At 37.9% G+C, this 115343-nt stretch carries 99 protein-coding genes, 1 tRNA gene, 1 pseudogene and 1 riboswitch (2 of these 102 cut by a window edge); of the genes and pseudogenes, 35 read left to right on the plus strand and 66 right to left on the minus strand.

Annotated elements, in window-relative coordinates:
* From OLM56_RS01525 to OLM56_RS01575, 11 genes are all read right to left on the minus strand, one after another.
* Positions 1-1050, minus strand: partial view of an RNA polymerase sigma factor gene (locus OLM56_RS01525; protein WP_264528084.1) — the 5' portion only. 180 nt of this gene lie to the left of the window's left edge; 1050 of the gene's 1230 nt are visible here — the first part of the coding sequence; its start codon is at positions 1048-1050; its stop codon lies beyond the left edge, outside the window.
* Positions 1051-1061: 11 nt separating this feature from the next.
* A complete protein-coding gene (locus OLM56_RS01530) occupies positions 1062-1409 on the minus strand; it encodes a YciI family protein (RefSeq protein ID WP_121375304.1) in 348 nt (115 codons plus the stop codon).
* A gap of 50 nt (positions 1410-1459) precedes the next feature.
* Complete coding sequence (locus tag OLM56_RS01535; RefSeq protein ID WP_264528085.1) at positions 1460-1912, minus strand: carboxymuconolactone decarboxylase family protein; 453 nt, start codon at positions 1910-1912, stop codon at positions 1460-1462.
* Between the two features lie 174 nt (positions 1913-2086).
* Positions 2087-3892, minus strand: a complete 1806-nt coding sequence (locus OLM56_RS01540; RefSeq protein WP_121375306.1) for a cbb3-type cytochrome c oxidase subunit I — start codon at positions 3890-3892, stop codon at positions 2087-2089.
* A 40-nt stretch (positions 3893-3932) separates the two neighbouring features.
* Positions 3933-5093 carry a cytochrome c oxidase subunit II gene (locus OLM56_RS01545; protein WP_264528086.1) on the minus strand — a complete coding sequence of 387 codons (1161 nt, stop codon included), beginning with the start codon at positions 5091-5093 and terminating at the stop codon, positions 3933-3935.
* Positions 5094-5111: 18 nt separating this feature from the next.
* The gene (locus OLM56_RS01550) at positions 5112-6647 is read right to left on the minus strand and encodes a quinol:cytochrome C oxidoreductase (protein WP_264528087.1); all 1536 of its coding nucleotides are present in this window, start codon (positions 6645-6647) and stop codon (positions 5112-5114) included.
* Between the two features lie 27 nt (positions 6648-6674).
* Positions 6675-7220: a c-type cytochrome gene (locus tag OLM56_RS01555; RefSeq protein ID WP_264528088.1), complete on the minus strand. Its 546-nt coding sequence runs from the start codon at positions 7218-7220 to the stop codon at positions 6675-6677.
* A gap of 8 nt (positions 7221-7228) precedes the next feature.
* Positions 7229-7753 (minus strand): DUF3341 domain-containing protein, encoded by a 525-nt coding sequence (locus tag OLM56_RS01560; RefSeq protein WP_121375310.1) that lies wholly within the window; start codon positions 7751-7753, stop codon positions 7229-7231.
* Entirely contained in the window at positions 7746-9149 is a 1404-nt protein-coding gene (nrfD, locus tag OLM56_RS01565) for an NrfD/PsrC family molybdoenzyme membrane anchor subunit (RefSeq protein ID WP_121375311.1), read from the minus strand. Before nrfD ends, OLM56_RS01560 begins: the two co-directional genes overlap by 8 nt.
* A gap of 37 nt (positions 9150-9186) precedes the next feature.
* Positions 9187-12246, minus strand: a complete 3060-nt coding sequence (locus OLM56_RS01570) for a TAT-variant-translocated molybdopterin oxidoreductase (protein ID WP_264528089.1) — start codon at positions 12244-12246, stop codon at positions 9187-9189.
* Positions 12247-12277: 31 nt separating this feature from the next.
* Positions 12278-13603 carry a c-type cytochrome gene (locus tag OLM56_RS01575; RefSeq protein WP_264528090.1) on the minus strand — a complete coding sequence of 442 codons (1326 nt, stop codon included), beginning with the start codon at positions 13601-13603 and terminating at the stop codon, positions 12278-12280.
* Between the two features lie 218 nt (positions 13604-13821).
* Here OLM56_RS01575 and OLM56_RS01580 point away from each other — a divergent pair, with 218 nt between their 5' ends.
* Positions 13822-14211, plus strand: coding sequence for an SPOR domain-containing protein (locus tag OLM56_RS01580; protein ID WP_182492844.1), 390 nt, complete (start codon positions 13822-13824; stop codon positions 14209-14211).
* 83 nt (positions 14212-14294) lie between these two features.
* On the opposite strand, the gene infB is transcribed toward OLM56_RS01580, so the two are convergent.
* The 3 genes from infB to rimP are packed head-to-tail and all read right to left on the minus strand — an operon-like array spanning position 14295 to position 18944.
* Entirely contained in the window at positions 14295-17177 is a 2883-nt protein-coding gene (gene infB / locus OLM56_RS01585; RefSeq protein WP_182492845.1) for a translation initiation factor IF-2, read from the minus strand.
* A gap of 43 nt (positions 17178-17220) precedes the next feature.
* Positions 17221-18465 carry a transcription termination factor NusA gene (gene nusA, locus OLM56_RS01590; RefSeq protein ID WP_121375316.1) on the minus strand — a complete coding sequence of 415 codons (1245 nt, stop codon included), beginning with the start codon at positions 18463-18465 and terminating at the stop codon, positions 17221-17223.
* Between the two features lie 14 nt (positions 18466-18479).
* Positions 18480-18944, minus strand: a complete 465-nt coding sequence (rimP, locus tag OLM56_RS01595; protein ID WP_264528091.1) for a ribosome assembly cofactor RimP — start codon at positions 18942-18944, stop codon at positions 18480-18482.
* A gap of 184 nt (positions 18945-19128) precedes the next feature.
* Between rimP and OLM56_RS01600 the strand changes: the two genes are divergently transcribed.
* Positions 19129-19953, plus strand: a complete 825-nt coding sequence (locus OLM56_RS01600) for a universal stress protein (protein WP_121375318.1) — start codon at positions 19129-19131, stop codon at positions 19951-19953.
* A gap of 52 nt (positions 19954-20005) precedes the next feature.
* On the opposite strand, the gene OLM56_RS01605 is transcribed toward OLM56_RS01600, so the two are convergent.
* Positions 20006-20076, minus strand: a tRNA-Gln gene (locus tag OLM56_RS01605).
* Positions 20077-20219: 143 nt separating this feature from the next.
* On the opposite strand from OLM56_RS01605, the gene OLM56_RS01610 reads away from it, so the two are divergent.
* Positions 20220-23501, plus strand: a complete 3282-nt coding sequence (locus OLM56_RS01610) for a DUF2723 domain-containing protein (RefSeq protein WP_264528092.1) — start codon at positions 20220-20222, stop codon at positions 23499-23501.
* A 69-nt stretch (positions 23502-23570) separates the two neighbouring features.
* The gene (locus OLM56_RS01615) at positions 23571-24218 is read left to right on the plus strand and encodes a polysaccharide deacetylase family protein (protein WP_264528093.1); all 648 of its coding nucleotides are present in this window, start codon (positions 23571-23573) and stop codon (positions 24216-24218) included.
* Here the strand turns inward: OLM56_RS01615 and OLM56_RS01620 are convergent.
* Both OLM56_RS01620 and OLM56_RS01625 read right to left on the minus strand, forming a co-directional pair.
* Entirely contained in the window at positions 24215-24511 is a 297-nt protein-coding gene (locus OLM56_RS01620) for a thioredoxin family protein (RefSeq protein WP_121375320.1), read from the minus strand. The two genes, OLM56_RS01615 and OLM56_RS01620, sit on opposite strands and share 4 nt — an antisense overlap.
* A gap of 72 nt (positions 24512-24583) precedes the next feature.
* On the minus strand, positions 24584-25816 hold the full coding sequence (locus OLM56_RS01625) for a metallophosphoesterase (protein WP_121375321.1): 1233 nt from the start codon (positions 25814-25816) through the stop codon (positions 24584-24586).
* Positions 25817-26084: 268 nt separating this feature from the next.
* Between OLM56_RS01625 and OLM56_RS01630 the strand changes: the two genes are divergently transcribed.
* The 4 genes from OLM56_RS01630 to OLM56_RS01645 all read left to right on the plus strand — a co-directional run bounded on the left by OLM56_RS01630 (position 26085) and on the right by OLM56_RS01645 (position 33930).
* Complete coding sequence (locus tag OLM56_RS01630; RefSeq protein WP_264528094.1) at positions 26085-28652, plus strand: FG-GAP-like repeat-containing protein; 2568 nt, start codon at positions 26085-26087, stop codon at positions 28650-28652.
* 141 nt (positions 28653-28793) lie between these two features.
* A complete protein-coding gene (gene polA, locus OLM56_RS01635) occupies positions 28794-31634 on the plus strand; it encodes a DNA polymerase I (protein WP_264528095.1) in 2841 nt (946 codons plus the stop codon).
* A gap of 80 nt (positions 31635-31714) precedes the next feature.
* Entirely contained in the window at positions 31715-32593 is an 879-nt protein-coding gene (locus OLM56_RS01640) for a retropepsin-like aspartic protease (protein WP_264528096.1), read from the plus strand.
* Between the two features lie 29 nt (positions 32594-32622).
* Positions 32623-33930 (plus strand): serine hydrolase domain-containing protein, encoded by a 1308-nt coding sequence (locus tag OLM56_RS01645; protein ID WP_264528097.1) that lies wholly within the window; start codon positions 32623-32625, stop codon positions 33928-33930.
* Between the two features lie 32 nt (positions 33931-33962).
* Here OLM56_RS01645 and OLM56_RS01650 read toward each other — a convergent pair.
* Positions 33963-34984, minus strand: a pseudogene (locus tag OLM56_RS01650) (LacI family DNA-binding transcriptional regulator).
* A gap of 366 nt (positions 34985-35350) precedes the next feature.
* Between OLM56_RS01650 and OLM56_RS01655 the strand changes: the two are divergent.
* The 7 genes from OLM56_RS01655 (at position 35351) to OLM56_RS01685 (ending at position 40612) form a co-directional block, all read left to right on the plus strand.
* Positions 35351-36094, plus strand: a complete 744-nt coding sequence (locus tag OLM56_RS01655; protein WP_264528098.1) for a ferritin-like domain-containing protein — start codon at positions 35351-35353, stop codon at positions 36092-36094.
* Positions 36095-36121: 27 nt separating this feature from the next.
* Positions 36122-36961 (plus strand): ferritin-like domain-containing protein, encoded by an 840-nt coding sequence (locus OLM56_RS01660; protein ID WP_264528099.1) that lies wholly within the window; start codon positions 36122-36124, stop codon positions 36959-36961.
* 253 nt (positions 36962-37214) lie between these two features.
* Positions 37215-37670, plus strand: coding sequence for a 50S ribosomal protein L13 (gene rplM / locus OLM56_RS01665; protein WP_121375329.1), 456 nt, complete (start codon positions 37215-37217; stop codon positions 37668-37670).
* Entirely contained in the window at positions 37670-38056 is a 387-nt protein-coding gene (gene rpsI, locus OLM56_RS01670) for a 30S ribosomal protein S9 (RefSeq protein ID WP_121375330.1), read from the plus strand. Before rplM ends, rpsI begins: the two co-directional genes overlap by 1 nt.
* 181 nt (positions 38057-38237) lie before the next feature.
* Positions 38238-39014, plus strand: a complete 777-nt coding sequence (gene rpsB / locus OLM56_RS01675) for a 30S ribosomal protein S2 (protein WP_121375331.1) — start codon at positions 38238-38240, stop codon at positions 39012-39014.
* 131 nt (positions 39015-39145) lie between these two features.
* On the plus strand, positions 39146-39970 hold the full coding sequence (tsf, locus tag OLM56_RS01680; protein WP_182492854.1) for a translation elongation factor Ts: 825 nt from the start codon (positions 39146-39148) through the stop codon (positions 39968-39970).
* An 81-nt stretch (positions 39971-40051) separates the two neighbouring features.
* Positions 40052-40612, plus strand: coding sequence for a DNA-3-methyladenine glycosylase I (locus tag OLM56_RS01685; protein ID WP_264528100.1), 561 nt, complete (start codon positions 40052-40054; stop codon positions 40610-40612).
* A 4-nt stretch (positions 40613-40616) separates the two neighbouring features.
* On the opposite strand, the gene aat is transcribed toward OLM56_RS01685, so the two are convergent.
* From aat to OLM56_RS01700, 3 genes are all read right to left on the minus strand, one after another.
* Positions 40617-41255, minus strand: coding sequence for a leucyl/phenylalanyl-tRNA--protein transferase (gene aat, locus OLM56_RS01690; protein WP_264528101.1), 639 nt, complete (start codon positions 41253-41255; stop codon positions 40617-40619).
* A 70-nt stretch (positions 41256-41325) separates the two neighbouring features.
* The gene (locus OLM56_RS01695) at positions 41326-41700 is read right to left on the minus strand and encodes a DUF3127 domain-containing protein (RefSeq protein ID WP_264528102.1); all 375 of its coding nucleotides are present in this window, start codon (positions 41698-41700) and stop codon (positions 41326-41328) included.
* A 50-nt stretch (positions 41701-41750) separates the two neighbouring features.
* Complete coding sequence (locus tag OLM56_RS01700; protein ID WP_264528103.1) at positions 41751-42629, minus strand: flavin reductase family protein; 879 nt, start codon at positions 42627-42629, stop codon at positions 41751-41753.
* Positions 42630-42758: 129 nt separating this feature from the next.
* On the opposite strand from OLM56_RS01700, the gene OLM56_RS01705 reads away from it, so the two are divergent.
* On the plus strand, positions 42759-43910 hold the full coding sequence (locus OLM56_RS01705) for a sensor histidine kinase (protein WP_264528104.1): 1152 nt from the start codon (positions 42759-42761) through the stop codon (positions 43908-43910).
* Positions 43911-43974: 64 nt separating this feature from the next.
* Here the strand turns inward: OLM56_RS01705 and OLM56_RS01710 are convergent, their stop codons facing one another.
* Positions 43975-44364: an HIT family protein gene (locus OLM56_RS01710; RefSeq protein ID WP_121375338.1), complete on the minus strand. Its 390-nt coding sequence runs from the start codon at positions 44362-44364 to the stop codon at positions 43975-43977.
* 23 nt (positions 44365-44387) lie between these two features.
* Entirely contained in the window at positions 44388-44864 is a 477-nt protein-coding gene (gene greA, locus OLM56_RS01715) for a transcription elongation factor GreA (protein ID WP_264528105.1), read from the minus strand.
* Positions 44865-45030: 166 nt separating this feature from the next.
* Here greA and OLM56_RS01720 point away from each other — a divergent pair, with 166 nt between their 5' ends.
* Positions 45031-45459, plus strand: a complete 429-nt coding sequence (locus OLM56_RS01720; protein ID WP_264528106.1) for a Rieske (2Fe-2S) protein — start codon at positions 45031-45033, stop codon at positions 45457-45459.
* On the plus strand, positions 45460-45915 hold the full coding sequence (locus tag OLM56_RS01725; protein ID WP_264528107.1) for an SRPBCC family protein: 456 nt from the start codon (positions 45460-45462) through the stop codon (positions 45913-45915). It begins immediately after the preceding gene.
* An 81-nt stretch (positions 45916-45996) separates the two neighbouring features.
* Here the strand turns inward: OLM56_RS01725 and OLM56_RS01730 are convergent, their stop codons facing one another.
* From OLM56_RS01730 to OLM56_RS01755, 6 genes are all read right to left on the minus strand, one after another.
* Positions 45997-48252 (minus strand): TonB-dependent receptor, encoded by a 2256-nt coding sequence (locus tag OLM56_RS01730; RefSeq protein ID WP_264528108.1) that lies wholly within the window; start codon positions 48250-48252, stop codon positions 45997-45999.
* A 90-nt stretch (positions 48253-48342) separates the two neighbouring features.
* A riboswitch (TPP riboswitch) is annotated at positions 48343-48437 on the minus strand.
* A 51-nt stretch (positions 48438-48488) separates the two neighbouring features.
* The gene (gene arfB / locus OLM56_RS01735) at positions 48489-48890 is read right to left on the minus strand and encodes an alternative ribosome rescue aminoacyl-tRNA hydrolase ArfB (protein ID WP_264528109.1); all 402 of its coding nucleotides are present in this window, start codon (positions 48888-48890) and stop codon (positions 48489-48491) included.
* Positions 48890-51007 (minus strand): DUF4301 family protein, encoded by a 2118-nt coding sequence (locus tag OLM56_RS01740; protein WP_264528110.1) that lies wholly within the window; start codon positions 51005-51007, stop codon positions 48890-48892. Before OLM56_RS01740 ends, arfB begins: the two co-directional genes overlap by 1 nt.
* A complete protein-coding gene (pnuC, locus tag OLM56_RS01745; protein ID WP_121375345.1) occupies positions 50962-51591 on the minus strand; it encodes a nicotinamide riboside transporter PnuC in 630 nt (209 codons plus the stop codon). The genes OLM56_RS01740 and pnuC overlap by 46 nt, the downstream gene beginning before the upstream one ends.
* A 12-nt stretch (positions 51592-51603) precedes the next feature.
* Positions 51604-52323 (minus strand): geranylgeranylglyceryl/heptaprenylglyceryl phosphate synthase, encoded by a 720-nt coding sequence (locus tag OLM56_RS01750; RefSeq protein WP_264528111.1) that lies wholly within the window; start codon positions 52321-52323, stop codon positions 51604-51606.
* 78 nt (positions 52324-52401) lie between these two features.
* Positions 52402-53043, minus strand: coding sequence for a 4'-phosphopantetheinyl transferase family protein (locus OLM56_RS01755; RefSeq protein ID WP_182492866.1), 642 nt, complete (start codon positions 53041-53043; stop codon positions 52402-52404).
* A gap of 174 nt (positions 53044-53217) precedes the next feature.
* Here OLM56_RS01755 and ahcY point away from each other — a divergent pair, with 174 nt between their 5' ends.
* Positions 53218-54534, plus strand: a complete 1317-nt coding sequence (ahcY, locus tag OLM56_RS01760) for an adenosylhomocysteinase (protein WP_121375348.1) — start codon at positions 53218-53220, stop codon at positions 54532-54534.
* Positions 54535-54604: 70 nt separating this feature from the next.
* On the opposite strand, the gene OLM56_RS01765 is transcribed toward ahcY, so the two are convergent.
* The 22 genes from OLM56_RS01765 to OLM56_RS01870 form a co-directional block, all read right to left on the minus strand.
* Complete coding sequence (locus OLM56_RS01765) at positions 54605-55261, minus strand: hypothetical protein (RefSeq protein ID WP_264528112.1); 657 nt, start codon at positions 55259-55261, stop codon at positions 54605-54607.
* A gap of 1 nt (position 55262) precedes the next feature.
* The gene (locus OLM56_RS01770) at positions 55263-56789 is read right to left on the minus strand and encodes a hypothetical protein (RefSeq protein WP_264528113.1); all 1527 of its coding nucleotides are present in this window, start codon (positions 56787-56789) and stop codon (positions 55263-55265) included.
* Entirely contained in the window at positions 56773-57666 is an 894-nt protein-coding gene (locus OLM56_RS01775) for a hypothetical protein (RefSeq protein ID WP_264528114.1), read from the minus strand. Before OLM56_RS01775 ends, OLM56_RS01770 begins: the two co-directional genes overlap by 17 nt.
* Before the next feature lie 44 nt (positions 57667-57710).
* Complete coding sequence (locus tag OLM56_RS01780) at positions 57711-58328, minus strand: hypothetical protein (protein WP_264528115.1); 618 nt, start codon at positions 58326-58328, stop codon at positions 57711-57713.
* A complete protein-coding gene (locus OLM56_RS01785) occupies positions 58313-59824 on the minus strand; it encodes a hypothetical protein (protein WP_264528116.1) in 1512 nt (503 codons plus the stop codon). Before OLM56_RS01785 ends, OLM56_RS01780 begins: the two co-directional genes overlap by 16 nt.
* A 14-nt stretch (positions 59825-59838) precedes the next feature.
* Positions 59839-60279, minus strand: coding sequence for a hypothetical protein (locus OLM56_RS01790; protein ID WP_264528117.1), 441 nt, complete (start codon positions 60277-60279; stop codon positions 59839-59841).
* A gap of 100 nt (positions 60280-60379) precedes the next feature.
* On the minus strand, positions 60380-61966 hold the full coding sequence (locus OLM56_RS01795; RefSeq protein WP_264528118.1) for a PAAR-like protein: 1587 nt from the start codon (positions 61964-61966) through the stop codon (positions 60380-60382).
* Between the two features lie 21 nt (positions 61967-61987).
* Complete coding sequence (locus tag OLM56_RS01800; protein WP_264528119.1) at positions 61988-63823, minus strand: type VI secretion system Vgr family protein; 1836 nt, start codon at positions 63821-63823, stop codon at positions 61988-61990.
* A gap of 177 nt (positions 63824-64000) precedes the next feature.
* Positions 64001-64702 carry a hypothetical protein gene (locus tag OLM56_RS01805; RefSeq protein ID WP_264528120.1) on the minus strand — a complete coding sequence of 234 codons (702 nt, stop codon included), beginning with the start codon at positions 64700-64702 and terminating at the stop codon, positions 64001-64003.
* 3 nt (positions 64703-64705) lie between these two features.
* On the minus strand, positions 64706-66331 hold the full coding sequence (locus tag OLM56_RS01810; protein ID WP_264528121.1) for a PAAR-like protein: 1626 nt from the start codon (positions 66329-66331) through the stop codon (positions 64706-64708).
* Between the two features lie 22 nt (positions 66332-66353).
* Complete coding sequence (locus tag OLM56_RS01815; RefSeq protein WP_264528122.1) at positions 66354-67103, minus strand: hypothetical protein; 750 nt, start codon at positions 67101-67103, stop codon at positions 66354-66356.
* Between the two features lie 13 nt (positions 67104-67116).
* Positions 67117-69027, minus strand: coding sequence for a DUF2235 domain-containing protein (locus OLM56_RS01820; RefSeq protein ID WP_264528123.1), 1911 nt, complete (start codon positions 69025-69027; stop codon positions 67117-67119).
* 38 nt (positions 69028-69065) lie between these two features.
* Positions 69066-70178: a DUF2931 family protein gene (locus tag OLM56_RS01825; protein ID WP_264528124.1), complete on the minus strand. Its 1113-nt coding sequence runs from the start codon at positions 70176-70178 to the stop codon at positions 69066-69068.
* An 11-nt stretch (positions 70179-70189) separates the two neighbouring features.
* Entirely contained in the window at positions 70190-71998 is a 1809-nt protein-coding gene (locus tag OLM56_RS01830; protein ID WP_121375362.1) for a type VI secretion system Vgr family protein, read from the minus strand.
* Positions 71999-72021: 23 nt separating this feature from the next.
* On the minus strand, positions 72022-72753 hold the full coding sequence (locus tag OLM56_RS01835) for a tetratricopeptide repeat protein (protein ID WP_264528125.1): 732 nt from the start codon (positions 72751-72753) through the stop codon (positions 72022-72024).
* A gap of 13 nt (positions 72754-72766) precedes the next feature.
* Positions 72767-73342, minus strand: coding sequence for a hypothetical protein (locus OLM56_RS01840; RefSeq protein WP_264528126.1), 576 nt, complete (start codon positions 73340-73342; stop codon positions 72767-72769).
* Positions 73342-74283: a polymorphic toxin type 23 domain-containing protein gene (locus tag OLM56_RS01845; protein ID WP_264528127.1), complete on the minus strand. Its 942-nt coding sequence runs from the start codon at positions 74281-74283 to the stop codon at positions 73342-73344. Before OLM56_RS01845 ends, OLM56_RS01840 begins: the two co-directional genes overlap by 1 nt.
* Positions 74284-74294: 11 nt before the next feature.
* Positions 74295-74690: a type VI secretion system tube protein TssD gene (gene tssD / locus OLM56_RS01850; RefSeq protein WP_121375366.1), complete on the minus strand. Its 396-nt coding sequence runs from the start codon at positions 74688-74690 to the stop codon at positions 74295-74297.
* A 114-nt stretch (positions 74691-74804) separates the two neighbouring features.
* The gene (tssD, locus tag OLM56_RS01855) at positions 74805-75191 is read right to left on the minus strand and encodes a type VI secretion system tube protein TssD (RefSeq protein ID WP_056067940.1); all 387 of its coding nucleotides are present in this window, start codon (positions 75189-75191) and stop codon (positions 74805-74807) included.
* 203 nt (positions 75192-75394) lie between these two features.
* On the minus strand, positions 75395-76762 hold the full coding sequence (locus OLM56_RS01860; RefSeq protein ID WP_121375367.1) for a DUF5458 family protein: 1368 nt from the start codon (positions 76760-76762) through the stop codon (positions 75395-75397).
* A gap of 7 nt (positions 76763-76769) precedes the next feature.
* The gene (locus OLM56_RS01865; protein WP_121375368.1) at positions 76770-77234 is read right to left on the minus strand and encodes a hypothetical protein; all 465 of its coding nucleotides are present in this window, start codon (positions 77232-77234) and stop codon (positions 76770-76772) included.
* A 43-nt stretch (positions 77235-77277) separates the two neighbouring features.
* The gene (locus OLM56_RS01870; RefSeq protein ID WP_121375369.1) at positions 77278-78270 is read right to left on the minus strand and encodes a PKD domain-containing protein; all 993 of its coding nucleotides are present in this window, start codon (positions 78268-78270) and stop codon (positions 77278-77280) included.
* 406 nt (positions 78271-78676) lie between these two features.
* On the opposite strand from OLM56_RS01870, the gene OLM56_RS01875 reads away from it, so the two are divergent.
* From OLM56_RS01875 to OLM56_RS01915, 9 genes are all read left to right on the plus strand, one after another.
* Positions 78677-79270 (plus strand): C40 family peptidase, encoded by a 594-nt coding sequence (locus OLM56_RS01875; protein ID WP_121375370.1) that lies wholly within the window; start codon positions 78677-78679, stop codon positions 79268-79270.
* A gap of 7 nt (positions 79271-79277) precedes the next feature.
* Positions 79278-80204: a hypothetical protein gene (locus OLM56_RS01880; RefSeq protein ID WP_121375371.1), complete on the plus strand. Its 927-nt coding sequence runs from the start codon at positions 79278-79280 to the stop codon at positions 80202-80204.
* Entirely contained in the window at positions 80201-81064 is an 864-nt protein-coding gene (locus OLM56_RS01885) for a TssN family type VI secretion system protein (protein ID WP_121375372.1), read from the plus strand. The genes OLM56_RS01880 and OLM56_RS01885 overlap by 4 nt, the downstream gene beginning before the upstream one ends.
* A 10-nt stretch (positions 81065-81074) precedes the next feature.
* On the plus strand, positions 81075-82259 hold the full coding sequence (locus OLM56_RS01890; protein WP_121375373.1) for a hypothetical protein: 1185 nt from the start codon (positions 81075-81077) through the stop codon (positions 82257-82259).
* Positions 82260-82284: 25 nt separating this feature from the next.
* Positions 82285-82797: a type VI secretion system transmembrane protein TssO gene (locus tag OLM56_RS01895; protein WP_182492886.1), complete on the plus strand. Its 513-nt coding sequence runs from the start codon at positions 82285-82287 to the stop codon at positions 82795-82797.
* Between the two features lie 11 nt (positions 82798-82808).
* On the plus strand, positions 82809-85268 hold the full coding sequence (locus OLM56_RS01900) for an AAA family ATPase (protein ID WP_264528128.1): 2460 nt from the start codon (positions 82809-82811) through the stop codon (positions 85266-85268).
* Positions 85237-85668 carry a GPW/gp25 family protein gene (locus OLM56_RS01905; RefSeq protein ID WP_121375376.1) on the plus strand — a complete coding sequence of 144 codons (432 nt, stop codon included), beginning with the start codon at positions 85237-85239 and terminating at the stop codon, positions 85666-85668. Before OLM56_RS01900 ends, OLM56_RS01905 begins: the two co-directional genes overlap by 32 nt.
* Before the next feature lie 9 nt (positions 85669-85677).
* A complete protein-coding gene (locus OLM56_RS01910; RefSeq protein WP_121375377.1) occupies positions 85678-87528 on the plus strand; it encodes a type VI secretion system baseplate subunit TssF in 1851 nt (616 codons plus the stop codon).
* A gap of 76 nt (positions 87529-87604) precedes the next feature.
* The gene (locus tag OLM56_RS01915) at positions 87605-87994 is read left to right on the plus strand and encodes a hypothetical protein (RefSeq protein ID WP_264528129.1); all 390 of its coding nucleotides are present in this window, start codon (positions 87605-87607) and stop codon (positions 87992-87994) included.
* 65 nt (positions 87995-88059) lie between these two features.
* Here OLM56_RS01915 and rpmA read toward each other — a convergent pair whose 3' ends face one another.
* Positions 88060-88320, minus strand: coding sequence for a 50S ribosomal protein L27 (gene rpmA, locus OLM56_RS01920; protein ID WP_056067915.1), 261 nt, complete (start codon positions 88318-88320; stop codon positions 88060-88062).
* A gap of 23 nt (positions 88321-88343) precedes the next feature.
* Entirely contained in the window at positions 88344-88766 is a 423-nt protein-coding gene (gene rplU, locus OLM56_RS01925) for a 50S ribosomal protein L21 (protein ID WP_264528130.1), read from the minus strand.
* A gap of 272 nt (positions 88767-89038) precedes the next feature.
* On the opposite strand from rplU, the gene OLM56_RS01930 reads away from it, so the two are divergent.
* Positions 89039-90367: a M16 family metallopeptidase gene (locus OLM56_RS01930; RefSeq protein WP_121375380.1), complete on the plus strand. Its 1329-nt coding sequence runs from the start codon at positions 89039-89041 to the stop codon at positions 90365-90367.
* 10 nt (positions 90368-90377) lie between these two features.
* Complete coding sequence (locus OLM56_RS01935) at positions 90378-92420, plus strand: M16 family metallopeptidase (protein ID WP_264528131.1); 2043 nt, start codon at positions 90378-90380, stop codon at positions 92418-92420.
* A 57-nt stretch (positions 92421-92477) separates the two neighbouring features.
* On the opposite strand, the gene OLM56_RS01940 is transcribed toward OLM56_RS01935, so the two are convergent.
* Positions 92478-93344 (minus strand): DMT family transporter, encoded by an 867-nt coding sequence (locus OLM56_RS01940; protein ID WP_264528132.1) that lies wholly within the window; start codon positions 93342-93344, stop codon positions 92478-92480.
* Between the two features lie 121 nt (positions 93345-93465).
* On the opposite strand from OLM56_RS01940, the gene OLM56_RS01945 reads away from it, so the two are divergent.
* Entirely contained in the window at positions 93466-94014 is a 549-nt protein-coding gene (locus OLM56_RS01945) for a heavy-metal-associated domain-containing protein (protein WP_264528133.1), read from the plus strand.
* A gap of 49 nt (positions 94015-94063) precedes the next feature.
* On the opposite strand, the gene gldD is transcribed toward OLM56_RS01945, so the two are convergent.
* Genes gldD through mutY form a run of 3 tightly spaced genes read right to left on the minus strand, consistent with a single transcriptional unit; the run spans position 94064 to position 96161 of the window.
* Positions 94064-94630 (minus strand): gliding motility lipoprotein GldD, encoded by a 567-nt coding sequence (gene gldD / locus OLM56_RS01950; RefSeq protein ID WP_121375384.1) that lies wholly within the window; start codon positions 94628-94630, stop codon positions 94064-94066.
* A 2-nt stretch (positions 94631-94632) separates the two neighbouring features.
* Entirely contained in the window at positions 94633-95061 is a 429-nt protein-coding gene (locus OLM56_RS01955) for a single-stranded DNA-binding protein (protein WP_121375385.1), read from the minus strand.
* Positions 95062-95120: 59 nt separating this feature from the next.
* Positions 95121-96161 (minus strand): A/G-specific adenine glycosylase, encoded by a 1041-nt coding sequence (gene mutY / locus OLM56_RS01960; protein WP_264528134.1) that lies wholly within the window; start codon positions 96159-96161, stop codon positions 95121-95123.
* Between the two features lie 32 nt (positions 96162-96193).
* On the opposite strand from mutY, the gene OLM56_RS01965 reads away from it, so the two are divergent.
* Entirely contained in the window at positions 96194-96592 is a 399-nt protein-coding gene (locus OLM56_RS01965; RefSeq protein WP_262671438.1) for an HU family DNA-binding protein, read from the plus strand.
* Between the two features lie 396 nt (positions 96593-96988).
* Positions 96989-98533 carry an Rne/Rng family ribonuclease gene (locus OLM56_RS01970; RefSeq protein WP_121375387.1) on the plus strand — a complete coding sequence of 515 codons (1545 nt, stop codon included), beginning with the start codon at positions 96989-96991 and terminating at the stop codon, positions 98531-98533.
* A gap of 71 nt (positions 98534-98604) precedes the next feature.
* On the opposite strand, the gene OLM56_RS01975 is transcribed toward OLM56_RS01970, so the two are convergent.
* The 4 genes from OLM56_RS01975 to OLM56_RS01990 all read right to left on the minus strand — a co-directional run bounded on the left by OLM56_RS01975 (position 98605) and on the right by OLM56_RS01990 (position 107805).
* Positions 98605-99177 (minus strand): metallophosphoesterase family protein, encoded by a 573-nt coding sequence (locus tag OLM56_RS01975; protein WP_264528135.1) that lies wholly within the window; start codon positions 99175-99177, stop codon positions 98605-98607.
* A gap of 104 nt (positions 99178-99281) precedes the next feature.
* Positions 99282-101657 carry a penicillin-binding protein 1C gene (pbpC, locus tag OLM56_RS01980; RefSeq protein ID WP_264528136.1) on the minus strand — a complete coding sequence of 792 codons (2376 nt, stop codon included), beginning with the start codon at positions 101655-101657 and terminating at the stop codon, positions 99282-99284.
* A gap of 53 nt (positions 101658-101710) precedes the next feature.
* The gene (locus OLM56_RS01985) at positions 101711-107206 is read right to left on the minus strand and encodes an alpha-2-macroglobulin family protein (RefSeq protein ID WP_264528137.1); all 5496 of its coding nucleotides are present in this window, start codon (positions 107204-107206) and stop codon (positions 101711-101713) included.
* 155 nt (positions 107207-107361) lie between these two features.
* The gene (locus OLM56_RS01990) at positions 107362-107805 is read right to left on the minus strand and encodes a nucleoside deaminase (RefSeq protein ID WP_121375390.1); all 444 of its coding nucleotides are present in this window, start codon (positions 107803-107805) and stop codon (positions 107362-107364) included.
* Positions 107806-107853: 48 nt separating this feature from the next.
* Between OLM56_RS01990 and OLM56_RS01995 the strand changes: the two genes are divergently transcribed.
* Both OLM56_RS01995 and OLM56_RS02000 read left to right on the plus strand, forming a co-directional pair.
* Positions 107854-109632: a 1-deoxy-D-xylulose-5-phosphate synthase gene (locus OLM56_RS01995; RefSeq protein ID WP_264528138.1), complete on the plus strand. Its 1779-nt coding sequence runs from the start codon at positions 107854-107856 to the stop codon at positions 109630-109632.
* A 34-nt stretch (positions 109633-109666) separates the two neighbouring features.
* Positions 109667-110638: a DUF3078 domain-containing protein gene (locus OLM56_RS02000; RefSeq protein WP_121375392.1), complete on the plus strand. Its 972-nt coding sequence runs from the start codon at positions 109667-109669 to the stop codon at positions 110636-110638.
* Between the two features lie 5 nt (positions 110639-110643).
* On the opposite strand, the gene OLM56_RS02005 is transcribed toward OLM56_RS02000, so the two are convergent.
* From OLM56_RS02005 to OLM56_RS02025, 5 genes are all read right to left on the minus strand, one after another.
* Complete coding sequence (locus tag OLM56_RS02005; RefSeq protein ID WP_121376234.1) at positions 110644-111990, minus strand: deoxyguanosinetriphosphate triphosphohydrolase; 1347 nt, start codon at positions 111988-111990, stop codon at positions 110644-110646.
* Positions 111990-112508 (minus strand): RDD family protein, encoded by a 519-nt coding sequence (locus OLM56_RS02010; protein WP_264528139.1) that lies wholly within the window; start codon positions 112506-112508, stop codon positions 111990-111992. Before OLM56_RS02010 ends, OLM56_RS02005 begins: the two co-directional genes overlap by 1 nt.
* 9 nt (positions 112509-112517) lie before the next feature.
* Positions 112518-112742: a hypothetical protein gene (locus OLM56_RS02015; RefSeq protein WP_121375394.1), complete on the minus strand. Its 225-nt coding sequence runs from the start codon at positions 112740-112742 to the stop codon at positions 112518-112520.
* A 36-nt stretch (positions 112743-112778) separates the two neighbouring features.
* Positions 112779-113483 carry an AAA family ATPase gene (locus OLM56_RS02020; RefSeq protein ID WP_264528140.1) on the minus strand — a complete coding sequence of 235 codons (705 nt, stop codon included), beginning with the start codon at positions 113481-113483 and terminating at the stop codon, positions 112779-112781.
* A gap of 104 nt (positions 113484-113587) precedes the next feature.
* On the minus strand, positions 113588-115343 hold the 3' portion of the coding sequence (locus tag OLM56_RS02025; protein ID WP_121375396.1) for a ribonucleoside-diphosphate reductase subunit alpha. Its footprint extends 638 nt past the window's final position; 1756 of the gene's 2394 nt are visible here — the last part of the coding sequence; its start codon lies off the right edge, out of view — the gene reads right to left on this strand; its stop codon occupies positions 113588-113590.

Raw genomic sequence — 115343 nt, forward strand, 5'->3', positions numbered from 1 at the left:
TATCGCTTGCTGCTTGCCGTGCACCTTTGCCAGCGCAAAGGTTCGGTTGAGTGCGGCTATGGGCGAATATTCTAAAATAAGCAGGCTGTTGTATAGTTGCAAGATGTTGTCCCACTTTTCAAGTGTATCTTCTTTCTGCGTATGCCAATAGGCGATGCCTGCTTCGAGATGGTATTTTGTTACGCTGTTTCCGGTGGAAGCTTGGTTTAGGAAATGGGCTCCTTGAAAGATTAGGTCTTGGTTCCAGCGGGTTTCATCTTGGTCTTCGTATAAAATAGTTTCGCCATTTTCGTTAGTCCGTGCATCAAATCGAGACGAATGGAAACTCATCAGCGAAAGCAGCGCATTCACGGACGGCTTGTTGGTGGTTTTGTTTTCGATAAGAAGGAAAGTCAGCCGCATTGCTTCGGCACATAAGTCTTTACGCAAGATGGTATTTTGGGAAGTCGAATAATAACCTTCAGAAAACAACAGATATAAGGTCGTCAGCACCGGCTCTAGTCTTTCGTTAATTTCTGCTACTGTAGGCTGTTCGATCTTGATGTTCTCTGCTTTCAGCTTTTCTTTGGCCCTGTTGATTCTTTTGTAGATTACTTCTTTATTGGTCAGGAACGCATCGGCAATTTCTTGAATTCCGAAACCGCAGAGCAGGTTCAAGGCCAAGGCTACTTGTGATTCTGCAGAGATATTAGGATTGCATACGGCAAAAATCATGGCCAGCTGGCTGTCGCTGATATTCTTGGCAGAAAGGTCGACAACGAGTTCTTCAGACTTTTCAGAAGCATACTTTACTTCGGGCGAAAGCTTTTGGTCGAAAAAAGCATCCCTCTTGAGGTAGTTTTTGGTCTTATTTTTTGCAACGGTATAGAGCCAAGCGGTCGGGTTTTCTGGAATACCTTTTAAGCTCCAGGTTTCGGTTGCTGCCAAAAACGTATCGCTGACAATGTCTTCAGCAATTTCGATATGCTTGATTCCAAACAAATAACAGAGTACCGAAACTATCTTTCGGTACTCTGTCCTGAATAAATTGTACAAGAGCTGATCTTCCATCTATTTTACTATTACTCTGTCGGAATTGCCATTCGTACTTCTACGGTGGCTCCCCATTTTAAGATCGGACATCCTTTCGCGATTTCGACTGCTTCATCATAATCTTTGGCTCTAATAAGAAACAAGCCTCCTACGGATTCTTTTATTTCGGCATAAGGTCCGTTGGTTACTAGATTGTCTTGTTTTACGACTCTTCCGTCAGCATCCCATCGCTTTGGAGGGCTTACCAATTTGTTTTGGGCAGCGATACCTCCGATCCAGTCTTGAAAAGGCTTGATAGCGGCTTGCATTTGCTCTGGGGACGGTACAGCGTCTTTGCTGACCATATCTCTTCTGATAATTAATACAAATTCGTTCATCTTGTTATTTTTTGTGGTTCTTAAAAGTAATAAATGTTTCTAACTTGGAATCACCCAAATTGACCGACTTTGTAAGTTCCTACGCCGTGTGGGAATGCAATATTGATTCGGTTCCAAGTGTTGATTGTTGTAATCGCCAGCGTCAGGTCGATGAATTCTTGCTCTGAAAATTGCGCAGCAGCCTCAGCATACACGGCATCTGTCACCTCACATTTTGTTACCGCTTCTGCCCAAGCAAATGCAGCTCTTTCACGTTCTGTGTAGTAGGGTGTTTCTCTCCAAGCACTCAAACCATATAAGCGTTGTTCTGTTTCGCCTTTGGCACGGGCATCTTTTGAATGCATGTCTAGGCAATAGGCACAGCCGTTGATTTGTGATACTCTGAAGTACACCAGTTCTAAAAGTTGTAGTTCTACAGGAGATTTTTTCAGATAAGCTCCGATACCGAAAAGCGTTTTCATTGCGTCTTGTCCTTTTACATGGACGTTGATTCTTTGTTCCATTTTATGTAAAGTTTTAATTGTTATATACTGTAATGACAATCGAGATTTTAAAATTGGACAAAACTTCAGAAAAAAATACTCTTTTTTTAGAATTGTCCTGAATACGGGTGTTGGCGTCAAAAAAAAATCCGCTTCAATTGCTTGAAACGGATTTTTATAGTCTTTTTATATTGCTTATGAATGGTGAAGTTCTTCTTCGCCATCTTTCATCGGCACGGTTTGAGGAACAAAGTCATCATCAAAACCTGGCTTGCTGTAATCATAAGGCCATCTGTGAACTTCTGGAAGTTCTCCTGGCCAGTTTCCGTGGATGTGTTCTACTGGTGCAGTCCATTCCAACGTATTTGATCTCCAAGGGTTTTGAGGCGCTCTTTTTCCGTAGAAAATGCTTGAGAAGAAATTCCAAAGGAAAACCAATTGGAAAGCTCCACCTACTAAAGCGAAAACAGTAATCAAAACGTTTACGTTTTGCAAGTCATCAAACAACGGGAATGCAGTATTAGTATAGTAACGTCTTGGAAGACCTGCCATACCGATAAAGTGCATTGGGAAGAATACTCCGTAAGCACAGATTGCAGTTACCCAGAAGTGAATATATCCTAAGTTTTTGTTTAGCATTCTACCGAACATTCTTGGGAACCAGTGGTAGATTCCGGCAAACATTCCGTAAAGTGCAGAGATACCCATTACTAAGTGGAAATGCGCTACAACGAAATACGTATCGTGAACGTTGATGTCCAAAGTACTATCCCCAAGGATGATACCTGTCAAACCACCTGTGATGAACGTAGAAACCAATCCGATAGAGAAAAGCATCGCAGGATTCATCTGCAGGTTACCTTTCCAAAGTGTCGTGATGTAGTTAAATGCTTTTACAGCAGAAGGAATCGCAATCAACAACGTCGTGAATGTAAACACAGATCCTAAGAATGGGTTCATTCCTGAGATAAACATGTGGTGACCCCAAACGATAGTCGAAAGGAAAGCAATTGCTAATATAGAGGCAATCATCGCTCTGTAACCAAAGATTGGCTTACGAGAGTTGGTTGCAATAATTTCAGATGTGATACCAAGAGCTGGCAATAATACGATATATACCTCAGGGTGACCTAAGAACCAGAACAAGTGCTCAAACAATACTGGCGAACCACCTTGGTAGTGCAATACTTCTCCAGCGATATAGATATCAGAAAGGAAGAAAGAAGTACCGAAGCTTCTATCGAAAATCAATAATAATGCAGCAGATAATAATACTGGGAACGATACGATACCAATTACAGCAGTAATGAAGAAAGCCCAGATTGTAAGCGGCAATCTTGTCATAGACATACCTTTTGTTCTCAAGTTGATTACGGTTACTACGTAGTTCAATGATCCCATCAAAGAAGATGCGATGAAGATAGCCATAGAAACCAACCAAAGTGTCATACCTGTTCCTGATCCAGGGATTGCTTGCGGCAATGCTGAAAGCGGAGGATAGATTGTCCATCCTGCAGAAGCTGGTCCAGATTCAACGAAAAGAGAAATAACCATGATTACACTCGAAAGGAAGAATAACCAGTACGATATCATATTCATAAATCCAGAAGCCATATCACGTGCTCCAATTTGCAACGGAATCAAGAGGTTACTAAACGTACCACTCAAACCGGCTGTCAAAACAAAGAAGACCATGATCGTTCCGTGAATCGTAACCAAGGCAAGATATGCGTCGTTTCTCATAACTCCTCCTGGAGCGAATTTTTCACCAAGGAAAAATTTGAACACGCCAAAAGATTCTTCTGGCCAAGCCAATTGCATTCTGAAAAGCATTGACATTCCCACACCGATAACTCCCATGATAATACCAGTAATCAAATACTGTTTTGCAATCATCTTGTGATCGATACTAAAGATATACTTCGTGATAAAGGTATCTTTATGGTGGTGTTCGTGTTCCTGATCGTGTCCGTGATCGTTATCGTGACCTACTGCTGACATATATTATAATTTAAATTTTATTTAAAAGATATACTTATTATTAATTGGCTGCTACAACTTTAGTCGTGTCTGCTGCTGCTTTTGTTGTATCAAGTGGCGCTGTTGGCCCAACTGTTTCTGGTTTAGGCTCTTTTTCAGCTTTTACAGCAGAAACCAATGTTGGCTTGTCGCTTAACCATTTTTTGAAATCAGCTTCGCTTTCAACAACGATTTTCATCTGCATGTTGTAGTGAGAAGGTCCGCAAATTTTATTACAAAGCAAAAGGAAATCAAAGTTGTAAGGATCCAATCCTGGCTCGCCTTTTTTCACTAAATCAATGCTTTTCTTTGCTCTAAGTTCATTGATGTGCGCTACTTTTTCAACGATATCTGGATGCTGACGCATTTCAACTGTAGTCTTGTTTGGCGTGAAGGCAAACTGAGTCACCATACCTGGAACACAGTTCATCTGCGCTCTAAAGTGAGGCATATAAGCAGAGTGCAATACGTCTTGAGAACGCATCTTGAACAAGATCTTCTTACCTTTTGGCAAATGCAGCTCGTTCACTACTTTATCATCTTGCGCATTTGGATCTGAAACGTCAACACCTAAAGTATTTACACCTTCAATATATCTTACGTTTGCTTTTCCAAGCACATTATCTTCACCAGAATATCTAGCTTCCCAAGAGAATTGTTTTGCATAAAGCTCCACAACAATTACATCTTCGTCTTCGTCAACAAACATGATGTTTGTCCAAGCGTATAGTCCGTATAAAATCAAACCTGCCAAAACGATTACTGGGATGATAGTCCAGATAAACTCTAATTTATCGTTATCAGCAAAGTATAATGCTTTTTTTCCTTGTTTTCCTCTGTATTTGAATGCAAAGTAGTGCAAAAGAGCCTGAGTAATGAATTGAACTATGAAAATCAAAATCATCGAAATCCACATCAAGTTATCTACATCTTGTCCGTGCTCTGAAGCCGAATTGCTCATTAACGGGAAGTGTCCAAACTCAATTATGCAATAAATTGTTGTAACATATATGAAACCTAAGAAGGCAAACATCATATATCCATTAATATTATTGTCTCTATCATTGGCAACTTGTGAGTTATCACTTAGACCGCCAATTTGAGTCAAATCGAAAATTTTAGTTAATTGCCAAATTGCAACAGCTAATAAAACTAAAACTATAATTACCAACAAACTTGTCATCTGTTTTTTCTTTAAATATTAATAATGAAAATGTTTACTTTCTTCGATAAATGGATTTCTTTTCGCCAATAGAGGTGATTTTGTAAGTGCTGTAAAGACTACAAAGATAAATAACCCAAGGAAGAAAAATACCGCTCCGATTTCGCCTGCTCCGATGAACCAACGGTCACCAACAGTTGCCGGCATGATCATGTTATAGAAATCAATATAGTGACCTGCCAAGATTACGATACCTGCCATAACAACAATCCAAGTCAGACGTTTGAAATCTGTGTTGATCAAGATCAATACTGGGAATAGGAAGTTCATAGCAACCATTCCGAAGAAAGGCAAGTTATATTGCTCGATTCTTGTGATGAAGTATGTTACCTCTTCAGGGATATTTGCATACCAGATCAACATGAATTGTGAGAACCATAAGTACGTCCAGAATACACTGATACCGAACATGAATTTCGCTAAGTCGTGGATGTGGCTTGTGTTTACATATTCTAAGTATCCTCTTGATTTTAAGTACAAAGTAACCATTGCGATTACTGTGATACCGCTTACGAAGAAACTTGCGAAAACGTACCATCCGAACAATGTACTGAACCAGTGAGGGTCAACAGACATAATCCAGTCCCAAGACATGATTGATTCTGTAACGATAAAGAATACTAAGAATGCCGCAGACATCTTGAAGTTCTTTTTGTAGAAAGCATTGTCGCTTGCTTCGTCTTGAGCCAAACAGTTTTTTCTAGAGAAATATCTGTAAAGGTTCCATCCGATGATGAAAACTGCTGCTCTGATTAACCAGAAGTATTCGTTAAGATAACCTGATTTGTTAGCGATTAGTTTATCGTATTTTGGATTTGCAGGATCTAATAAGTCAGCATCCATCCAAACATATAAGTGGTGAACGTGGAAAGCCCCTAATGCTAAAAGAATAAATACGATAATAGAACCCCATGGCAAATAAGCCGTGATTCCTTGCATTACTCTAAACAAAACTGGAGACCAGCCTGCTTGAGCTACTTGCTGGATTGCATAGAATGCTAAAGCACCCAATGAAATCAGCATGAAAAACAATGCCGCAACGAAAACTGCTGCCCATGGCTTGTTTTTTAATTGGTGAAAAACGTGCTCTACGTGTTTTGCATGCTCTGCATGTGCCACATCGTGTCCGCCTTCAGCTTTGTCATGACCGTGAGCCGCAACAGCAGCGTGGTCTTTATCTGAATGATGTTCTTCAGTTGCAGCAACTGCATGTGCTGTATCTTTTGAAATTGAAATTGTATCAACGTGCACTGAATCTGCCATACTAGCTTCAGGCTTTACTTCAGCTGTTGCAACTGGAGTTTCATGAACCTCAGTAGCAGCTGCATGCGCGTCATGCGTTTCATGGCCTGCCGCTTGATGATGCCCACCGTGCTCTTCTGCTTCTTTCTTAAGGATTTCCTCTACTTCAGCTGTATTTTTTGGTGCAGTTAAAAAACTATATCCTACCCCAAGGATACCTAACACCATAAGGATAATAGAAAGAGTTTTTAATTTGCTTGAAAATGTGTACATATCTATTAAGATCAGTTTGTTCTACAATTATAATTCGCTTTTTAGTTTCATCACATAAGCTGCAACCATCCAACGCTCTTCTTTAGTAAGTTGGTTAGCATGAGAACCCATTGCATTTAATCCGTAAGTTTCTACGTGAAAAATACTACCTTCAGTGATAACTCTATCGGCATAGCTAGGAACTCCTAAGAATTTCTCTCTCTTCACCAAATTTCCTTTTCCATCGCCTTTTTCACCGTGACAGATTGCACAATAAATTGCGAAAAGCTTTGCTCCTTTATCAGAATTTCTAGCAATAGAATCTAAAGGAGATTTCAAATTGGCCTTAGCCAATTCATAACCAGCAGTCGTATTTTCATATTCATAAGGTTCGAAGCCTCTTGGAATAGATCCTTTTGCAGGCAACTGTCCTTCTTTGCCGTTTTTGAAAGCATTAGATTCAGAATAGGTTTCATAACCTACTGCTTCATACATATTAGGAAAGTATTGATAATTTGGCTTTTTCTTGTTGTGACAAGAAACGGCCGTTATCGCAATTCCTACCAAAAGTGTTATTTTATATAAACTTTTCATATCTCCTATTAATGCTTTTCTATTACTTTAACTTCTACTGCTCCAGTATTTTGAAAGAATGTAACTAATTCATTCTCGTCTCCGTGAACTGCAACTTCCATCAAGAAATGGTCATCAGTAGTTCTAACATCTGGATTTTCTGCTTTTTTGAATGGCCATAATTTACTTCTCATGTAGAAAGTAATAACCATTAAGTGGGCAGCAAAGAATACTGTCATCTCGAACATAACCGGAACGAAAGCTGGCATGTTTTCGATGTAGCTGAAACTTGGTTTTCCACCGATATCTTGCGGCCAGTCAGAAATCATGATGTAGTTCATCATTGTTGTTGCCACAGACAGACCTACTAATCCGTATAAGAAGGCGCAGATTGCCAATCGAGTTGGAGCTATTCCCATTGCTTTGTCCAATCCGTGAACTGGAAAAGGCGTGAAAACTTCTTCAATATGGTGATGAGCAGCACGTGTTTTCTTAACGGCATCCATAAGCACATCATCATCATTATAAATAGCGTATATAACTTTATTACTCATGGTGTGAATGTTTATTTTCTTCTCTTTGTTTTTTATAGTTTTCTCCAGAAGATTTCAAGATTGTTTTAACCTCTGCTTGAGCAATCACAGGGAAAGATCTAGCATATAGAAGGAATAATACAAAGAAGAAACCGATTGTTCCGACAAATATTCCAATATCAACGAAGGTTGGCGAGAACATTGTCCAAGAAGATGGAAGGTAATCTCTGTGCAATGATGTTACGATAATTACGAAACGCTCAAACCACATACCGATGTTTACCACAATCGAGATAACGAAAGAGAACATGATACTTGTTCTTAATTTTTTGAACCACATGAACTGAGGAGAGAACACGTTGCAAGTCATCATCGCCCAGTAAGCCCAAGCGTAAGGACCTGTTGCTCTGTTCAAGAAGGCATATTGTTCGTATTCAACACCTGAATACCATGCAACGAACAACTCAGTGATATAAGCCACACCAACGATAGAACCTGTAATCATGATTACGATGTTCATCAATTCGATATGTTGTAGTGTAATGTAAGCTTCTAGGTTAGAAACTTTTCTCATGATGATCAGCAAGGTGTTTACCATCGCGAATCCTGAGAATACCGCTCCAGCAACGAAGTATGGAGGGAAGATTGTTGTATGCCATCCTGGAATTACGGATGTTGCGAAGTCAAAAGATACGATCGTGTGTACAGAAAGTACAAGTGGCGTTGCCAAACCTGCAAGAACCAAAGATACTTCTTCGAAACGTTGCCAGTCTTTTGCTCTTCCGCTCCAACCGAAGCTCAAGATAGAATAAATTCTTTTTGTAAAAGGAGTGATTGCTCTATCTCTTAGCATTGCGAAATCCGGAAGCAAACCTGTCCACCAGAAAACTAGCGATACGGAAAGATACGTAGAAATCGCAAATACGTCCCAAAGCAACGGCGAGTTAAAGTTAACCCAAAGGGATCCGAATTGGTTTGGAATCGGCAATACCCAGTATCCTAACCATGGACGACCCATGTGGATAATCGGGAACAAACCTGCTTGAACAACCGAGAAAATGGTCATTGCTTCTGCAGAACGGTTAATCGCCATTCTCCATTTTTGACGGAATAATAAAAGTACTGCGGAAATCAGAGTTCCTGCGTGACCGATACCAACCCACCAAACGAAGTTCGTGATATCCCAAGCCCAGCCAACTGTTTTATTTAATCCCCATGAACCGATACCAGTAGATATGGTGTATATGATACAGCCGAGTCCCCAAAGGAAAGCGACTAGTGCGATTGAAAATACAATCCACCATTGTTTGTTCGCTCTACCTTCAACAGGTGCAGCTACATCTACTGTTACGTCGTGATAAGATTTATCACCTATAACTAAAGGTTTTCTAATGGGTGCTTCGTAGTGAGACGACATAATCCTTTATCTTGTTTCTTAATTAATTATTTATTGACTAGGTATTTCTAACTTTTACATGATAGAATACGTTCGGTTTTGTTCCAACGTGCTCTAACAAATGATACATTCTGTTATCTTGCTCTAAATCTGCAATTTTACTTTCTTTATCATTTACATCACCAAACATCATAGATCCTGATGTACATGCAGCAGAACAAGCAGTTTGGAATTCACCATCTTTAATTGCTCTACCATCACGTTTTGCTTTCAAGATTGTTGCCTGAGTCATTTGAATACACATAGAACATTTTTCCATAACTCCTCTTGAACGAACTACAACATCTGGATTCAATACCATACGACCTAAATCGTCATTCATGTGGTAATCGAACTCTGAATTTTTGTTGTACAAGAACCAGTTGAAACGACGTACTTTATAAGGACAGTTGTTTGCACAGTAACGAGTTCCAACACATCTGTTATAAGCCATGTGGTTTTGACCTTGACGTCCGTGTGAAGTTGCCGCAACCGGACAAACAGTTTCACATGGCGCGTGGTTACAGTGCTGACACATTACAGGCTGGAATGCAACTTGCGGGTTATCTGATGGATGTTCCATTTCGCCAAAACCTCCTAAAGAGCCTTTGTCACCAAACAATCCTTCGAATCCTTCTTTTTTCTCGTTGTCTTGTTCGAAAGTATCCTCAGAAGAATAGTATCTGTCGATACGCAACCAGTGCATATCACGGCTTCTTCTAACTTCGGCTTTTCCGACAACAGGAACGTTATTTTCTGCATGACAAGCAATAACGCAAGCGCCACAACCTGTACATGAATTTAAGTCAATTGATAATTTAAAATGGTGTCCAACTGAACGATCAAATGAATCCCATAAGTCGACAGTATTTGCTTTAACCGGGTTGTGATCTAGAGAAACCATCGGTGCTGGATTCCAAACAGAAGCATCTTCTTTTTCGAAAACATCAAGTGTTGTTTCTTTAATGATATCACCTCTACCCATCAAGGTTCTTTGCAACTGAACACAAGCAAATTCGTGATCGCCGCTTACTTTCGTAACTTTTGCAGCTTGATTTGCATTTGAATTTGCATATAATGTATAGGCGTTAACACCTATTTGCATTTCTTCTTTTAAAGATTCTTTACGGCCGTAACCAAGAGCTACACCGATTGTTCCGACAGCTTGACCTGGCTGGATAATTACCGGAACTTTTTCCAATTTCACACCGCCAACTTCGATGTCAACATAGCTACCATTCAAACCACCGTTAGCAACATTATAGTTTTCTAAACTTAATCTTGTAGCATCAGCTTTTGAAATTGTAACGTAGTTATCCCAAGAAACACGCGTGATTGGATCAGGGAACTCTTGCAACCAAGGATTGTTGGCTTGCTGACCGTCTCCCATTCCTGTTTTAGTATACAATACCAATTCGAAATCGCCTGCCTTTTTAGCTTGCGCTAAAGTTGAAGCAGCGCCTCCGAAATCAGCTGAACCAGCAGTCGCACCAGTTATAGGTGTAGAATAAATTCCGTCATGGACTAATTTATTCCAAGTTGTTCCTGTAGCGATTGAAGTCGCAACCGCTTTAAGGTAATCGTAATATGCGGTACTGTTATCAGACCAAAGTAATAAAGCTTCCTGAAACTGTCTTGTATCGAATAAAGGACGAATCGTAGGCTGCGTGATGCTATAATTTCCTTTAGAAATTGTTACGTCACCCCAAGATTCTAAGTAGTGAGGCGCTGGAGCAGCAATAGAAGAAAGTACCGCTGTTTCATCTTCTTTTAAAGAAAATGCTACAGACAAGCTTACTTTTTTCAAGCCTTCAGCGAAATCTTTTGAAGCAGCTAATGTATACACTGGATTTACACCGCTCATGATCAACGTGTGAACGCTTCCAGCTTTCATGTCAGCCACTAATTGCGCAACAGCTTTAGCATTTCCTTTTCTAGTCAATCTAGCACCAGAAGGATTGAATGCTTCTGATTTTAATGCATTGTTAATTGCAAACACAAGCAATTGTGCATTCAAATCATCTAAACCAGAAACCAAAACTCCTTTTGATCCTGCTGATTTAAGTTGCTGTGCCGCTTTCATTACTTCTTCTTCTCTTGCTACTTTTTGAGTTCCAACAGAAGATCCTGTAATGATATTATAAATTTTAACCAAAGCATGCTTTTGGTCAGTAATTGTCAATGGAATACGTTTATCAGCATTTGCTCCTGATAAAGACATATTTGATTCCAATTGGATGTGCTTCGACATTTTTCCGTTTTTCGGAACACGTCCTTTTGCATATCCAGAATCAAATCCGCCACCTTGCCAGTCTCCTAAGAAATCAGCTCCTACAGAAACGATAACCTCTGATTTAGAGAAATCGTAATCTGCCAAAGCTCTTTCCCCGTATACCATTTGGAAAGCATCCAAGGCATTTGATTCAGAAACAGCATCGTATACGATATGTTTTGCAGATGGGTTTTTTGCGATAAATTCAGCAATCAATTTATCTGTAGATGGGCTTGCCATAGTATTCGTAAGCAATACTACTTGACCGCCTTTTGCTTTAGCATCGTTTAAGCTCGCTTTTACTTTTGCATCAACATCAGACCAAGAAGCTGATTTTTTTGCAATTTTTGGCTGTTTTAAACGAGTATTATCATATAAAGAAAGAACAGAAGCATGAACTCTGGCGTTTGCACTAAGTTTTACCCCGTCGATTGTATTATTTTCAACTTTGATCGGACGACCTTCGCGTGTCTTGATTAAGATATTAGCAAAATCAAATCCGTCAGCCATAGTTGTTGCGTAGAAATCTGCAACTCCAGGAATAATTTCTTCTGGCTGTACCACGTAAGGAATCGACTTAATTACCGGACCTTCGCAAGCTGCTAAAGAGGCTGCTGCTGTACTAAATCCTACATATTTTAAGAAATCACGACGTGATGTTGATGATGCTGATAATGATTCTTTGTCTCCTAAAAACTCTTCGACAGGAATTGGTTCTGCGAATTCGTTATTTCTGAGCGTCTCAACAATAGAACTATTATCGTTTAGTTCTTCAACACTTTTCCAGTATTTTTTGTTTGATGACATCGTATATATATATTAGCTACTTAATAATTGATTAATAGTGACACTTACCGCATTCCAATCCGCCCATTTCAGCGGCAGTAAGTTTGTCTTTGCCATATTTCTTAGCAAGTTCTGCGTGGATTTTGTCATAGTAAGCATTACCTTCCATTTTCACATCAGTCTTACGGTGGCAATCAACACACCATCCCATTGTCAATGGAGAATGTTGTTCCATGATTTCTAATGTTTCAACTGGACCGTGGCAAGTTTGGCACTCAACACCAGCAACAGAAACGTGCTGAGAGTGATTGAAGTACACAAAGTCAGGAAGATTATGAATTCTAACCCATTTCACAGGTTGTGTTTTTCCAGTGTATTTTTGAGTCGCTTTATCCCAGCCTACTGCATCGTATAATTTTTGGATTTCTCCATCATAGAATGCTTTGCTGTGTTCTGGAGTCCCAGTAGTTTCAGCAACTTCAGAAATATTTTTGTGGCAGTTCATACAAACATTCAAAGAAGGAATACCTGCATTTTTACTAACACGAGCAGAAGAGTGACAGTATTTACAATCGATACCGTTATCTCCAGCGTGGATTTTGTGAGAATAGTGAATTGGCTGGATTGGCTGATATCCTTGATCAACACCAACCTGCATCAAATAACCATACACAAAGTATCCGCTAGCCAGCAACAAGAAGATTGCAGTAACCAAAACCAAGAATTGGTTTCTAGCAAAAGCTACCCAAATTGGAGTTGTAGGCTCTTTTTTAACTGGCTCTACTCCGTTTGCTTTAGCAATCTTGCCAAGAATATTGTTCACCAAGAACAACATTACAACCAACATCACCATAACAAGAGCTAAAGCACCAAGTATAACGTTATTAGAAACACCTACACCGCCTTGCTCCATTCCTCCGGTTTCAGACCCACCTGCTACAGCAGGCTTTTCAGCTTTTGGCTCAGATGTATAAGCTAAAATATTATCAATATCCGCATCAGACAATTGAGGAAATGCAGTCATTACAGACTTGTTATTCTCATTAAAGACTTTTACCGCAGCAGCATCTCCTGATTTGATCATAGCCTGGCTATCTTTAATCCAAGCATGAAGCCATTTTTTATCATGTCTTTCAGTCACGCCTCTCAAAGCAGGACCTGTCATTTTCGCGTCTAATTTATGACACGCAGCACAGTTGGCATTGAAAAGAGCTTTACCCGCAGCAGCATCGCCAGCACCCGCAGCAGGAGCTGCAGCTTCGGCAGCTGGAGCAGCAGCTGGTTCTTGAGCAAAAGATGAAACGGAAAATGTTAGCATTAGCGCTAAACTGAACAGTAATATTCTTGAAATCGAATTATGGTTACCCACCTTTTTCATATTTAAAATGATTATCGACTAAATTTGGTATGGTTTTTTCTCTACAGAAAAATGAGAAAATTCAATACGTTCTTTAAAACTTTGCACAAAAATACGACTTATGAACTATTCTCAAAACCTTAAATAAGTCTTAAATATCAATTTATATTAATTCTAAATAATTTTTTTAGATTTGGTTAAAAGCAGAAATATTACATTTGTATAAAATTAACTTCATTATGAGAATTTTAAGTCAAAAATCCCTATTCATAAATGCTTCTTTCATAGCGTTTTTAACAATTTCTGCTCATTCACAAGAAAGAAATATTAAGGTCACACAAGACCCAAAATTCGAGCAATTGTTGAATGAAAAGCGCAAAATCAACTCTTCTTTAACAGTTAACGAGCGTTATAAAATCCAAATTTTTAATGGCGACAGCGAGAATGCAAAAAAAATGCTTCAGGAATTCAAAAAGGAGTTTAAAAATCTTGACGGAACGATTGTTTTCAACACGCCAACTTATAAAGTTTGGATCGGAAATTTTAAGACAAAAATCGAAGCGGAACGCAATCTTATGGACCTGAAAAGGAAATATCCAAACGCATTGGTTATAAAGCCAAGCAAGTAATATAGTAGGTTTCTAAAGCCTATAAAACAAAAAAATCCCGATGTTTGCATCGGGATTTTTTATTGGTTGCTTAACAACCTAAATTATTTCAGTTTTTTCTTAACGGCTACTTCTTGGAAGGCTTCGATAATATCATACTGTTCAATGTCATTGTAACCTTTAATTTGGATACCACAGTCATAACCCTTAGCTACTTCTTTCACATCGTCTTTGAAACGTTTCAGCGTTGCTAATTCACCTGTGTAAATTACGACACCTTCACGGATCAAGCGGATTCTAGAGCTTCTGAAGATTTTACCATCTGTAACCATACATCCAGCAATTGTTCCGACTTTAGAAATCTTGAATGTTTCACGGATTTCGGCAGTTCCTGTAATCTCTTCTTTCATCTCTGGAGACAACATTCCTTCCATCGCATCTTTCAAGTCATCAATTGCATCATAGATGATCGAGTAGTTACGGATATCGATTTCTTCTTTGTCAGCTAATTGTTTCGCATTACCAGCCGGTCTTACGTTAAATCCGATAATGATCGCATCTGAAGCAGACGCCAACATAACATCGGTTTCTGTAATCGCACCAACTCCTTTATGGATGATATTGATTTGGATTTCTTCTGTCGATAATTTAGAGAACGAGTCAGACAATGCTTCTACAGAACCATCCACGTCACCTTTCAAGATAATGTTCAATTCTTTGAATTGGCCAAGCGCAATACGACGCCCGATTTCAGCCAACGTAATGTGTCTTTGCGTACGTACAGACTGCTCACGCATCAACTGCGTACGTTTTGCGGCGATTTGTTTCGCTTCTTTTTCGTCTTCAAAAACGTTGAACTTATCACCTGCTGTTGCCGCTCCATCCAAACCTAAAACAGATATTGGAGTCGAAGGTCCAGCTTCTTTGATTACGTTTCCACGTTCATCATGCATTGCTTTTACTTTACCGTGATGTTTACCGGCAAGCATATAATCACCTACTTTTAAAGTTCCGTCTTGAACTAAAACTGTAGAAATATAACCTCTACCTTTATCAAGGAAGGCTTCAACAACAGTTCCAGTTGCAGGTTTGTTCGGATTTGCTTTTAAATCTAAAAGTTCTGCTTCAAGCAATACTTTTTCTAGCAATTCTTTTACACCCAACCCTGTTTTTGCAGAGATGTCATGAGATTGGATTTTTCCACCCCAATCTTCTACCAACAAGTTCATACCTGCTAATCTTTCTTTTATCTTTTCAGGATTTGCCGTAGGCTTATCCACTTTATTGATTGCAAAAATAATTGGCACGTTAGCTGCTTGCGCATGGCTAATCGCTTCTTTTGTTTGTGGCATGATATCGTCATCCGCTGCAATTACAATGATCGCAACGTCGGTTACCTGAGCACCACGGGCACGCATCGCGGTAAACGCCTCGTGACCTGGAGTATCAAGGAAAGCGATTTTTTGTCCGTTTTCTAAAGTAACACCGTAAGCACCAATATGCTGCGTGATTCCACCAGACTCGCCAGCGATTACGTTTTCTTCACGGATATAATCCAGCAAAGATGTCTTACCGTGATCGACGTGACCCATTACGGTTACGATAGGCGCTCTATAAACTAAGTCTTCTGGCTTGTCTTCAACAGTTTGGATTGCTTCTTCAAGTTCTGTCGTGATGAATTCAACATCATAACCAAACTCATCGGCAACAATTGTCAGAGTTTCCGCATCTAGACGCTGGTTCATGGTTACCATGATTCCAAGTGCCATACACGTTCCAATTACTTTTGTAATCGGCACATCCATCATGATAGCAACTTCTCCTACAGTAACGAATTCTGTTACCTTGATTGTTTTGCTTCCTTCTTCGAATGCTCTTTGTTCGTCATCCGATTTTTGACGGTGCGTATCTCTTTTGTCTCTTCTATATTTAGCCGCTTTAGATTTGCTTCCTTTTCCTTGAAGTTTCTCTAAAGTCTCTCTAATTTGGTTTTTAACTTCTTCTTCCGTAGGCTCCACTTTTGCTACAATAGCTGGTCTGTTACCTTTTACGAAACCTGGCCTAGCGCTTCTGTTTGCATTGTTTCCGCCAGCATTATTATTGCTGTTCGGACGAATAGCATTTCCGCCCCCTTGGCCTGGCTGTCCGCCTGTTTGTGGCGCGCCTGGCTTTCCTGGAATTCTTTTTCTCTTGTTTTTATTATTATTGTTCGCATTTGCACCTGCTGCTCCTGGAGCACCTGGCTTGTTTGGAACAATTTTCGGCTCTTCTTTTTTCTTTTTAGGCTTATTGAATTGAGATAAGTCAATAGTCTGTCCAGTAAAAGTAGTACCCGATAATTTTTGGTATTGTGTAGCGATTGCTTCTTCAGCAGGCTGATCACCTTCTGGCGTGGCTTTTGCTTCAGGAGCTTCTTTTTTGTCCTCTTTTTTGGCAACAGGAGCAACTTCAGGTTTCGCTTCTTCTTTTACGGTTTCGGCTTTTGGAGCAACAACTGGTTTTGGCTCAACCGGTTTTGAAACTTCTTGTTTTTCAACAGGAGCTTCTTTGACAGGTTCAGCAGGTTTTTCTGGAGCTGGAGTCGGTTCAGTGGCTTTTGGCGCTGGCTCTACCGCAGGAGATTTTGGCTCCAAATCGATTTTTCCAACTTGCTTCGGACCAGACAAAACAGCCTTAGCTTTGATAACTTCTTGACGTTGGCGCTCTTCCTCTTGCTTGCGTTTCTCCTCTATTTCGCGCTCTCTTTCTACACGCAATGCTTCTTTCTCTTTCCTTTTTTCTTCTCCAACTTCTTTAGAAGCCTCTTTTTTCCCTTTATCGCCAGCAAATTGACTTTGCAGAATATCGTATTCCTTGTCAGATATTTTCGCGTTTGGGTTTGCATCAATAGCAATTCCCTTATCTTTTAGATAATCAACGGCCCTATCTAACGAAATATTCAATTCCCTTAAAACCTTGTTAATTCTTATTACTCTCTCTTCAGACATAAAACCTTTTTATTATTACCTTTTTTGTTGTGTTGTTGTGAATTTAGTCTTCGAACTCTTCTTTCAAAATCCTTATCACATCAAGGATCGTCTCTTCTTCTAAATCGGTTCTTCTGACTAAATCATTCACATCTTGTTTTAAGATGCTTCTTGCGGTATCCAATCCGATTTTGGCGAATTCTTCGATTACCCAAGCTTCGATTTCGTCAGAGAATTCAGTCAATTCAACATCGTCCTCTTCTTCAGCGATATTACCTTCACGGATAACATCCAATTCATATCCTGTCAAAAGTCCAGCCAATTTGATATTATGACCTCCTCTACCGATGGCTTTCGACACTTCTTCTAACTTCAAGAAAACATCAGCTCTTTTGGTTTCTTCGTTGATTTTGATTGAAGAAACTTTTGCAGGGCTTAATGCTCTTGTTATAAACAGCTGCGTGTTTGTCGTATAATTGATAACGTCGATATTTTCATTTCCAAGTTCACGAACAATGCCGTGGATTCTTGAACCTTTCATACCTACGCAGGCTCCAACTGGATCGATTCTGTCATCATACGAATCAACAGCTACTTTTGCTTTTTCACCTGGAATTCTAACCACGCCTTTGATAGTAATCAAACCGTCGAAAACCTCAGGAATTTCTTGCTCAAACAATTTTTCTAAAAACTTCTCAGAAGTTCTAGACATGATAATTTGAGGCTTGTTCCCTTTTAATTCCACATTTTCAATGATTCCTCTAACATTATCCCCTTTTCTGAAAAAGTCAGATGGAATTTGTTTTTCTTTTGGAAGCACGATTTCGTTTCCTTCATCATCCACCAAAATTACGGCTCTTGGACGAACGTGGTGCACTTCGGCAGTATAAATATCGCCAATTAAATCTTTAAATTGCTTATAAAGATTCGTATTATCGTGTTCATGTATTTTTGAAATCAGATTTTGGCGTAACGCTAAGATAGCTCTTCTTCCTAAATCGATTAATTTTACTTCTTCAGAAACTTCTTCTCCAATCTCGAAATCCGGCTCAATCTTTCTTGCTTCGGTTAATGTAATCTCTTCATTTTCGAAATCTAGATCTTCGTCTGCAACAATAACTCTTCTTCTCCAAATTTCCATATCGCCTTTATCAGGATTGATAATGATATCGAAATTATCATCAGAACCATACTTCTTTTTCAATGCATTTCTAAACACATCTTCCAAAATCGCCATAAGCGTTACACGATCAATTAGCTTGTCGTCTTTGAACTCTGAAAATGACTCGATTAATGCAATATTCTCCATGCCTATTCTTTAAATTAAAATGTTATTGTAACAATTGCTTCTTTTATGTCGGTATACGGAAGTTCTTGTCTTTTTTCAACAGTTTCTTTTCCTTTACCTATTTTTTTTGGTTCTCTGGCAGTCCATGTCAATGTGATAAATTCATCATTCACATCAACAAGTTCTGCAGTTATGATTTCAGTTGCAGTCTTCACTTGTAAAGTTCTGCCGATATTTTTCTTATACTGCCTTACTAATTTCAATGGAGCTGAAACACCTCCTGAGGCTACCTCCAAAGAAAAATCTTGTTCTTCTCTATCGAGATTATGTTCAATAGCACGGCTGATATCAATACAGTCTTGCAAAGTTACGCCATTATCTCCATCTAAAGTAACAATAATTTTGAAAGCATCTGTAATTGTAAGATCAATAAGAAAGATCGACGGCTTTTCTTCAAGACCTGCATTTAATAACTCGCTAACTTTTTCTTTAAATGTCATATTTTTATAAAAAGAGGGGACAATTAGTCCCCTCATTATTTAAGTTTTAATAAATAACGGTGCAAATATAGTGTTTTTTTTCTATATTGAAAATCATTGTAGTATATTGTGCCATGTTAAATTAAATTCTTACCTTTATGTAAGAAAAACAAACTATCTTTCATACAACCTTACACTCAAAATTATGAAAAAAATTTTAGTTCCAACCGATTTTTCTGATCATGCAGAATATGCTTTAAAAGTTGCGGCACAGATAGCAAAAAACAACAATGGCGAAATCGTTCTCCTTCACATGCTGGAGCTTCCAGGACAAGGAAGCGATGCAATTGGATCTGGCAGCGACATCCCTGAAATCATGTTTTTCAAAAACAAGGCTATTGAAAAATTAGAAAGCCTGATGGACATCAGCTATCTTGAAGGAATCTCTGTTTCTGAAATCATACAGTTTGAAAAAACATTCGAAGGAATCATCAATATCAGCAAAAAAAATAACGTAGATTTAATCGTGATGGGTTCTCATGGAGCGAGTGGCTTCCAAGAAATGTTCATCGGGTCTAACACTGAAAAAGTAGTGCGTTCTTCTGACATTCCTGTTTTGGTCATCAAAAAAGAAGAAGGCGAATTCAGCGTAGAAAAATTCGTGTTTGCTTCCGATTTTTCTGAAGAAATAAAAGGCTCTTTTTCAAAAGTTGTAGAGTTTGCCAATAAATTCAATGCACACCTTAATTTGGTAATGATCAACACTCCGAACAGCTTTAAGCCAACCGATGTGGCTAAGAAAATAATGCACGATTTTGTATCCAGCTTTAATGTCAGCAATTTTACCACACATATCTATAACGACACGAATATTGAAAAAGGAATCCTCAATTTCGCAAAAAGCATCGATGCCGATTTGATTGGAATGAGTACTCACGGAAGAAAAGGTCTTTCTCACTTTTTCAACGGCAGTATCAGCGAAGATCTAGTGAATCATGCACAAAGACCGGTTGTCACTTTTAAGATCTAAAAAATACCGATTATAAACAAAAAAACCTCTCAATTTCTTGAGAGGTTTTTTGTTGGCTTACTAGGACTCGAACCTAGAACGACTGGACCAAAACCAGCTGTGTTACCATTACACCATAAGCCAATACTGCTTGATTGCGGGTGCAAATTTAGTACAAAAAATATATTGCGCAAATTTTTCTTCAATTTTTATTGAATATTTTTTTTTTGGCTTTTCGTTAAATAAAAAAGCATTTTCTTTGCAAGTATAAATTTTATTAGTTCTCTATGGTATCTTTCAACTTTAAAAAATGGAATACAATTTTGGGATGGTCGGTTTTTGCGATTGCATTGGTGACTTACTCCCTGACTGTTGAACCCACATTAAGTTTCTGGGATTGCGGCGAATACATCTCTACAGCAGCAAAACTTGAGGTAGGACACCCTCCTGGAGCTCCTCTTTATCAAATGATGGGCGCCTTCTTTGCCATGTTTGCTACAGATGCTTCAAAAGTCGCATTAATGGTCAATATGATGTCCGTTTTTTCAAGTGCATTTACCATTCTTTTTATGTTTTGGTCATTGACCATGTTATTAAAAAAGCTTGTTTCTAGGTTTTCAGAAATCGATACCAACAGCGCTATTGCCATTTTAGGAAGTGCTTTCGTTGGTTCTTTAGCCTATACTTTTTCTGATAGTTTCTGGTTTAATGCTGTAGAAGCTGAAGTTTATGCCATGGCAAGTTTGCTGATAGCCGTATTATTCTGGCTTGGATTGCGTTGGGAACAAGATATGGATACGCCACGCGGAAACCGATGGCTATTGCTGATTTCATTAATCGTAGGACTTTCTTTCGGTGTCCATTTCATGGCCTTGCTTACGATTCCTTCTATTGGATTTTTATACTACTTTAAACACTATAAGACGGTTACGGTCAAAAATTTCATCATTGCAAATATCGTAGTAGTTTCTATCTTGCTTTTCATATTCAAGTTGCTTTTGCCATTGACGATGGGATTCTTCGGAAAAACCGAAGTTTTTATGGTCAACAGCCTAGGAATGCCATTTGATTCAGGGACAATTTTTGTAGCGCTTTTATTCGTTGCCGCTTTCTATTTCGGATTAAAATACACAAAGCAAAAAGGCTATGTACAATACAACACGATGATTTTGTGCATCCTGTTTATTTTGATCGGATTTTCAACATGGATGATGCTTCCGATTCGCGCCAACGCAAACACCGTTATCAACGAAAACAAGCCTTCGGATGCCAGAGAGGTTTTGGCTTACTATAACAGGGAACAATACGGAGTAAATCCATTATTCTATGGTCCACAATTTTCTGATACGTATGCCGGATTAGACAAGAAAAATCCCTATTTGGACAAAGCGCCTAACTACGAAAGAGATTACAAAACTGGGAAATATGTGATTGTAAACAATTACAAAAATGCCGAGCAGAATACAGACGACAATCATAAGACATTCCTTCCAAGAATGTGGAGCCCGGAACATGCCGAAAACTATATGACATTCACGCATGTCTTGAATTTCAGAATGGATCCTAACTATGCTTACGAAGAAGAATTGCCAAGATATGGCATCAATCCTAATGATTTGTCTGAAGAAGAATTGGCACACTATACGTCACAATTGCGTGCCGAAATGGAGAAAAATGTAGCAGAATTCAGAAGAGCCTATGCTTCTGGACAAATTGATACGGAAGGATACCACAAATTCCTGAAATCTTATGGCGATTATCTGATTATTGACAAGCCGACAACTGCGGACAATATCAAATTCATGTTTGAATACCAATTCGGCTATATGTATTGGAGATATTTGATGTGGAATTTCACAGGAAGGCAAAACGACAACCAAGGAAAATATGACAATCTAGACGGAAACTGGATGAGTGGTGTCAAATTTATTGACGAAGCTCGTTTGGGTTCTCAGGAGAATCTTCCTGCAGATGTCTTAAACAACAAAGGGCGAAATTTATACTTTTTCTTACCTTTTATACTTGGAATCATTGGATTAATCTATCACGCCAACAAAGACCTTAAAGGCTTTTATGTATTGCTTGCCCTGTTCTTATTTACTGGACTGGCATTGAAAATTTATCTTAACGAAAGGCCGTTTGAACCACGCGAAAGAGATTATGCATTGGTAGGATCGTTCTATGTTTTTGCAATCTGGATCGGATTTGGCGTCTATGCAATATTCGATTTTATCAAAAAATGGCTCAATCCAAAGATTGCAGGACCAGTTGTTATCGCTGCTACCCTATTGACAGCTCCAGTCCTAATGGCTTCTCAAAACTGGGACGACCATGACCGTTCTGGAAAATATACCGCAATTGCCATGGCAAAAGCCTATCTGAATTCTTGCGAACCTAACGCGATTTTGTTTACCATTGGAGATAATGACACCTTCCCGTTATGGTATGCTCAAGAAATTGAAAAAGTACGTACAGATATCCGTATCGTAAACACTAGCCTTTTCATGACAGATTGGTATATTGACCAAATGAAAGCTAAAGCATATGAATCGGAACCATTGCCGATAACTTTCAAGCATGAACAATATGTCGGTGACAAGCTGGATTATTCCATCCACAGGCCACAAACCGAGAAGAGATGGAACATCAACGACTTTATGAACTTCCTTTCTCTTAACGATCCTAGAGCGCTGTATGAGATTCCTAATGGGCAAAAAATCCATTATTTCCCAACAAATAAGATCAGGATTCCTATTAACAAAGAAGAAATTATAGCCAACAAAGTAGTTTCTCCTAAATATTACGATTCGATCGTGCCGTATATCGACATTGACATTAAAGACAATGCTTTGTACAAAAACCGATTGATGATGTTGAATGTCGTAGCCAACAATAACTGGAAACGCCCAATCTATTTCACAGGCGGAAGCTTTGGAGACGACGATTACCTTTGGATGAAAAACTACCTCCAATTAGACGGAATGGTTTACAAGCTGGTACCGGTAAAAACATCTATGGAAAAAGCACCAAGTCCGATGGACATGGGACAGATTGATTCAGACAAGATGTATGACATTGTAATGAAATGGGACTGGGGCAATGGCGGAAGCACAAAAATCTACCACGACCCAGAAACACGCAAGAACAGCATCAGCTATAGAACCAACCTAGCGCGATTGATGGAACAGCTTATCAACGAAGGCAAGCCTAAAAAAGCAAAAGACATTATTGATCTGGCTATGAAAGAAATGCCAATCGACCAATATGGTTATTATGCTTTTGTGGAACCATTCGCTGGCGGCTATTATGAAATAGGCGAAAAAGAAAAAGCTAGGGACATCTTGAAAAAACTGATGAAAAAATACCAAGAAAATCTGACGTATTACAAAACGTTCTCAGCAACCGAACAGAATGATTATTACGTAGACATCGTTACCGATATCGAACGCTATAGAGGGCTATTAGAAGTCATGAAAGAACGTGGCGACAAAGAGTTTTATGAAGCAAACCGAAAAGACTTCAACTCTTATAACACCATGTTCAAGCGTTTTGAACGAGACAACGAATAAAAATTAAATCCTAAAATGTGCCAATTTGAAATTACAAATTGGCACATTTTTTCTTTAAAAAGATGTGATATGGATTTACTCTGGGTAAAAACAAATCGATTGATCAAGTGGCTTTTTCCAAAATATACGTGGGACATTCCAAACAACGCGAATAAGATCTATCTTACTTTTGATGACGGACCTACTCCCGAAATCACAGAATGGGTTTTAAAACTATTGAAAGAGCAAGATATAAAAGCGACATTCTTCTGCATAGGGAATAATATCGAAAAGTATCCTGATATCTTTCAGAAAGTGCTTCAAGATGGACATGCTATTGGAAACCATACCTACAATCATCTTAAAGGCTGGAAAACAGCTAAGGAAGATTATATTGAAAACACCAAGTCGTGCGAGCGAATTATAAAAGAGCAAACCAAAGATAGTGATCGACGATCAAAGCTTTTCCGTCCGCCTTATGGGAAGATAAAATTCTCGCAGGCCAAAATATTGCGACAATTAGGATACAAGATTGTAATGTGGGATGTAATAAGCGTAGATTATGATAAAAACATCTCGCCGAAAAAATGTCTGAAGAATGTTACAAAAAACACAACTTCTGGAAGCGTGATTGTTTTCCATGACAGCATAAAAGCATTCGACAACCTTAAATTTGCATTACCCGAAGCAATACGCTATCTAAAAAATAAAGGATTTGTTTTTGACAGGATTGATTAAAGCTGTTCTTGAACCAAGCCGATAATGGTGTTGGCGTCAAGTTCTCCAGATTGCCTCCAGATCATCTGTCCTTCTTTGTATATCATAAGCGTAGGGAGCCCTTTAATACGCAAAGCGTCTGCCAACTCTTGATTTTTGTCCACATCAATCTTAATCACTTTTGCCTTGTCACCCAAAGCAGCAGCTACGTCTCTGATAACAGGATGCATCGATACAGACTGTTCATTCCAATCTGTATAAAAATCAATTAAGACTGGTACTGAGGCGTTGATAAGTTCTCCAAATTTTGACATAATTGAAAATTTACTTTGACTTTATTCCTAAATTACAACAATTTTTAATACAAATGTAGCATATTTACTGAATTATGCTACATTTTCGCCTTTTTTTAGCGTGATGACCGTAATTTCGGGTAAAATACCAACCCTGCCAGGATAAGCGTGAAACCCAAAGCCCCTATTTACATAAATATAGCGCCCTGCATTTTCGTATAAACCAGCCCATTGCTTATAGACATATTGAACTGGACTCCATTTGAAAAATCCTGGAATTTCAATCCCAAACTGAAGGCCGTGCGTATGCCCGCTCAACGTCAGATGGTATTTTGTCTGGTGGTTTTTTATCTCATATTCCCAATGTGAAGGATCATGGCTCATCAAAATCTTGAAATCAGAATCTTTCAAGCCTTCCGATGCTTTGGTCAAATCGCCCGCTTTTTTGAAATTATGCCCCCAGTTTTCTACTCCAACCAAAGCAATTTCATCTGTCCCGTTGTTGATTTTTACATTTTCATTAAGCAACAATTTAAAATCAATTTGACGGTGCAAGTCCTTAATCGCTTCAAAATTGTCGTTTTTATCTTTTTCAGAAGGCCAGGTAACGTATTCTCCATAATCGTGGTTTCCTAAAACGGAATACTTGCCCAGCTTAGGAGTATGAATCTTCTTGAAAGTCTTAATCCACGGATCCATTTCCACAGCATGCGTATTTACGATATCGCCTGTAAAAAGAACAATGTCCGATTGCTGTTCATTAATCAAATCAATCGCATATTGGATTTTTTCAGGATTATCAAAACTGCCGCTATGCACATCTGAAATTTGAGTGACCGTAGTTCCGTCAAAACTATCCGGAAGATCTGGAAAAAATAACGTCTGTTTGATAACCTTAAAATTATATTTCCCGACCGTCATTCCATACAAAAGTGAAATAAAGGGAACAGCCGCAGCGCCCAGCGCCACTTGGCTCAAGAACTTTCTTCTGTCTGGAAGGAAATGCCCTTTGTCGTTATTGCCTAAAAAATGAGTAATAATTCCCGAAAAAACACGGTAGATATCTTCCCCAAACAGGAAGAATGTCACGACAAGTTTCGGTAAAAACGTCAACAAGACTAAACCTAACGTAATTAACGACTGTTTATTTTGGCCTACGCTCCTGTCAAATTGCGTAAAAGAATAGATCACAAAGATGATTACGGCCAGCGAAATAAGTTGATACGGAATCAGAATCCACTTTGCTTTTGTAATGGTCTTAAAAGCCTGAAAAGCATAAAGCTCAACCAATACCACAAAAGCAATAAAAAATATCCAACGAAGCATAGTATGATTTAGAATTTAAGCAAAGTAAATAAATAATGAAGCTGTTGGTAATTTAATTGGATAAATTTTAACTATAACACCATATGACCAACAGAATCCACAGCAAATTTTATAATTGAATTATCACATAATAAAATTTGTATGTTAAAATATTTAGAAATCGCAAATACGAAAAGCAGTAAAAAGAAAATTCAGCAAAACTAAACTACCACTTATTTTTATTTAATCTAAATAAATAACTTTGCGAGCGTATTACAAATATCTCATTATGAAAAAAACATACTTTATACTAATCGCTATCCTAACCAGTGGCTTGATGCACGGCCAAATTTTCCAAGAAGTCAGCAATCACACATTCCAAGGCGTGTTTTATGGCGACTGCGCTGTAGCGGATTTTGACAATAACGCAAGAACAGATTTTATTATTTCAGGAGCCAAACCAGGATATACAGGATATTCAGGGCTTTTCAAAAATAACAATGGTGCTTTTACAGAAAATATAGGCGCTTCCTTAAGCCAGATCATGTATTCTTCGATTGCTGTTGGCGACCTTAACGGCGATAATAAAAAAGACATCATCATTACTGGGACAAAAACTGGAGAAAATTCGTCTGTCGTTTTTGAAATTTATTATAACAATGGAGATGGTACGTTTACAAAGAATGAAAATTCTGGAATTCCTGGCGTGAACTTCGGTTCTGTCCAAATTGCCGACATGACAAATGACGGAGTTGCCGACATCATCGTTAATGGAAATCTAGGATCAGAATATATTACAAAAGTCTATCAACAAAACGAGGGCGGTACATTTACGGACCTAAACGCTGGGTTGATGGGAACTTATTTTAGCGCCATCAAAGCTTTTGATGCCAATAGCGACGGAATTAACGATCTTCTTGTGACTGGATTCAGTACAAATTTCACTCCTGAAACCAAGCTTTATATCAATTCAGGAACTGGAATTTTTACCGAAAAACCGATTACAATTCCTGGCATTTATTTTTCGTCTATTGATGCTCTGGACATCAATAACGACAGCCACTTAGATTTGCTTATTTCTGGGACAGACTACACTCCCACTACCAGCCTTACGATTTATACAAATGATGGTTTCGGAAATTTTACAGCGCAAGCAAACAACTTCGCAGGAATCTATAACGGCAACACAAAATTCGTCGACTACAACAAAGACGGCCTGATTGATATATTTGCTATCGGAAGCAATGCCGCTGGAGATAACACTGTCCTATTATACAAAAACAATCTTGACGGAACCTATACGGAAGATACCGTAAACAGCGCCTCTATTGTTGGCGTAAATATGTCTAAAGGCGAATGGCTTGATTTTGATAATGACGGCGATTTAGACCTACTTACTATAGGTTTTGAAGGAGCTGATGTAGCTCAAACAAGGCTTTACAGAAATAGCACCATCAACCAAGAAACTTGTGGAGAACCTGGAAACAATACTGGCGATTTAGGCTGTGTGACTTTTAATTATGAAGGAACAAGCGTGACCTATATTACTGTCCGCGGTAGCGACGGAAATGTATGGCTACAACAAAACTTGGGCAGCGCCAGTGTAGCAACTTCTCAAAACGATGAAGCTTCTTACGGAGATTTATTCCAATGGGGACGATGGGACGATGGTCACCAAAAAAGAAACTCTGCTCTAGGCACAGCACCAACGCCAAACAATCCGGCCGGACTTGCTACAGGAAATGATACTTTCTATACCGGCTGGTGGTCGCCAAATGCTTTATCTGACAAATGGGAAGCAGCTACTCCAGCAGCAGCTACAGAAATAAACGGTTGTGATCCATGCAAGGCATTAGGAAATGGCTGGAAACTTCCGACGGAAGCAGAATGGACCGCTATAAGAGATTCACAAAACATCTCAAATCCGGCTACTGCTTTTCAAAGCGTCCTAAAATTGCCCGCTTCGGGATACAGAGCAGCATCGGGATCATTTAGCTTTGTTGGAACTAGAGGTTATTTCTGGAGCTCGATAACAAGCTCATCTGGCGCAAAATATTTTTATGTAGGCACGACCATCGCAAATCCATCAGCAGGAGCACCAAGGAGCCAATCAGCTGCAATCCGATGCTTAAAATACCCACAGGCATCAAGCTATTGCAATGTATCTGTAGATTTTGACGTTGAGCCGATTACGATGGTAAATTTTTCAGACATCAACAACCTGACTTCAGAAACGGTAAATGGCACTCCTGCGTATGAAGACTTTACGGCAATAGTCGGAAATGTCGTAAGAGGAAACACCTACCAATTAACCGTAAAAGGAAATACTGTTGGACAGTTTGAGCACGATATAAGAGCTTTCTTTGACTGGAACAAAGACGGAGTTTTTGACATGCAGACAGAATACTATCCAGCTGTACTGACTTCATCTACAGGAATTGATGCTGTAGAAGCAACTGTGAATATTACTATCCCAGCGACAGCGACAATCGGTGATACAAGAATGAGAATCATCAAAGACCAATGGAATGTATATGAAGAAGGAGAATTCGGCGCCTGCTTAAATGCTTATTACGGACAAATAGAAGATTATACCATAAACATTCAAGAAAGCTTGGGCACGATTGATTTCAACAAAAATGACTTCAAGTTGTATCCAAACCCGACAGAAGGCATCATCAACATCCAAGCAAACCGAGAAATTAAAAACGTCACTATTTATAACCATTTAGGACAGCTTATCGCTACACAAAAAGCTCCTCAAATAAACATAGCAAACCTTTCAAGCGGTATCTATATGATTCGCGTAGATTTTGAAAACGGACAGACAGCCAAACAAAAAGTAGTCAAAAAATAAACCAACCGTTTGCTTATATCCATATCCTTTTTTAGTTAGTTTTTTGTTTTTTTGAGAAACCGATGCCGATTTATTTAGCATCGGTTTTTCTGTTTTACATCTTAAGTTTTGTATTTTTGGAAGCTATACAAACAAATTCTTATGTCACAACAAAAACGCCTATTTCTTCTTGATGCCTATGCTTTAATCTTTAGAGGCTACTATGCATTTATAAAAAACCCAAGAATCAACTCCAAAGGAATGGATACTTCCGCAATCATGGGATTTATGAACTCGCTCTTGGATGTAATCAAAAGAGAAAAACCGGACCATCTTGCTGTGGCATTTGACAAAGAAGGCAGCCATGTAAGAACCGAAATGTTTGCCGAATATAAAGCAAATCGCGATGCGACTCCCGAAGCCATAAAAATAGCCATTCCTTATATCCATGACTTATTAAGAGCCATGCACATTCCGATTATAGAAGTAGCAGGCTGCGAAGCCGACGACTTGATTGGAACCATTGCCAAACAGGCAGAAAAGCAAAACTACCAAGTATTTATGGTCACTCCTGATAAAGATTTTGCCCAATTAGTTTCGGAAAACATCTTCATGTATAAACCGGCTCGAATGGGCAACGGAATTGAAATTTGGGGAATTCCTGAAGTATTGGCAAAATTCGAAATCGAAAGGCCAGAGCAGGTAATTGATTTCTTAGGAATGATGGGCGACGCTGTCGATAATATTCCAGGTCTTCCTGGTGTTGGAGAAGTAACTGCCAAAAAACTGCTGAAGGAATTCGGCACTATGGAGAACCTGCTCGAAAACACGCACCAGCTGAAGGGCAAGATGAAAGAAAATATCGAAGCCAACAGAGAAAAAGGAATCTTATCTAAAAAACTGGCGACAATTATTACCGATTGTAACGTGACTTTCAATGAAACGGATTATGAACTTACACGCCCTGATATTGAAAAAACCGAAGCGATTTTCCAAGAATTAGAATTCAGGAGAATGGCAGAGCAGTTCGACAATCTATTCAGAATCGACCATAATGCTCCAATCGTCAACAACCCGGCAGAAGCAAGGCTGTATAAAAAACCACAAGCAAAAAACGAAGACCAATTCGACCTTTTTGCTTCAGCAACTTCTGATGAAAACACAGGAGAGACCAAAACCAGTTTTTACAAAACACTAAAAGACACCGAGCATTTCTACCAATTGGTCGAAGGCGACATGGCAATCAAGTTCCTATTGCAGAATTTATTAAAGCAGCCAAGCGTAAGCTTTGATACCGAAACTACAGGAATCGACCCTTTGACCGCAGAATTAGTCGGAATATCTTTTTCATGGGAAAAAGGAAAAGGATTTTATGTCCCAGTTCCAGAAAATCAAACCGAAGCACAGGCAATCGTCGACAAATTCATTCCGTTTTTCGAAGCAGAAGGAATTGAGAAAGTCGGTCAAAATCTAAAATACGACCTAAAAGTATTAGCCAATTACAACATCGAAGTCAAAGGAAAAATTTTCGACACGATGATCGCGCATTATCTCATCAATCCAGATATGCGACACAACATGGATATTTTATCCGAAACCTACCTCCAATATTCGCCACAGTCTATCGAAGAATTAATTGGAAAGAAAGGAAAGAATCAAAAAACGATGAGAGAAGTTCCTGTCGAAGACGTCAAGGAATATGCTGTAGAAGATGCCGACGTGACGTTGCAACTTAAAGATTTTTTCAGCAAAGAATTAGACACCACCAATACGAAAAAGCTATTCGAAGAAATTGAAGTCCCTTTGGTTCCTGTTCTTGCCGACATGGAAAAAGAAGGCGTAAACCTCGATGTACCTTTTCTTCATAATTTATCTCAAGAACTAAAAGGCGATATCCAGAAGCTGGAAGACCAAATTTATGAGAATGCCGGAGAAAAATTCAACTTGGCTTCACCAAAACAGCTAGGAGAAATCTTATTTGACAAGCTGAAAATTGGAGGCGCAAAACAAAAGAAAACCAAGACAGGACAATATGCAACTGGCGAAGAAGTGCTTTCCTATTTAGCATTATCGAGCCCATTCGTCCAAGACATTTTAGACTGGCGCCAATTGGTAAAACTGCAAAACACTTATGTGGAAGCCTTGCCGTTGCAGGTTTCTGCAAAAACAGGAAGAGTCCATACAGATTACATGCAGACCGTTGCCGCAACCGGACGTTTGAGTTCCAACAATCCTAACTTGCAGAATATCCCAATTCGTACAGAAAGAGGCCGTCTGATCCGAAAAGCATTTATTGCTCGAGACGAAAATTACACTCTAGTTTCTGCCGATTACTCTCAAATAGAATTGCGCATCATAGCCGCGTTGAGCGGAGACCCAGAAATGGTCAAATCCTTCCAGAAAGGAGAAGACATTCATGCTTCAACAGCTTCAAAAGTTTTCAACGTAGCATTAGAAGAAGTAACGCGCGAGCAAAGAAGCCACGCCAAAACCGTAAACTTCGGGATTATCTATGGCGTATCGGCCTTCGGATTGAGCAACCAGACATCACTATCGCGTTCTGAATCTAAAGATTTGATCGATGCCTACTATCTGACTTATCCAAGACTGAAAGCTTACATCCAAGAACAGATCGAATTTGCCAGAGAAAATGGTTACGTACAGACGATTTTAGGAAGAAGACGTTACCTTAAAGACATTAACTCGCAAAATGCAGTCGTGCGTGGCGGTGCCGAACGAAATGCCGTGAATGCGCCAATCCAAGGAAGTGCTGCCGACATCATCAAAATCGCGATGATAAATATCCACAAACGCTTGAATGCTGAAAACTGGAAAAGCAAAATGTTGCTTCAAGTACACGATGAGCTTGTTTTTGACGTTCATAATAGTGAGCTAGAAAAAATCCAGCCTATGATCAAACACGAAATGGAAAATGCGTTCAAGCTGGATGTGCCTTTGATTGTTGACTTAGGAAAAGGACACGATTGGCTTGAAGCCCATTAAAAGAGTCGTAACACAAACAGAAAATTACGTCAAATAAGCAACAATCAAAAGTCCATTATCCAGATAGGACACCATTCACTATGAAAAAGTTAATTCTATTCTTATGCATCAGTTTTTGCCTAAATTCTTTCGGGCAAAATAAAATTTCAAAAACAATAACGATTCCGTTTACTTTACTGGAAAGCGGACATATTTTAGTCAAGGCCAAAATAAACAATCTAGAAGGGAATTTCATTTTTGATACTGGCGCCGGACTCAATTTAATGACCAAGAAATTTGCTGACAAAATAGAAAATCTGAAGAAAACGGATGGTTTTTATACAGGCCATAGAGCAACTGGCGAACAAATAATAGCAGATCTTTGGGATACTGAAAATTTTGAAATTGGTACTCTAAAATTAAACCACGAAAAATTTACCATAATTGATTTAGATTTTCCTGTGGATGGTCTGATTTCATTACTCCCGTTTAGACACATTCCTATTACGATCGATTACAAGAATAAAATATTGACCTTAGAAACGGATAAATCTTTACAACAATTAATCAAGACTGGCGCTTCAATTCCGATTCAAATTTCTGACGATTTAGAAAAGACATTGGGAATTGCTACTTATGTCAGGCTCAATGATCAGCTTACGGTACAAATGAATCTCGACAGCGGTGCTGGCTTCAACATCTTCCGATTCAATTCGAGATATATGGAACCACTTGCCATTGATTCTTCGCAAGTAAAAACAAAATACCAAAAAAGTGATTTTAAGCCTACAGAAGGAAATACATATTATTTCACTACCCTTTCCAAAATAAACACACAAACAAACGACAAAATCAAAGCTACAGATTTCAACGCTACTTTTATTGACGGATTGATTTACGAAGCTATTGGAAGCATCAATTGGCTAGGAAACAAAATTACGATCGATATCCAGAAAAAAAATATGATTATCAATAATTAGGATTCTATTTTTAAACCAAAAATAATCTCATGAAAAAAATATTCTTATTTCTATTCTTCTCCTTATCCCTACATTCATTCGGACAAAGCGAGACAAGGTTCGACAAGATCGACAGCCTTTTAAATTATCTGGCTTCGAACAATAAATTTATGGGAAGCCTGGCCATCCAAGAAAACAACCAAGTCGTTTTTGAAAAAAATTATGGCTTTGCCGACGTAAAAAACAAAATAAAAGCTGGTGCAGATACCCGATATAAGATTGGCTCTATTACCAAAACATTTACCTCGGTTGTCATTTTGCAATTGGTTGAAGAAAAAAAACTGACGCTTGACACTAAGCTTTCACGATTTTTCCCGACCATAAAAAATTCAGAGAACATCACGATCGAAAACCTGCTGAACCATTCAAGCGGTATTTACAGTTTTACGAACGATGCTGATTATGTTGTATATGCAAAGTTGCCGAAAACCCGAAGCGAGCTGATGAAAAAGATAAAAGCAGGGAAGCCTGTTTTTGAACCTGGAGAAAAAGCAGAATACAGCAATTCTAATTTTGTGATTCTGGGTTGGATTATTGAAGATCTTACGAAAAAAAGTTATGCCGAAAACATCGACAGCCGTATCGTAAAGAAACTGGGACTTAAAAATACCGGATTTGCTTCTGGCGCTAAAAACGAAGCCATTTCGTATGCTTGGGATGGAAAAACTTGGCAGGAAGCTCAAAAAGAAGACATGTCAATTCCGGGTGGCGCCGGAGCTATCCTTTCCTCTGCTTCTGACTTGACCAATTTTATCAATAGCTTGTTTTCAGGAAAATTGTTAAAACAAGCTTCCTTAGACATCATGACAACTATGGACAAAGGTTACGGCAAAGGAATTTTTGCCATGCCTTTCGCGGAAAGAAAATTTTACGGGCATGAAGGAGGAATCGAAAACTTCACGTCTTCCTTGACGCACTATCCAAAAGAAAAACTGAGCATCGCTTTGCTTGATAACGGACAAGGCTACGAAATGGACGGAATAATGATTGGAGTCTTAAGCATCTATTACAAGATGCCGTACCGTTTTCCGAACCTAAAAACTGCGGTCGTAGAACTCTCGATCTTAAAAAAATACGAAGGCATTTATTCTGACCCTAATTTCCCGATGAAAATCTCAATCAAGGAAGAAAAAGGCGTGCTTATCTGCCAGGCAACTGGGCAAAGCTCTTTTCCGCTGAATCCGCTAAGTGATACGAATTTTAATTTCGAACCAGCTGGATTAGAATTGGTTTTCTCACCAAATGCCATGACAATACTGCAAGGCGGCAACGAGTTTAAACTCACGAAAGAAAAATAAAAAAAAGCCCATTCGATTGAATGGGCTTTTTTTTATAATTTTCGAGTAGAATCTCTCTGGCGGAGTTCCGTCTTGATGACCGTAGTCCTATAAGCATATTCTTCGTCTTTGCTTTCCAGTTTTTCGATAAGCATTTTAGCTGCTTCTTCGCCAATCTCAATACCATGTTGGCTGATTGTAGAAAGACTTGGCGTCAGTCTTCGCGACCAGACTCCATCCGCAAATCCAATTACAGAAAGTTCTTCAGGAATCTTGATTCCTTTTTGATAGCCATCTTCATAGCCATGGTCGAAGCGTGTTCGTCTAAGCCAAAAATTCCGTCAATCTCCTGATTATCGATCAGGTCTTTCAGCCTGAAATCAAACTCATCTGGATTATCAGTTCGTATAATCAAATCTTTATTTATAGCAATATGATTATCATTTAATGCTTTCACATAGCCTTGCGCTCTCAATTTGGCCACGCTTAGATTATCGATAGAAGTAAGCAATGCGATTTTTCTACATCCTAAGGTTATCAAGTGGTTCACGGCATTTACCGAAGAATCGAAATCATCAACAATCACCTTGTCGCAATTTACTTCGTCAGAGATCCTGTCGAACATTACGATCGGGATGCCTTCGGAAATAATCTCTTTAAAGTGCTTAAACTCTTGCTGTTTCTGAGTTTCTTCCGAAATAGACAAAATAAAACCGTCAATCGTTCCATTGCTGAGCATGTCCATCGTATGAATTTCTTTCTTTAGCGATTCGTTAGAAATGCAAGTAATCACATTATAGCCTTTTTCATTTGCCATCTTTTCGATACCACTGAAAACCTTCGCAAAAAACGGATTCAGAATATTAGGAATAATAACTCCGATAGTTTTGGTGCTGCGATTTTTCAGATTGATGGCGATGTTATTTGGCTTGTAATTTTTAAGCTTCGCAAATTCCTGAATTTTAATTTTTGTAGGCTCGCTAATTTCCGGGCTGTTGCTCAACGCTTTAGAAACTGTCGAAACAGATACATTTAATTCTTTGGCTATTTGCTTTAAAGTTGCTTTTGGTTTCATCATTTTCAGTATAAAAGAAATGTAAAGTAAGTGAAAAAATAGAAAATATTCTTAAAATTTACAGTAAACTTAAAAATAGAAAAACAAAAACTACGGCACATTATTCGGGATTTTTAAATACTTAACACTAGTTTTATTTCATGCCAAGTACTGCTGGCATTCTTCGCACGCCTGTGCAAATTAAAAAATTAGCAATAAAAAACATCTTCATACAAACAAATACATAGCAAAAACAATCTTCACATTATAATTATATAAAATTTTATCAAAACCGCTAACATAATTTCAACGTAAGTAGTCTACATAGATTCCCAATGGGAACCTAAAATCAACCCGATTAATTATTAACCTTTTAAATGTCTACTTATGAAAAATGCAGTAACTGTAAAAGAACAGCTTACTTCGGGAACCAACCGAAGAAGCTTCTTAAAAATCAGCGGACTCACGATGGCGGCTACAGGACTACTCCTCACGGGCTGTAGCAACGATGATGATTCTGAAAACAACGGCCCGTATGCTCCAGGAATACGCAATGGCGTATTCGATCTAGGAAGCGGCGATCTGGGAGTCTTGACGTATGCGTATGCGCTGGAACAACTCGAAGCCGATTTTTATACGCGAGTTGTCAACCTCAATAATTTTGGAGCACTGTTCAATTCCGAAGAACAACAAGTACTTTCTGATTTATATGCTCACGAGGTAATCCACAGAGAATTTTTCAAGACGGCTTTGACAGGAGCCTTGAGCAATCCTTCCACACAATTACTACCAGCACTGGAATTTGATTTCAGCACCGTAAACTTTGGCAGCAGAGATTCTATCCTAGGAACCGCTAAAGCTTTAGAAGACACAGGTGTTGCCGCTTATAATGGAGCAGGAAAACTAATTACAAGCGCTGACTATTTATTATTAGCGGGGAAAATTGTTTCTGTCGAAGCACGACATGCATCCGCCATAAGAAGCTTGATCAACCCAAATTCGGATGATTTTGCTGGTGATGATATCGTAAGTGCATCTAACGGACTGGATGCCGCGAAAAATCCATCACAAATACTTCCTGTGGCGGGTAGCTTTATTACGACAGAATTTTCAGCCGTCTACCTACCTTAAATACTAACCAACAAAAATTTAGAAATTATGAATCTATTAAAATTTATAGAGTCCTTCACTGATGAAAACTTCATGAAAAGCACGGGCTCCAGAAGAGATAGTTTTGGACAGTTCGGACAATTGGGCAAAAATTTAGCCCTTGCCTCTATTCCATTAGGATTGGCAGCATTCACTAACAAAGCCTTTGCTTCAGATATAGGTCCGACACCAAGCACGCCAATCGGAGCGCTCCAGCTTGCCCTCACGCTAGAATATCTTGAAGATGAATTTTATCGCTTAGGATTAGAATCTGGCGTTATCCCGACAGGAGGAAGAGATGAAAAAGTATTCATGCAGATTGCACAACACGAAGCCGACCATGTGGAATTTCTGATTGCCGGACTCGGAGCCAATGCTGTTGCCAAACCAACATTTGACTTTACGGTCGGAGGCGCGTTTGATCCTTTCAATTCGACAGGAATAGGAAATGCCGCCGCGTACCAACAATTTTTGATATTGGCACAAGCATTTGAAGACACCGGAGTAAGAGCCTACAAAGGCCAGGCTGCCAACCTTATATCGACACCCGACTTACTGACAGCCGCTTTGCAGATTCATTCCGTTGAAGCGCGCCATGCATCAGAAGTAAGAAGATTGCGAGGGCTCAAAGGATGGATTACCGGAAACCAAAGAGGAACTGGAATGCCGTCTGCAACTCAAGCCGTTTATGATGGAGAAGAAAATGTAATGCAGGCTGGATTTAATACGAGCACTGTAAGCAACGGTTCATTAGGACCTGCTATTCCAGGAACGGCAGGATCAGAATCTTATGATGAACCTTTGACTACACAACAGTCTGTCAATATTGCCAATTTGTTTATTGTATAAACCATTTACCCCTAAAATCTAGCAAACCATCTAAGCGTATTTTAGATGGTTTTTTTGTTTTTAAATAAGCCGACACTCCTACCGAGCCATTAAACCAAAAATAAACCGTAGATTTGCCTTCTTCATTTATAGATTTTCAATCTGATAATCAGCCTCTAAAATAATCTTTTATAGGTGTTTGCATTTAAAATAAATTATTGTACTTTTGCAACCCCTTTATTGGGGATGGAATGTTTAATTAAAATAAATTATTGTGAACACATTAAGCTACAAGACAATTTCAGCTAACAAAGCCACTGTAACGAAAGAGTGGATTGTTGTTGACGCTGAAGGTCATAACTTGGGCCGTCTTGCTTCAAAGGTCGCTATGATCCTTAGAGGTAAATACAAACCAAGTTATACACCGCACGTGGACTGTGGAGATAACGTAATTGTTATCAATGCAGAAAAAATCAACCTTACAGGGAACAAAATGGATGACAAAATCTATATGCGTCATACAGGATACCCAGGAGGACAAAGAACTTTAACTGCTAAAGTATTACAGACAAAAAATCCAGCTACTTTAGTGGAAAAAGCAGTAAAAGGAATGTTGCCTAAAAACAAATTGGGAGCACAACTTTTCAGAAATTTAAATGTTGTTGTAGGTCCAGAGCACAAACAAGAAGCTCAAAAACCTAAAACTGTTAACCTTAACGATCTTAAGTAATGGCTACAATTCACAAAATCGGTAGAAGAAAAACCGCTGTTGCTCGTGTTTATGTTACAGAAGGAACTGGAAACATCACGGTAAACAAAAAAGAATTTACAACTTACTTCCCGACTGCAACTTTACAGTACAAAGTATTGCAACCTCTTTCTATGACAGAGAACGCATCTAACTTTGACGTAAAAGTAAACGTTTATGGTGGTGGTTCAACTGGTCAAGCAGAAGCTGTAAGAATGGCATTAGCACGCGTAATGTGTGAAGTAAATGCTGAAAACAGAGCAATCTTGAAACCAGAAGGTTTATTAACTAGAGACCCAAGAATGGTTGAACGTAAAAAATTCGGTCAGAAGAAAGCTCGTAAGAGATTCCAATTCTCTAAACGTTAATATTACCGTCTTTTCTGTATTGGAAAAGACCTCGTTCATTTATTATTTAAAAACAATGTTGTTATTCCCTGCCGAGGCAGGAAATTAGTTTAGCATCTAAATGAAGCCTAAAGCCTAAAGCTCAGCTTAAAGCCAAAAAGGAACATTGCTAATTCAACAGAACGTAAACTATTACATTAAAATGGCAAACAAAGTAGAAGTTAAAGAATTACTAGAAGCAGGTGTTCACTTCGGACACATGACTAGAAAATGGGATCCAAACATGGCTCCTTACATCTATATGGAGCGTAATGGAATTCACATTATCAATCTATATAAAACTGCAGCTAAAATCGAAGAAGCTAATGAAGCTTTGAAAAAAATCGCTGCATCTGGTAGAAAAATATTATTCGTTGCTACCAAAAAACAAGCAAAAGATATCGTAGCTGAAAAAGCAGCTGCTGCAAACATGCCTTACATCACTGAAAGATGGCCAGGTGGTATGCTGACTAACTTCGTAACTATCAGAAAAGCGGTTAAAAAAATGGCTTCTATCGATAGAATGAAGAAAGACGGTACTTTCATGACATTATCTAAAAAAGAACGTTTACAGGTTGATCGTCTTCGTGCAAAATTAGAGAAGAACTTAGGTTCTATCGCTGATATGTCAAGACTTCCTGCTGCATTGTTCGTTGTAGACATTAAAGCTGAACACATCGCAATTAAAGAAGCTCAAAAATTAAACATTCCAGTTTTCGCAATGGTAGATACAAACTCTGACCCAAGAGAGGTTGATTATGTAATCCCTGCAAATGATGATGCTTCTAAATCAATCGATAAAATTTTATCTTTAGTAACTACTGCTGTTATCGAAGGTCTTTCTGACAGAAACACAACTTCTGAAAAAGAGACTGAGCAGCCAGTTGGCGAAGTTGCAGACGCTCCAAGCGAAACTGTAGAAACTTCAACAGAAGAATAAATTAAATTAGAGTTCCAATTTTTAAATTCCAATTCCAAATAAATTACAATACGTTGATAATTTAATAAACTTGGGATTTGGAATTTAAATCTTGGGATTTTTTATTTTTAACCCTTAAAAAAAATACTAAAATGGCAACTATAACTGCTGCAGATGTAAATAAATTAAGAACCTTGACTGGTGCAGGAATGATGGACTGCAAGAAAGCTCTTGTTGAAGCTGACGGAGATTTCGATCTAGCTATCGAAAACCTACGTAAAAAAGGTCAAAAAGTAGCTGCTAACAGATCAGATAGAGAATCTACTGAAGGTGCTGCTATCGCTGTTGTAAATGCAGACAAAACTGCTGGCGTTGTGATCTCATTGAACTGTGAGACTGACTTCGTTGGAAAAAATGAAGGTTTCGTAAAGTTGGCTACAGATTTGGCTAACCTTGCTTTGAACTTCCAAACTAAAGAAGAATTTTTAGCTGCTGATTTCAACGGAATCACTGTTGCTGATAAATTGATCGAGCAAACTGGAGTTATCGGAGAAAAAATCGAAATCGGTTCTTTCGAAAGATTAGAAGGTGCTTTCGTTGGATCTTACATCCACGCTGGCAACAAAATCGCTACTTTAGTTTCTCTTTCTGCTAATGTTCCTGGTGCTGAAGAAGCAGCTAGAAACGTTGCAATGCAAGCTGCTGCCATGAACCCAATCGCGTTAGACGAGGCTGGTGTTGATGCATCTATCATCGAAAAAGAAGTAGAAATCGCTAAAGACCAATTGCGTCAAGAAGGAAAACCAGAAGCTATGCTAGATAACATCGCTAAAGGTAAAATCCAACGTTTCTACAAAGACAATACTTTAGTAAACCAAGACTACATTAAAGACGGCGCTGTTAGCGTTTCTGGATATGTAAAATCTGTTGACGCAAACTTGACAGTTACTGGTTTCAAAAGAGCTGCTTTAGGATAATCTCCTAAAATAGTTCCACATATAAAATCCCGCTTCTAACCGAAGCGGGATTTTATTTATATTTGGATTAAAATCTGAGCAATGGAAGAAAAGATAAGATGTAGATGGTGTATTGGCGATGCGTTATACGAAAAATACCATGATGAAGAATGGGGCGTTCCTGTATATGACGACCAAAAACTATTCGAATTCTTAATCCTAGAAACATTCCAAGCCGGATTAAGCTGGATTACCATACTCAGAAAAAGAGAAAACTTCAAGAAAGGCTTTGACAATTTCGATTATAAAAAAGTCGCTAACTATGATGAAGAAAAAATCCAAGAGCTTCTTCAAGACACCGGAATCATTCGTAACCAGCTAAAAATTCGTTCTGCCGTTACCAATGCAAAAGCCTTTATGGAAACCCAAAAAGAATTTGGAAGCTTCTCTAATTACATTTGGAAATTCACAGACGGCAAGCCCATCATAAACCGTCCAAAATCACTATCTGAAGTTCCAGCCACAACACCGCTTTCTGACAAAATCAGCAAAGATTTAAAAAAGAGAGGATTTAAATTTGTAGGTTCGACGGTAATTTATGCACACATGCAAGCCACAGGAATGGTCAATGATCACATTGAGGCATGCTGGACAATGAAGTAAGTCATTATTTGGATTTTAAAATCGCAATAAAATCTTCCCTAGGAATCTCTCTTGCTCCCAAGCTTTCTAGATGATCATTATGAACTTGGCAATCTAAAAGCTTATAATTTTCCTCCTTTAGCTTTTTTACTAAAGAAACGAAGGCTACTTTCGAAGCATTAGAAACTTTGGAAAACATACTTTCTCCGCAAAAAATATGGCCTAAATCGATTCCATAAAGTCCTCCAACAAGAATATCTTCTTGCCACACTTCGACAGATTTTGCAATTCCCATTTCATTTAGCTTTGAATAGGCTTCAATCATTCCGTCAGTAATCCAAGTTCCACGCTGTCCATCTCTTTTGATGGAACTGCAATTTGAAATTACTTCTTTAAAATTTTGGTTGAATGTTACTTTAAAAACACCTCTGTTCAGTATATTTCTCATGCTTTTTGAAACTAAAAACTCATTCGGAAACAAAACCATTCGTTCTTTAGGCGACCACCAAAGAATGGGCTCGTCTTCATCAAACCATGGAAAAATACCGCTCTTGTAAGCCAAAAGCAGGCGTTCTGGTGACAAATCTCCGCCAATAGCTAAGATACCATCCTCATCCGTTTCATTTACTGGTGGAAAAAATAATTCTTTGGTAAGGAAATACATTTATAACTTATTTTACTTCATAAAAAAACCGCAAGAATTTCTGCGGTTTTTGATACTTCTGCTTTATTTATTAGAAAGGCAAATCGTCGTGCTCTTCTTCTTTAAAATTATTTGCTGGTTCAAAAGCTTCTCTTGCCGGCATTGGAGGAACTTGAGCAGAAGGAGCATCGGCTTGCAGTTTTTCGATTCTCCAGCCTTGAATGCTGTTGAAATATTTAGTTTCTCCTTGAGGATTTACCCACTCTCTGCCTCTTAGGTTGATTGAAACCTTCACAGGCTCACCTACTGAATAATTATTCAATAGATCGCATTTGTCCTGCGTGAATTCAATCATGATATGTTGCGGGTATTGCTCCTCAGTAGTAACAACCAATTCTCTTTTTTTAAATGACGCACTAACTTGCTGTTCGGCATTTATTACTTTAACTTTTCCAGTAACTTCCATAATCTCTATTATTTTTGTTTATTTATATGGCTTGTAATTCAGCCTTTTCATTATATTTTTTCAGAAAGCAGCACTTTCCATGCCGCAATCACTTCATTATTATCCAAGTATTCTTTTGCTTTCAAATGCACTTTTTCCTGATCATCGGAACTCAAAACGCCTTTGACGGCAAAATTCTGATTTACAAATATAGCAACTTCTTCGCTTGTAGGCAATGCTTCAACGTTGCCTAATTTACCTAAATCATTGCCGTCGAAAATCGGACTATTTTTTATAAAATCTGGTATTTGGTCAACACCGATTCCTAATGTGGTCAATGGCTTTTCCACTTCAAACAATCCCATATTTGAACGCGAATACCAATTGCCGCCTAGCCTAGAGACCAAGTCAATTTTATATTGATCAACAGCACCATTTTCATCCAAAATCTTCTCATCAATATGCATTTTTACAATCTCACAGATAATTAGATTCCCTGCACCGCCTTCGCTTCCAAGACTGATGATTTCTTGTATCTTGCATTCAAATTGAACGGGAGATTCTTTTACTCGGAAAGGCTTTACCAAATCAGATGGAATTGGCGTAAATCCGGCTTTTAAAAATTCATTCACACCATTGCCATATTCTGTACTCGATAGGGAAGCCTGCTGCACCATATCAAAATTGACTACATTAATCACAACTTCTCGAGTAGCTTCGGCATTGATCAAGGTGTGTTTTATCGTATTGTCGCGGACACGTCTGGATGGCGAAAAAATCAAAATTGGCGGGTTAGCGCTAAAAAGGTTAAAAAAACTAAAGGGCGATAAGTTCGGATTTCCGTTACTGTCAACAGTACTTGCAAAAGCAATCGGCCTAGGGCCTACTGATCCTTGAAGATAACCCTGTAATTTTGCTGTCGAAATTTCTTTCGGCTCTATACTAATCATAAAATTCTCCGTTTAAACAAAAGTAATAAATTGAATCATAAGGAAAGAATGAAGTATTTAAGACTTATAAACAGTTTGAGATTTTGACTTTGTTTCTTTTGCTTATATTTATACCTCAAAATAAGATTTATGCAGTTTTCTGAAAAAAGAAATGTTTCCCGATGGATCATCATCATGATCTCTTTCATCATAATTTCTCTCATCCTTTGGAATACCTATACTTTTTTCCAAATCTTTAAAAATGAAGAGCATCTAAAAATGCAGATTTGGGCGACTTCATTAAAGACAATCAATAAGGCCGATTTAGAAAACGACGACATTGAATTACCAAGGCAGATTGTAGACAAAAACACTACCATTCCTATTGTGCTTACTGATCAAGCCGGAAATATTATGGGAATGCGAAATATCGACGAAAAAATCGCGAATGATTCTATTAAAGCCAAAGCCTTTTTCAAAAATTTTAAAAATGAAAATGAGCCGATTCCGATAGAATACCTGCCAGGAGAAATTCAGTATATTTATTATGGGAATTCTTCGCTTTTGAATAACTTGAAATATTATCCGATTGCACTATTTCTTATTTTAGTCTTGTTTGGATTACTTATCTTCAACTTTTACCGTGCCAGCAGAATGGCTACCCAAAACAAGCTTTGGGCGGGTATGGCCAAAGAAACCGCGCATCAGATAGGTACGCCGCTTTCTTCATTGCTTGGCTGGATTGAAATCATGAAAGCTGATAATGTCGACGAAACAACGGTAACTGAAGTCGAAAAAGACATTTTCAGATTGCAGACCATCGCCGATCGTTTTTCAAAAATTGGTTCGGAACCTGTTTTAGAAGAAAAGGATATTATTGCGGAAACAGAACAGTCCTATGATTATCTAAAATCAAGATTTTCGAATCAGATTAATTTTTCTTTCAAAGCTCCAGACCACGCGATCATGACTTCCATCAACCCAATATTACACAGCTGGACGATTGAAAATCTTGTCAAAAATGCGATTGATGCCATGAAAGGAAGAGGAAATCTATCTATTGTCATTGAAGAAGATTCTCGCTTCGTAAAAATAAAAGTAACCGACACTGGAAAAGGAATTCCAAAAAAACAATTCAAGAGGATTTTCGAGCCAGGATTTACGACTAAAAAGCGTGGTTGGGGATTAGGACTTTCGTTAACCAAAAGAATCGTAGAGGAGTATCATGACGGAAAAATAAAGGTCTTTTCGTCAGAAACAGGAAAAGGCACCTGCATGTTGGTAAGTCTGAGGAAACTCTAAAAAGAAACAGCCGCAAATTCAATATTTACTGAATCTGCGGCTGCAAATATTTTAAAAAAAAGGATTATAAGTTGGCTGCTATCTCTTTCGCCAACACTTCAAATTCTTCTTGGGTTAATTTTACTTTATTCTGGAAACGCATTTCGTCCATTTCATTTAACGGAATTAAATGTACGTGCGTATGTGGAACTTCCAAACCAATTACGGCAACACCTACTCTTTTGCAAGGAACTGTCTTCTCTATGGCCTTGGCTACTTTTCTAGAAAATTTCATCAATCCCAAATAATGCTCTTCGTCCATATCAAAAATCTTATCGATTTCTTTTTTTGGAATGCATAACGTGTGTCCTTTCGCATTTGGATTTACATCCAAAAAAGCAAGATAATTTTCGTCCTCGGTAATTTTATAAGCTGGAATTTCTCCGTTAATTATTTTTGTAAAAATTGAGCTCATTGGTTCAGAATTCTGGGTTAAACTTAGTCTCTTGATATTTCTAAAATTTCAAATTTCAAGATACCATTCGGCACTGTAATTTCGGCTATTTCGCCTACTGATTTCCCTAGCAATCCTTTTCCGATTGGAGAAGTAACAGATATCTTTCCTGTCTTAAGGTCGGCTTCACTTTCAGCTACCAATGTATATTTCATTTCCATCCCATTCGATTGGTTTTTGATTTTCACATTTGACAGCACCAATACTTTGGAAATATCAAGCTGTGATTCGTCAATCAGACGGGCATTTGAATAAACTTCTTCTAATTTTGAAATTCTCATTTCGAGCAAACCTTGGGCCTCTTTAGCCGCATCGTATTCTGCATTTTCAGACAAATCCCCTTTATCTCTAGCCTCAGCAATTGCTTGAGACGCTTTTGGGCGCTCAATACTTTTTAGCTGTTCTAGTTCCTCTTTCAATTTTTTTAAGCCTTCTGCTGTATAATAAGATACGTTACTCATAATTTCATCGTTATATATAAAATAGAAAAAATCCCATCACGACGGGATTTCTTTCCACAAAGATAGTATTTTTAATTCAAATCGATATTTATATACTATTCGTATACAAAACCAAAGTTAATTAAATTAAATTTGTTTCTACAAATTATACAATGGAATTTTTAAGATGAAAAAGATTATTGCCCTTTTATTTATCAGTATCACAATTGCAGCATGTTCTGACAGCAATTTCAACAATAGAAACCCTTATATCCCAAATTATTCTTTTAGCGTTGAGATCAATACCAATCTTCCTTTGTATAGTGATCTTCAATACACGGGAAATGGCAAGTTGATTACGCTAAATGGCGCAGGTGCTAACGGCATTATCGTTTTTAATGCCGGATCAGGAAATTTCAGGGCTTATGATGCTAGCTGTCCTAACCAGTACCCTAGCAGCTGTTCCCGTTTAGAAGTAGAAGGCATCAATGCTGTCTGCCCATGTGATGACGTGGCATACAGCTTGTTTACAGGTCTTGCGGATGCCGATGTGGAATACCCGATGAAGCCTTACCGCGTTGAAGTAAACGGAAACATCATTCGAGTTTATAACTAAATGCCTCGAATTTATCTTGAAACAAAAATTTCTGCACCTGTAGGGATTGTATTTGATTTGTCAAGAAGCATCGATTTGCATAAAATTTCAACTAAGCATACCAAAGAAGAAGCGATTGCCGGCAAAACTTCCGGATTGATTGCATTGGGCGAAACGGTCACGTGGCGTGCAAAACATCTAGGGTTTACTCAAAATCTTACCTCTAAAATAACAGACTTTAACTATCCGTTTTTCTTTGCAGATGAGATGACTCAAGGAGCTTTCAAAGAATTCCGCCATGAACATCATTTCGGGCCTCATGAAAATACGACTTTGATGATTGATATTTTTACGTATCAATCTCCTTTTGGATACTTCGGAAAAGTAGCCGATTTCATTTTCTTAAAAAAATACCTCAGCAATCTTTTAGAAAGAAGGAATCTTATCATAAAAGATTTTGCAGAGTCGGAAAAATAGCAACAAGTATTGAAAGAAAAAGCCTGACAAGTCATGATAGACTTGTCAGGCTTTGGGAAAAATAATTAAAAAACTTCTCTTTTAAAACTTCAAGGTCATTCCAGCCAAGAAATTGATTCCGGCTTGCGGGTAATATCCAGCGCCTTCCATTGTGGTTATAGTGCCTGGATTTGAAAAATCATCATCATACGTATAGAAATAACCATTAGACTCGTATTTGTAGTCAAAAACGTTGTTTACTAAACCTGAAAAGATGATTGATTTGAAAACAGAATTGGTTTTGATTTCATAAGAAATATTAAAATCGCTCACAGAATAGCTTTCTAATTTTGACCCTTTAGAATCAATATTTCCCATATACTGATCTCCAACAAATTTCGTCAGAAGAGAAACCTGCATGTTCTTGATTGGTAAAAATGTAATTGCGTTCCCAACGATCACGTCAGGCGAAAAGGCAATGTTCGTATTTCCTAGTTTCTCTAATGCGCCATCTCTTTGGAAGACAAAATCTTCATTTTTGTTTGTGCTTACAGTTACATTCGGGCGGAAAATCCATTTATCTGCCACAAAAAGAGTGGCATCAATTTCCAATCCAAGCCTATAACTTTCTCCGCTATTTTGACGGATAGGCGCCCCAACATCATTCAAAGCTCCAGTCAATACCAGTTGGTCTTGGTATCGCATATAATAACCGTTCACATTCAGTTTTGTCTTTGGCGCATTGTACCTCCATCCTAGCTCAAAATCGTTAAGCTTTTCAGGTTTTGGATTTCCAGACTCGTAATCGCTTCTGTTGGGCTCTCTGTTTGCTCTTGCATAAGAGAAATAGATATTATTTTCATCGTTAACGATGTAGGTAATTCCTGCTTTCGGATTGAAGAAATTAAAATTATCATCTACAGAACCTGTATCTGCTCCTTTGGTCTTATAGCCTACATTTCTGTATTGCAAGTCTCCGAAAAGGCTCCAATTTTCATTGAACTTGTAATTTACTTTTGCAAAAACGTTGAAATCGGTTTTTGTAGAAAAGTCATCATAATATTTGAAATTGTATTCTGGCAAAATGAAGCTTCTTGTCCAAAGAATATTCCCGAAATGCTTGCCTTCATATTTGTTCCAGCCGCCACCAAGTATAAAATCCAGTTTCTCATTTTTATAATTGGCAGAAAATGTCGTTCCATAAAAATCATTATCAAGCCATTTTCTACGAATCAAGTCGCTTGACTCGATCAATTCCCCTTCAACAACCTGCGGTTGAATTCCATATTCGGATAAATCTTCGTCTACTTTATAGTTTTCATAATAGCCTTTCCCTTTAGTGTAGTGAAAAGCCAGATTCGTGCTCCAGTTGTCTGAAAAACGTTCATTCCAGTGCAATTGGTAGTGATCTTGGTTGTAATTATCTGTTTCATTATCATAGAAACGGGTCACGCCATTGTCATCGACATATTCTCCGGAAGTATTATAAGTTCTGTCATTTTCAAGCTTATCTGGATCTTCCAGCCCGTTCCAAGCTTGATATGTTTTTTCTTTTCCTCCAAAAACCAATGCTTTTATCAAGGTTGTTTTTCCTATGTACGTTCCTTGAAAAAAGTAAGACTTCAGGTCTGACGACGCTCTATCGATATAACCATCTGATTTGATATTAGAAACGCGCCCAGCCAGTTCAAAATGATCTTTTATCAATCCGGTGCTGAACTTCAAGGTATGTTTTCTAGAATTAAAGCTTCCGAAAGAATTGGAAATTTCGCCATTTGCTTCTGTTGCATAGGAATCTGTCAGCAAGTTTAAACTGGCACCAAAGGCTCCGGCTCCATTTGTAGAAGTTCCGACACCACGCTGCAGCTGTATGTTCTGGACTGACGAGGCAAAATCAGGCATATTTACCCAAAAAGTACCTTGCGACTCAGAATCATTATATGGAATTCCGTTAAGCGTCACGTTAACCCTTCGGGAATCGGAACCTCTGACGCTGATGGCAGAATATCCGATGCCGTTACCTGCATCCGACGTAATTACTACGGATGGCAGATAGTTTAGCAAGGCTGGAATATCCTGACCTAAATTCCTAGATTCTAATTCTTTTTTGCTAATGTTGCTGAAAGTAACTGGCGTTTGTGCCGTAACTCGGACAGCGGAAACTAAAACTTCATCGAGATTGTTAGTTTTTGTGGTATCAATAACCACTTTTTCTTGAGCAAAAAGAGATCCGGATGTAAAAAACGCAAGTCCTAAAAGGGTTCTTGCATGAAGAAGGGATCCAGACGTATGATTTTGACTACGGTTTTTGTGCCTGTCTTTCTGTCTGGACTCATTTTTTTTGAATAAAGTTTTCATTCGTAAATTTTCTTACGAATAAAAGGGGCAATTATTCTATTGTTTAAATTAATTGATTGTACTTAACGACAAATTTTAAGCGTGCACTCGAAAAAAATGTCGTTTCATCCCTTGGCAGCATTACCCGCCCAGGTTCCTTGGGTATAATCTCAGCTCGTTATTTGGAGCACCCCTTTGAGACGGGGCAAAGATAGAAAAGTATTGAGACAATAGTCTCTATAATTCATCTTTTTTAATCAAAAGTCAGGTTTTCTTCTGGATTGCTTCTTCTCGGAAAGATTTCTTTTGTTTTGGATACGTTTTTTGATTACAGATTTTGGTACTTTCGTGGCTTTGCGTTCTTTTGGAATGATTAAATTCTCTCGAAGCAGTTGGAGGAATCTCTTAACGACAATCTCCTTGTTTTTTAATTGACTTCTGTCTTCATCGCAATTCAAAAGTAGTATCTTATCGTTAGTCAGTCTTGGCGCTAGTTTATCTTCCAGAAGAGCTATTTCTTCTTCAGAAAGCGCTTTTGAGTTCGACAAATCGAAAGACAGCACCACTTTAGAGGAAACCTTGTTGACATTCTGTCCTCCTGCTCCGCTGCTTCTGACTGCTTTAAATTTTAATTCTGATATGATTTTTTCGGTATCCACTAGTATTGCGGCTGATGCGCCGGTTTCAATAAGTCATTAACTGTTTTTACTGGATTGAAAGTAATCAAAGGCACTTCTACAAAAATAGTAGTCCATTTTGCCATAGCGCCATTCCATAGTCCCGGCAGTTCATACGCTTTAATCGGCTTGCCATTTTTATTTTTTTCTACGATAAAACCGCTATCAATATCAACAAATTCCTTGAGGTCAAACTTTTCGCCTCTGTAATTTTTTGTACCGCAAACTAAGTCAACAGGGTTAAAATGTGTCGAACTGGCTAGCAATTTGGCTTGTGTCGGGTTTTGAGTATCAATCTGCGATGATTCGACAATCTGCAAAGAAACATTTCCTTTTTTATCTCTTACCCAAAACGGCCCGCCTCCAGGTTCGCCTTCATTTTTTACCATACCGCAAACACGAATCGGCTTGTTGAGAATTTCTTGAAGATACACAACCTTATTCTCCCTAGTATATTTCTGAAAATCTGCAGTTATAGAAATCTGGAGTTTTGTCTTTACAAATTCTACGATCTCATCAATCATTTCCTTTTGGATATTTTCAGCAGACAAGATTTTAAGAGAGGCGAAAATTTTCTCCTGAAATTCCAGCAAGATGCCCGCCAAAGCTTTCTTGTACAAACCAATAGTCTGTATATGATTCTGGATTACGTTATCAATGTTTTTTATGAAAATAATATCGGCATAAAGCTGATTTAAGTTTTCAATCAAAGCGCCATGTCCTCCCGGTCTAAAAAACAATCTTCCATCGTCTTGACGAAAAGGATTATTCTCTAAGTCCACCGCTAGTGTGTCTGTCGTTTTATGCTGGTAAGAATAATCGACGTGGATCTTTATATTTGAATTTGCTTCAACTTTCGGCTTGACCTCGTTTATAATCCGATCGAAAGAGTCTTGATGTTCTTCTGAAATGGTAAAATGCAGGTTGGAAACATCATTAGAAGAAGCGTAAAAACCACTTTCATTTAAATGTTCTTCGATAGGCGTTGCAATATAATCTCCATATTGATGAAAAGGCAATACGGCTTTTGGTTTTGAAGCAAAATCAAAATGACCTAATGACAAGAGGGATTTTATAAAATAAAAAACTCTGGTGTCTTTGTCCCATTGTTTGTATTCTGGATATTTGGACTGGGTGTATTCTAAGACTGCTTTATGAAAGGGAAATTTTTCTATTCCGATTAAAAAAATAGAAATGGAACTGCAATGTTTTCTGTTGATATACGCATTGATTGTTTCGCTTCCGAGCTTAAACTCATTAATAAATTCGCTTAAAAACTTGAACATTCTACTAGCAGCGCCGGATGCCGGGACAAATTTCTGAAGCTTGAGATTGTTCTTTTTAGAATCGAATAGATTAGAATAATATATCGCTTCACTTTCAGACAAAGGCATTATTCCGTTAGCAATGGAAGCCGGCTTTTCCAATATCGCTTTTGGAATTCCGACGTTAAATATCTGTAGTTGAGCCGCTACATCATCAACACTTATTCCTTGGTTGTAAATCTGAATGAAATCATAGGGAGTAAAGCCTAAAGCTTTTATTTTTGCTAAATCTTTAAGAATCGTAATCGCTTTTTCAAATCTTTCTTCCTTGCTTCCTGTAAGCAAAATGTAAGGCTTTTTATTTTCAATTAGCGCTTCTTCAAATTTCTGCAATAGCATTTCACGTTCGTCTGGCTTATCGCGCAAATCGTCTTTTTCGAAAGGAACATCGATATCTGTGAGAAAAAACAGTTCGTATTTATGTTTTCGTGCAGCCTTATCCAAAGCAGGATTGCAAAAACCGTAATAGATTTCCGAAAACACTTTAGTGCACATCAGATTGGTGTCTGCAAAAAGATAGTTACCTGTATTGGCCAAGGCTTGATTCTCGAGCTTCATTTGGCCTATTGCAATCGGAAGCAAGTCTTCTGGTTCACAAATTTGTTGCGAGCGGTCCCATTTTTCTTGTAGGTACTCGCGAGCGAACTCTGGAATCCAAGTGGATTGAAAGTGCTCTGCTAATTGTTTTGCTAATGTAGTTTTCCCGGTAGATTCTGGTCCGTACAATGCTATTCTGATTTTATCTGTTGCCTGCTGTTTAAGATTTTCCTCCATTCTATGTAAGCTAAAATAGCCAAAATTGTAAAAATTACATACTGCAATGCCAACATTCCCAAATCCCTATAGGCATACAATGGGACAGCGATGATATCTGCTATGATCCACAGCGTCCAATTTTCAATCTTTTTCATTGCCATATACCACATGCCCGTAAAAAACAATCCTGAAGTAAAAATATCGATATAGTTTTCAGGCTTGATTTCTTTGCCAAACAAATGGTACACAAAATATGTTACAACAATAGTAAGAAAAAATAATAATACTCCAATAGCTTTTTGCTTCCTATTCGTTCTCGAAATTTTTATGACATAATCGTTTTCCTTCATTCTTGACCAGTTAATCCAGCCATATACACTCATTATCGAAAAATAGATATTAAGCGTCATATCGGCAAAATAACCTGCTTTATAAAGAAGATAAACAGTGATGACCGTGGCTATAATTCCTGTTGGATATACCAAAATGTTTTCTTTCTTGGCATAATAGACGCTCAATATGCCAAAGACAAAAACAATGGCTTCGAGAATAATATCGAGGGTCGGTTTGTCTTTATAGGCTTCGAGAAAAAAATCAATCATTATATTTTGAGATTAGGAATTTGTAAAAAAATCAGGATCATTTTCAAAAGCTGTTCCTATTACCACCAAATCAGCACCAGCTGTGTAAGCATCCTTAATGCCCTGTATGTTTTTAATGCCGCCGCCGACAATCAAAGGAATTTTTATATTTTTTGAGACTAAAGAAATCGTATCTAAAGGAACAGGCAGTTCTGCACCACTTCCCGCTTCCAAATAGATCAGCTTGTTTCCTAGAAATTCTCCTGCCAGCGATGTTGCTACGGCAATTTCTGTATTATGTCTTGGCAAGGGTATTGTTTCGCTGACCGAAGCCACGGCAGTCTGGCTACCACTTTCAATCAAAATATAGCCCGTAGAAATAATTTCGAGATTGGATTTTTTTAAGATTGGCGCTGCTTTGACCTGATGTTCGATCAAGAAATCTGGATTCCGTCCTGATAATAAAGTCAAAAACAAGATACCGTGGGCTTCTATTGAAATCTGAGACGGATTTCCTGGAAACAGCACTATCGGAAGTTTTGTCTTTTCTTTTAGTTCGCGAATAATTACATCAATCGTATTTGTAAGCACAAGGCTTCCGCCAATGAAAATATGTGTAGCTGGAGATTGGTTTATTTTCGGGATGATATTTTCTAGTGAATCTAAAGCAACTTTATCGGGATCGAGAAGAATTGCCAGAAGCTTTTTGCCTTGAATTTTCGACTGGAGTATTTCGTTGTAGATATTCTGCATTTTTGTTTAGGGAAATTCGAAGATTTTCACAAAGCTACATTAAAGAAATAAACTTGAACGATTTTAGGATATAGATTCTCATCGATTCCCTTTTTGGAAGGCATAGACAAGGGTGTAGTTTTCAATTTCTTCAAAACAGATATCAAATTCTATGTTTAGGTTTCCAAAAGTCAGGAGCGCTTTTGTTTTCTGATCTTTCATCTCGAATGGAGCGACAAAAATATGATCCTTGAAACTGATTCCTTTTTCATTCCTGATTTTAAAAATTGCTTCTTTTACGCCCCAGATTACGGTTAATCTTGAAACGTAATCTTCTTCCTTTTTTTTATCTAAAAAGCCAAATTCGCTATTATCGACAAACTTATTGGCAATCAATATTATTTTTTCACGTCGGAGTTCGATATCAATTCCCACGTTTTCATCACTCAAAATTATGGCAGAAAAATCAAAAGAATGCGTTATCGAAATATGGGTCTCGTTTTCAAGGTGGGGCTTCCCAAACTGATCATAGTGAAGTTGCAAATCATTATGTCCGGATTCTTGAAGCAATTTCCTGACACTCAAAAAAGCTCTTTGGTGTACTTCCGATTTCATCGATTGAAGCCTATCTAACGTTTTTTCTTTTAGAATTACCTGTGAAAAAAGCTCATCAAAACTTTCCGTGATTTTCCAGATCAGGATTTTAGTAGTCGGATTATATTGGGTGATTTTGTAGAGCATTCTTTTTTTGGATGACCGATTTTCGCTAAATATTGAATATCAAAAAAAGGATTTGCTTCTTATTCAAACAATTACCATTATTAAACAAACCTTAAATAATTTTTTGGATTATTTTAATAAAAAGTAATTCCGTAAATTTGCAAAAATTTTGATAATACAAATATATACAAATAGATGAGTACAACGACATTACCTTTTGTGGCTTATAAAGTGAAAGATATTTCTCTTGCGGCTTGGGGAAGAAAAGAAATTGAATTGGCGGAAGCTGAAATGCCAGGTTTGATGGCACTTCGCAGAGAATATAAAGATGAGCAGCCGTTAAAAGGTGCTAGAATTGCAGGTTGTCTTCACATGACGATCCAGACTGCAGTTTTGATTGAGACGTTGATTGCTCTTGGAGCTGAAGTGACTTGGTCATCTTGCAATATTTTCTCTACGCAAGACCAAGCTGCTGCTGCTATTGCTGCTGCTGGAATCCAAGTGTATGCTTGGAAAGGCTTGAATGAAGAGGAATTTGACTGGTGTATCGAACAAACTTTATTCTTTGGTGAAGACAGAAAACCATTGAACATGATCTTAGATGATGGTGGTGATTTGACAAACATGGTTATTGATCGTTACCCAGAATTAGTTGCTGGAATCAAAGGTCTTTCTGAAGAAACAACTACAGGTGTTCACAGACTTTATGAGAGAGTAAAAGCTGGAACTCTACCAATGCCTGCAATCAACGTGAATGATTCTGTTACTAAATCTAAATTTGATAACAAATACGGATGTAAAGAGTCTGCTGTTGACGCAATCCGTCGTGCAACTGACTTGATGTTGGCTGGAAAAAGAGTAATCGTTTGCGGTTATGGTGATGTTGGAAAAGGAACTGCAGCTTCTTTCAGAGGTGCTGGTTCTATCGTAACTGTTACTGAGATTGATCCAATCTGTGCATTGCAAGCTGCTATGGACGGATATGAAGTGAAACGATTAGATACTGTTATTGCCACAGCTGATATTATCATCACGACTACTGGAAACAAAGATATCGTCGTGGGAAGCCACTTCGAAAAAATGAAAGACAAGACTGTTGTTTGTAACATCGGTCACTTCGACAATGAAATCGATATGGCTTGGTTGAACAAAAACCACGGTGCTTCAAAAATCGAAATCAAGCCTCAGGTTGATAAATATACTATTAACGGAAAAGATATTATCATCTTGGCGGAAGGTCGTTTAGTAAACCTTGGTTGTGCTACTGGCCACCCAAGTTTTGTAATGAGCAACTCTTTCACAAACCAAACTTTGGCTCAAATCGAATTGTGGAAAAACAGTGCCGCATACAAAAACGAAGTATACATGCTACCAAAACATTTAGATGAAAAAGTAGCTGCTTTGCACTTGGCAAAATTAGGCGTTGAATTGGAAACTTTGAGAGAAGACCAAGCCGCTTATATTGGTGTTGAAGTTCAAGGTCCGTTTAAACCTGAATACTACAGATATTAATCTATTTCAGATTTCTGAATTTAGATTTAAGATAAAAAAACCTCGCTTTCGGCGAGGTTTTTTATTTTTATTAGAGTTTGGCAAATTTGCCGTCCGGAGTAATTTTATATTTGAGATATTGGGCAAAAGTAACGCCTGATTCATCCGACTTAAAGTCCTTAAGATGGATAATCTTGTCTGAATCAATATAGAAATATCGTGATGATTGTCCTAAATCGCTTCCGTTAAGATAGGATATAGGCAATTTGTCTATCACTTTCCCATCTTTGATACTCAACAATACGTTTTGGGTTTGACTTTCGGGATATTCGCAGGTTTTGCAGTCTATTTTTCCTTCGTATAGCACAGATACTATCTTAAAGTTTTTGCCGTCGAAAACTTGGGCGCTTCTTAATTCTATTTTTGATTTTTTATTCTTCATGTCTCCAGAAGGAACAAATTCTTTGGCTATAAAAGTTTTTGCTTCCGGATAATCGACTTTGAAAGTACTTCTGGCAGGATTATCTCTATCCTGAAATAAAAACAGACTCAATTTGTTGTATAAAGAATCTTGGAGAGAATTCTCCTTTGACCAATCTGCAGGGAATTCATGAAGCACGTCTTTATCGCCATACGGCAGGCTTACTTTAGAAGATTCGCTTATTCCTTTAACAGTACTTACTTGGCTGATGCTTTTACTGCAAGAAAGCGTGGCTAGAAAAACGAGTATGGGAATTATTTTTTTCATTCTATTGGTATATGTTATGAATCGAGTTGCCGTCAAAATCACCAGAATGCAAATGGTCGTTGTGATCTGTAGCATACCTGTGCGCATTTCGCAACCAGGCTTGCTGCGTTGTTCCGGCAATTACTTGGGCAAAATTCCAATCTACAAAGGCATTTAATAAATTCTGTTCGTTTTGTCGATTAGCCAGATAGCTCGTGTCAACACTATCTCCGTTCGGGTGCGCCAAACTCGGGTAGCTCGTCGCATCGCCAAAACACATTCCTGTTGAGTTTACGCCTGCTAATCCGTATTGAGATAAAACGCCGACAAATGCTGCAAAACAGTCCGGGTTGCAGAATCGCCTTTGGGTATTGGAAAATCCATAAGCAATAACACGGCCATTTACGGCAACATTTAGCGTGTCCGGCATTCTGACCAAAGGCACATTAGTTCCGGATGCTGTATAGCGGACAATTCTCAAGGCGCCTGGAAAAGCTCTGGCATTCCTATCATTTCTGTGTGTTCCAGTCGTTACAATAGCATTTGCAAAAATATGATTGGTTTGTGCCGCTCCACCGGCAGGAGCATTTTCTGTACGGAGCGCTCCTTGAGGCACTGCTCCAAGCTGCTGTCCATTATTCCTGCCCATGACAGAAGTTTTATTGCATGTTGCAATAAATATTTCATTACCATAAATATCGTAATGATAATAGGTTACTTGTGTAGAACTTGGATTTTCAAGTTTGCTGATTTTCCTTCTGACTGTACCATTCATAGGGAGAAAATTATACGTTCCGTCTGTATAGGTAGTTCCCGATTGAACCCTGGCATAGATTTCATAAAAATTCCTGTTCCCTACCCTAAATCTTCCTTGTGCATCACTATTTAGGAAAATGCCTGCTTCTTTGACTTCTTCTGTGCTATCTGGACCATAAGCACAAGGCTCATTATCTGTTCTTTCTACCACTACTTCCAAATTAGCCGTGTGTGTTGCCGCAGCCGCTATATTGGTTGCCCAAGTATTGAAATCGGTTCGTAAGGATGGTCTAAGCTGTAGTTTTATAATCGCTTTATTTTCATGGTCGGCAAGATTCGTATAATGGTCGTGTGTTCCCGATGGATTTTCGGTTGTTCCTTTATTGTTTAAGGCATCGAAATTGCCGACGACAACAGTCATTTTTCTCCTGACTTCAAAATTCTGGGTTTCTGGGTTAAACCACATCAAACTCAGGGTTTCTGTATTTCCGGTCAATGTATTGTCGCTTGGCCTGATGACAGCGTCAATGGATAAGGTTGCCATATTTTCCGTTTCGATAACCAGATAAACGGTCTTGCCTAAAACAGAATCAAATGGCGTGTTTTGTCCGCCTTCCTGCTGTGCATGAAGGGAATCTATTCGGGTAAATGCCACATTCGCTCCTTGTTGGGTAACGGTCTTTTTTGCAAAATAAACACGAGTTATCTTTTGCAAGCTATCATCTGGCGTAACCGGAGAATAAGGCGGATTGAGCGTTACTGTTTGTCCTGTATCATCAATTGTTATCGGCATCGTTTAATTCATTTAATTGATAACTTATTGTTTTTTTATAATTCTCTCCGAATGAAAATTCAATCGAAATACTTGCTTTTTTAACCGTTCCTGTATTCATATCAAAAATAAAACTGCCATCATATTTGTCCAGATTAGGCCTATCTTTTGCTGAATCAAATAAAATTCCTTTATTTTTTATTGATTTAAAAATCATGTCGTTGTAAAATGGCGCAATCATTTTTCCCTTTACTACAACTTCAAGTTCTCGTTCTTTTAATTTTATTTTTTTTACCCGAGCTTCTTCTCCGATATTAACAACAGCATTTTCAACAAAATTCAAATATCTCACGCTTCTTTTTTTAATTGACAGAGGCGTATAGCTATCATAAAACGGATTCAGAAACAGGCCATGCTGTCTGTAATTTTTTATATCTAAAAGAATTCTCCTATCGTTACTATAGAAATCCCTGAGATATTGAAACATTTCTTCTACTTTCGGCCCGACATTACTTTTGGCTAATCTTTCTATTTTTTCTTCTAGCCTTTTTTGAATCTGATGTTGATTTACTAATTTATTGATGTTTAAATGTCGGTCTGTTTCTAAAATTACATTATCATTTACTTCTGCAATTCGTGCTAAAAAATCTTTTTCTGCCAAAGAAACGGTTCTGTTTTTATACTCAATATCAAAGACTTCTAATTGGATCAAATACGTTTCAAAGTCTTTTTTTAATACTGTTGAATGTATTGTTTTATTAATTTCGCTTTTTAAAACACTGCCGTTTTCTGTTGTTATTTCCATCATCGAAAATTCATAAAACTGCAAATGTTCTTCAAGGTATAAGCAGATATCTAACTCTTTTATGCCTTCAATTGTATCGGTAATATTTCGCATAGTAAGACTTTTGCTTTTTGAATTAGATTGAATTTAAAAATCAATTACTGCCAATCCATTTTAACACCTTTCTTTTTGTTGGCTATGCATTCTTCAATTGTATATTTTACCGGACAATCAAAACAATCTTCTTTTGTAAAAGCATAGCCGTCATTTAATGTAATTGTATCTTTAATTTTAATTTTCTTTTCACTTTGGCATATGGCATTGGCTTGAAATGATTCATAATCATTTTCTCCAATTTTTATGTCTTTCGATCCATAGCTGTAAGTAAGCAACTTAACAATATAACCGTCTTTATTATTCACTACCATCTCATACGCTTTGGAAGATGAAGTGCTTGAATATTTAATTACTGTATTGTTTTTATCCGTCACAATTTTATCAATTGCAAAGTCATGCTGTAATAGGGACTGATTATTTATCACTCTATTTGAAACCGGAACTTTAATTTTTATAGTTCCACTGTTGCTGATCGTATAACATGCCTTGCAATTGTATTCTGTTGGCTGAGAAATTTTGCCAACAACTTTATTGTTTTCATAGACCAAAGTTGAATCTGCAGTAAGACTATTTTTCTCTGCTGTACTGTGATTCTGGGCTTTGCATGAAAGCAAAATCATACAAGTAATTAATAAGCTGGTCGTTATCTTCTTACGCATTCGGTATCGTATTTAAAAAATTCTTTGGTCCATTTCGTATAATTCTGTCTTTCTGCTAAATTAGTTTCGCCACCATTAATCGCTACAGTAACTAATCTTATATTTTCGTTTTCAAGTCCTTTATCCATTTCAGCTAGAGTGGTTGGCTTGTAGACCGTTGAAAACCATCCTGCCGAATTAAAAGCATGAAATAATTCTTGAGATATTTTTTTTGCAAACGTTTTTAAACCATCGTAAAAAGCCGCATCTAATCCGGCAGTATTGGCAGCTGGTCTGTTGGCAACACATTCGCCAACGCTTTCATAACCGCTTCTTGTGGTCATATACGTTTGAGAAAAGGTTGTTGTGTTTATATAATCATAATAGGCCAAATAATTGTAATCGTGCGTTATTTGCTTCATACCTCTACCTTGGAAATCTACTCCTCCTTTATAATTGCTCGGCACGCTGGATCTACTTTCATACGTATAGGTAAAGCTTATTGTTTCTAAATACATTTGGCCGATAAAGTGAATTTTTCTTTTGCATGTATTTATGCCAAACTTTTTAAACATGGCATTCATTTCGTTGACGAATAATTGGATTTTATCTCTATTGTCTGAAATTTTGCCAGTAGAAATTGAAATTTCGGTTATTTTTTCGCCTCCGCTATTAAAGAAATGATCTCTCTTGCTGACATAATTCTGCTTGTCTCTCAGATGATAGATCAGGTCTATCATTTCATCAACAGTAATATCCCTATTGCAATAACATGGCGTACCCAAAACTTCAAATTGTTGCTGTTGTTGATTTAAAAACTCTTGTGTTTCATCAGGAAATTTTATTTCGTCTGTGGTTTCTGTTACTTCGCCTTTTAAATATACAAAAGCATTTTTATCGGTTCTTTTTTCAAATTTTTCTACTAGCTTTTTTAAATCTGCATCCGCTTTCGGTCGTAACGTAATTTCTTGCTCATATTCATTTTTATCTTTTGTAATTGAAAATTCAACTTTGTCTTTTTGTTGATCTCCAATCAGAAATTTTACTGGGGCGTCATAAACTGCTTCAGGATTTGCCAATTTGTTTTCATTGATTTGGACAGTCAATTTTGCCTTATCTCCATTGCATCTTACCACGATATAAACCTTATTGCCGATTGTTGCTTTTGGAATTTTCACCATTTCAAATCCATCTTCCTCTTGTTCTTCCCAAGTTACTTTTATTTGATCATTGGGTTTTAAAGCAACCGTATGATCGGGATCGGTTGCCAAATTTCGGATGGTCTTTTTTTCGGTCTTAAAGGTATCTGTGTATTTTTTTTTAACATCCGCAATTTTTCCGCCGCTCTTTACCGTATAGGTTTCTTCCTTTGGCGTCCATTTATATTTTTTCTTTTTTTCGGCAAAATAAATAGCAATAACGTCCACTAAATGATCAACAACATGTGGCGTATCATATACTTTTTGATTCGGATTTGCTGAATACGATTCGTTATTTTGTTCTTCACTTTGTGCCATTGCAATTTGGTTTTTTAGTTGAAGTCACTTCCTTTTTTATAGTGAGATTGGATTTTTTTTATAAGTTCCGTCCTTATTTTGGGATTCAAATCGCTCATGGACTTATTTAAATCTTCGTTCAAAACACAATCATCGTCTTCGGTGCATTTAAAAGGAATGTGATACAAATATTTTTTGTCGTTATATAAAATAATATACGAAAGCTTTTTTTCTGAATCGGAATTACTACAATACGTGAACGGAATAAAAACTACCTGAGTTTTTTTTAAGTTATAAAACCAAATATTTTTTTCGCTAAAAGCAATCATTTCCATTTGGTAATCGGGATCATCAAATTGTACATTTAATGAATGCTTTTTGTTTTTTAGACTTACATCAATCATTGTCTTATGGCCATCAAAAGGAGGCTCGTTAGGATTACATAAGGCATTTACGTTTACCGTTAGCCTATTCATTCCATTGCAATCTTTCCATTCTTTAGAAATTGAAATCGAATCCACTTTTACAACTTGTGATTCAACTTTATTTGGAAAAAAAGCAATAAGAAAGAAGAATCTAAGTAACACTTTCACTTGTAAGTTCTCTATAATAGATTGGTAATTCATAATCTTCCTCGTTTATTGTATATTCGATCGGATAAACACTTGAAACTCTGGCACTGTAAGCACTGATCTTAACGGCATCTCCTTGATTCCCGCCTAATCCAAATAAGTGCGTCCCTTCCTTATTTTTTGCTACAGCAAAAGTGACGTGCTTTCTGTTATTTACCACACATATTGAGCCTAATGCTAGTTTGTTAGCATCTGTATTTTTCGCCCAAACGGGATCATCAAAATGGTCTGGTAATGTGACTGTCTTTCCGTCTCTTACAACTCTTTTATTTCTATATCTTGTATTAATGTGTCCATAAGTATAAGCTCCAGGATCACATTGAGCCGAAAAACTGTTTTGAGTCAAACACCAGCCTATGAATGAAGCGCACCATGCATTTGTAATCGTTGCACATCCAGAAGGCTTGTGCTCTCGATTTACTTGATGATAATCATTAATAATAGTATTACAATGCGTAGCTTCGGTTACTCCTTTTTCCATTTCTCCTCTCGCCGTGGTCAGCCAAACTTGTTCTTTATTTTTTATTTTGAAATACTTACCTTCTTCTTTTAAAAAGGCATTTTTGGTGCCTGAACCATTATCAATTCCCATATATTCTACATCCGGTTCTGAACAATTGATTTCTACATACACCAACGCTTCTTTACTAGTATCATTTGCAATGAGTTTTGCCAAATCAAACGACAAATTATCAGGCTTTTGGTTTAGCATTAATTTTAAAACCGCTTTATCTTTAAAACTGTCTTTATTAGATAATGAAGCATCAGACGCTAATTTTCCAACCTCAACTTCAAATTCCTCTTTTGCTGCTACATTTTTATAATTCGCAGGATTTGTAACCGCGTCGATGTCTTTTAAGTCAATAAAACTGATTGCGGCATCAACGTCTGAAAGTACTTTTCTTACGCCACTTTTTATTTTTACTTTTAATTTTTTTCCTTCCAATCCAACGGTTTCAATAACCAAGGCAACACCGTAACTTAATCCGCGTTCTTCTACTTTTGTTAAGTCTAAAGTGGTAACATTTCGAGCCGTCGTTAGATTAAATTTTGCGAAATATGCATTTATAATTAGTGGAGCGGCCTTAATCGCAATGCTTTCAACATTGGGTATTGGACTAGCTACTGCCGTATTAAAATCAGGATTGCAAGTAATAGTAGATTCTTTGACTAAAACTTTCTGTTCTTGAACAATTGATGTTCCCAAATTTTCCCAAGGGCTCAATTTTATGACGCTCATGCAAGGTGGAGGCTGCATGTTCTGGGCAGGCCATTTAGGATGACCGCAGGTTCCTTTAAATTGAAGGTTGACCATATTGTTTCCATCGCCTTGAGTTGCCCAAAGCTTGTCTTGCAGCATAAGTTCATTTGAAGTAACTTTTAACTCGCCGAGTTGTTGCGCGTATTCGCACTTTAGCTTGGCGCCATGCATGACTACTTCTCTCTTCTCTGATGGAGAGTCTTCGGAATCTTTCTTTTCTCGTTCCGCTCTTTTTTGGTTGAGTCTAGCATTATGTTGTTGGGTAGCCATAACTTCTAATATAAAACAAGATTATCCTTTACTTACTTTCACATCTTTGCCTCCCTGTATTACGGTAAGCGTAGTTCCCCTCAGTTTTAGATCTCCTTTAGAAGTCTGGATATCGGAATTTCCTGTAATCTGTCTATAGCTTTCTCCAACATTGTCGGTCTTGTCGTTTTTAACCGTGACATTTTTATTTTCAGAAGATTGGACATAATTTTTTCCGATGGTTTCTGTCTTATTGTTTCCAATAGAAATGTCTTCGTTAGCTCCTATTTTGGTAGCCATATTTTCTCCTACGTTGATGTCCAAATTTTTACCAACAGTTATTTTCATATTGTTCGGAGCGTTCACGCTAATATTGCCTTGCCCGTCCATGAGCCAAGTATTGCCACTTGGGTCTTCGATAAAAACACTTCCAGCTGCGTCGTCCATGATTACTTTGGTACCGGATCGAGTCTGGATTACTTTTTTATCATTGCCCGAGGTACTATAGCCGCTAGAAGCACTTCCATTGTACATCGCTCCGAGCACGAAAGGTTTTTCAGCATTTCCTCCTTCAAACGCCACTAATACTTCTTCACCGACTTCGGGAACAAAATAAAAACCTTTGCCGCCGCCCGAATGTGAATTCACCATCCTGATCCACGGCGTATTTTTTCCTGCATCCTTCTGCCAAGCAAAAGCTACTTGAATACGACCCAATCCTGCTGGATCGCTATTTGAAATTACAGTAGCAGGCTGCGATTCTGCCGTAGGAAAGCTGTGAACATTTCCATAAGGAGGAGAAAGAACGCTGTCTGGCACAGCATCAAAACTATTGTGATAGGTACCTGATTCGTCGCAAACATGCATAATGTCGGTAATGATATAATTTCCGAAATTTTGCTCTTGAAGCCCGTCTAAAATATTTCCAGTTAATGAAAACGATGGTTCTTTGATAGAAATTACGTCGCCAATTCTCAAGCCTGTTTCGTCAGAATCGCCTTTGGCCGTAACCATATCGGCAGTTCGTGACTGAAGCTGAGTAGTTACTCGGTCAATAAGATGCGTTCTTGAATTTCCTTCTTCTAAAGAGTGCGAATAAAGCATCGTAGAATTCGTTGGGAAAAGTTTTTTCGAAGATTCGAAAATAGCCTTTGAGTAGGCATCTTCTGGCTGGTAATTTACTTCCATCGAATTGGCTTTCTGGGTCTCTCCATTGGAAGGATCATAGCCCAAATATTCGAATCCGAGAGATTTCGCCCTCATTTCGATATTAAAAGAATGGAGGCTTCTGCCGTATTCTAATGTAAAATTTTTAGATTTTGGCTTTCCGAATAACAGTTCTTCGCCATTATAGTAAAACCACTGTCCTTTTTTCTGCGCAATCCTGCAAAGAAACGCAAAATCGCTCTCGCCATATTGTACCGTATAAGGCAAGGAAGTATCTTTTTGAACCTCAACAGCAGGCTTTAGGCTATCACCAGAATAGTCTTTCAGGACTTCATTGACAATGCTTGACAGCGTCTGGTCGTTAAACGATCGGATATTTGGAGGCCCTTCCATTAAAATTGTTGGACTAAAGCCGTTGATGATTATGCCGCCCGAAGCTCCAGACGTTCGGACCATTTGTGCTTCTGTAATAATTCCGTTGAAAACTAATGGAGAATCAGTCATCATGTTGGTAGGATTGATGCTGATCTTGACTGATTGTCCTACATATTTTTGCGCTTTGTCAATTGCTTGGCTGACAAATTCTTTAGGCAGTGGCTGCAAAATTGAAAAACGATGGTGCGAATGTACCTTTTGATTGATGACCAGTTTTGAAAATCGGGTAAGGTTTTCTCCCGCAATTTCTATTTTAATCTGCGTACTTATTGGCATGGCACTAGGATTTAAAAGTTAAAATAGATCTCGGGGGAAGATGCTGAATATGTTATAGTGAATTTAGTATTTTTCTTGTTTCAAAAGCCTTTCTTTAACATTAAATTAAGTTAAAATAATTTTTAATATTCTGATTTTAAAATCGATACTAAAATCACAATTAAAAATCTATTTTGTTCAGATTATACGTTTTTTAAAAGAAGGCGCTATGTATTTTTGAATTTCTTTCCATGTAAAAACAACTTCAAATTGTTCATAGCCACTGTTTCGATAATTTTCTGAATCTGCTACCATAAAAGAAATTCCTGTGATTTTATTTTTAGAATCGGTTGTTATCTTAAAATCTTGAAGTGCTTTTAGGCTTGGCTGTAATTTTCCATTTTGCTTTTTTAGTCTTGACTTGATACATTTCAAAAGTGCAGTATGGTTTATGAACAGTTGCGAACCTATATTTTTTCCGGTATTTAAATCGAAGCAGTAATAACGAGTGGCTTCAAAAGGAGAACCATAGGATTGCAAATGAACAGAGAAGTTCAACAGCTGATTTTTATCGTAAAAAATCTTGTACTGTTCAAATCCATAGTTCGCTTGGCGTAGCTCGTTATTGGATATGAGTTCCAAAAGCGTGTCTTTTTTTGCCTGAATTCTTTTTTCTGGAGTCTCAAAAGAAGGCTTGTTGAATATATCAAACGCGTTTTGAATTTCACCATAAATAGCAACAGTATGCTGATTCCCTGTATTAAATTTCACCTCTTCCAAAACATAATAGTTCGATTCAAAAAGTACCGAATCTTTTAAAATCTGGACTGTCTGGCTTTTAAGACTGCCGGATAAAAGCAATAGAAACAGGGTTGCTATTTTAAGCATTTTATTTTTCATCAATTACTTCTTTTGTGGTGGGTTTTTCTTTTCGTATTCTTCAAGAATTTTTGTCGCTTCCGGGTCTTTTGCTGCTTTTTGTTTTTCTAGGTAGGCTTTTGCTTCAATCTTTTGAGCCTCGTTTCCGTTCTGAAGCATTAAATCAAAGTGCCTGATGATATCAAACACGCCTTTGGCTTTTCCTCTTGCGTAATTGCTTTTACGATTTTTCTTTCCGCTGGCACCGTCATATTGATTGACACAGTTGATTACCATATCAATGTTGTCATCTTGAGCGTGATCTTTGGCATATTTTTTATTCTTCTTTGTTCCGTCGTTCCAAAAGTAAAGGGCTGACTGCGTGGCATACATGGCATTACTTGAAAGCAACAGATATTTTCCTTGCAATGCCACTCCTGGTTTTTCTTCTGTAAAATCGATGGCACCAGAAGTATCTCCTGTAAATGTGTTTTTATTTCTATAGTTCGTAAACGAAACATAGTTGCCACGACCTGTCAATTGCTTGAGGCCTCTTCCTTTGAATTTCCAACCATCCCTTGTCAGCTCGTCTCCGTTTCCTAAACCACGCTTATCTCCTGGATAAGGAGCATAGGCTCTGGACATCAGCGGAACTCCAAAATTAGAATGTGGTTTTAAATAGATATGATAGTCTACTGTTTTATCTGCCTTCAGAACTGTTTTAAGCAACTTGTCGTTTCGTTTCTTTTTATCTTTTGGATCAGCTTCGCCAGAATATTTTGCATACAGCTGAATATCTACAACCGTTGGTTTTTCGCTAAGCAATAATGTACTGAGCTGATCGTTGGTTTTTGCGACTTCAGCGCCTTTAGCATCCACAATCTTAAAAATTGAAGTCAGATTGTCTTTTAATGATTTCACTATGGTTTCGTCAATAGTAATACCTTTTGAACTGAAGACTCCTGGCGGATTTGAATAGTCTTCGTATTCTGAAAATGTTTTAAAATTAGCGCTCTCAACACCAATCTGAGCAACAAAATGCGCCTTTCTCAAACAAGTGTCTAGACCAAAGTCTTTTCGGTATTGGTTCAAATATGGAAGAATAGAATCTATAATCTCTGTCTGTTTTGCGGTAGGTTTTTTTAATCCTATCGTATCTAAAATCAAGGCTGATGTAAATTCTTCCTCACAATGCTTGCATTTATACGGTTCGTCTTTTTTAGGCAGCGGCGCAGCAGGCGGGACTTGGGCAGGTTCGCTTTTTTGACCACTATCTGTAATTTCAATCGTGCTTCCGCCATAATTGCACGGAATGGTACTTTTCTTTAATAACGGAAATTGATCCTGCACTTTGAGCGTTCCGACATCTTTCCATTCTCCCAACTGCATTACCGAAGCGCACGGAGCGGCACTGTTCGGGCTTTTGGTACAGGTTCCTGTAAAAATCAAGCTTTTGAAATCTTTTTCGACAACCGTGGCTGTCAATTTATCTTGGGTTGTGGGCGTGTCGAAGTTCACCTTCAAGATTCCTTGAGGATTCGTGCAAAGTTTGCATTCAATTTTAGCCATATCGATGACAAGTTTTAGGTCTTCAGAGACTTTGTCTTCTTTTTCGCGTTCTTCTCGCTTTTCGGCTATTTCTTTCTTATTATTTTCTTTGACATCTTCCATGGCTGCATATTTTTTACTTTTTTTAACCTAAAAAAAGCGTGGCATATTTGATAGATTGCATACTGTCTTCAAGCTCAATTAAAGCCTCTTGCAATTGATACTCTTTGTATACTAGTTCGCCTTCATATTTGTATAAGGCATTTGATCTGCCGTTTATTTTATATCTTACAAAATCTTTCTTTTCTGGATGGATCTGCTCTGTGACTTCGCTATTTTTAAAATCTTCAGCTATTTTTTTTCTGACAATTGGCATTTCCCATAAAAGATAATTCCCGAATAAACCATGAAAATAAAGTCCGAACATTTTATAGCTTGACAAAAATTCAATCAGCTTGGCTTCGTCTTTCAGAATCATAGCAATCTCGCTAAAATAGCTTTGTATAAAGCTTCCTTCGTATTCTTTTTCGAGCTCACGGCTGGTCTTTTGCCATCGGGAACTTAGTTCTGACTTATTAAAAATACGAACAATCTTTCCAGTATAATCAACGCCGGCTTCAATTTCGTCGAAAGCGTATCCAATCTGTTTTATCAAATATTCATCGGCTACGGCTACATTACTTTTTATCGAGATTTTAGCTGTAAAAATCTGATAAACATCCAAATATTCTGCTTTTCCAATCGGCATAATCTGTACGTCCCTGATATACGATTTTTGTATAGGACGCTTTTCAATCGAAAAATCATCTACTATGGTTTCAAATCGGTAACTATATCGAGCTCCAACCTTTGGTTCGAGGTGGTATTCTTTTAATCCGTGGACTATAGAAATCATTGACTTTAATCTTTTAATGTTCTCTTCGCTTTCTGTCGTTATTGGGCTCCATTCCAAACCAATCTCTGGATGCCGACCAATGGAAATATTCATTTCGCAATTTTCTCAAAAGCGTCTGAGGATGATAGGCTGTTACTACAACTTCTTCTAAAGTGGTTGTCCGTATATTTTCGTCTTGTTCTAGTTGTGGCTGTGGGTCTTCTCCTAATCCTGGAGGCATCGTAGGCCAATATTGTCTTTGTCCATCAAATCTAGACGAATTTTGCTCTTGATAGATTTTATTCTTTTCTATTTCTTCGAGCATCTTCTCGAGATTTTCTCTATTGATTCTGTCCTGCTTTCTTTTTGCCAGTTCTTCATCGCTTACGAAATCCCATTCTGGAATTTCATCTTTCATATAGCCTTCCATATAGGATTTTGCGCTTACTAACAGCGGATGGCCTTCCACACTATATTGAATTGTCAAATCATCGATCAGGGCATTGCTTTTTTCTTTCGTCTTCATTATCTCCTTGCCGAATTCTTCCATAAAATGTAGCGGCAAGTAGCTGTATTCTTTTTTAAGATAGCGCGTTCCGCTTAGCTTTCTATACACAAGGCCACTCGTCATGAAATTCCAAAACTTATTGTTTATTTCTATCTGATCATCCTTAAACCAGCCTCCGGCAATCAGTTCGTTCATATAACTCTTGAGCTGCCAAAGCGGCTTGTGGTTAGACGTTTCTATTTCGTCTTTATATTCCGTTTCCGTTTCATAAGCGCCGCCGATGTCACAATGCACGCCCGGAAGATTTTTTTCAATCGCTCTGTCCTTAATCTGGCGGATTCTCGTCAGCGAGAAATTTTTTCGATGTTCGTCTTTTGCTGTAAAATGTACCATTTTTTGAAAATAACCCAAGTTATTCAATTGCAGTTCTTCTACATCGTCATCGAAATGAGTTGAAACTACCTCTGTGGCCGCTTTCTTAAAAAAACCGTCGTCTTTCAGTTCGCCATTGACGTCGTATTCGCCTAGCCTTCCTCCAGATTCTCCGTAGGAAGAAACCGTGTCATAAATACCTACAAATCTTACAACGAGTGTAATGTCTTCTAGTTCTTCGGGGGTTATGTCGGTATTTTTAAGAATACTGTATCCCAAATGTCCCATTCTTGGAAGTTTTCCTTCTACCAGAATTTCAGAATTTATTTCCAAACCGTCTGCATCGCCTATAGTTCTTCTGTATTTTCTGACCGGCATTCCTTCTGAATACGGGTTAATTGGATAATAGCCATCGGGCATACTAAACGGTTTTGGCTCGTATTCTTTTTTGACATTTACTTCATGGACAAAATTTCGGGCGGAAGCAGCACCACGGCTGAAACCAAACGCATCTATAGTTATTTTGGTCAGTACTTTATTTCGGTTATTTCCTTTTCTTTTCTCCTCGTTAATCTTATTGGACATGATTTCGCAGGCCTTTCTTACTTTGGCTCTGACTCCGGTCAATCCAGCTCCGAAGGCAAAACCATCTTGGCTGTCTTTCTGCTTGTCATCTGTACCCATACCTTCAACATAAATACGATATTCCTTGTCGCAATATTTCCACATTCGGGCTACGTTAGTGTAATCGTTGCTATAGCTGTTATCAGTTCCCATCTTATCCATGTAGGTTCTATGGGAGCCGATCAAATATTGTTCGTATTCGGTAGGGTTTGAAGGAACGCCTCTTTTCATTAGCTTTTTGTAGGCTTCTTCGTCTCTTTTTACGGACTCAGAAATCTGGTCATCGGTTAAATTTTCAACACCGCCATTCCTATATTTTCTTCTAAGCTCTGTGTTTGTCTTGTTGTTCAATGTTCCATCGATAAAGACACCAAAAGTCAGTTCCAGCTCTTCTTCAGGAGCTTTTGATTCGCCAGTGTTATATACAAAACTTTTACCCATGGTCATTCTATTAATTGTAGCAGTCCAAAATTTTCAATCTATTTTTTACGAGATTTGAAAATATTGATGTTGTTTTCTTTTAATGGTATTGTCTTATCGTCGGTTTTTAACGCTACAGTTACATACGTATTTGTCTTATTTACGGTAAGCACCAAGGTTGCTTTTGCATTCGGGTCGCTTTCATAAATAGATGCAAATGCATTGAAAATTTCTTTTTCATTAAAATCGAGAGAACCGCCGTAAAGCTGTCCGGCTTGATCGTACCAGCCAAGACTTAACTGTTTTGGAATGGCTCTTTTGGCAACTGATTTTTCAGGCAAGTTTTCAGGAAAAATTTCATCGCGTTCACCATTAAACAACGTATAGCTAAAATCGGCTACCTTTCCACCATTGTCGACAACAAAATCAATCTTCCAATCGTATGTTTTTCTGTAGGTGTCCCATAATCCAAAAGGGATCGGTTTATTTTGGTTTGCTTTTTGGACTTCCAATGGTACAAAGCTTTCTTTCGACATAATCCTTTTGACATTGGCTTCATCAAAAAGAAGCTTGTCATGGTCGTCAAGCTTGCTTATTTCTTCTTGAGAAATTTTGATTTTAGACGCTTGATACCTGCCAATTTCTACTTGTTTTGCAGCGCCAGCCAGCCAAATGACAGCAACTCCGCCAGGAGCAAAACCTACGATTATGGTTCTATAATTTTCTTTTCTCCTACCCCACTTTTTATTATTTTCTTCATAACCTTCTTTGAATAATTTCACCATCTTGTTATGGTCAATTTCAGTATCGATATCGTAAAAAACGTTTTCTGCGTAAGAAATCCAAGTCACATTAAGTCGATTAGGAACTGGTTTTTCTCCAGAGCTCATACCACTTCCAAGTTCGCCCCAATTGCCTGCGTCTGGACCAAGGCTTAGGCTTACGTAGCTTCCGTCTTCTGCTTCGAGGCCTCCTTTGTAGACTTCAATCGGATACCCTAATGGACTATTGATGTTTTCTTCCCAGTAAAATTTTTCTATATCCATTATTTTTGTGCTATGATCTTTATTTGCGTTAGCTGTATTTGTGTTTTTTGCGTTATTTTCTTTGCAGGAACTACTGCAGGCCAATAGCAGCAGTAAAACGAAAAAAGAGGGTCGTATTAGTTTCATTTTTTGCTGAATTAGCCTTTGTTTACTTTGGCATCTATAGCTCCGAGCACCTTGGCAACGCCTGCGCTTTGGAAAAATATATCTCCTTGTTCTGCCTTGTGTGTTGTCGTTCCGGTATTTTCTTTCAGATCGCCGTTTACTTTGACGGTCTTGTTTTCGTTGATTGTCTCGAAAGCTTCTTGGGCTTGCAGTCGGTCTTTCATCGTAACGTTAGTCGTCCTGTTTTCGCCAATATTCGTAATCATATCTTTTCCTACGGAAATATTAAAGTTTTCTCCAATGGTAAATGTCATATTTTTGGGAGCATTCACATTGATGTTGCCTTTGCCATCCATCAACCACGTATTGCCACTCGGATCTTCAATAAAAATGCTTCCTTCGGCATCGTTCATGATTACTTTTGTGCCCGATCGGGTCTGAATTACTTTTTTATCATTTCCAGAGGTATGGTATTCGCTCAAGGCGGCTCCATTATACATTGCTCCTAATACAAAAGGCTTTTCAGCATTGCCACTTTCAAAAGCCACGAGTACTTCTTCTCCGACTTCAGGAATAAAATAAAATCCCTTTCCTCCGCCAGAATGCGGATTTGTCATTCGAATCCAAGGCGTATTTGTCCCTGAAATTTTCTGCCATGCAAAAGCGACTTGTACTCGTCCAAGACCAGCAGGATCATCGTTTGAAATTACCGTTGCAGGTTGTGATTCGGCGACTGGAAAACTGTGTACGTTCCCATAAGGCGGCGAAGCAACAGAATCTGGAACGGCATCAAAGCTATTATGGTAATTGCCCGATTCATCGCAAATGTGCATGATATCGGTAATAATATAGCTTCCGAAATTTTGCTCCTGCAATCCGTCAGACAGGTTGCCCGTCAATGAAAAAGCAGGTTCTTTGATATTAATGACATCGCCTATTCTAAGTCCGGTTTCATCAGAATCTCCTTTAGCAGTCACTAAGTCAGCGGAGCGAGATTGCAATTGGGTTGTGACACGGTCGGTCAGATGTGTTTTAGAATTTCCTTCTTCCAAAGAATGCGAATACAGCATCGTTGAAGTATTTGGGAATAGTTTTTTTGAGGATTCAAATACAGATTTCGAGTAGCCGTTTGGCTCATAGTTGACTTCGGATGAGCTTGCAGTTTGGACTTCCCCATTTGAAGGATCATAACCCAAATATTCGAATCCGAGTGACTTTGCCCGCATTTCGATATTGAACGAATGCAGCGTCCTTCCATATTCTAAAGTAAAATCTTTGGATTTCGGCTTGCCAAAAACCAATTCTTCTCCATTGAAATAGAACCATTGTCCTTTTTTCTGTGCAATCCTGCATAAAAACGAAAAATCGCTTTCAGAATATTGGACAGTGTACGGCAAAGTAGCATCTTTTTGAACAGAAACAGCAGGTTTCAAGCTATCTGCAGAATAACCGCTCAATACTTCTTGAACGATATCAGAAAGTGATTTATCTGTATACGATTTGATATTTGGTGTTCCTTCTAATAAAATAGTCGGGCTGTATCCGTTGATAATTATGCCTCCCGAAGCTCCAGCTGTTCTGACCATCTGTGCTTCTGTGATAATACCGTTGAAGGTCAATGGCGAAGCTGTCATCATATTTGACGGACTGATCATGATCTTTATAGATTGCCCGATATAGTTTTGGGCTTTGTCGATGGCTTCGCCTACAAATTCCTTAGGCAGCGGTTGCAATAGCGAAAACCTGTGGTGTGTGTGTACTTTTTGGTCAATCACTAATTTTGAAAAACGGGTAAGAGTTTCTCCTGCAATTTCTATTTTTATCTGGGTACTGATTGGCATGATGCTACTTTTTTAAACTTGTGTTATTTCTTTTCAGAAACTGTCTTTGAAATCGATTTCAGCTTCTCTTGGGCTCTGGCATAATCAGGCTGGATTTCTAATGCTTTTTTATAATCGGCAATTCCTTGTTCTTCCTTGCTTAGTTCTAACAAAAAGTCGCCTCTATTTGTAAATATCTGGGCGCTTTTGGGTTCTGAAATTATGGCAAGATTGTATGCTTTTAAGGCTTCATTTTGCTGATTCATATCGCGAAACAGAGAGGCTTTGAAATTATAGCCAATGCTCCAGTTCGGGAATTTAGAATTCAACTTTTCGATGGTTTTCATGGCTTCTTGGCTTTTATTATTTTCTGCCAAGGCTGTGGCTTTGTTTATATAAAACCATTTATTGTCTGGGTTTATAAGTAAAGCTTCGTCAAAAAAGACTAAGGCTTCGTCATATTTCAGTGCTTTGGCTTGCAACTTGCCGATGAAATTTTTTATATCGGCATTTTTTGGAAATTTTTTATCCATCTCGATTGCGAGCTCTAAGGCTTTGGCGTCATCATTATTTCGAATGGCCATCGCTACTTTTTTATTCAGGTCTTGAATTTCTTGGGGAAAGGTTTTGATTCTCGCAGAGAGTTCTGAATTTTCCGCTTTTATTTCTTGAAGATAAGCATTATCAAAATCAGAAACGACATATTTTTTTTCTTGACCATACGATTGCATAATCAACAAAAAAAATAGGAGTGTATATATTTTTCTAATCTTCATAATTTATATTTTTTTACCAGCCAGGCTTCAAGTTTTCAAGCTCTGATTTTTCCAGTGGAAGAAACACATACGTTGCCTTATAAAAATCTGTAAAATATTTATCATTCAGCTTGCCTTTTCCTTCGATGGTTTCGGTAACAATTACCAGCTTCCCATTTTCTACATAACCATAGCTGTAAACGGCCACATCTCTAGGAACTGTGATGCGTTCGATGATAATTTTATTTCCTTCTAAATGATAATATCCTTCCAAATGTGTCTTGAATCCACCTTTATTTGTAGAAGCAATATGTTTCTTAATGCTTTCAAGATATTCTTGGTTTGTATTTATCGTCTTATCCAGGTCAACCGTAAGATTTGCTTGTCCTGTATTATAAAATTTATAGAAAATATGTTCGTCAGCTTTTCGCTCTCCCGTGTCTTTATTCCAAACAGATTCTAAAACGTAAACCCCATCAGTCCGTAGGGGCGTATTTGGGGAAAGAAGAAAGTTTTCTTCAAACAAACGGTAGTCTTGTTTGGTATACATGCTTTTTGAACAAGAGAAAAATGCGACTGCCAGCAACATGATTCCTATTTTTTTTTTCATCAAAATCCTGTGTTTATATTTGGTCCGGTCTGTACTTCCCAATAATTTGGCCTTTCGGATGGAATCAGGTGAAAGTTAATAAATCGGTGAATCAAGTCTTGCGAATACATATGGCTTTGTCCAAGACCATTGATTCCGAAACTACCTTGCGGCGTTCTGGCATGAAAAGAAGTCCTTCCTTGGTTTAAATCAAAAGAATGGGCATTCGGATTCCAAGCGACTCCGCCTCTTTTTGCATTTAAAAATTCCTGACCCACTTCTGAAGCCGAGGTCGGAGTATAATTGAATGCTTTATCAGAGAATTTTTCAAATCCGCTGCTTCCGATATGTCTTTGCTCAAATTCTTTAAGGCTACGATCTGCAGCTTCAGAATCCAGAACATTCTCAGAATCGGTATCAGCCGTAAAAACGTCGCTAGCTACTATCATTTGGTAGTTGCTTCTGTTGTTTCCGACAATGACTTTTCCACCTCCTGTCCACCAACGATCATGTCCGTCTGCAATGCCTATTTTTTTGAAGCCTCCAAAATCATTATAAAATTGGAATCCAAAATCACTGGCTCTTAATTGCAAAAAACCGACTTGTTGGTTTCTATTATTATTGTTTAATATCAAGCTGGTTCCGAGTGTCGCCGAATATCTATAGGTATCTTCCATTCCCGTTCCGCTCTCCATATGCAAAGGATACACAGACATTGGGTTTGCATGTCCGCCACCAGCCGTAATCTTGCCTGTCAAGACAGTGTCAAAATTCATGGCATTGCTGTCGGAGCGCGTACCAATACCTCCATTATAGGCATTGATAGCAATATTGATACCTGGTTCAACCGGGCCAAATCTTCGACTAACGCCAACGCCGGCCGTACCGCTGAAATAAGATTTTGGACCTCCGCCGAAATGCCAACTCAACCCTATAAAAAATTTAGTATTAAGTTCGTCCATAAAACTTTATTTTAGAATTTCAATGGCCAGTTTCTGGCAAATTGTGAACCGTTCATGTTTATTTCTTTAGCTGAAATTACGATCTCAATTTTCATAGACATCGTATTATAAGCAATGAAAAGTTCATCATATCGGATGCAATAGGCTTCTTTGAATTGGAGCTCGCGCATTTTTGAAATAGCATCTCGCCTGTAAAAGGTCAATTTTCCATTTTTGGTCTGCGAATTACTAACCATCCAATCAAACAGCATTGTGCTTTTTGTAGATTCTACAACAATCCGGATCTTTCCACCGGCCGGATCGGCAGATGGCTTACCGCTTTTATCAGTATCTTGACCAAGAGTGCATTGAAATTCTAAGACATTCAACACCTCTCCGTCAATTTCAAGCTTTGCTAAAAATGACATAAGTAGATAGATTTAAATAATTAAAAAAACTGCAAATAGTAAGATATAATGATAAAGGGAATGCAGTATTACAAACCCTTCATCATTAAAAACTTTAAAGTAATTCTAATTGAATTAAACCCATTCATTAATGTGCTCACCGCCGCCCATTGAAATTTCTTTTGCAGAAATTGTGAAAGTCTCGGTCAATGGATTACCATCTTGAGCATCGAAAGATTCTCTGTATTTTACCAGATATCCTTCCTTGAAGTTCATTTCTTTAAGTTTAGCGTCTGTATCACGCTTCACATACTGGATTGATCCGTCTTTTCTTTCGAAGTTGTTGGTCATCCATTCAAAAAAGAATGAATCTCCAGTTGATTCGACAGTTAAATTGATTGTTCCCCCTCTGGTAACAGATGATGGGCGACCACTAGCATCTACTTCTTGATGCAAATCATACGAAGCGTTCAAAATGTTTAATTCCTTTCCGCCAACTTTTAGTTTTGATTTGAATGACATAATAAAAAAATTTAAAGATTAAAATTTATTAATTGTGATAGAAGTTGGGGGGATTTTCTATTCTATTTTACTTTTATATTTTGGTATTCTAAGATAGCATTTTTTTGATACAAATACAATTAATTCGACGTTAAATTATCAAAAATTAATCTGCAATACCCTGTATATTAATATTATAAAATTGTTATTTGAAATTTGCTATATTATTTTGATTCTGCATATTCAGTATCCCAATCGTTTCCGTCATCGCCTTTTTGTCCGTCCATTTTAATAAGGAAATTTTTAGCCGGAAAATACGGTTTCAATCGGATATCCAAAAAGATTCTGTCTTTTTGATTTGGGTCTTGCTCAAACCTTTTGATTTCAAAATCTTCAATCAGCTTATCTGGTCCCGCAACATTGTCTAAGAATTTCACGATCTGATTCAAGATTTCTTTTCTGGTTTTTGCATTGAAGTTTTCAAAAGCTCTACGGTTTAAGAAATCCATCAAAACTTTCGTCACATAGTCAAAAACACGCACTACAGAATACGTCTGAAGTCCAAGGTTGTCTCCGTTGAAAAGCGTTTTTCCAGAAAAAGCCATTACTTTTCCGTATTCGTTTACCATCGGAATCAATCCCAAGTTTTCAAGATTGGCAATTTCGCTTTTCTTCAAGTCAAACTTAACACCGTCAACTTCGTTGATTCCTCCGTATTTTTTACCGGCCGTTACTTGCGACATCAAAGTATTATAAACTTTTCCTGCCAAAGCCGTGGAAGGTGGAATGTATAAGTGATCGGCTTCTTCAATCTCATCATGTTTGCCACGACCCACAAGCCAGTTGCACGCCATCATGACATTGGAACGGTAGGTATCACCTCCTGTTAGGTTTGCCGATTCGAACATTTCCATTACATCATCCGGTTCGTCTAAATGTTGGAAATCTGTAATCAGCATTACTTTATTGTCATAGGCAATTTTGGCCCATTTTTCAATCACTTTGTTGGATCCTAGATAACCTGGAATAACCAAAAGCGAGTAATTCTGACGCAAGTCTAAACGATCAAAGCCATTTACCAATTCTTCTTGGATGTTATCGATGAAACGCGAATTGTCAAGATCTTTTAACTGATCCAGCTCAGCGTTCATGATGGAAATGTTTTTGACTTTGCTTTCTTCTGTATTTTTATAGAATAGAGAGATTGTTCTGTAGTTTTCTTCTAATTCTTTGGATTCAGCAACAGCGATAGAAAGATTTTTCTTTAAGGCTTGTTCTGCAAGTTCTGATTTTTTAGTGCTTTCAGAAACCAAGTCCAATAAGTTGTCTGTCGTTTTTAAAGAATCAGCCCAAAGTTTCAAGACTGTTTTCAAAGCTTGGCGCTCGGCTTTTTTGCTGCTTTCGCTTAAGAAAATGTTTTTACGTGCCTTTCTTTCTGGATTTAAGTTTTGTACGCCTTCGATGGCGCCCTCCAGAAGGTCAAAGCCTCCGTACTGTATAAAAGATTCAACATTTTGCTCCAGAGTTCTCGTTGAACGTTCCTGACTCGCCAATGTATTATTCGTTGCTTTAGTGTTTTCTTGATTTGCCATGGCTTACTTATTTATCAGTTTGTTCGATTTCTTTTATTAATGCTTCGATTGTTTCGATGATTGATTGTCTAGCTTCCGGATCTTGAAGCGCCAGCTTTAGGACTTTGTTGGTCTTAAGCTGTTTGATCATTTTTTGGTATTGCTCATTTTTAGTTTTTAAGTCAGCCAAAAACGGACTTTGTGCAATGAGCCCATTGATTGAAAAATCGCCAATATTTTTAAATCCTAATTCTTCGCGGGTAATTCTTCCCTCGTCATCTTCAAAAGCCACGTTGATTTTTGGGTCAAAGTGTTCGAAAACTTCGTCCATATTTTTTAATCCTGTAACAATTTCTGGCCGTACAGGCGTATTAGGTGTTAATTTCTGAGCGATTAAAGTTTTATTTTGAGGGATTTCAAGGATACTTTCCTGACCTTCTTGTCTGACTTCGTTACCCCCAATTCCATAACTGTTTGAAAATGAATTCGCCATGCTGTCTAGTATTAAATGTTAATGTTAGTATAGAAAAAGAGCTTTAAAAAATTGTCTTATATCTGTAGTTCAAGTTGATTATAGTCACACAACCATCTTGGTCTTTTTGCAATTCGATTTTTTTAATATTGATATTCCTGTCTCTGATTGCTTCATCTAAATCTTTTAAAGAAATTGTCTTGCCATTGCGTAGCTTGACTAGCGGCAGGTCGTCTTCACAGAAATATCTTTTTACGTTTTCAAAAGAAAGCTTGTCTTCGCTGATGCCTAAAAGTATCGCTTTAAACTTTTCTTCATTGAGGCCCGCAAGTTCCGGACTGCGTTTTGGAGCATCAGGCAATTGCTTGAAATAATCGCCAACGATATCCGCTCTAGAATTGCTTCTTCTTTCTAATCTTTCAGAAACAACATCTTTTACTTCTTTTTTGGCAGGCAGTACTGTTATTTTTACCTGCTTTACGTATTTTATGTCGCCATTAACGACTAACGAAACTATTTTTTCACCTGGAATTCTATATACATAGGTAGGATTCTGATCAATCGCATCGATCTTGATTCCATCTCCAAATCTCCATTCCCACGATTTAGCATGTGAAGTAGAGTCTTTGAATTGCACTTTTTCTCCTTCATACACTACTTTTGGGGCATAAAATTTAGGCAATAGACTTTCATCAATCACATCATTTTTCGGAAGAATTGTGATTGTTTTTTCAATAGTACAGTTGTTATTTATTAAAAGCTTTACAGTGTACTTTCCAGGTTTTGAAAAGGAATGCGCGACTTTTGAGCGGTACGAGATTTTACTTCCGTCGCCAAAATACCACCTCCACTCATACGAGTTAGGCGTATTATCTGAAAAGGTAATGAGCTCCCCTGCTTTAAAGGTTGGAGCATCAATCTTAAACTCTTTAACAGTACAAATCGCTTTGTTGTTTATTTTGAAGGCCAGTAAGCCACAAGAAATGACAAAAATTATAATGAAGAACAATATAATTTTTCCATCAAAGTGGGTTTTTATTTGATTACTCTTATTCATTTTATAATATTGGTAAATTATAAACTGCTGGGGGCGATAAATAAGCGAAATTTGTCTTATTCCAAATTTATAAAAATTTCCTTTCGTTTTTCATGTTAAAATACTTTATCAAAAAAATTATTGTTAAAGTGACAATGAATTAACATATATTTAAACCGTCAATGCTTGATTTTACTACCTTCATAATTAATGATAATATTTTGTTAAATTCGCTTTATCCAAATGTTAATTGTGAGTTTTGTGGGTAAAAAGTATTAATTTAACATCATAGAAAAGGATTTTAAATCCTAAATGTATAAATTAGTTCCCAAAATTTTTAGGTTTAAATAATCAGCTTCCCCCTTCAAAAGCACAAAAGATTATTTAGCTATTTTAGTAAAGTTTCTGAACTAAACCGCCGTTAATTATGTTTAAAAAGATTGTTTTTTTAAGCCTTATGCCTATATGTTTTGTTTCTTGTCTGCCTAAAAAAGACTTTGCTATCACCGATGATTTTGTGGCTTCGCAAGCTGGAAGCACAAAAAAAGGAGCTGGCAACAAACATACTTACAATACTGTTTTGAGCGATGAGGACAAAAAATATTTCGCAAAAAAATTAGAAGTCAGCGAAACAGAAATATTAAATGAGAAACTATATAATTTTATAAAAAGCTGGGAAGGCACAAAATATGTTTATGGGGGAGAAACGCGAAACGGAATCGATTGCTCAGCCTTAATGCAAGAGCTTTATACGTATGTGTATAAAAAAGACCTTCCGAGAACTGCTTCAGAAATGAGCATGGACAATAGGATTGAATTGTTTAAGTCTAACGAAAAATTGCGCGAAGGAGATTTGGTTTTCTTCAGAATTACTGAAGAAAAAATAATCTCTCATGTTGGAATTTATCTTAAAAACAACAAGTTTTTTGCGGCAAATCAAGTTGGAGGAGTTGAAATCTCAAGCTTAAAAAAAGCTTTTTGGAAAAAAAATTTCGTAGCCGCCGGCAGATTTAAACAATAATTGGGGTATGATAAAAAATCGCTTTTTTGTTGAAAATTACAGAAACTTGACGCCTTTTGACTTAAGGGTCGAGCTGTTATTTGATACGCTTTTAAAAAACAGGACCGACGACCTAGATGTGGTTCTTAAGCCGAATGGCGTTTTTTACAGGAAATTCAGCAAGGACACGATGAACATTACTACTGATGTAAATGATTCAGACATCTTGAACATCGATATCAGTCGTGATGGATTCTATGACATCTTGCCTGAAAGCATCACGCATAATTACAGAAATCGTGATCAAAGAAATGATGCTTCGCAAGAATTTAAAATCCGTAAAAAGGAAGAAAAAGAAGCTCGCCATTTCTATAATCCTTTAGAAAATGAGCTATTCCGATTCCGACACCAGATTGAACGATACGAGTCCGATTTCTTTTCAAAACTAAGCACGAACGGAATTGCCGATATTATCAGGATGATTCTTGGCGTCGAAAAAAATATTCCCGATCTCTTGACCGTAAAAATGTTTTACGCTTTGATGAAGCTCAAAGGAAATTCTGGACAGAATATCTCTGATATTACTGCAATTCTTGAAAAAATATTGGGCGAAAAGATTTCGTATACATCTAAAAACATCCAATTGGAAAACGGCCATGATGTCGTAGAAGATTCGGGAGAGATGATTATGGGAATCACGACAACCTTGCAGAGCAATCAGGAAATTTTTCTAAAGAAATATAATTTCACTATCGGACCTTTAACGAATCCCGACAACCTTCCTAATTATTTCAACGATCAAGTTCTAGAAAATTTTTTAACCACGTTCTTTAACCTTTTTCTTCCTTTTCAAGTACAATATTCTTTTGAAATCCAATTAAATTCAGAAGACGAGCTATTTGCAATGGATGACACAATTTATAAATCAAGACTAGGAATATCAACAGTAATATGAGAAAATATCTAAATCAAATTGGCGGGGGCGAAACGCTTGTCTATATCTTTTTAGCCATTGCAATAGCGATGATTATCAGCATGTTTATTGGCATGAAAACGCCAAAATTCAGACAAGAGAAAAAAAGCTTCTTCATCTATATTATTTGCCAAGGATTAATGCTACTGATTTTCGGCGCGATTTTATTCAATTTAAAAGACACGACAGTTAATATCCGATTCATCTCATTTCAAGTATACCTGCTGATTGCTGGAGCCGTACATTTAACTTTTTTCTATTTGTATTTCAAGCAATTCGAAGCCAAAGAACTCTATAAAGAAATCTTCATAGCTATTGTTTCCGGAATTTTCTTGGAAGCCTTTGTAATCATGCTTATAGGACATTTCCAAGAGTTAGTTTACATGTACTATTATCTTGGGACGATGTTGTTCTTTTTGGTTCCAACATTTTGTTTTACGCTTTTCAAAACCGCTATTTCGATTCCGGCAAAGCTTCACAAAAGATGGTTCTATCCCGTAAATACGAAATATCCTGCTCCGCAAATTTCTGAAATGCGAAATATAATTATCGTAAATTTAGTATTCACGAAAAAAGCAAATGATTCAACAATCATTAATTTCAAAGTAAAAGCGCCACGTGCTTTCGACTTTGGAAAACTGTTTTATTATTTCATAAACGATTACAACGAGAAGAATCCTAACAGCCAAGTCCGTTATCTGGACGACAAAAACCAGCCGTATGGATGGTATTTCTACACCAAGCCAAAATGGTTCAGCTCATCCGATTACATCGATCCTGATTTAGCAATAGACACCAATAACATCAAAGACGGAGCAACGATAATTTGTCAACGAATATAATTTTTTAATTATGGCTGAAAATATTAAACACTTTCCAGTAAACTGGATTGATGGAATGAAAATAAACAAAAATCACTTCATCACCTTGCAGGACAATATTGAAGATTTGGTCCGCGATGCGCGAAATTTAGGCGTAAACGAACTGAATTATGGCTTGATGTCTACAAACCTGACACGGCCTTTCCAATATTCGATTTCTATAGATGCGCATAATGAATTGAGCGTAAGCATCAAGCTTATCAAAGCAGTGACACCTGGCGGTGGAAGAATTGAAATCACCGATTATACAGGAGAGTTCAATGAGAAAATCGAATTGAAGGATTTTGACCTAAAAGAAAACAATTACTTTCTTTTGCTGAATGTTGATCCGTTTCAAAGAATTCCTACCGGCGAGCAGAACATGGAAGAAGTACCGCCACGTTTTCCGAATGCGATGTCGCGCTATTTCCTGACAAGCGTTATCGAAAGCGAAGTAAACCAAAATAATATCGGCGCTTTGCAATTTCCGCTGGCGAAATTCAAGACTTCGGCCAACAGTTATGAAATCTTGACGGATTATATTCCGCCTAGCTTGACGGTCAACAGCCATCCGACATTGATTACCTTGTTTGAGAATTACGAATCGTTCTTCAAACAGATGGAGTTCAATGCCGTTCAGATTTCTCAAAAAATCAGATTCAGGAACAGTACCGAAGACGAAAACTTAATCGCGAACATGGTTTTTGAAGCTTGCGAAAAAATCTTAAGCTACGTGGCGCAGAATATCACCAGAAGCAAATGGGAAAACTTCTCCATGAAGCCGATGGAAGTTCTAGAAAACACAGTAAGCCTGGCACGAATCATCAAAAACAGCTTTGACTCTTTTTCTGGAGATGGAAAAGAAATGCTTTTCAATTATTTTTCAGAATGGACAGAAATTTCCAGCGGGGATTATGAAAGGCTTTTTTCAGAAACCATCAACACCAAATACAAAGCGTATGATATTGAGCCAACCGTACACCAAGTGAATAATTTTATTTCAAAAATAGATTACCTGTTCAATATCTTAAACCAGCTAGACTATATCGGCAAAAAACGCGATGCCGGAATTTTTGTTAATGAAAACATTGTCAGAAACGAAAGAGTTAGCTTTTTCGGCAACGACGACAAAGACAACAATCCGCCAAACTCAGCGCCAACTTTTTTAGCAGAATAAACCAACCCAAAAATCTACACCAACAATGGATATCTTAAATAGAAAAGAACGAACTTCCGCATTCCTACTGTTCCTGCTGATGTTTATCATCACGACCGGAGTATTGTTTTTTGCGATATTTTTTAACTACAAATTGCCTCTAAAAGAAAATGAGGTCTTAAAAAGCGAAAACGACCGAATCCTGACCGAGTTTAACTTCCAAAAACAATTTTCCGACAAGATCGAGCATATCGGCGTGTTGATTGATTCGCTGGACAAGGCTCCTGAAAGCTTTCAGTTTATCGAACAGAACATCAGTTTTGAACTGGTAGACCTAAAGGAAAAAATTCCTGCTGATTCTGACCAAAGCTTGAAGCTATACGACAATGTAATCATAACCATCAATGATTTGGTAAAAACCAAAAAGTTGCTGTTGCAAGTCAACGATTCTAAAAAAGAAATCGATTTGCTGAACAAACAATTGAAAGAATACGAAGAAGAAAACAAGGAATTACTCCGTGATCTGCGATTGACACAACAATTGAGAAGAACTAACTAAATTCGAGAATTATGATCACAGAAGACATCTTGCAGGCAATCCACATTGCAAAGCAATACGCTAAAGACAATTTCAATCAAAAATATTCTCCGGCACATTTGCTAAAGGCGCTTTTGAATCCTCAGTTCAACTTTATGAGAGAGCTTGATTCTAAAGGAATTGATGTTTTCTATCTTGACGAATGGGCTGATATCCGAATCAGTGAATATGCAAAAGCTTCAAAGCCAAGCGACGATCCGGCTCCAGACAGCGGCATGAATGCCATTCTTGCCGAAGCAGAAGAAATTGCAAAAAAATCAGGTGATGAAATCAGTTTTGTGCCTATTCTAAAAGCATTGGTGACTCCAGGCGTTGGCTTTTCGCACGACCAGCTAAAATCCTTGCCACTGACTCCAACTGATTTATCATCATTATATGGTTCTGGAACTGCAAGCACGCAGTCCAATTCTGAAAAAACAAAAATCAATCCAGCAGGAAATTCGTCCACATTAGACAAATATTGTACGGACAAAATAAAACATTATAAGTCGAAAGAATCAATTCCGATGATCGGCCGCGATGAAGAATTGAAAACAATTACAGAAATCCTGAACCGAAAATTGAAGCCACACGTAATCGTAATCGGCGAATCTGGTGTCGGGAAATCAACGCTCATTGAAGGTTTCTGCGGAAAAATTGCCGATAAGACTATATTGGCCGCCTTTAACAACGCCAATGTTTTTGAAATCAACATCGGTCCTTTATTTGCTGGCGCTTCCTACAAAGGAGAAGTCGAAGACCGTCTTCAGAAGATTTTCAATGAAGTAAAAAACTACGAAAAGCCGATACTTTTCATCGATGACATTCATGAATTATTCGACTCCAATCAAGGAAATGGAATCGGAAGCATCATTAAATCAGAACTTTCCAAAGGCGACATTACGTTTATCGGAGCTACAACTACAGAAAAATTCAGAAAATCGTTAGGCAAGGATGATGCGCTTTCCAGAAGATTTGAAACGCTGGAAGTCCATGAACCGAATCAAGATCTGGCTTTGAGAATGATTAAGAACGTGATTTCCCATTATCAGACACATCACGATTTCAGCATAGACGAAGAAGGCTTGAAAGAATCCATTCGACTTTCAAAACGCTACCTAAAAGAAAAATCGCTCCCCGATTCGGCGCTAGACTTAATCGACAGGACGATGTCTTCTTTAAAAGTTGCCAAAGAAACCATCAAAAAAGAACTGCCAGAGCTAAAAAAACAACTTGAGGCAATTAACGATATCATTGAAGAATTAGAGAGAGAAGAAAAAATCGTCTGGCTCCATTCCGATATCCAAAACAAGACTGGAAAGCTTTTCAGCGACAGCGAAGAAAACTTTTCATCCGTTGCAAACGAACAAAAAATCGCGCACCTAGAAGGGCTTTTGGCCAATATGGAACGATTGAATGACGAAGAAAATATTGTTTCTTCTTCTCACCTGTCGCACGTCGTATCAGGCATTACAGGAATTCCAGCAGGAAAAGTAAAATCCGATGAACGCGAACGCCTGCTTGACATAGAAAACACCTTAAAAAAGAGAGTTATCGGCCAAGATCATGCCGTAAAAGTAGTTTCAGATGCCATATTAGAATCCCGTTCAGGATTGACCAAGCCTGGGCAACCAATCGGCTCTTTTTTCTTCCTAGGACCAACAGGGACTGGAAAAACAGAATTGGCAAAATCGCTGGCTGATTTCCTTTTCGGAGATGAAAATGCGATCATTCGTTTGGACATGTCAGAATTCAAAGAAGAACATTCTGCTGCGCTTTTATATGGTGCGCCTCCAGGCTATGTAGGGTATGAAGAAGGCGGACTTTTGGTTAATAAAATCAGACAAAAGCCATATTCCATTGTACTTTTTGACGAAATTGAAAAAGCACATAAGTCTGTTTTTGACGTCTTTCTTCAAATTTTGGATGAAGGAAAATTGCACGACAGATTGGGCAAAGAAGGTGATTTTTCGAATTCGGTGATTCTTTTCACGTCAAATATCGGTTCTGACTTTATCGTCAAATCGTTTGAAAAAGAGATCATTCCAAAATCAAATGATCTGATTCAATTGATGACCGGCTATTTCAGGCCAGAGTTTTTAGGGCGTCTTACCGAAATCATTCCGTTTGCGCCAATCAGCAGAAAAAGCGTTTCGAGGATTTTTGACATTCACTTAAAGAAAGAATTGTTGCAATTACTAGAAAAATTGGACATCACGCTGCATATCGACGAAAAAGACAAAGAACAGATTGCCTTGATGGGCTTCACGCCAGAATACGGCGCACGACCAATCAAAGGAACAATCCGAAATCAGCTGAAAAGACCGCTTTCACGCATGATTATTTCCAACGAAATCAAAAAAGGGGATACACTCAAAGTCACATTGAATGAAGAAGGAGAAATTAAATTTACGATAGAAAATGAAAGACCTATTCTACAAGATTCCAATTGATTTCAAGCGATTATCAAGCGGCGAAGATTTGAGAAAAGTCACTATCGAAGAATCTCTGGCGCAATATATTTCCCTGATCATCACAACGATTTTCGGAGAATACAAATACGATGACGAGTTTGGAACTGTTATCTGGGAAACCGATTTTAATCTTTTGGCAAATGCCAATCAGCTAAAAGACATGATCAAAGAATCTGTTCATGAAAAAGTAAAAAAATACGAAAAGCGCCTGATTGTTACCGACGTAACTTTAGGCGTAAGCGAAGACACCGTAAGCTATGAAGCCAATATCCGGGTAAAAAAACGCTTGGACATTGTAGTTTATGGTGTAATCAAAAAAACAAACCAGCCGTACTATTATAAAAGCTCCTATTTTTTAGCGCCGTTTTCATTTAAATAAAAAGCATCGATGAACCAATTATCAAAAGACCAAATTAAAGACCGATTACTCAAGCGCGCCGCCAAACAATGGGGCTATTCCGATGTGGAGCTGGAAAACGTCTTTGACCCGATCGTTAACCTGCTTTTTGATGTCTGCGCCAAAGAATTGGAGAAAATTTCCAATGAAGTTTTTTCTAGCCGAAGAAGAATTACCGAGCGTTTGGTAGACATCTTGACTCCGACAGCTTCGGCAAAAGCCACTCCAGCACGCGCCATTGTAAGAGCTTATCCTGTAGAAAATGAAGTGACTTTGAACGATTACCATCAGTTTTATTTCCAAAAAAAGGAAGCAAATCCTTACAATCCTACCGAAAATATAATAAAGAATTATTTTTTCGGGCCTACAAAACCTGTAAAATTAAACCGCAATAAGCTCAATTACGTAATACTTCCAAACGGCGTACAACAGGTCGTAAAAGAGCAATTCAGGGAAACCGTAAGCAGCAATAATTATATAAAGCCTGCTCCTCACGGAACCATTTGGCTTGGACTGAAACATCAAGGTGACGGAATAATCAAAGACCTGATGTTTTATTTTTATTTGAAAAACATTCATGACCGCAATACTTTTTTCCACTTCCTGCCAAGAGCAAAATGGTATTTGGGTGACCATCAGCTAATGACGGTCCAAGGATACAATAATGACGAAAAGTATGACAACAATTATGGTGAATTGATTCAGGAAGAATTTTATCATATTGAAAGGACTCAAGAACACACGAATGATTATTACAGAAAGAATTTCATCACGATAAAAGACATCATCAATATCGGCGACAGTCATTACTCCATACCACCGGAACTCAGCAGTTTTATCCCTGCAGAAGATCTGAAAGTTATGGCCGATGAAAAGCTGATCTGGATTCGTGTCGAGTTTCCTAACGTAATCGGAAAAGACATACTTTCTGAAGTTTTTTGTGCCAATAACTGCTTTCCGGTCATCAATAAAAAACTAAATGAAGTTCAAGGAAACATCAAAAGCCTGCTGAACATTTATCCTTTACATCTGAATGAAGAGTTTTTTCTAGAACTTTTTTCAGTGGCAGACGACAAGAACAAGGAATTCGATGTAATCAAAAATGATGATGAAAAAGGCGACAATGATTATGCGTATCTCAGATTTGGTGGAATAGCTCGTTTTGACGAGAGAAACGCGACTGAAGAAATCAACTATTTAATTGATCTGATTCGTGATGAAGCGGCAGCTTTTTCTAGGCTTGGCCACGATTTTACGGACAATAACCTGAAAGAAATCAACCAAATCATTTCGCGTTTTAGGAATAAGATGTCGCAGGTTGGCATGCAGAATATCAACAATCCTTACTTAATCCTGAATACAGCGAGCAATACCAATAAAGGCACCCTATTTGCCAAATATTGGACGACAAACGGAGAAAGTGCTAATAAAATCAATACGTTTTCAAGATTGGTTTCGCATAAAGGTTCTGATTTTGAAAGAGACAACATTATGTTCTTATCCACTACCCAAGGCGGAAAAGACGAACTTTCGAATTCGGAAAAAATCTATGCGTATCGAGAAAATCTGGTTTCCAATCAAAGAGTCGTAACGCGTCAAGATATCATCATTCTTTGCAAGAATCATTTTGGCGATGCCATTACTAGAGTCGATGTAAAAAACGGCATACAGACCAGCTTAGACAGCAACGTGGGCTACACGCCTACCATCGACATATATCTTGAACGAAAAGACAAGGAATATTATAATGAAGAAGAATGGTATTTCTTGAGCGAAGATTTAAAGTTGATGATTGAAAACCGAGCAATAAACATAGTTCCTTTCAGGATTATCTATTCTTAGGCCAATAAGAATTTCGTGAAATTTATTTCATCTTATCGTTTTTTTGTTATTTTTATAAAAACTAAATTATAACCTTATGAAAAAACTAATTTTTACGGTAGCGATAGGCGGTATGTTGCTCGCTACATCCTGCAAAAAAGAAGAAACTGTTACAACCACAGATGGTGATGGCAATACAACCGTAACAACAACGACAACCAAAAGCAATCTGGATCTCGAATTAAGCGAAAAAGCAAAAGCGAATCTGGATGAAGCCGAAAAGAAATTAGCCGAAGCAAAAGCAAAAGGCGATAAAGAAGCCGAAAGAATTGCTCAAGCGGCTGTAGACAAAGCGAAAAGTGCTTGGGAAGCTACAAAAGATGGCATAAAAGAAACTTCTGAAGATATTAAAGAAGGAGCAAAAAAGGCCAAAGAAGATATGAAAGAAGGCTATAACAATACTTTAGAGAAAGCTAAAGTCGAATAAAAAAGAACAACAAAACAAAAAGCCCATTCTTTCGAATGGGCTTTTTAATATCAAAAATCTTGTTCTTATGCTTCAAATGGAACAACAGAAACGAAAGATTTGTTATCTGATTTCTTTTGGAACTTAACAACTCCATCAACTTTTGCATGTAAAGTATGATCTTTACCCATGTAAACGTTTTCTCCTGGATTGTGTTTAGAACCTCTTTGTCTAACGATGATGTTCCCAGCGATTGCAGCTTGACCACCATAAATCTTAACACCTAAACGTTTCGATTCTGATTCTCTACCATTCTTGGAACTACCGACACCTTTCTTATGAGCCATGACGTATTAGTTTTAAATGTTAATTATTCTTGAGTTTCTTCTTTTTTAGCCTTAGCAACTTTTTTCTTTGGAGCTTCTACTGTTTCTTCAGTTGCAGGAGCAGCTTCTTTTTTAGCAGCAACTTTTTTTGCACCTGGAGCAGTAATTCCAGAGATTTGGATTTGAGTCAAATACTGACGGTGTCCGTTTCTCTTTTTGTAACCTTTTCTTCTTTTCTTTTTGAAAACGATTACTTTATCTCCTTTTAAGTGTTGTAACACTTTGGCTTCTACAGAAGCACCTTCTACAGCCGGGGCGCCTAAAGTGATTGTTCCGTTATCATCCAACAAAAGAACTTTTGCAAAAGAAATTGCATCTCCTTCTTTGTCAGCCAAACGGTGAACATAAACCTTTAAGTCTTTGCTTACTTTAAATTGTTGCCCTGCTATCTCTACGATTGCGTACATAACAATGATGTTTAGTTAATTTTTAAGGATGCAAATATACAATTAAATATTAATCCTGCAATTCTCACGGAGAAAAAAATTTCAACCTTCAAAAAGACAGACTTTTAGCCTCAAAAGAAGCGCTTTTGAAGGATAATCCTGAAAAGTACGGATTTAGTCCCGTTAAAAAGTTATCTTTTCTTAAAAAAATCTTGAAAAAAAGTTACATTTGGCGTAACAAAACACACATTTGACATACAAATGTCAAAATCAATAACAAATTATTAATCGTTATGAAAAAATCATTAATGGCTTTGGGTTCAGTTCTCATGCTCGGAAGTGTCGCTTCAGCTCAAAAAGTAGCTTTTGAAGAATATACACTAGAAAATGGTCTTCATGTTATCTTGCATCAAGACAAATCAGCTCCAGTTGTAATTACGTCTGTAATGTATCACGTGGGTGCAAAAGATGAAAACCCTGAAAGAACTGGTTTTGCTCACTTTTTTGAACACCTTTTATTTGAAGGAACAAAAAATATCGGTCGTGGAGAATGGTTCAAAATCGTTTCAGGAAACGGCGGTACCAATAACGCAAATACTTCTGACGACAGAACGTACTACTATGAAATTTTCCCTTCAAACAGCCTTGAGCTAGGATTGTGGATGGAATCTGAAAGATTAATGCACCCTGTAATCAACCAGATTGGCGTTGACACTCAGAATGAAGTTGTTAAGGAAGAAAAAAGACTTCGTGTTGACAATCAGCCATACGGAAATCTTTTTACAGCCGTAAAACAAAACATGTTCAAGAAACACCCTTACCGTTGGGCTCCAATCGGTTCTATGGAACACCTTGATGCAGCTACTTTAGAAGAATTCCAAGCTTTCAACAAAAAATTCTACGTTCCTAACAACGCAGTTCTTGTTGTAGCAGGTGATATTGATTATGCTCAAACAATTAAATGGGTAAAACAATATTTCGGTTCAATTCCAAAAGGAAAAACTGATCTTACAAAACAAACTTTTACGGAAGACCCGATCACTCAACCTATCAAGGCAACATACGAAGACCCGAACATTCAGCTTCCGATGTTGGTAACTGCTTACAGAACGCCATCAATGAAAACTCGTGATGCGAAAGTTTTGGATATGATTTCTTCTATCTTGAGCGATGGAAAAAGTTCTAGATTGTACAAAAAAATCGTTGACCAAAAGAAAATGGCTCTAGAAATTGGCGCATTCAACTACAGCCAAGAAGACTACGGCGTTTACTTCATCTACGGTCTGCCTATGGGAGATGCTACGCTTGAAAGCCTTACTAAAGAAATTGATGAAGAAGTCACAAAACTTCAGACTGAATTGATTTCTGAGAAAGATTTCCAAAAATTGCAAAACAAATTTGAGAATCAATATGTAAACAGCAACTCTTCTGTTGAAGGAATTGCCGAAAATCTAGCTACATACTATTTGCTTTATGGCGACATCAACTTGATCAACACAGAGAACGAAATCTATCGTTCTATCACTCGTGAAGAAATCAGAGACGTTGCAAAAAAATACTTGAACCCAAACCAAAGATTGATTTTGGATTACGTACCAGCAAAAGACAAAGCTCAAAACTAAGATATACATCATGAAAAAAACAATATTCATTTTATCAAGCTTGTTTTTAACAGTAATTATGCAAGCACAAGACAGACCACAGCCAAAACCAGGTCCAGCTCCAGTTATCAATATCGGGAAACCTGAGACTTTTGAATTGAAAAACGGATTGAAAGTAATGGTTGTCGAAAACAACAAGCTTCCAAGAGTTTCTTATAACCTGACATTAGACAATGCTCCTTATGCAGAAGGCGACAAAAAAGGAGTTGCTGACATCACAAGCGCATTGATCGGAAGCGGTACTAAAAAAATGTCTAAAGACGTTTTCAACGAAGAAGTTGACTTTTTAGGAGCGAACATTGGATTTAGCTCTAACGGAGCTTATGCTTCTGGACTTTCTAAATATTCTGACAGAATCCTTGAATTGATGGCCGACGGAGCCCTAAATTCTGTTTTCACTCAAGAAGAATTCGACAAAGAAAAAGCAAAACTTATTGAAGGTCTTAAAACGCAAGAGAAAAGCGTTCAAGCTGTAGCTTCAAGAGTTGAGGACGTTTTGGTATATGGAAAAAACCATCCAAACGGAGAATACCTTACAGAAGAAGGAATCAACAAAGTAACTTTAAACGACGCTATCTTAAACTACAATACCTACTACGTGCCTGCAAATGCATACCTAGTTGTTATTGGAGATGTAAAATTCAAAGACGTTAAGAAAGCAGTTGAAAAATATTTCGGTTCATGGAAAAAAGCAAGCGCTCCTGCAGTGACTTACTCAGATCCAAAAGACGTTCAATACACTCAGATCAACTTTGTAGACATGCCTAATGCAGTTCAATCAGAAATTGCTTTGGTAAATGTTTCTAACCTAAAAATGACTGATAAAGATTATTTCGCAGTTCTTTTGGCAAACCAAGTTATTGGAGGAGATTTCAACAGCTACCTTAACATGAACTTGAGAGAGGCTCACGGATGGACTTACGGTGCTCGCTCTAGCATTCGCGGTGACAAATATGTTGGGAAATTCAAATCGAATACTCAAGTTAGAAATGCTGTAACAGACAGTGCTGTAGTTGAATTCTTCAAAGAATTGAAAAGAATCAGAACGGAGAAAGTAGCTCCAGATATGTTGAAAAACGTAAAAGCGGGGTATGTTGGAAATTTCGTAATGCAGATCCAAAAGCCTGGAACTGTAGCACGTTATGCTTTATTGACTAAAACACAAGGCCTTCCAGCTGATTTCTACGAAAACTACATCAAAAACATCAATGCAGTAACTGCTGATGATATCATGAGAGTAGCAAACAAATACTTCCTTGCTGACAACACAAGAGTTGTAATTACAGGAAAAGGAAGCGAAGTATTGCCAGGTCTTGAAAAATTAGGAATCCCGATGTTCTATTTTGACAAATTCGGAAACCCGATAGAAAAACCAGTTGCAAAAAAAGAAGTTCCTGCTGGAGTAACTGCTAAAACAGTTTTTGAAAACTACATCAAAGCTATCGGTGGTGATAAAAACGCAAAAGCAGTAAAAACTGTATTCTCTACTTTAACTGGAAATGTTCAAGGAATTGCAGTAACTATGACTAGAAAATCTTCTGCTAGCGGTAAAAAAGCCGACGAAGTTACAGGCATGGGACAAACATTGAGCAAAGAAGTTTTTGACGGAACAAAAGGATACGAGTCTGCTCAAGGTCAAAAACAAGACTACGATGCGGCTAAAATTGCTGATGCTAAATTCTACGCTGCTCCTTTCCCAGAATTGACTTTGGCTTCAAAACCAGGAATCACATTATCCGGAATCGAATCAATTGACGGAAAAGACGCCTATGCGATTAAAGACGGCAAAAAGACGCTTTTCTACGATGTAAAAACAGGATTGAAAATTGCAGAATCAAACGTTGAAGAAGCACAAGGACAGCAAATGACGCAAGTAGTTACATTCTCTGACTACAAAGATGTAAAAGGCGTGAAAGTTCCTTTCAAAACAGTTTTGAACGTTGGTATCGAAATCGAATTAACAGCTTCTGATGTAAAAATCAACGAAGGTGTTTCTGAGACAGATTTCAAATAATCGAACTCAAGCATAAAAAGTAAAGGCTGTCATTTCTGACAGCCTTTTTTTATTTAACTATTTCCTAGCCGACAGATAAACTCCAATCAATACAATAAAAGCGCCCAAAGCTTGAACCAAAGTCAGGCTCTCGCCATCTAAAATTCCCCAAACGCAAGCCACTATTGGCAGCATATACGTAACTGAAGAAGCAAAAATTGGCGATGAAATCTGTATCAGCTTAAAATAAATCACATTCGCAACGCAGGTCCCAAAAATTGCCAAGACTCCGACAAAAAGCATTGATGTTTTTACGTTCGGAAGATGCGCCACTTCAAAGAAATTCGAACAGCACAAAATAATAAAAGCCGGAATCAGTAGAACCGTAAAATTGCCGACTGTAATACTTAACGGATTCAGATCTGAAAGATATTTTTTAATCAAGTTTACATTAATAGCATAGCAGATTGCGCCACAGATTGCCAAAGTAGCAAACCAATAATTCTGTCCGGGATGATTAACCGCGCCGTTTAAGATTAGCAAAGCGCTTCCAAGCAAACCAATTATAACGCCGAAAACCTGCCTCCTTTGAAAACTCAGTCCAAAAACCAAGGCACCTAAAACAAGAGTCCCCAATGGTGTCAACGAATTTAAGATAGCACTGATCGAACTGTCAATCTGGGTTTGAGCAATGGAAAAAAGATAAGCCGGAAAAAAAGTCCCCATCATGGCAGTCAAAGCGATATATTTCCATTGATGCTGTTTGATATTCTTTAGGCTTCTAAAGCCAACAGACAGCAAAAAAACAGCAGCAAAAATCATGCGCAGCGACCCCAATTGAAAAGGTGTCAATCCAACCAAACCTCTTTTTATAAGGATAAAAGAACTTCCCCAAATCAAGGAAAGAAAAATCAAGAAAAACCATTTGGACTGGATTGCTTTCATAGCTATTATTTTGTTGCCCAAAATTCTGCTATTTTAATGAATTTCAGGTTTCTTTTTTTATTAATTTTGTAAACCTTTATAAGTCAAAGGAATTGTTAATTCAAATTTTAAACACAATACTATGAATTTCTCAAAATCATTATTAGTCCTTGCACTCTCTGGAATCATGTTTGTTAGCTGCAAGAACGAGCCAAAAGCAACAGAAACTGGAGAACCAACAGAAACTGCAAAAGATTCAACAGCTGAAAAAACAACTGCTGCCAATCTTCAAACAGCAAGCTTTCAAATTGATGGCATGTCTTGTGCTGTAGGATGCGCAAAAACAATCGAGAAAAAACTGGCCAGCCTTGATGGAGTGCAAGAGGCTAAAGTTGACTTCGAGAAAAAAATAGCAACCGTAGCTTATGACGCGGCAAAACAGACTCCAGAAACATTAGTAGAAACAGTAGAAGCTGTTGCAGGCGGTGAAACCTATAAAGTTTCAAACGTAAAATCGTCTGGTGATAAAGCAATGCTTTACAAAGAGAAAGAAAAGGAAAAAGAGAAAAAGAAAAAAGACGACAAAAAAGCTTCTTGCCACGATGAGAAATCAAAAGATGCAAAAGCTGGCGGATGCTGCTCAGGAAAAAAATCTTGCTCAGCTGATGAGAAAAAAGCAAAAAGCGCTTAAGTCTTAGCCCATATACAAATAAAAAGAGAACCAAATTGGTTCTCTTTTTTTATTGTTTCCATCGTAAGGTTTCCATCAAGACCTGCATGTCATTCTTGACATAACTCGAAGCAGGCATTATCGAATCAAAGTTGGGCTTTGCATAAAAATACACCGAACCCGTCACAAAATGCCTGGTACTGTCAGTAGCATAAAACAGCGCATTAGTAGCCGCATTACCTCCTACCTTATAAAACATACCATACACTTTATTCTTTTCATTTATGAAAGGCTGCTCCATTATATCATCTGCCTTAATTGTATGCTTGTAAGTCAGAGTCTGGGCATCTCTTAAATGCGCTTCGATATCATTTTTTACCGGCTTGTACGTCAGATAAATGGTAGCTTTCATTTTAGGATAGCTGATCGTAAAATTACAAGTTCCCTTATCTGAAATAACAGCATCCTCGTTCATATCAAATGTAAAAGGGCAATTATTTTCAAAATGCACGTATTCAGCCATAGGATATTCCAGCCTTAACTGGCCAGCAGGCTTTGGAACTGTATCGTTTTGGCAGCTAAATACCGAAACGACAATAAATCCAGAAATTAAAAGTGCTATACTTTTCCTAAACATTATTAGTATTGAAGATCTTCTTCTTGGGAGCTTGAATCAAAATTAGCAGATTTTACATCAACTGAAGATCCTTGTTTTCCAGCATCAATATCTTTCTTTGTGGTCAAGAAAGTAAATTCAGTTACCTGAATTTCTGTGGTGTATTTTGTAATGCCTTCTTCAGTCTGCCATTGACGGGATTTTATCCTTCCTTCAACATATATCTTGTCTCCTTTTGACAGATATTTTTCGCAGATTTCGGCGGCTTTGTTACGAACAACGAGATTATGCCATTCGGTAGAAGCAATCTTTTCGTTAGTTTGCTTGTTTATGTAAATCTCATTTGTTGCAAGGGGAAATCTGCCGATGCAGTTACCGCCTTCAAAATAGTGCATTTTGACATCATCGCCTAAATGTCCTATCAAAATCACTTTATTTAACGTACCATTCATTTTTCGTGGGGAGTTAGTAGAAACCTTCAAATATAATAATTTCTATCAAATTTGGCTTATCAAAGCAAATCTTTTTCAATAAAATTGTGAATTACTATCGGAAATGGAAAAGAAATCATTGATTCATAAGATATTGCATTTTCAGCCACACCTTGAATTTGCACCCTTAAAAAACGTATATACAAATGCTGATGTGATAATTTATGCAAGATACTCTCATTATTTAACGGCTTTATTGACAAGATTTCAAATTTTGAGCCATATTTATCAGAAATCAATTTTGAAATTTCATCAAAATCGACTTCAGATTCGGTTTCAATAAGAGGAAACTCATATAAATTATGCCATATCCCTTTTTCGGTTCTTTTTCTTAAAACATACTGCTCGTTATCGTCAGAAAAAACCAAATAATTAAAATAACGATTTCTCACTTTGGTCTTTTTCAACTTAACCGGAAGCTGGTTTACTTTATGCTTCTGCAAAGCCAAGCAACCTGAATTCAAGACACATATTTCGCAGTCTGGATTTTTAGGAACGCATTGCAATGCACCGAATTCCATAATCGCTTGGTTAAATAGCGCCGGCTTGTCTTTTGGAATCAACGCAGCGGCCAATTCCGTAAATTCTTTTTTTGCGCCGCTGGAAGCGATATCTGTTTCAATATCAAAATATCTTGACAAGACCCTGAAAACATTTCCATCAACTACAGGAACTACTTCATTATACGAAAAAGAAGCGATAGCCGCGGCCGTATACTCTCCTACTCCTTTTAACTGTAGCAAATCCTTATAGTTACCCGGAAAAATTCCATCCAATTCAAAAGCCACATATTTTGCGGTATTATGAAGGTTTCTCGCTCTAGAATAGTAGCCTAATCCTTGCCAAAGTTTCAGCACCTGCTCTTCATCAGCATTCGCCAAATCAAAAACAGTTGGAAATGAAGCGGTAAATGATAAAAAATAAGGCAATCCTTGCGCAACACGTGTCTGTTGGAGCATAATTTCCGACAGCCAAATATGATATGGATTGACCGTGTTTCGCCAAGGCAAATCACGCTTATTTTGTAAATACCATTGGATTAACAAGTTAGAAAAATTCATCAGATAAAATTGGTTAGCAAAAGTAAAAGTTTATGTTATTAAATTTTAATCGTTTATGGTTGAAATATTGTTTTTTTAATTCATATATTTGCAACCTCAAAATTTTACACAATAAATTTAAAATAAGAAAGAAAATGACGAAAGCAGATATCGTTGCGAAAATTTCAGAAAAATTAGGTCTTGAAAAAGGAGACGTTCAAGCAACAGTTGAGTCTTTTATGGACGAAGTAAAAAACTCTTTGGAAACTGGTGATAATGTTTACTTAAGAGGTTTTGGTAGTTTCATCATCAAAACAAGAGCTGAAAAAACAGGTAGAAATATCTCAAAAAACACTACAATTAAAATTCCTGCACACAATATTCCTGCATTCAAACCAGCAAAGGTTTTTGTTGAAGGAGTTAAAACGAATACTGAAGCAAAAGTAAACTAATTTATTAATCACTAAATTTTCAAAATATGCCAAGTGGTAAAAAGAGAAAAAGACATAAGGTAGCGACTCACAAACGTAAAAAGAGAGCGAGAGCTAACCGTCACAAGAAGAAAAAGTAGTCTGACTACTTTTTTCTTTTTTAAGAATATTTACAATAGTTCATTGAAATTTGAAAATAGACTGATTAAGAGAATAGAACAAAGACAAGGGCTAAGCTTCTTAACCCTTGGTTTTTTCTTCTCAAGACTATTTTCTCCGGGTACAATACCTGTTAAATAATTGTTTAATCCATCTGTAAATAAGATTTTAGATTTTGGATTTTAGATTTTAGGTTTTTAAATCTATACTCTTCTCTCTATATTCTATTTTCTGAAAAAACAGATAAAAATTTACAGTGTGAATAAAGAACTGATCATCCGATCTGGTTCGGAAGCCGTAGATTTTGCCTTATTAAAAGATGGAAAACTAGTTGAATTACACAAGGAAGAAGAAAAAAGCAACTTTCAGGTCGGCGATATTTTTATTGCCAAAATCAGAAAGCCCGTTGCGGGATTAAATGCTGCTTTTGTAAATGTAGGCTTCGAAAAAGATGCCTTTTTGCATTATCACGATTTAGGCCCAAATTTAGCTTCCCAATTGAAATTCATCAAACTTGTAAGCGCAGGTAAAATAAAAGATTTCTCCCTAAAAAGCTTTCCTTTTGAAAAAGAGATTGACAAAGATGGCGTTATCACTGATGTAATTAGTGCCAACCAGTCCATTTTAGTACAAGTCGTCAAAGAACCTATATCGACAAAAGGCCCAAGAATCAGCTCTGAGCTTTCTCTTGCCGGTCGATTTATTGTTCTCGTTCCTTTTTCTGATAGAGTTTCTATATCACAAAAAATAGAATCCAAAGAAGAAAAAGATCGTCTTAAACGCTTAGTACAATCAATCCGTCCAAAAGGATTCGGTGTTATTGTGAGAACAGTAGCAGAAGGCAAAAAAGTAGCCGAACTAGACAAAGATTTGCAGAATCTGCTCAGCAGATGGACTGCAATGTGTAAAAAATTACCAACTGCTCATCATCCGTCAAAAATATTAGGAGAACTCAACAGAGCTTCTTCAATTTTAAGAGACGTATTTAATGATACCTTTACCGGTATTCACATTGATGATGAAGAGTTGTACAACGAAACGAAGGATTATCTGCAAGAAATTGCACCTTCAAAACAATCAATAGTGAAGTTTTATCAATCAAAAGACACGCCTATCTTCGAAAAATATAACATAGAGAGACAGATCAAGACTTCCTTCGGAAAAACAGTATCGATGAGCAAAGGAGCTTATTTGATAATTGAGCATACTGAAGCGTTGCACGTCATCGACGTCAATAGCGGAAACCGCTCTAACAAAGCTTCTAACCAAGAAGATACTGCCTTGGAAGTAAACCTCATCGCCGCTGCAGAAGTGGCAAGACAACTCCGCCTGAGAGATATGGGCGGCATCATCGTTGTCGATTTTATTGATATGTCCAATCCAGAAAACCGTAAAGTCCTTTACGATTTCTTGAGAGAAGAAATGAGCGATGATAAAGCCAAACACAAAATCTTGCCGCCTAGCAAATTTGGATTGATCCAGATTACGCGGCAAAGAGTACGACCTGAAGTAAATATCAAGACCAGAGAAGAAGATCCTAACAATGAAAATGGGGAAATTGAAGCTCCAATCCTGATTGTCGATAAGATTTCTTCAGATGTCGAACGACTATTGAAAGCCCATAAAAAAGTAGTGCTTAATGCACATCCTTTTGTGGCAGCATACCTTACTAAAGGTTTTCCATCATTACGTTCAAAATGGTTTTTTGAACATAAAAAGTGGGTGAAAATAATACCTCGTGACGCTTACACGTTTTTAGAATACCATTTCTATGACAAACATGGAAATGAAATTAGAGATTAAATAAAAAACCGCCTTTCGTGAGATTGGCGGTTTTTTTATGCTCAAATTTTCGATTATTTTAGCAAAAGGATTTATTTATTTTCACGTGGAGCGAAAGGTGGAGTCCAATTTTTCTTAGACATAATTCCTTTTACTTCCTGGTAAGAAATTGGGTAAAAATTATGACAATCCACACCCACATCAAAAGACAATGAAGTATTATCATCTGGCAATTCCCCGTGAGTGTGCCCATATAAATGCCAAGAGCCATAATGACTTGCATTCCATACTCGCATTGCATAATGGAAAAGGACGAGCAGTCTTTGACCTTTAAACGCATCAACATCCTCAATAATGAGCTCGCAATAATCTTGAATTGATTCAAAGTACTCTGCACATTCTCTTGCAGAAGTTTCGTGATTTCCAGTAACTAAATGAATTTTACCATTTAATTGAGATAAAATTTCTTTCAACTTTGAACGGGAAGTTAATCCAAAGTCACCGATGTGATATACAATATCGTCTTGTTTCACTTTTTGGTTCCAACGCTGAATCATTTCAAAATTCATTTCTTCAACATTTTGAAAAGGACGTTTAGAAAATTCGATAACATTTTTGTGACCGAAGTGATGGTCTGAAGTAAACCATAAATTATTTGATTTCATTGATAAAAAAATATCGCTGGAAGATACATTTTTTTACGATACGGAGAGAATTTTTTTGACCATCTTTTTTATCTGCCATTTTGCTTTAAAAATCATTCGAAGATTTATTCTCGAACAATCTCGATTCTTCTGCTGATTTCATTGCCTGCTTCATCTGTAACTGTAATATAATATTTTCCAGTTTTTGCTTCTACAGACATTTCGTGGAACGTCTGCGTGGTTCCTAAAAACTTATCATTCAGATACCAGAATAGTTTTGCTCTTTCGTCGGAATGGGCCACTTTTAATACAAACGGCTGTATTTCTCCATTAAAGTTTTTGGTCAGATAGACCTTTCCGTTTTCCTTCGGATAAATAAAATCCATCGAATAAGACGATGCTCCTAAGCAATCTGCTCGAAACGATGGTAATGAAACATAATCGATATGTTTGGTCTTGTAATACAGTTCCATTACGGGAGGCAAAACAAACCAAGGCTTTGTCACCATTTTGTCTACATCCTCGCAATTGCTATTCACCTGAAACTGTTGCGAAGCATCCAAATGTATCATTTTATGATACGGACAAACGGTAGTCTGCTTGCTTTTTAGCGGAATCCATTGTTTGATTTTTGGACAGTTTTCTCCACCTATATGGCCACTCAATTGGCAGACTTCGGCTTCTTCCAAATCATCATACGGAGTTGCAAACCATTTTTTTCGTGGCAATAAATTAAATACATCAAACAAAATAGGCGCCGCGCTTCCAACGCCGGTCAAAGAAGGTCTTCCTTCTCCAGAAGCATTTCCAACCCACACGCCTACGACATATCTCGAATTAGTGCCGATGGCCCAGCCGTCACGATTTCCGAAACTTGTACCTGTTTTCCAAGCGATTTCTAGCGAAGAATCGTAGAACTTCCAAGCTTCGTCTCCTTCTGGCCTATTGACTTCTTTCATGGCATTATAAGTCAGCCAAATCGATCCTGCTCCTAAATTTTTCTTGTCATACGATTCTTTTCCAAAATCCACTTCCTTGCCTAACGTCCAATTCAATTCTGTAAATTCATTGGTACGATATTTTGCAGAATGTGTCGTAAAATAATTCACGGTAGAAGTCAGTCCTGCGTAGGTTTTTGTCAAATCCCAAAGGTTGCTTTCTGCGCCGCCGAGAATCAGGGAAAGCCCGTAATGGTTCGGGTGTTTGTTAATATCCCGCAATTTAAACTGCTGCAATTGGTCATAAAATCGATAAACGCCATGGTCTCTCAGCATTAAAACCGACGGAATATTCAGCGACCGCGACAAGGCTCGATGTGCCGGAACAGCTCCATCATACGTCAAATCGAAATTTTTAGGACTATAGCCCGCAATCTGCGTCGGAATATCCGGAACCAAAGTATTCGGCAATATTTCGCCAGCATCGAGCATAGAAGCGTATAAAAACGGCTTTAAGATGCTTCCTGTACTTCTTGGCGCCGTAATAATATCGACATCTTTTTGATGGTCTTTATCCGTCGGCGAATTCCCAACATAGCTGATAATATTTCTTGTTTCTACATCTACAACAATAATCGCAAGATTGTAAATTTCAGACTGTCGGTATTGATTGTAGTATTGTCCTGCGATTTGATTTACCCTATTTTGCAACGCAAATTTGACTGTTGTCTTGATTCGTTGTCCTTCTTCCTTTTTGGCAACATTCTGTAGCAAATGCGGCGCAATTTGCGGCAAATCATAGGGTTTTTGCGGCAAGTCTTCCAATATAGAAAGTTCGTAAGTCGTCTTGTCAATTACTTTTTCCTCATATAGTTTTTTGAGCAGCCCATTGCGCTTATTCAAAAGTCGTTGTTGATTTTTACCAGGATAAATCAGGCTTGGAGCATTTGGAAGTACCGCCAAAGTTGCGGTTTCGGCCCATGATAATTGGTGCGGCTGTACGCCAAAATAACGCCAAGAAGCCATTTCTAAACCCACGACATTACCACCATAAGGAGCATGCGCGGCATACAATTCAATGATTTTTTCTTTAGAATAGCGAAATTCCAAACGCGTCGCCAAAACCAATTCGATGAGTTTTTCAAAATAGCTTCGTTTTTTTCCCTCTCTGGAAAGTCGGATGACTTGTTGTGTCAGCGTACTTCCGCCACGTACCACTTTTCCTGCTTCGTGATTTTGCTTTACGGCTTTTATCATCGCGACAGGATTGAATCCGGGATGCTGGTAGAAATGTTCGTCTTCAAAATAGACAATACATTTTTTGAATTTTTCGGGTATGGAATCTTGAGCTGGAAATCGCCATTGTCCGTCACGAGCTATTTTAGCACCTAAGAGTTCGCCTTCTTCGCTTTCGATAACCGTTGAATAAGGTTGCTCGAAAAGCGTTCTTGGCAGGCAGAAATAATAGGCAATTAAAAGCAATCCGAAAAAAATGGATTTCTTCGGATTGCGTTTTATTTTATCAATAATGCGTTTTAGAAACGCTTTTATTTTACTCTTCAATTCTTACTTCATTATATAATTCCCCTTCCAAAAACATTTTATTGAGCGGAAATTTATTTTACGACATTGACCCATTGTCCTCGCGTTCTCGCATAATAAGAGTTGTCATACATGGCTTCGCATTGCACGCCCGGAAGATAATATTTCCCAAGATACGAGGCATTCAGAAGAATCTTGAACGTTTTGGTTTCATTCGATTTCAACGTAAAATAGAAATTAGTACGGTCATCGCGAATGTCTGTATAATCGACCTTGTTGTCGGCAAAACTTCCATAATCGGTGAAACGCGTATTGACGATTTCCCAGCCTGACGGAATGATCTGCGTCAATGCAACATTCTCGACAGATTCGCCTTTGGTATTGGAAACTGTGACTTCAGCAACAAATTCAGTGCCTTGTGCCAAAGAAGCTACGTTAATGGCATTCCCTTTTCTATCTCGGAAAACAATATCGGTAGCAAGTCCTCTTTGTTCGGTTTGTTCCTGTCCGATTGGAAGAATACCACTGGTAATCACTTTTACATAAAGCGTCGTGTTCTTGTTGTTCTTAACTGTTACGGAATTTCCGCTGCCTGAAACCTGCAATGTTCTGTCGGCAAATGTTTTTGCGGTCTTGATAGCTTGTGATTTTCCTTTGCTTGTGAAGCTTACGTCAATGCCTTTTGTTCCATTTTGCTGTGCGAATTTCGACATAGCATACAAGCAATAGGCCGTAGTCTGTGTTGACATCCATTGATTTGATGACATTTGTTTTGCTAATTTGTTCGCCATCGTAAATGCTTCACCTTTTCGTCCTAGCAGCAATAATGTTTCTAATGCCATGGCGCGATTTCTTTCGCTCGAGCCATAATAATAGTAATAACCGTATTGTGTTTCTTCGTCTATGCTGCTTTGGCTTAGCAATATCATTCCAACATTTTTCTGTCCAGCCAAGGCATAAGTCGCTGCCAGCCTTAACTTAGTTTCATTTGAAATTCCAGACGTTTCTCTCAATCGGTTCATCGAAGACAAATCTGGAGAACCTGCCAAGGCCAAAGCATACAATCGATACGACTGTGGGAAATCATTACGATAACCTTCGTTATAACGCCATTGTTTGGCTGTTTTCGATTGATAGGCAATCCATTGTTTTTTTAGATTTGCCGGAAGCGCGTAGCCTTTTCTTTCGGCTTCAATTAAAAAGTGTCCCACATAAGTCGTGCTCCAATCGTCTGGCGTTTGGTTTCCTTGCCAATACGCAAAGCCACCATTTGCCAGCTGAAATTGTGCTAATTTTTGAATTCCTGCTGTTATATTTTTTTGGATTTTGGCTTTACGAGTCGCATCGACATCAGCTATATCGGCCAAATACAATTGCGGGAAAACGCTAGACGTTGTCTGTTCCAGACATCCATGCGGATATTGAATCAGGTAATCCAGACGCTTATTGAAATCCATAGATGGGAATGCTGAAACTTCAAGCTTAGCCGTGTTTGTTCCTGCAACTCCAAAAGCATTCCAATTAATCGTACCTGAACTATTTGGTTCCAATACGAGTTCTTTATAATCTTGCGTTACCGGATTTGGGTTCAAGATATCCAATTCAACATCAAAACTTGCTTTTTCTTTTCCAGAAGTGGCAACAACAGTTACTTTTCCTATGCCCGTCAGATCTCCAACTTCCAAATCAAAGTAGGCAATTTTTTCATCAGGCTGTGCAAAAGGCATCGCTTGTTTTGAAGCTCCGATTACACGGAAACCGTTGTTTGTTTTTAGCTGCAGGGAAACATTTTTGACATGTTTTTCCATCGCAAACACAGTCACCGGCAAGGTTACTTTTTCTCCTGGAGAAACCTTTCTTGGCAATGATGCCAAAATCATCAAAGGATTTCTGACCGGAGTTGCTTTCTCAACGCTACCATAAGCGCTGGTTTTGGCATCACCAGCTACTACCATCGTCCTAACAGATCCGACATATTTTGGAAGGGTAATTTCATGGGCTTTTGTCTGTCCTTTAGCTAATGCGAATGGTCCGAGATAAATCACGACCGGCTTAAATCGGTTGGCCTTTTTAGCCGCTCCGCCGCCTAAATCTTCATCACCTCCAATACTAAAAATCTGATTTACTTTACCGCCATAAGCTCCAATTACATCATCATAAATATCCCAAGTTTTTACGCCCAAGGCTTCGCGAGAATAGAAACTATTCCACGCATTCGGAGTCTTGAATCTCGTTAAATCCAACAATCCTTCATCGACAATCGCAATCGTATAGGTCATGGCCTTGCCGTTCTTCTCGCTTACTTTTATTGTTGTTTTCTGTTCTGGCTTTAGAACATTCGGCATGGCTATCTGCGGTTCTAGAATCGTATTTTTATCGACTACTTCTATCGGAATAATTCCGTACAAACGAATCGGCGAATCATTTTTCGTTGAAGCATGCGGTTGCAATAACGTAATGTGAATGTATACATTCGGAGCCATTTTAGCGGTAATCGGAATTTCCACCTGCGTTTCTCCTTTTTTAGTTTCTGCCCATAACGTTTCAACTACTTTCGAACCATTTTCAAGAGAAATCAAAGCACGGCCGCCTTCGCTTGACGGGAACGAAACGATAGCTTTTTCGCCCACGTTGTATTTTTCCTTATTGGAAGAAAAGACTAGCATTTTTGCCTCAGCTCCAGTTGAATTTCTTGTTTTCCCAGACCAGATCGGCCAGTCTATCATTACGGTTTCTCCAGCAGAATGTCCGCCATTCGGATCTGTTACTCTAACCAAATAACGTCCCCATTCGTCTTCGTCTGTCTTGAATTGAAAACGGGCTTTTCCTGAACCATCGGTATTTACTACTTGAGAATAAAAAGGCGTATTGGTTGTTGAACTGCTGTAGTTTGACAAATCATCTGTAGCGTCCCACCACCAGCGCCATTCTACTTTATAGACTCTTACTTCTAAATTTCTGACCGATTTCGGCCTTCCGTTTTCATCTACCGTAACTACATCAAAAGCATTGCTTTTTCCTGTTTCCAGCATGCCATATTTGTTTGGTTCTGGAGCTTTTACTCCAACATAGGTTTGAAACGGAGAATAGGTCGCTGTAATTACATCGGTACTAAAATCCCCTCCGTTTTCATAGACTTTTGTGATGAAAGCAGCTTTCAGCATTCCCGGTGCTTGTGATTGCAATCTTGGCTGGATGCTTACGTTGGCTTTTCCGGTTTCGTCAATTTTTCCAGAATAGATATTTACTTCTTCTGTAGAAAACTTACGGGAAGGATCATCAAAAACATACTTGCTGTAGTTTTTGAATGTTGTTGGTTGTTGCGTAAATTTCGCCTGCATTTCTAATTTCAAGTCTTTTGCAATGGCACCGTGCAACCAGGCTACATCTACCCTAGCATCATTTTTATGAAAGGCCGAAAGCATTTTCCCTTCAAAACCATTTTTGATTCTCAATCGGTTTGGCTTGATGGTTTCAATCTTTACAGATTTATAGAAACGAGCACCGCCAACAGAAACAACTGCTTCATAATTGCCTGTCGGTGCATTTGGCTGCGTCTTGAAAGCAAATTTATAGTGGTTCTTATCCGAATATTTTTGGACTTTTTGATATACTACTTTTCCATTCGGATCAGACAATTTCAGCTTGATCGGATGGGTATTTGGCAATCGGCTAGAATTATCATTCAGAAGGAACGATAAATAGATCGTATCACCCGGACGCCAAACGCCTCGTTCTCCATAAATAAAACCTTTCAGTCCTTTTTGAAGCGCTTCGCCATCGACATTAAAATTGCTGACCGATTGGGAATTTCCATCGTCTAGCTTGATATAGGTTGTATTTTTATCTTTTTTGATAATGGCAAAAAAGGCTTTTTTATCGATACTGAAGTTGACAACGCCTTCACCATTCGTGCTGTAAGAAGCTAATTTTTGCTTCTGGTAATTGTATAAGTCTACCGTTGCTCCTGAAACCGGCTCTGTCGTTACGATATTATTCACTGCAAAGAAATAGGAACCGTTTTCGCCTCGTTTTACGATGACACCCAAATCGGTAGCCAATATGTTTGTAGCTACTTTATTGTTAGAATAGTAGGACTTATGGCACGGATTTTCTCTTTCGTTCCAGTCATAATCATAGTCATAATAGTCATAATCATAAGAATCATACGTAGAAAAATCTTCTGGTTCTTGGTCTTCTTCTTCCGCTGGTTCTTCTTCCGTAGGAGTATCGCAAGTATATAGAGAATAGGCTTTTTTGATGGAAAACTCTACGCGATAAATAGCACCCTGCTCTGGCTTGATTAACGTAGACAAGTCCAAAGAATAGGTATTCCATTTTTTATAATTGGCTAGTTTGTTGGTCGTTAATTCCAATGTTTTTTTAGCGACTGGAAGAGCTACTTTTCTTAAATCGTAATTGCCATTCAATTCGTTGTCTTGCAAGAACTGAAGTACGTTATTTTCAAAAATGCGGAATACTTTTACATCTACTTTTTTCAAGTTCGCGGCTTCAAAATTTACTTTTAAGTTATTGGAACTTGGCAGAATCGTACCGCTTTTCACAAATCGCACTTCTGGCTTGATTTGTTCAAAGGTGATTTTTGCGGCATAACTTTTCTTCATCTTAAAGCCGTCTGTATTTTCAATTCCTTGGAAAACCTCTAGCAGTAATTTGCCATCTAACGCAACATCTGAAAAAACTTTCAAGACATTACCATCGACAGCATAACGTAGATTATTGGCTGTTTCGAGCGCCACAAGACCGCTAAAATCTTGGCTTTTCTTTAAAGGATCTGAAAAATTAATATGAACCGACTGATTGTTTTCATCGCCAATTTTTACGTCAACAATTGTAAAGTTATTTTTGCCTGGAATCGCAAATTCTTTCTCTCCTTTTTGGTTTATATCAGCATTGCTCCCATCCCATTTGATGATAATCTTGCTGTCTTCTGTTCCTCTTTGAATCTGGTCGATGACAAAAGAAAATTCTGTTGCCGATTTGACCGATTCATTAAATTTTATCGGAAGTTCTTTTCCGTTCTGCTGGGCTGAAACAAGTTTTTTGGCTGTAGTCAAGTCCATGTTATCGGCAGTTTTCAGAAGTACATTTAAGAATTGTGTGTCTTTCGTATAGGATTGCAAGTCTTGGGTTTCTATTTTAAAATCCTGCTCGATAGTCTTCACCGTAAATTTAAAGTCAGCAAGTTCTTTTGGGACTTCAATAAGCTTATCAAGATGTAAGGTCACTTGGTATTGCTCGTTCTGCTTAAGCTTTTTCTTCGGCTGAAAAGCCAAAATATTATTCGGCAGTACGACAACTTTTCCGTCTACACTAGGAGAAATATCAAAGATATCCTCGTCCAATTCTTGATTTGGTTTCCATTCTGCTTTCGAGAATGCCAGTCCGACCTGAATATCAGAATTTGCGGAAATCATTCCCGATGAAAAACTGGTAACATAATCACGATAAAGCGAAAAATCAGAATCAAAATCTTCAGGCGAAGATTTTTTACATGCATTTAACAAAAAAAATACTGAAACCAACAGCATTAATTTTCCAGTTTTCATAAAATGATTGATTAGAAGTTGAACGTAGGTTTTGTCCTTAGTGACATTTCACCATAACTGAATATGGCTCGTCTTTATTGTAATAAATATAGGATTAATTTTTTAAATTTTTAGTAAGAAAAATTACGTTTTGATTTTCTTCTTAAAACAGAGGACTATTTACGTTTTTCCAGAAAAAAACGCTTCATCAAACTAGAAGCTTCTGCTTCTAAAACGCCATATTCTACGATTGTTTTTGGATGCAGTTTTGTGCCCAAAGCCATGAATCCTCTTTGTTCGTCTCTGGCACCGAAAACAATTTTTGAAATCTGGCTCCAATACAAGGCTCCAGCACACATCTGACAAGGTTCCAAGGTAACATAGAGCGTACAGTTTTTAAGGTATTTCCCTCCCAAAAAATTGGCAGCTGCTGTAATCGACTGCATTTCGGCATGAGCCGTAACATCGTTCAGCATTTCCGTAAGATTATGGCTCCTCGCAATGACGCGATTCTCAACGACAATAATCGCTCCAACAGGAATTTCGCCTTTTTCAAAAGCAATCTCCGCTTCTTGTAGCGCTTTTTTCATGAAATATTCGTCGGTGTAGGTATTTTCCATAGTCCAAAAATAGAAAACAATATCGTAAATTTGATTTTTAATCTAGAAATGAGCAAAGCCATCCTTCAAAATATAAATTCTCCCGAAGATCTAAGAAAGCTGACAGAATCGGAATTACCTACTCTCGCCAGAGAACTACGTGATTTTATAATCGATATTGTTTCTGTCAAGGAAGGACATCTAGGCGCCAGTTTGGGTGTTATTGAATTGACGATTGCGCTTCATTATGTTTTTAATACGCCTGACGATTTATTGGTATGGGATGTCGGACATCAAGCGTACGGACATAAAATTCTTACCGGCAGAAAAGATAATTTTGATACAAACAGGCAATGGGGTGGCATTTCTGGCTTTCCAAAAAGGAGCGAAAGTATTTATGATACTTTTGGTGTAGGGCATTCTTCTACAGCAATTTCTGCAGCCCTAGGAATGGCGATTGCTTCCAATCTAAATGGTGATGTTGCCAAAAACCATATTGCTGTTGTAGGCGATGCGTCGATTGCTTCAGGAATGGCGTTTGAAGGATTAAATCATGCCGGGGTAACCGATGCCAATTTATTAGTCATCTTAAACGATAACGCCATCGGAATTGATCCGAGCGTAGGTGCTTTAAAAAACTACCTGACAGCTGTAAAACAAGGAAAAAATCCCCGTGAAAACAACATGATAAAGTCATTGAATTTTGATTATTCAGGACCCATCGACGGACATGATATTTTTGCGGTTATTAAAGAACTGAAAAGACTTAAAAGTATAAAAGGCCCTAAATTCCTACATATCATTACTACTAAAGGCAAGGGTTTGGAACAGGCCGAAAAAGATCAGGTAAAATACCATGCTCCTGGCAAATTTGACAAACTGACGGGAGAGATTATCTTAAAATCAGAAGAAAACCTACCTCCTAAATTTCAAGATGTCTTTGGACTGACTTTATTGGAATTGGCGGAAAAGAATCAGAAAATTGTTGGTATTACGCCTGCGATGCCTTCGGGAAGTTCGCTTAAGTTTATGATGGATGCTTTTCCGAAGCGCGCGTTTGATGTAGGAATTGCAGAACAGCATGCCGTGACTTTGGCTGCAGGAATGGCAACACAGGGAATGATTGTTTATTGCAATATTTATTCAACGTTTTTGCAGCGAGCTTATGATCAGGTCATCCACGATGTGGCACTTCAAAATCTTCCTGTCATTTTTTGCTTGGACCGAGCGGGATTAGTTGGTGAAGACGGAGCCACACATCATGGTGTTTTTGACCTGGCTTACTTACGCTGTGTTCCGAACCTGATTATCTATTCGCCGATGAACGAAATCGGCTTGCGAAATATTTTATATACGGCACAGTTAGGATTGAATCATCCGATTGCTATTCGTTATCCTAGAGGCCGTGGCGTCATCGTAGATTGGAAAAGACCTTTTGAAAAAATTGCCATCGGAAAAGGTAGATTATTGAAAGAAGGGAAGAAAATCGCCATACTTTCTAACGGATTCATCGGCAATAACGTCATACCTGCTTTGGCTGGCATAGCGAATCCTGAAGATTTTTCTCATTATGATTTCCCTTTTGTCAAGCCTTTAGACGAGGAACTTCTGCATGCTATCTTTAAGAAATACGAAACTATTATCACCCTCGAAGATGGAGTGGCAAAGGGCGGTTTCGGAAGTACCATAACTGAATTTGCCGCATTCCACAACTATACAAAAAGGATACAAATTTTAGGAATTCCTGATGAATTTATCGAGCATGGAACGATTGACCAACTACAACGTTTTAGTAAAATAGATTCAAAAAACCTGCAAATAATTTTTGAAAACTGCCAAAATTACTGATTTTTGCATATTCCTTAAATTTAATGCGCCTGTTATGAGATTATCTTCACTAACCTTAGGGTTATTCTTACTTTTTTCTATCAATTCTATCGCTCAGTCGGTAGATACTATCCAATCCAAAAAGCTAGATTCGGCAATAGTCAAAAAAGTGACGCACTGGGAAAAGAAAAATGTCATAGGATTTGACTTAAACGAAATTGCTTTTGTCAATTGGAGTGCGGGTGGAAACAGCGCTATTTCAGGACTTTTAAAAGGTACGTTTACCCGAAAATATGAAAACGGAAATGTAAAATGGCTTAACGAATTGATTGTCCGTTATGGCGTTAGCAAGCAAGATGGTGTCGAATTAAGAAAAACTGACGATGCTTTCCAATTCAATTCCACTTTTGGTTACAGAAGAGATACTACTTCGAATTGGTTTCATAGTGCGAAATTCAATTTCAACACGCAATTCACAAGTGGTTATGCCTATCCAAATACAGATCTGGCGATTTCGAAACCTTTTGCTCCAGCCTATACTTTCCTTGGGGTGGGAGCCGAATACAATAACAAAAAGAAAAACCTGCAATTGTATATTTCGCCACTTACCTTAAAAAACACTTTGGTTTTGGATCAAAGATTGGCCGACCAAGGAGCATTCGGGGTTGATAAAGCCGTTTATGATGAAGTGACGGGGGCAATGATTTCCGAAGGAAAAAACTCCCGAACAGAGCTTGGTTTCCTTTTTACCAGCGGTTATAAAAAAGAACTTTTCAAGAATATAAATTTTGAAAACAAGCTGAATCTTTATACTGATTACATCAATAATTTCGGAAATATTGACGTGGACTGGCAAGTACAGCTGGATTTTATCGTCAACAAATACGTACGTGCAAACATCAATACTCACTTAATTTACGACCACGACATCAAGGCCAAAGAAGAAATCAATGGCGAGCAGGTTATTGTTGGGCCAAAAGTACAATTCAAGCAGATGCTTGGCGTCGGGCTGATTTACAGCTTCTAGGCTTATTACAGCTTCTTTCTTCCGTTTATCGTATTGAACAATTCGAGCGCGTTTCCATCCGTCAGAAGCGAGACGTAGTGGCAGATATGCAATAGCCTTTTATAGAGGTTGTCCTTTTCATTGTGGAATTTTTCCGGAAGCATCTTTAACAGCAATTTATCGTAATTCGAGGCTTGGTCATGGAATTTATTGTTAAAAGCTGTGATGAATTTGTCCAATAACGTTTGGATGATTTGATATCCTACTAATTCTTTCTCAATGACTTCCCTGCTTTGATAAATGTTTTTCACGCTCAAGCTGATAATATCGTTCATCTGGGCCGTATACTTGCTTTTTTCTGTCAAAGCATAATGGAATTTTCCTTGCAGAATCTGCTCTTCATTTTCGATAAAAACTTGCACGACATCATTGATCAAGCTGCCTATTGCCAAAGCTCTCAGATAACTTATTCTGTCTTCTTTAGTAATCAACGCATTGAATTTTTTGGTATCGATACTGTCTTTGACTAGCTTGATAAGATATTCTAGCGCGAAATCTTCCGAAACCAATCCGAGGTTAATTCCGTCTTCAAAATCAATAATCGTATAGCAGATATCGTCGGCTGCTTCGACCAAAAAGGCCAACGGATGTCTTTCGAAACCAATATCGTTTCCTGATTTATTAGGAATCAATCCCAACTCATTGGCGACTTCAGAGAAGAATTCCTTATCAGTCTGGAAGAAGCCGTATTTTTTATCAGAAATATGACTTGTAGGCTTCTTAGGCAAAGATTCTTTTGGGTATTTCATAAAAGCTCCCAAAGTAGCATACGAAATTCTAAGCCCGCCTTCAATACCTGGGCGAGATGCCGTCAATAATGAAAAACCATTAGCATTCCCCTCAAAATCAATCAGATCTTGCCATTCTTTTTCAGAAAGCTGGTCTTTGAATTGCTTTCCGTTTCCGATCTTGAAATATTCGCCGATTGCTTTTTCACCCGAATGACCAAATGGCGGATTGCCAATATCATGAGCCAAGGAAGCCGCAGCAACTATGGCTCCGAAATCATTCGGCTGATAGCCATGAACTTCACGCAGGTGTGGATACTTTTCAATGATTTTTTTTCCGACAAGCCTACCGATAGAGCGTCCGACAACAGACACTTCCAAACTGTGTGTCAGTCGTGTATGCACGAAATCTGTTTTTGAAAGCGGAATTACCTGCGTCTTATCTTGAAGGCTTCTGAATGCTGAAGAAAATATAATCCTATCGTAATCGACTTCAAAGCCTAAACGCGTATCGTCTTGTTCTTTGCGCAATCTTTTTCCTTTATCGCCTTGTCTTTTCAGGGATAAAAGCTGTTCCCAGTTCATCATAATTCGTTGGTATTATTTCCTATTTCATCTAAAGAATAAAACAGTTCTTTTTTCTTTTCTAATAGTTCTTTGTTTACGACATAGGTTTTGGAAATACTGTCGTGCCAGCCTTTGTTTGGAGCTCCCAAAAAAGAAAAAGCGTCAAAAGGAATCAGCCTACAGAGCGAGCGTACTAATATTTCTTGGCTGTCTGGCTTTTCGCCGTAAATATCAACAACAACTGTTTTTGTGATAAATTTTCCTATCGTTCTTGAAAAAAAGATTTCGAATATATTATAGTAGATTAGTGCAGTCACAGCTCCTAAAGCATATTTTTCGATCATATTCATGCTTTCAATTCGCGCAAGGATACCATTGTTTCCAGTAATAAGGGCGATAATCGTCAGCACTATCACAAGGCCGAACAGCAATACCAGCTGACAGACATAGTCTATAATATAATTTGCTAGACGAGTACCTTGGCTTGCATACAAATCATTATCCAACGTAAATTGCCTTGAAGTTCTATAGTCCATCTTTTGAAATTATTCTTTTAAGTTCGACAAAAAGAAATTCTTAGATTTCTTTGGATATTGCTGATAGGTCTTATCGCTAGGATTTTCAATTATCGACTTGATATTTACTTCGTCTCCAATCTTAAAATTGGCTTCGGTGTATTGGTAATCTAGAAGGTACGGTCCGCAGAAATAATTTCCGTTTTCATCTTTTTCTATGATTCCTGTATAAACTCCTTTTTTTTCTTTTGACATTTTGTTTGAGATTAAAGTAAATAATTTGTTTTGTGATTAAGAAAGTTTCGACATTTCGTCTAGAATAATATTGTTTTTCACCTGACTAAAGAGAAAATCTTTAGCTTCGGAAAAAGAAATAGCATACTTTCTTTCTACATTTTGGTATTTTATTGGAAACTTCGACAATAACTTGTCGTAATAGCCGTCTAAAACTTGGTCTGATGGCGATATGAACTCCAGCTTGAGCTCAAATCTTCGAAGCAGTGCTTCGTCAATCATCTGGATTTGATTGGTTGCCGCAATCAATATCGAATTTTTTGGAAAATTATCAATCAATTGCAATAGGGCATTCACGACACGCTTCATTTCGCTGCTGTCTTTGTTGTCATAATCCCTGATCTGTCCTAAGGAATCAAATTCATCAAAAAACAGGACTGAGCTTTCGTGATTGGATTCTTTGAAGATATTATGAATGTTCTTTGCCGTCTCTCCTAGCTTTGAAGATACGATAGTCGACAGGTTCACTATAAAAATCTTCTTATCCAATTCTTTTGCTATAGCCTTTGCTGTCATGGTCTTGCCACATCCGGTCTTTCCGTACAGGAATATTTTATTGGCAACAGGAAGCTCATAATGGTGCAAAATTTCAGAAAACTGATGTTCTTTTAGAAACTGACTGATCTGTTCAGACACAGATGCTTCGAAAACCACATCTTCTAAATTTACATTTTCCCGATCTCTGAAATATAAAGTACTCAAGCGCTCTTAATTTTGCAAGCAAATATACTAAGACTAAAACTATTGCTATAAAAAACAGCCATCAAATGACGGCTGTTTTCTTGAAATGGTATTTTATACTATTATTATGAACCGCACATTTCACAATCGTCTGGTTCTGCATTTTTAGAACGTTCTAGCATTGCTCTGAATTCATCAACAGCAATTGCTGGTTCTGCAACAGCTTCAACTGCTACAGGCTCTGCTTTTTTATCATTATTCAATGTAAACTTAATTGCGTCTACTGCAGATTTAGTTCTCAAATAATACATTCCGGTTTTTAATCCAGATTGCCAAGCATAGAAATGCATCGAAGTCAGTTTTGCATAATTAGCATCTTGCATAAACAAGTTCAACGACTGTGATTGGTCAATGAAATAACCTCTTTGGCGTGACATGTCGATGATGTCTTTCATAGACATTTCCCAAACTGTTTTGTAAAGTTCTTTCAAATCTTGTGGGATCGCATCAATATTTTGAACGGATCCATTATGACGCATGATTTCTTGTTTCAAGTCTTCGTTCCAAAGTCCTAGTTTCACTAAATCTTCCAACAAGTGTTTGTTCACGACGATAAACTCGCCAGAAAGAACACGTCTTGTGTAGATGTTTGAAGTATAAGGTTCGAAAGCTTCATTATTCCCAAGAATTTGAGACGTTGAAGCTGTCGGCATCGGAGCTACTAATAAAGAGTTTCTCACACCGTTTTCCATCACTTCTTTTCTCAAAGAAGCCCAATCCCAACGACCAGATAATTCTTCGTCTTTTAATCCCCAAAGATTGTATTGGAATTCTCCTTGAGAAATTGGAGAACCTTCAAAAGTAGAATATGGACCTTCTTCTTTCGCCATTTCCATCGAAGCCGTTACTGCCGCGAAATAAAGTGTTTCGAAGATTTCTTGGTTTAGTTTTTTAGCCTCATCCGACGTGAAAGGCATTCTCAACAAGATGAAAGCATCTGCCAAACCTTGAACTCCCAATCCAACCGGGCGGTGGCGTAGGTTTGAGTTTTCTGCTTCTTGAACTGGGTAATAGTTTCTATCGATTACTTTGTTCAAGTTTCTTGTCACGCGTTTTGTTACGCTGTAAAGCAAGTCATGGTTAAACTTTCCGTTTTCAACAAACATTGGCAATGATAAGGATGCCAAGTTACAAACTGCAATTTCGTCTTTTGAAGTGTACTCCATAATTTCGGTACACAAGTTAGACGAACGAATCGTTCCAAGATTTTTTTGGTTTGATTTGCGGTTTGCTGCATCTTTATAAAGCATGTATGGCGTTCCGGTCTCGATTTGAGATTCCAAGATTTTCTCCCATAATTCTCTTGCTTTGATGGTTTTTCTTCCTTTTCCTTGTGCTTCGTAAGATGTATATAGTGCTTCGAATTCGTCACCATAAATATCGTACAATCCTGGGCATTCGTTTGGACACATCAATGTCCAAGTAGAATCTTCTTGAACACGTTTCATGAACAAATCTGATGTCCACATTGCAAAAAACAAGTCACGCGCACGCATTTCTTCTTTTCCTGTATTCTTTTTTAGGTCTAGGAATTCGAAGATATCGGCATGCCAAGTTTCGATATAAATCGCAAAGCTACCTTTACGTTTTCCGCCGCCTTGATCAACATAACGAGCCGTATCATTGAACACACGCAACATCGGAACGATTCCGTTTGATGTTCCGTTAGTCCCACGAATATATGATCCTGTCGCACGAACGTTGTGAATTGACAAACCAATTCCGCCTGCCGATTGCGAGATTTTTGCTGTTTGTTTCAACGTATCGTAGATTCCGTCGATACTGTCGTCCTGCATTGCCAAAAGGAAACAAGAAGACATT

It is taken from the genome of Flavobacterium sp. N2550, assembly GCF_025947265.1.
Taxonomy (GTDB): Bacteria; Bacteroidota; Bacteroidia; order Flavobacteriales; family Flavobacteriaceae; genus Flavobacterium; species Flavobacterium endophyticum.

Bases quoted from the DNA above. Each gene is read 5' to 3' on its own strand.
- OLM56_RS01880 (WP_121375371.1), top strand. From the start codon at position 79,278: ATGATAAAAAATCGCTTTTTTGTTGAAAATTACAGAAACTTGACGCCT.
- polA (WP_264528095.1), top strand. From the start codon at position 28,794: ATGTCACAACAAAAACGCCTATTTCTTCTTGATGCCTATGCTTTAATC.
- OLM56_RS01775 (WP_264528114.1), bottom strand. From the start codon at position 57,666: ATGCGAAATATTACCGATACAATTGAAGGCATAAAAGAGTTAGATATC.
- OLM56_RS01545 (WP_264528086.1), bottom strand. From the start codon at position 5,093: ATGACAAGTTTGTTGGTAATTATAGTTTTAGTTTTATTAGCTGTTGCA.
- OLM56_RS01990 (WP_121375390.1), bottom strand. From the start codon at position 107,805: ATGGAAAATACCTACACCGACGAATATTTCATGAAAAAAGCGCTACAA.
- OLM56_RS01825 (WP_264528124.1), bottom strand. From the start codon at position 70,178: ATGAAACTAATACGACCCTCTTTTTTCGTTTTACTGCTGCTATTGGCC.
- OLM56_RS01870 (WP_121375369.1), bottom strand. From the start codon at position 78,270: ATGAATAAGAGTAATCAAATAAAAACCCACTTTGATGGAAAAATTATA.
- tssD (WP_056067940.1), bottom strand. From the start codon at position 75,191: ATGTCATTCAAATCAAAACTAAAAGTTGGCGGAAAGGAATTAAACATT.
- OLM56_RS01795 (WP_264528118.1), bottom strand. From the start codon at position 61,966: ATGGCTACCCAACAACATAATGCTAGACTCAACCAAAAAAGAGCGGAA.
- OLM56_RS01535 (WP_264528085.1), bottom strand. From the start codon at position 1,912: ATGGAACAAAGAATCAACGTCCATGTAAAAGGACAAGACGCAATGAAA.
- OLM56_RS01655 (WP_264528098.1), top strand. From the start codon at position 35,351: ATGAAAAATGCAGTAACTGTAAAAGAACAGCTTACTTCGGGAACCAAC.
- OLM56_RS01530 (WP_121375304.1), bottom strand. From the start codon at position 1,409: ATGAACGAATTTGTATTAATTATCAGAAGAGATATGGTCAGCAAAGAC.
- rpsI (WP_121375330.1), top strand. From the start codon at position 37,670: ATGGCTACAATTCACAAAATCGGTAGAAGAAAAACCGCTGTTGCTCGT.
- OLM56_RS01915 (WP_264528129.1), top strand. From the start codon at position 87,605: ATGAAAAAACTAATTTTTACGGTAGCGATAGGCGGTATGTTGCTCGCT.
- OLM56_RS02010 (WP_264528139.1), bottom strand. From the start codon at position 112,508: ATGGACTATAGAACTTCAAGGCAATTTACGTTGGATAATGATTTGTAT.
- OLM56_RS01800 (WP_264528119.1), bottom strand. From the start codon at position 63,823: ATGCCAATAAGTACGCAGATTAAAATAGAAATTGCGGGAGAAAACCTT.
- OLM56_RS01810 (WP_264528121.1), bottom strand. From the start codon at position 66,331: ATGGAAGATGTCAAAGAAAATAATAAGAAAGAAATAGCCGAAAAGCGA.
- OLM56_RS01640 (WP_264528096.1), top strand. From the start codon at position 31,715: ATGAAAAAGTTAATTCTATTCTTATGCATCAGTTTTTGCCTAAATTCT.
- OLM56_RS01975 (WP_264528135.1), bottom strand. From the start codon at position 99,177: ATGAAATCAAATAATTTATGGTTTACTTCAGACCATCACTTCGGTCAC.
- OLM56_RS01700 (WP_264528103.1), bottom strand. From the start codon at position 42,629: ATGATTAGTATAGAGCCGAAAGAAATTTCGACAGCAAAATTACAGGGT.
- OLM56_RS01600 (WP_121375318.1), top strand. From the start codon at position 19,129: ATGAAAAAAATTTTAGTTCCAACCGATTTTTCTGATCATGCAGAATAT.
- OLM56_RS01560 (WP_121375310.1), bottom strand. From the start codon at position 7,753: ATGAGTAATAAAGTTATATACGCTATTTATAATGATGATGATGTGCTT.
- OLM56_RS01845 (WP_264528127.1), bottom strand. From the start codon at position 74,283: ATGGACGAACTTAATACTAAATTTTTTATAGGGTTGAGTTGGCATTTC.
- OLM56_RS01660 (WP_264528099.1), top strand. From the start codon at position 36,122: ATGAATCTATTAAAATTTATAGAGTCCTTCACTGATGAAAACTTCATG.
- OLM56_RS01645 (WP_264528097.1), top strand. From the start codon at position 32,623: ATGAAAAAAATATTCTTATTTCTATTCTTCTCCTTATCCCTACATTCA.
- gldD (WP_121375384.1), bottom strand. From the start codon at position 94,630: ATGTTTAGGAAAAGTATAGCACTTTTAATTTCTGGATTTATTGTCGTT.
- OLM56_RS01610 (WP_264528092.1), top strand. From the start codon at position 20,220: ATGGTATCTTTCAACTTTAAAAAATGGAATACAATTTTGGGATGGTCG.
- OLM56_RS01860 (WP_121375367.1), bottom strand. From the start codon at position 76,762: ATGGCAAATCAAGAAAACACTAAAGCAACGAATAATACATTGGCGAGT.
- OLM56_RS01540 (WP_121375306.1), bottom strand. From the start codon at position 3,892: ATGTCAGCAGTAGGTCACGATAACGATCACGGACACGATCAGGAACAC.
- OLM56_RS01830 (WP_121375362.1), bottom strand. From the start codon at position 71,998: ATGCCAATCAGTACCCAGATAAAAATAGAAATTGCAGGAGAAACTCTT.
- rpmA (WP_056067915.1), bottom strand. From the start codon at position 88,320: ATGGCTCATAAGAAAGGTGTCGGTAGTTCCAAGAATGGTAGAGAATCA.
- OLM56_RS01785 (WP_264528116.1), bottom strand. From the start codon at position 59,824: ATGGCACAAAGTGAAGAACAAAATAACGAATCGTATTCAGCAAATCCG.
- OLM56_RS01620 (WP_121375320.1), bottom strand. From the start codon at position 24,511: ATGTCAAAATTTGGAGAACTTATCAACGCCTCAGTACCAGTCTTAATT.
- OLM56_RS01935 (WP_264528131.1), top strand. From the start codon at position 90,378: ATGAAAAAAACAATATTCATTTTATCAAGCTTGTTTTTAACAGTAATT.
- OLM56_RS01940 (WP_264528132.1), bottom strand. From the start codon at position 93,344: ATGAAAGCAATCCAGTCCAAATGGTTTTTCTTGATTTTTCTTTCCTTG.
- OLM56_RS01885 (WP_121375372.1), top strand. From the start codon at position 80,201: ATGAGAAAATATCTAAATCAAATTGGCGGGGGCGAAACGCTTGTCTAT.
- tssD (WP_121375366.1), bottom strand. From the start codon at position 74,690: ATGTCATTTTTAGCAAAGCTTGAAATTGACGGAGAGGTGTTGAATGTC.
- infB (WP_182492845.1), bottom strand. From the start codon at position 17,177: ATGTCTGAAGAGAGAGTAATAAGAATTAACAAGGTTTTAAGGGAATTG.
- OLM56_RS01955 (WP_121375385.1), bottom strand. From the start codon at position 95,061: ATGAATGGTACGTTAAATAAAGTGATTTTGATAGGACATTTAGGCGAT.
- rpsB (WP_121375331.1), top strand. From the start codon at position 38,238: ATGGCAAACAAAGTAGAAGTTAAAGAATTACTAGAAGCAGGTGTTCAC.
- OLM56_RS01790 (WP_264528117.1), bottom strand. From the start codon at position 60,279: ATGAATAGGCTAACGGTAAACGTAAATGCCTTATGTAATCCTAACGAG.
- OLM56_RS01740 (WP_264528110.1), bottom strand. From the start codon at position 51,007: ATGGAGGAAAATCTTAAACAGCAGGCAACAGATAAAATCAGAATAGCA.
- nusA (WP_121375316.1), bottom strand. From the start codon at position 18,465: ATGGAGAATATTGCATTAATCGAGTCATTTTCAGAGTTCAAAGACGAC.
- OLM56_RS01625 (WP_121375321.1), bottom strand. From the start codon at position 25,816: ATGCTTCGTTGGATATTTTTTATTGCTTTTGTGGTATTGGTTGAGCTT.
- greA (WP_264528105.1), bottom strand. From the start codon at position 44,864: ATGAGTAACGTATCTTATTATACAGCAGAAGGCTTAAAAAAATTGAAA.
- OLM56_RS01835 (WP_264528125.1), bottom strand. From the start codon at position 72,753: ATGAAGATTAGAAAAATATATACACTCCTATTTTTTTTGTTGATTATG.
- OLM56_RS01695 (WP_264528102.1), bottom strand. From the start codon at position 41,700: ATGGAAGTTACTGGAAAAGTTAAAGTAATAAATGCCGAACAGCAAGTT.
- OLM56_RS02000 (WP_121375392.1), top strand. From the start codon at position 109,667: ATGAGATTATCTTCACTAACCTTAGGGTTATTCTTACTTTTTTCTATC.
- OLM56_RS01895 (WP_182492886.1), top strand. From the start codon at position 82,285: ATGGATATCTTAAATAGAAAAGAACGAACTTCCGCATTCCTACTGTTC.
- OLM56_RS01815 (WP_264528122.1), bottom strand. From the start codon at position 67,103: ATGATTTCTATAGTCCACGGATTAAAAGAATACCACCTCGAACCAAAG.
- OLM56_RS01730 (WP_264528108.1), bottom strand. From the start codon at position 48,252: ATGAAAACTTTATTCAAAAAAAATGAGTCCAGACAGAAAGACAGGCAC.
- OLM56_RS01575 (WP_264528090.1), bottom strand. From the start codon at position 13,603: ATGAAAAAGGTGGGTAACCATAATTCGATTTCAAGAATATTACTGTTC.
- OLM56_RS01550 (WP_264528087.1), bottom strand. From the start codon at position 6,647: ATGTACACATTTTCAAGCAAATTAAAAACTCTTTCTATTATCCTTATG.
- OLM56_RS01580 (WP_182492844.1), top strand. From the start codon at position 13,822: ATGAGAATTTTAAGTCAAAAATCCCTATTCATAAATGCTTCTTTCATA.
- OLM56_RS01710 (WP_121375338.1), bottom strand. From the start codon at position 44,364: ATGAGCTCAATTTTTACAAAAATAATTAACGGAGAAATTCCAGCTTAT.
- OLM56_RS01615 (WP_264528093.1), top strand. From the start codon at position 23,571: ATGGATTTACTCTGGGTAAAAACAAATCGATTGATCAAGTGGCTTTTT.
- OLM56_RS01890 (WP_121375373.1), top strand. From the start codon at position 81,075: ATGGCTGAAAATATTAAACACTTTCCAGTAAACTGGATTGATGGAATG.
- OLM56_RS01555 (WP_264528088.1), bottom strand. From the start codon at position 7,220: ATGAAAAGTTTATATAAAATAACACTTTTGGTAGGAATTGCGATAACG.
- OLM56_RS01685 (WP_264528100.1), top strand. From the start codon at position 40,052: ATGGAAGAAAAGATAAGATGTAGATGGTGTATTGGCGATGCGTTATAC.
- OLM56_RS01780 (WP_264528115.1), bottom strand. From the start codon at position 58,328: ATGCGTAAGAAGATAACGACCAGCTTATTAATTACTTGTATGATTTTG.
- ahcY (WP_121375348.1), top strand. From the start codon at position 53,218: ATGAGTACAACGACATTACCTTTTGTGGCTTATAAAGTGAAAGATATT.
- OLM56_RS01630 (WP_264528094.1), top strand. From the start codon at position 26,085: ATGAAAAAAACATACTTTATACTAATCGCTATCCTAACCAGTGGCTTG.
- OLM56_RS01570 (WP_264528089.1), bottom strand. From the start codon at position 12,246: ATGTCATCAAACAAAAAATACTGGAAAAGTGTTGAAGAACTAAACGAT.
- OLM56_RS01820 (WP_264528123.1), bottom strand. From the start codon at position 69,027: ATGGGTAAAAGTTTTGTATATAACACTGGCGAATCAAAAGCTCCTGAA.
- OLM56_RS02015 (WP_121375394.1), bottom strand. From the start codon at position 112,742: ATGTCAAAAGAAAAAAAAGGAGTTTATACAGGAATCATAGAAAAAGAT.
- rimP (WP_264528091.1), bottom strand. From the start codon at position 18,944: ATGACATTTAAAGAAAAAGTTAGCGAGTTATTAAATGCAGGTCTTGAA.
- OLM56_RS01910 (WP_121375377.1), top strand. From the start codon at position 85,678: ATGAACCAATTATCAAAAGACCAAATTAAAGACCGATTACTCAAGCGC.
- OLM56_RS01930 (WP_121375380.1), top strand. From the start codon at position 89,039: ATGAAAAAATCATTAATGGCTTTGGGTTCAGTTCTCATGCTCGGAAGT.
- OLM56_RS01765 (WP_264528112.1), bottom strand. From the start codon at position 55,261: ATGAAAAAAATAATTCCCATACTCGTTTTTCTAGCCACGCTTTCTTGC.
- OLM56_RS02005 (WP_121376234.1), bottom strand. From the start codon at position 111,990: ATGAACTGGGAACAGCTTTTATCCCTGAAAAGACAAGGCGATAAAGGA.
- OLM56_RS01750 (WP_264528111.1), bottom strand. From the start codon at position 52,323: ATGCAGAATATCTACAACGAAATACTCCAGTCGAAAATTCAAGGCAAA.
- OLM56_RS01720 (WP_264528106.1), top strand. From the start codon at position 45,031: ATGAAAAAGATTATTGCCCTTTTATTTATCAGTATCACAATTGCAGCA.
- OLM56_RS01755 (WP_182492866.1), bottom strand. From the start codon at position 53,043: ATGCTCTACAAAATCACCCAATATAATCCGACTACTAAAATCCTGATC.
- OLM56_RS01995 (WP_264528138.1), top strand. From the start codon at position 107,854: ATGAGCAAAGCCATCCTTCAAAATATAAATTCTCCCGAAGATCTAAGA.
- tsf (WP_182492854.1), top strand. From the start codon at position 39,146: ATGGCAACTATAACTGCTGCAGATGTAAATAAATTAAGAACCTTGACT.
- nrfD (WP_121375311.1), bottom strand. From the start codon at position 9,149: ATGTCGTCTCACTACGAAGCACCCATTAGAAAACCTTTAGTTATAGGT.
- OLM56_RS01875 (WP_121375370.1), top strand. From the start codon at position 78,677: ATGTTTAAAAAGATTGTTTTTTTAAGCCTTATGCCTATATGTTTTGTT.
- OLM56_RS01725 (WP_264528107.1), top strand. From the start codon at position 45,460: ATGCCTCGAATTTATCTTGAAACAAAAATTTCTGCACCTGTAGGGATT.
- OLM56_RS01945 (WP_264528133.1), top strand. From the start codon at position 93,466: ATGAATTTCTCAAAATCATTATTAGTCCTTGCACTCTCTGGAATCATG.
- OLM56_RS01985 (WP_264528137.1), bottom strand. From the start codon at position 107,206: ATGAAAACTGGAAAATTAATGCTGTTGGTTTCAGTATTTTTTTTGTTA.
- rplU (WP_264528130.1), bottom strand. From the start codon at position 88,766: ATGTACGCAATCGTAGAGATAGCAGGGCAACAATTTAAAGTAAGCAAA.
- OLM56_RS01805 (WP_264528120.1), bottom strand. From the start codon at position 64,702: ATGAAAAATAAAATGCTTAAAATAGCAACCCTGTTTCTATTGCTTTTA.
- aat (WP_264528101.1), bottom strand. From the start codon at position 41,255: ATGTATTTCCTTACCAAAGAATTATTTTTTCCACCAGTAAATGAAACG.
- OLM56_RS01965 (WP_262671438.1), top strand. From the start codon at position 96,194: ATGTTATTAAATTTTAATCGTTTATGGTTGAAATATTGTTTTTTTAAT.
- OLM56_RS01840 (WP_264528126.1), bottom strand. From the start codon at position 73,342: ATGAAAAAAAAAATAGGAATCATGTTGCTGGCAGTCGCATTTTTCTCT.
- OLM56_RS01865 (WP_121375368.1), bottom strand. From the start codon at position 77,234: ATGGCGAATTCATTTTCAAACAGTTATGGAATTGGGGGTAACGAAGTC.
- mutY (WP_264528134.1), bottom strand. From the start codon at position 96,161: ATGAATTTTTCTAACTTGTTAATCCAATGGTATTTACAAAATAAGCGT.
- OLM56_RS01900 (WP_264528128.1), top strand. From the start codon at position 82,809: ATGATCACAGAAGACATCTTGCAGGCAATCCACATTGCAAAGCAATAC.
- pnuC (WP_121375345.1), bottom strand. From the start codon at position 51,591: ATGATTGATTTTTTTCTCGAAGCCTATAAAGACAAACCGACCCTCGAT.
- OLM56_RS01905 (WP_121375376.1), top strand. From the start codon at position 85,237: ATGAAAGACCTATTCTACAAGATTCCAATTGATTTCAAGCGATTATCA.
- OLM56_RS01770 (WP_264528113.1), bottom strand. From the start codon at position 56,789: ATGCCGATAACAATTGATGATACAGGACAAACAGTAACGCTCAATCCG.
- OLM56_RS01705 (WP_264528104.1), top strand. From the start codon at position 42,759: ATGCAGTTTTCTGAAAAAAGAAATGTTTCCCGATGGATCATCATCATG.